The organism is Endozoicomonas sp. ALB091 (genome assembly GCF_049310265.1).
Classification (GTDB): domain Bacteria; phylum Pseudomonadota; class Gammaproteobacteria; order Pseudomonadales; family Endozoicomonadaceae; genus Endozoicomonas.
The window spans coordinates 230685-346027 of record NZ_JBLYNQ010000003.1 but is presented as its reverse complement, the minus strand read 5'-3'; the positions used below and the strand labels follow the sequence as shown (position 1 = coordinate 346027).

At 47.5% G+C, this 115343-nt stretch carries 103 protein-coding genes, 6 tRNA genes and 2 pseudogenes (2 of these 111 cut by a window edge); 82 read left to right on the top strand and 29 right to left on the bottom strand.

Annotated features, from left to right (window positions below; genetic code table 11):
• Together ACO6UX_RS04520 and ACO6UX_RS04515 are read left to right on the top strand one after the other, a co-directional pair.
• Nucleotides 1–1753: the 3' portion of a hypothetical protein gene (locus ACO6UX_RS04520; RefSeq protein WP_422445250.1), read on the top strand. The gene continues 410 nt to the left of window position 1, outside the view; only the last 1753 of its 2163 coding nucleotides appear in the window; the start codon falls outside the window, past its left edge; its stop codon occupies nt 1751–1753.
• 83 nt (nt 1754–1836) lie between these two features.
• Nucleotides 1837–1929 (top strand) — tRNA-Ser (locus ACO6UX_RS04515).
• A 31-nt stretch (nt 1930–1960) separates the two neighbouring features.
• Here the strand turns inward: ACO6UX_RS04515 and ACO6UX_RS04510 are convergent.
• Entirely contained in the window at nt 1961–3838 is a 1878-nt protein-coding gene (locus tag ACO6UX_RS04510; RefSeq protein WP_422445248.1) for a hypothetical protein, read from the bottom strand.
• 204 nt (nt 3839–4042) lie between these two features.
• Here ACO6UX_RS04510 and ACO6UX_RS04505 point away from each other — a divergent pair, with 204 nt between their 5' ends.
• From ACO6UX_RS04505 to folC, 11 genes are all read left to right on the top strand, one after another.
• Nucleotides 4043–5287 carry a saccharopine dehydrogenase family protein gene (locus ACO6UX_RS04505; RefSeq protein WP_422445246.1) on the top strand — a complete coding sequence of 415 codons (1245 nt, stop codon included), beginning with the start codon at nt 4043–4045 and terminating at the stop codon, nt 5285–5287.
• Between the two features lie 203 nt (nt 5288–5490).
• Nucleotides 5491–7521, top strand: a complete 2031-nt coding sequence (locus ACO6UX_RS04500) for a PhoX family protein (protein ID WP_422445244.1) — start codon at nt 5491–5493, stop codon at nt 7519–7521.
• 175 nt (nt 7522–7696) lie between these two features.
• Nucleotides 7697–8290, top strand: coding sequence for a hypothetical protein (locus ACO6UX_RS04495; RefSeq protein WP_422445242.1), 594 nt, complete (start codon nt 7697–7699; stop codon nt 8288–8290).
• A gap of 351 nt (nt 8291–8641) precedes the next feature.
• Nucleotides 8642–9607 carry a hypothetical protein gene (locus tag ACO6UX_RS04490; RefSeq protein WP_422445240.1) on the top strand — a complete coding sequence of 322 codons (966 nt, stop codon included), beginning with the start codon at nt 8642–8644 and terminating at the stop codon, nt 9605–9607.
• Nucleotides 9608–9887: 280 nt separating this feature from the next.
• Nucleotides 9888–10520: a hypothetical protein gene (locus ACO6UX_RS04485; RefSeq protein WP_422445238.1), complete on the top strand. Its 633-nt coding sequence runs from the start codon at nt 9888–9890 to the stop codon at nt 10518–10520.
• Nucleotides 10521–10813: 293 nt separating this feature from the next.
• The gene (truA, locus tag ACO6UX_RS04480) at nt 10814–11617 is read left to right on the top strand and encodes a tRNA pseudouridine(38-40) synthase TruA (RefSeq protein WP_422445236.1); all 804 of its coding nucleotides are present in this window, start codon (nt 10814–10816) and stop codon (nt 11615–11617) included.
• A 329-nt stretch (nt 11618–11946) separates the two neighbouring features.
• Nucleotides 11947–12657, top strand: coding sequence for a phosphoribosylanthranilate isomerase (locus ACO6UX_RS04475; RefSeq protein WP_422445234.1), 711 nt, complete (start codon nt 11947–11949; stop codon nt 12655–12657).
• A gap of 71 nt (nt 12658–12728) precedes the next feature.
• On the top strand, nt 12729–13901 hold the full coding sequence (trpB, locus tag ACO6UX_RS04470; protein WP_422446141.1) for a tryptophan synthase subunit beta: 1173 nt from the start codon (nt 12729–12731) through the stop codon (nt 13899–13901).
• Between the two features lie 24 nt (nt 13902–13925).
• On the top strand, nt 13926–14741 hold the full coding sequence (trpA, locus tag ACO6UX_RS04465) for a tryptophan synthase subunit alpha (RefSeq protein WP_422446139.1): 816 nt from the start codon (nt 13926–13928) through the stop codon (nt 14739–14741).
• Nucleotides 14738–15643, top strand: coding sequence for an acetyl-CoA carboxylase, carboxyltransferase subunit beta (gene accD / locus ACO6UX_RS04460; protein WP_422445232.1), 906 nt, complete (start codon nt 14738–14740; stop codon nt 15641–15643). Before trpA ends, accD begins: the two co-directional genes overlap by 4 nt.
• Before the next feature lie 54 nt (nt 15644–15697).
• Nucleotides 15698–16999 carry a bifunctional tetrahydrofolate synthase/dihydrofolate synthase gene (folC, locus tag ACO6UX_RS04455; protein WP_422445230.1) on the top strand — a complete coding sequence of 434 codons (1302 nt, stop codon included), beginning with the start codon at nt 15698–15700 and terminating at the stop codon, nt 16997–16999.
• Nucleotides 17000–17316: 317 nt separating this feature from the next.
• On the opposite strand, the gene ACO6UX_RS04450 is transcribed toward folC, so the two are convergent.
• Nucleotides 17317–17754, bottom strand: a complete 438-nt coding sequence (locus ACO6UX_RS04450; RefSeq protein WP_422445228.1) for a DUF29 domain-containing protein — start codon at nt 17752–17754, stop codon at nt 17317–17319.
• Between the two features lie 153 nt (nt 17755–17907).
• Here ACO6UX_RS04450 and ACO6UX_RS04445 point away from each other — a divergent pair, with 153 nt between their 5' ends.
• The 13 genes from ACO6UX_RS04445 (at nt 17908) to ACO6UX_RS04385 (ending at nt 24375) form a co-directional block, all read left to right on the top strand.
• A complete protein-coding gene (locus tag ACO6UX_RS04445) occupies nt 17908–18435 on the top strand; it encodes an SPOR domain-containing protein (protein ID WP_422445226.1) in 528 nt (175 codons plus the stop codon).
• A gap of 426 nt (nt 18436–18861) precedes the next feature.
• Entirely contained in the window at nt 18862–18954 is a 93-nt protein-coding gene (locus ACO6UX_RS04440) for a nucleotidyltransferase domain-containing protein (RefSeq protein ID WP_422446137.1), read from the top strand.
• The gene (locus ACO6UX_RS04435; RefSeq protein WP_422445224.1) at nt 18951–19097 is read left to right on the top strand and encodes a hypothetical protein; all 147 of its coding nucleotides are present in this window, start codon (nt 18951–18953) and stop codon (nt 19095–19097) included. Before ACO6UX_RS04440 ends, ACO6UX_RS04435 begins: the two co-directional genes overlap by 4 nt.
• Before the next feature lie 385 nt (nt 19098–19482).
• The gene (locus ACO6UX_RS04430) at nt 19483–19632 is read left to right on the top strand and encodes a hypothetical protein (protein WP_422445222.1); all 150 of its coding nucleotides are present in this window, start codon (nt 19483–19485) and stop codon (nt 19630–19632) included.
• The gene (locus ACO6UX_RS04425) at nt 19608–19811 is read left to right on the top strand and encodes a hypothetical protein (protein ID WP_422445220.1); all 204 of its coding nucleotides are present in this window, start codon (nt 19608–19610) and stop codon (nt 19809–19811) included. Before ACO6UX_RS04430 ends, ACO6UX_RS04425 begins: the two co-directional genes overlap by 25 nt.
• Nucleotides 19812–19843: 32 nt before the next feature.
• Nucleotides 19844–20347 (top strand): hypothetical protein, encoded by a 504-nt coding sequence (locus ACO6UX_RS04420; RefSeq protein ID WP_422445218.1) that lies wholly within the window; start codon nt 19844–19846, stop codon nt 20345–20347.
• The gene (locus tag ACO6UX_RS04415) at nt 20334–20630 is read left to right on the top strand and encodes a nucleotidyltransferase domain-containing protein (protein WP_422445216.1); all 297 of its coding nucleotides are present in this window, start codon (nt 20334–20336) and stop codon (nt 20628–20630) included. Before ACO6UX_RS04420 ends, ACO6UX_RS04415 begins: the two co-directional genes overlap by 14 nt.
• Nucleotides 20631–20717: 87 nt before the next feature.
• Complete coding sequence (locus ACO6UX_RS04410) at nt 20718–20999, top strand: nucleotidyltransferase family protein (RefSeq protein WP_422445214.1); 282 nt, start codon at nt 20718–20720, stop codon at nt 20997–20999.
• The gene (locus ACO6UX_RS04405) at nt 20996–21487 is read left to right on the top strand and encodes a hypothetical protein (protein ID WP_422445212.1); all 492 of its coding nucleotides are present in this window, start codon (nt 20996–20998) and stop codon (nt 21485–21487) included. Before ACO6UX_RS04410 ends, ACO6UX_RS04405 begins: the two co-directional genes overlap by 4 nt.
• 81 nt (nt 21488–21568) lie before the next feature.
• Nucleotides 21569–22090: a hypothetical protein gene (locus ACO6UX_RS04400; RefSeq protein WP_422445210.1), complete on the top strand. Its 522-nt coding sequence runs from the start codon at nt 21569–21571 to the stop codon at nt 22088–22090.
• Between the two features lie 66 nt (nt 22091–22156).
• The gene (locus ACO6UX_RS04395) at nt 22157–22477 is read left to right on the top strand and encodes a nucleotidyltransferase family protein (protein ID WP_422445208.1); all 321 of its coding nucleotides are present in this window, start codon (nt 22157–22159) and stop codon (nt 22475–22477) included.
• A 513-nt stretch (nt 22478–22990) separates the two neighbouring features.
• Nucleotides 22991–23944, top strand: coding sequence for a Wzz/FepE/Etk N-terminal domain-containing protein (locus tag ACO6UX_RS04390; protein WP_422445206.1), 954 nt, complete (start codon nt 22991–22993; stop codon nt 23942–23944).
• Nucleotides 23944–24375, top strand: coding sequence for a hypothetical protein (locus ACO6UX_RS04385; RefSeq protein WP_422445204.1), 432 nt, complete (start codon nt 23944–23946; stop codon nt 24373–24375). The genes ACO6UX_RS04390 and ACO6UX_RS04385 overlap by 1 nt, the downstream gene beginning before the upstream one ends.
• Before the next feature lie 303 nt (nt 24376–24678).
• Here the strand turns inward: ACO6UX_RS04385 and ACO6UX_RS04380 are convergent, their stop codons facing one another.
• Nucleotides 24679–24840 (bottom strand): hypothetical protein, encoded by a 162-nt coding sequence (locus tag ACO6UX_RS04380; RefSeq protein WP_422445202.1) that lies wholly within the window; start codon nt 24838–24840, stop codon nt 24679–24681.
• 152 nt (nt 24841–24992) lie between these two features.
• Here ACO6UX_RS04380 and ACO6UX_RS04375 point away from each other — a divergent pair, with 152 nt between their 5' ends.
• From ACO6UX_RS04375 to ACO6UX_RS04290, 18 genes are all read left to right on the top strand, one after another.
• The gene (locus ACO6UX_RS04375; RefSeq protein WP_422445200.1) at nt 24993–25322 is read left to right on the top strand and encodes a DUF433 domain-containing protein; all 330 of its coding nucleotides are present in this window, start codon (nt 24993–24995) and stop codon (nt 25320–25322) included.
• Nucleotides 25323–25616: 294 nt separating this feature from the next.
• Complete coding sequence (locus ACO6UX_RS04370) at nt 25617–26750, top strand: ISAs1 family transposase (RefSeq protein ID WP_422445198.1); 1134 nt, start codon at nt 25617–25619, stop codon at nt 26748–26750.
• Nucleotides 26751–26967: 217 nt separating this feature from the next.
• Nucleotides 26968–28281, top strand: a complete 1314-nt coding sequence (locus tag ACO6UX_RS04365; protein ID WP_422445196.1) for a nucleotide sugar dehydrogenase — start codon at nt 26968–26970, stop codon at nt 28279–28281.
• Between the two features lie 10 nt (nt 28282–28291).
• Nucleotides 28292–29341, top strand: a complete 1050-nt coding sequence (locus tag ACO6UX_RS04360) for a Gfo/Idh/MocA family protein (RefSeq protein ID WP_422445194.1) — start codon at nt 28292–28294, stop codon at nt 29339–29341.
• A 3-nt stretch (nt 29342–29344) separates the two neighbouring features.
• On the top strand, nt 29345–29929 hold the full coding sequence (locus ACO6UX_RS04355) for an acyltransferase (RefSeq protein WP_422445192.1): 585 nt from the start codon (nt 29345–29347) through the stop codon (nt 29927–29929).
• A gap of 100 nt (nt 29930–30029) precedes the next feature.
• The gene (locus tag ACO6UX_RS04350; protein ID WP_422445190.1) at nt 30030–31103 is read left to right on the top strand and encodes a DegT/DnrJ/EryC1/StrS family aminotransferase; all 1074 of its coding nucleotides are present in this window, start codon (nt 30030–30032) and stop codon (nt 31101–31103) included.
• Between the two features lie 23 nt (nt 31104–31126).
• On the top strand, nt 31127–32128 hold the full coding sequence (locus tag ACO6UX_RS04345) for an NAD-dependent epimerase/dehydratase family protein (protein WP_422445188.1): 1002 nt from the start codon (nt 31127–31129) through the stop codon (nt 32126–32128).
• Between the two features lies 1 nt (nt 32129).
• On the top strand, nt 32130–33248 hold the full coding sequence (locus ACO6UX_RS04340) for a DegT/DnrJ/EryC1/StrS family aminotransferase (protein ID WP_422445186.1): 1119 nt from the start codon (nt 32130–32132) through the stop codon (nt 33246–33248).
• Complete coding sequence (locus ACO6UX_RS04335; RefSeq protein ID WP_422445184.1) at nt 33248–33769, top strand: acyltransferase; 522 nt, start codon at nt 33248–33250, stop codon at nt 33767–33769. The genes ACO6UX_RS04340 and ACO6UX_RS04335 overlap by 1 nt, the downstream gene beginning before the upstream one ends.
• A complete protein-coding gene (locus ACO6UX_RS04330) occupies nt 33770–35047 on the top strand; it encodes a glycosyltransferase (RefSeq protein WP_422445182.1) in 1278 nt (425 codons plus the stop codon).
• On the top strand, nt 35047–36492 hold the full coding sequence (locus ACO6UX_RS04325) for an oligosaccharide flippase family protein (protein ID WP_422445180.1): 1446 nt from the start codon (nt 35047–35049) through the stop codon (nt 36490–36492). Before ACO6UX_RS04330 ends, ACO6UX_RS04325 begins: the two co-directional genes overlap by 1 nt.
• Nucleotides 36493–36513: 21 nt before the next feature.
• A complete protein-coding gene (gene asnB, locus ACO6UX_RS04320) occupies nt 36514–38403 on the top strand; it encodes an asparagine synthase (glutamine-hydrolyzing) (protein WP_422445178.1) in 1890 nt (629 codons plus the stop codon).
• Nucleotides 38404–38504: 101 nt separating this feature from the next.
• Nucleotides 38505–39557 (top strand): hypothetical protein, encoded by a 1053-nt coding sequence (locus ACO6UX_RS04315; RefSeq protein WP_422445176.1) that lies wholly within the window; start codon nt 38505–38507, stop codon nt 39555–39557.
• A 33-nt stretch (nt 39558–39590) separates the two neighbouring features.
• Nucleotides 39591–40715 (top strand): glycosyltransferase family 4 protein, encoded by a 1125-nt coding sequence (locus ACO6UX_RS04310; RefSeq protein WP_422445174.1) that lies wholly within the window; start codon nt 39591–39593, stop codon nt 40713–40715.
• A 394-nt stretch (nt 40716–41109) separates the two neighbouring features.
• Nucleotides 41110–41754, top strand: a complete 645-nt coding sequence (locus ACO6UX_RS04305) for a sugar transferase (protein ID WP_422445172.1) — start codon at nt 41110–41112, stop codon at nt 41752–41754.
• 52 nt (nt 41755–41806) lie between these two features.
• A complete protein-coding gene (locus ACO6UX_RS04300; protein WP_422445170.1) occupies nt 41807–42439 on the top strand; it encodes an acetyltransferase in 633 nt (210 codons plus the stop codon).
• A gap of 107 nt (nt 42440–42546) precedes the next feature.
• Nucleotides 42547–43524 carry a hypothetical protein gene (locus ACO6UX_RS04295; RefSeq protein ID WP_422445168.1) on the top strand — a complete coding sequence of 326 codons (978 nt, stop codon included), beginning with the start codon at nt 42547–42549 and terminating at the stop codon, nt 43522–43524.
• Nucleotides 43521–43988 carry a Panacea domain-containing protein gene (locus ACO6UX_RS04290; protein ID WP_422445166.1) on the top strand — a complete coding sequence of 156 codons (468 nt, stop codon included), beginning with the start codon at nt 43521–43523 and terminating at the stop codon, nt 43986–43988. The genes ACO6UX_RS04295 and ACO6UX_RS04290 overlap by 4 nt, the downstream gene beginning before the upstream one ends.
• Nucleotides 43989–44088: 100 nt before the next feature.
• On the opposite strand, the gene ACO6UX_RS04285 is transcribed toward ACO6UX_RS04290, so the two are convergent.
• Both ACO6UX_RS04285 and ACO6UX_RS04280 read right to left on the bottom strand, forming a co-directional pair.
• Nucleotides 44089–44577, bottom strand: a complete 489-nt coding sequence (locus ACO6UX_RS04285; protein WP_422445164.1) for a helix-turn-helix domain-containing protein — start codon at nt 44575–44577, stop codon at nt 44089–44091.
• Entirely contained in the window at nt 44537–44746 is a 210-nt protein-coding gene (locus ACO6UX_RS04280; protein WP_422445162.1) for a type II toxin-antitoxin system HigB family toxin, read from the bottom strand. The genes ACO6UX_RS04285 and ACO6UX_RS04280 overlap by 41 nt, the downstream gene beginning before the upstream one ends.
• Nucleotides 44747–44896: 150 nt before the next feature.
• On the opposite strand from ACO6UX_RS04280, the gene ACO6UX_RS04275 reads away from it, so the two are divergent.
• From ACO6UX_RS04275 to ACO6UX_RS04265, 3 genes and pseudogenes are all read left to right on the top strand, one after another.
• The gene (locus tag ACO6UX_RS04275; protein ID WP_422445160.1) at nt 44897–46072 is read left to right on the top strand and encodes a DegT/DnrJ/EryC1/StrS family aminotransferase; all 1176 of its coding nucleotides are present in this window, start codon (nt 44897–44899) and stop codon (nt 46070–46072) included.
• A gap of 498 nt (nt 46073–46570) precedes the next feature.
• Nucleotides 46571–48316 carry a polysaccharide biosynthesis protein gene (locus ACO6UX_RS04270; protein WP_422445158.1) on the top strand — a complete coding sequence of 582 codons (1746 nt, stop codon included), beginning with the start codon at nt 46571–46573 and terminating at the stop codon, nt 48314–48316.
• Nucleotides 48317–48483: 167 nt separating this feature from the next.
• Nucleotides 48484–49493, top strand: a pseudogene (locus tag ACO6UX_RS04265) (ISAs1 family transposase).
• 180 nt (nt 49494–49673) lie between these two features.
• On the opposite strand, the gene ACO6UX_RS04260 reads toward ACO6UX_RS04265, so the two are convergent.
• Nucleotides 49674–50093 (bottom strand): type II toxin-antitoxin system VapC family toxin, encoded by a 420-nt coding sequence (locus tag ACO6UX_RS04260; RefSeq protein WP_422445156.1) that lies wholly within the window; start codon nt 50091–50093, stop codon nt 49674–49676.
• Nucleotides 50093–50350: a type II toxin-antitoxin system Phd/YefM family antitoxin gene (locus ACO6UX_RS04255; RefSeq protein ID WP_422445154.1), complete on the bottom strand. Its 258-nt coding sequence runs from the start codon at nt 50348–50350 to the stop codon at nt 50093–50095. The genes ACO6UX_RS04260 and ACO6UX_RS04255 overlap by 1 nt, the downstream gene beginning before the upstream one ends.
• Nucleotides 50351–50473: 123 nt before the next feature.
• On the opposite strand from ACO6UX_RS04255, the pseudogene ACO6UX_RS04250 reads away from it, so the two are divergent.
• A pseudogene (locus ACO6UX_RS04250) lies at nt 50474–51958 on the top strand (mannose-1-phosphate guanylyltransferase/mannose-6-phosphate isomerase).
• A gap of 179 nt (nt 51959–52137) precedes the next feature.
• Here the strand turns inward: ACO6UX_RS04250 and ACO6UX_RS04245 are convergent.
• Entirely contained in the window at nt 52138–52572 is a 435-nt protein-coding gene (locus ACO6UX_RS04245; RefSeq protein WP_422445152.1) for a DUF29 domain-containing protein, read from the bottom strand.
• Between the two features lie 415 nt (nt 52573–52987).
• Between ACO6UX_RS04245 and ACO6UX_RS04240 the strand changes: the two genes are divergently transcribed.
• Nucleotides 52988–53482: a CvpA family protein gene (locus tag ACO6UX_RS04240; RefSeq protein WP_422445150.1), complete on the top strand. Its 495-nt coding sequence runs from the start codon at nt 52988–52990 to the stop codon at nt 53480–53482.
• Here ACO6UX_RS04240 and ACO6UX_RS04235 read toward each other — a convergent pair whose 3' ends face one another.
• Nucleotides 53483–53881, bottom strand: a complete 399-nt coding sequence (locus tag ACO6UX_RS04235; protein WP_422445148.1) for a type II toxin-antitoxin system VapC family toxin — start codon at nt 53879–53881, stop codon at nt 53483–53485.
• Nucleotides 53878–54249, bottom strand: a complete 372-nt coding sequence (locus ACO6UX_RS04230) for a type II toxin-antitoxin system Phd/YefM family antitoxin (protein WP_422445146.1) — start codon at nt 54247–54249, stop codon at nt 53878–53880. The genes ACO6UX_RS04235 and ACO6UX_RS04230 overlap by 4 nt, the downstream gene beginning before the upstream one ends.
• Before the next feature lie 239 nt (nt 54250–54488).
• Here ACO6UX_RS04230 and purF point away from each other — a divergent pair, with 239 nt between their 5' ends.
• Nucleotides 54489–55991: an amidophosphoribosyltransferase gene (gene purF / locus ACO6UX_RS04225; RefSeq protein WP_422445144.1), complete on the top strand. Its 1503-nt coding sequence runs from the start codon at nt 54489–54491 to the stop codon at nt 55989–55991.
• A gap of 141 nt (nt 55992–56132) precedes the next feature.
• On the opposite strand, the gene ACO6UX_RS04220 is transcribed toward purF, so the two are convergent.
• The 3 genes from ACO6UX_RS04220 to ACO6UX_RS04210 all read right to left on the bottom strand — a co-directional run bounded on the left by ACO6UX_RS04220 (nt 56133) and on the right by ACO6UX_RS04210 (nt 58440).
• Nucleotides 56133–56528, bottom strand: coding sequence for a hypothetical protein (locus tag ACO6UX_RS04220; protein ID WP_422445142.1), 396 nt, complete (start codon nt 56526–56528; stop codon nt 56133–56135).
• A gap of 804 nt (nt 56529–57332) precedes the next feature.
• Nucleotides 57333–57551, bottom strand: coding sequence for a hypothetical protein (locus ACO6UX_RS04215; RefSeq protein ID WP_422445140.1), 219 nt, complete (start codon nt 57549–57551; stop codon nt 57333–57335).
• A gap of 160 nt (nt 57552–57711) precedes the next feature.
• On the bottom strand, nt 57712–58440 hold the full coding sequence (locus ACO6UX_RS04210; RefSeq protein ID WP_422445138.1) for a hypothetical protein: 729 nt from the start codon (nt 58438–58440) through the stop codon (nt 57712–57714).
• A 267-nt stretch (nt 58441–58707) separates the two neighbouring features.
• Here ACO6UX_RS04210 and ACO6UX_RS04205 point away from each other — a divergent pair, with 267 nt between their 5' ends.
• The 3 genes from ACO6UX_RS04205 to ACO6UX_RS04195 all read left to right on the top strand — a co-directional run bounded on the left by ACO6UX_RS04205 (nt 58708) and on the right by ACO6UX_RS04195 (nt 60731).
• On the top strand, nt 58708–58941 hold the full coding sequence (locus ACO6UX_RS04205; RefSeq protein ID WP_422445136.1) for a hypothetical protein: 234 nt from the start codon (nt 58708–58710) through the stop codon (nt 58939–58941).
• A gap of 157 nt (nt 58942–59098) precedes the next feature.
• Complete coding sequence (locus ACO6UX_RS04200) at nt 59099–59380, top strand: hypothetical protein (RefSeq protein WP_422445134.1); 282 nt, start codon at nt 59099–59101, stop codon at nt 59378–59380.
• A 931-nt stretch (nt 59381–60311) separates the two neighbouring features.
• Nucleotides 60312–60731: a hypothetical protein gene (locus ACO6UX_RS04195; RefSeq protein ID WP_422445132.1), complete on the top strand. Its 420-nt coding sequence runs from the start codon at nt 60312–60314 to the stop codon at nt 60729–60731.
• A 363-nt stretch (nt 60732–61094) separates the two neighbouring features.
• Here ACO6UX_RS04195 and ACO6UX_RS04190 read toward each other — a convergent pair whose 3' ends face one another.
• Entirely contained in the window at nt 61095–61898 is an 804-nt protein-coding gene (locus ACO6UX_RS04190) for a 5'-3' exonuclease H3TH domain-containing protein (protein WP_422445130.1), read from the bottom strand.
• Nucleotides 61899–62052: 154 nt separating this feature from the next.
• Between ACO6UX_RS04190 and ACO6UX_RS04185 the strand changes: the two genes are divergently transcribed.
• From ACO6UX_RS04185 to ACO6UX_RS04170, 4 genes are read left to right on the top strand one after another with little or no spacing between them, the layout of a single operon-like run.
• Nucleotides 62053–63261 (top strand): O-succinylhomoserine sulfhydrylase, encoded by a 1209-nt coding sequence (locus tag ACO6UX_RS04185; protein ID WP_422445128.1) that lies wholly within the window; start codon nt 62053–62055, stop codon nt 63259–63261.
• 57 nt (nt 63262–63318) lie between these two features.
• The gene (locus ACO6UX_RS04180; protein WP_422445126.1) at nt 63319–64221 is read left to right on the top strand and encodes an AAA family ATPase; all 903 of its coding nucleotides are present in this window, start codon (nt 63319–63321) and stop codon (nt 64219–64221) included.
• A gap of 11 nt (nt 64222–64232) precedes the next feature.
• On the top strand, nt 64233–65225 hold the full coding sequence (locus tag ACO6UX_RS04175; protein ID WP_422445124.1) for a DUF58 domain-containing protein: 993 nt from the start codon (nt 64233–64235) through the stop codon (nt 65223–65225).
• Entirely contained in the window at nt 65218–67251 is a 2034-nt protein-coding gene (locus tag ACO6UX_RS04170) for a transglutaminase TgpA family protein (protein ID WP_422445122.1), read from the top strand. The genes ACO6UX_RS04175 and ACO6UX_RS04170 overlap by 8 nt, the downstream gene beginning before the upstream one ends.
• 1 nt (nt 67252) lies before the next feature.
• On the opposite strand, the gene ACO6UX_RS04165 is transcribed toward ACO6UX_RS04170, so the two are convergent.
• The 3 genes from ACO6UX_RS04165 to ppnN all read right to left on the bottom strand — a co-directional run bounded on the left by ACO6UX_RS04165 (nt 67253) and on the right by ppnN (nt 72071).
• Complete coding sequence (locus ACO6UX_RS04165) at nt 67253–67729, bottom strand: YiiD C-terminal domain-containing protein (protein WP_422445120.1); 477 nt, start codon at nt 67727–67729, stop codon at nt 67253–67255.
• Between the two features lie 108 nt (nt 67730–67837).
• Nucleotides 67838–70429: a bifunctional aconitate hydratase 2/2-methylisocitrate dehydratase gene (gene acnB / locus ACO6UX_RS04160; protein WP_422446135.1), complete on the bottom strand. Its 2592-nt coding sequence runs from the start codon at nt 70427–70429 to the stop codon at nt 67838–67840.
• A gap of 265 nt (nt 70430–70694) precedes the next feature.
• Nucleotides 70695–72071 (bottom strand): nucleotide 5'-monophosphate nucleosidase PpnN, encoded by a 1377-nt coding sequence (ppnN, locus tag ACO6UX_RS04155; protein ID WP_422445118.1) that lies wholly within the window; start codon nt 72069–72071, stop codon nt 70695–70697.
• 373 nt (nt 72072–72444) lie between these two features.
• On the opposite strand from ppnN, the gene yfcD reads away from it, so the two are divergent.
• Entirely contained in the window at nt 72445–72972 is a 528-nt protein-coding gene (gene yfcD / locus ACO6UX_RS04150) for an NUDIX hydrolase YfcD (RefSeq protein ID WP_101748594.1), read from the top strand.
• 35 nt (nt 72973–73007) lie between these two features.
• A complete protein-coding gene (locus ACO6UX_RS04145; RefSeq protein WP_422445116.1) occupies nt 73008–73622 on the top strand; it encodes a riboflavin synthase subunit alpha in 615 nt (204 codons plus the stop codon).
• Between the two features lie 304 nt (nt 73623–73926).
• On the opposite strand, the gene lon is transcribed toward ACO6UX_RS04145, so the two are convergent.
• Entirely contained in the window at nt 73927–76353 is a 2427-nt protein-coding gene (lon, locus tag ACO6UX_RS04140) for an endopeptidase La (protein WP_422445114.1), read from the bottom strand.
• 488 nt (nt 76354–76841) lie between these two features.
• Between lon and ACO6UX_RS04135 the strand changes: the two genes are divergently transcribed.
• The 3 genes from ACO6UX_RS04135 to rarD all read left to right on the top strand — a co-directional run bounded on the left by ACO6UX_RS04135 (nt 76842) and on the right by rarD (nt 78946).
• Nucleotides 76842–77447 (top strand): chalcone isomerase family protein, encoded by a 606-nt coding sequence (locus tag ACO6UX_RS04135; RefSeq protein ID WP_422445112.1) that lies wholly within the window; start codon nt 76842–76844, stop codon nt 77445–77447.
• Nucleotides 77448–77599: 152 nt separating this feature from the next.
• Entirely contained in the window at nt 77600–77884 is a 285-nt protein-coding gene (locus tag ACO6UX_RS04130; protein ID WP_269674461.1) for a ComEA family DNA-binding protein, read from the top strand.
• Between the two features lie 147 nt (nt 77885–78031).
• Entirely contained in the window at nt 78032–78946 is a 915-nt protein-coding gene (gene rarD, locus ACO6UX_RS04125; protein ID WP_422445110.1) for an EamA family transporter RarD, read from the top strand.
• Between the two features lie 7 nt (nt 78947–78953).
• Here rarD and ACO6UX_RS04120 read toward each other — a convergent pair whose 3' ends face one another.
• A complete protein-coding gene (locus ACO6UX_RS04120) occupies nt 78954–79169 on the bottom strand; it encodes a hypothetical protein (protein WP_269674460.1) in 216 nt (71 codons plus the stop codon).
• A gap of 477 nt (nt 79170–79646) precedes the next feature.
• On the opposite strand from ACO6UX_RS04120, the gene ACO6UX_RS04115 reads away from it, so the two are divergent.
• Nucleotides 79647–81737 (top strand): Sip1-related alpha-galactosidase, encoded by a 2091-nt coding sequence (locus tag ACO6UX_RS04115; protein ID WP_422445107.1) that lies wholly within the window; start codon nt 79647–79649, stop codon nt 81735–81737.
• Between the two features lie 54 nt (nt 81738–81791).
• Here the strand turns inward: ACO6UX_RS04115 and folD are convergent, their stop codons facing one another.
• A complete protein-coding gene (gene folD, locus ACO6UX_RS04110) occupies nt 81792–82646 on the bottom strand; it encodes a bifunctional methylenetetrahydrofolate dehydrogenase/methenyltetrahydrofolate cyclohydrolase FolD (RefSeq protein ID WP_422445105.1) in 855 nt (284 codons plus the stop codon).
• Between the two features lie 340 nt (nt 82647–82986).
• On the opposite strand from folD, the gene ACO6UX_RS04105 reads away from it, so the two are divergent.
• From ACO6UX_RS04105 to clpX, 7 genes are all read left to right on the top strand, one after another.
• Nucleotides 82987–83063 (top strand) — tRNA-Pro (locus ACO6UX_RS04105).
• A gap of 17 nt (nt 83064–83080) precedes the next feature.
• Nucleotides 83081–83157 (top strand) — tRNA-Arg (locus tag ACO6UX_RS04100).
• Between the two features lie 76 nt (nt 83158–83233).
• Nucleotides 83234–83309, top strand: a tRNA-His gene (locus tag ACO6UX_RS04095).
• Nucleotides 83310–83383: 74 nt separating this feature from the next.
• Nucleotides 83384–83468: transfer RNA gene (locus ACO6UX_RS04090), tRNA-Leu, on the top strand.
• A gap of 393 nt (nt 83469–83861) precedes the next feature.
• Complete coding sequence (gene tig, locus ACO6UX_RS04085; RefSeq protein WP_422445103.1) at nt 83862–85205, top strand: trigger factor; 1344 nt, start codon at nt 83862–83864, stop codon at nt 85203–85205.
• Between the two features lie 192 nt (nt 85206–85397).
• The gene (clpP, locus tag ACO6UX_RS04080) at nt 85398–86048 is read left to right on the top strand and encodes an ATP-dependent Clp endopeptidase proteolytic subunit ClpP (RefSeq protein ID WP_101747729.1); all 651 of its coding nucleotides are present in this window, start codon (nt 85398–85400) and stop codon (nt 86046–86048) included.
• Nucleotides 86049–86454: 406 nt separating this feature from the next.
• Nucleotides 86455–87753: an ATP-dependent Clp protease ATP-binding subunit ClpX gene (clpX, locus tag ACO6UX_RS04075; protein ID WP_422445101.1), complete on the top strand. Its 1299-nt coding sequence runs from the start codon at nt 86455–86457 to the stop codon at nt 87751–87753.
• A gap of 334 nt (nt 87754–88087) precedes the next feature.
• On the opposite strand, the gene ACO6UX_RS04070 is transcribed toward clpX, so the two are convergent.
• Nucleotides 88088–88164, bottom strand: a tRNA-Pro gene (locus tag ACO6UX_RS04070).
• 245 nt (nt 88165–88409) lie between these two features.
• On the opposite strand from ACO6UX_RS04070, the gene ACO6UX_RS04065 reads away from it, so the two are divergent.
• The 3 genes from ACO6UX_RS04065 to ACO6UX_RS04055 all read left to right on the top strand — a co-directional run bounded on the left by ACO6UX_RS04065 (nt 88410) and on the right by ACO6UX_RS04055 (nt 91529).
• Nucleotides 88410–89018 carry a peptidylprolyl isomerase gene (locus ACO6UX_RS04065; RefSeq protein WP_422445099.1) on the top strand — a complete coding sequence of 203 codons (609 nt, stop codon included), beginning with the start codon at nt 88410–88412 and terminating at the stop codon, nt 89016–89018.
• A gap of 5 nt (nt 89019–89023) precedes the next feature.
• Nucleotides 89024–91213, top strand: a complete 2190-nt coding sequence (locus ACO6UX_RS04060) for a tRNA(Met) cytidine acetyltransferase TmcA (protein WP_422445097.1) — start codon at nt 89024–89026, stop codon at nt 91211–91213.
• Nucleotides 91214–91286: 73 nt separating this feature from the next.
• On the top strand, nt 91287–91529 hold the full coding sequence (locus tag ACO6UX_RS04055; RefSeq protein WP_422445095.1) for a GrxA family glutaredoxin: 243 nt from the start codon (nt 91287–91289) through the stop codon (nt 91527–91529).
• Between the two features lie 174 nt (nt 91530–91703).
• Here ACO6UX_RS04055 and ACO6UX_RS04050 read toward each other — a convergent pair whose 3' ends face one another.
• The 4 genes from ACO6UX_RS04050 to ACO6UX_RS04035 all read right to left on the bottom strand — a co-directional run bounded on the left by ACO6UX_RS04050 (nt 91704) and on the right by ACO6UX_RS04035 (nt 95425).
• The gene (locus ACO6UX_RS04050) at nt 91704–92600 is read right to left on the bottom strand and encodes a DNA replication terminus site-binding protein (RefSeq protein ID WP_422445093.1); all 897 of its coding nucleotides are present in this window, start codon (nt 92598–92600) and stop codon (nt 91704–91706) included.
• Nucleotides 92601–92628: 28 nt separating this feature from the next.
• On the bottom strand, nt 92629–93276 hold the full coding sequence (gene pdxH / locus ACO6UX_RS04045) for a pyridoxamine 5'-phosphate oxidase (RefSeq protein WP_101745930.1): 648 nt from the start codon (nt 93274–93276) through the stop codon (nt 92629–92631).
• A 76-nt stretch (nt 93277–93352) separates the two neighbouring features.
• On the bottom strand, nt 93353–93910 hold the full coding sequence (locus tag ACO6UX_RS04040; RefSeq protein ID WP_422445091.1) for a hypothetical protein: 558 nt from the start codon (nt 93908–93910) through the stop codon (nt 93353–93355).
• A gap of 114 nt (nt 93911–94024) precedes the next feature.
• A complete protein-coding gene (locus ACO6UX_RS04035) occupies nt 94025–95425 on the bottom strand; it encodes an inosine/guanosine kinase (RefSeq protein ID WP_422445089.1) in 1401 nt (466 codons plus the stop codon).
• Between the two features lie 330 nt (nt 95426–95755).
• On the opposite strand from ACO6UX_RS04035, the gene ACO6UX_RS04030 reads away from it, so the two are divergent.
• From ACO6UX_RS04030 to ACO6UX_RS04020, 3 genes are all read left to right on the top strand, one after another.
• Nucleotides 95756–98575, top strand: coding sequence for an insulinase family protein (locus ACO6UX_RS04030; RefSeq protein ID WP_422445087.1), 2820 nt, complete (start codon nt 95756–95758; stop codon nt 98573–98575).
• A gap of 119 nt (nt 98576–98694) precedes the next feature.
• The gene (locus ACO6UX_RS04025) at nt 98695–99792 is read left to right on the top strand and encodes an enoyl-CoA hydratase/isomerase family protein (RefSeq protein ID WP_422445085.1); all 1098 of its coding nucleotides are present in this window, start codon (nt 98695–98697) and stop codon (nt 99790–99792) included.
• A 397-nt stretch (nt 99793–100189) separates the two neighbouring features.
• A complete protein-coding gene (locus ACO6UX_RS04020) occupies nt 100190–104224 on the top strand; it encodes a PEP/pyruvate-binding domain-containing protein (protein WP_422445083.1) in 4035 nt (1344 codons plus the stop codon).
• Here ACO6UX_RS04020 and ACO6UX_RS04015 read toward each other — a convergent pair.
• On the bottom strand, nt 104106–104774 hold the full coding sequence (locus ACO6UX_RS04015) for a deoxynucleoside kinase (RefSeq protein ID WP_422445081.1): 669 nt from the start codon (nt 104772–104774) through the stop codon (nt 104106–104108). The genes ACO6UX_RS04020 and ACO6UX_RS04015 overlap by 119 nt on opposite strands.
• A 327-nt stretch (nt 104775–105101) precedes the next feature.
• Between ACO6UX_RS04015 and ACO6UX_RS04010 the strand changes: the two genes are divergently transcribed.
• A complete protein-coding gene (locus ACO6UX_RS04010) occupies nt 105102–105968 on the top strand; it encodes a carbohydrate porin (RefSeq protein WP_422445079.1) in 867 nt (288 codons plus the stop codon).
• A 1066-nt stretch (nt 105969–107034) separates the two neighbouring features.
• Nucleotides 107035–108006 carry a hypothetical protein gene (locus tag ACO6UX_RS04005; protein WP_422445077.1) on the top strand — a complete coding sequence of 324 codons (972 nt, stop codon included), beginning with the start codon at nt 107035–107037 and terminating at the stop codon, nt 108004–108006.
• A 256-nt stretch (nt 108007–108262) separates the two neighbouring features.
• Here ACO6UX_RS04005 and ACO6UX_RS04000 read toward each other — a convergent pair whose 3' ends face one another.
• The gene (locus ACO6UX_RS04000; RefSeq protein ID WP_422445075.1) at nt 108263–109243 is read right to left on the bottom strand and encodes a hypothetical protein; all 981 of its coding nucleotides are present in this window, start codon (nt 109241–109243) and stop codon (nt 108263–108265) included.
• 330 nt (nt 109244–109573) lie between these two features.
• Here ACO6UX_RS04000 and ACO6UX_RS03995 point away from each other — a divergent pair, with 330 nt between their 5' ends.
• Together ACO6UX_RS03995 and ACO6UX_RS03990 are read left to right on the top strand one after the other, a co-directional pair.
• On the top strand, nt 109574–111625 hold the full coding sequence (locus tag ACO6UX_RS03995; protein ID WP_422445073.1) for a hypothetical protein: 2052 nt from the start codon (nt 109574–109576) through the stop codon (nt 111623–111625).
• A 136-nt stretch (nt 111626–111761) separates the two neighbouring features.
• Entirely contained in the window at nt 111762–113156 is a 1395-nt protein-coding gene (locus ACO6UX_RS03990; protein WP_422445071.1) for an NAD(P)/FAD-dependent oxidoreductase, read from the top strand.
• 148 nt (nt 113157–113304) lie between these two features.
• Here ACO6UX_RS03990 and ACO6UX_RS03985 read toward each other — a convergent pair whose 3' ends face one another.
• Both ACO6UX_RS03985 and ACO6UX_RS03980 read right to left on the bottom strand, forming a co-directional pair.
• Complete coding sequence (locus ACO6UX_RS03985) at nt 113305–113616, bottom strand: TusE/DsrC/DsvC family sulfur relay protein (RefSeq protein WP_101745945.1); 312 nt, start codon at nt 113614–113616, stop codon at nt 113305–113307.
• Between the two features lie 83 nt (nt 113617–113699).
• On the bottom strand, nt 113700–114296 hold the full coding sequence (locus tag ACO6UX_RS03980) for an HNH endonuclease (RefSeq protein WP_422445069.1): 597 nt from the start codon (nt 114294–114296) through the stop codon (nt 113700–113702).
• 430 nt (nt 114297–114726) lie between these two features.
• Here ACO6UX_RS03980 and ACO6UX_RS03975 point away from each other — a divergent pair, with 430 nt between their 5' ends.
• Nucleotides 114727–115182 (top strand): DUF3429 family protein, encoded by a 456-nt coding sequence (locus tag ACO6UX_RS03975; RefSeq protein WP_422445067.1) that lies wholly within the window; start codon nt 114727–114729, stop codon nt 115180–115182.
• Between the two features lie 34 nt (nt 115183–115216).
• A protein-coding gene (locus tag ACO6UX_RS03970; protein WP_163372621.1) for a DUF3081 family protein crosses the window boundary here: on the top strand, nt 115217–115343 show its beginning. The gene runs 128 nt beyond the window's last position; the window shows 127 of its 255 coding nt (coding positions 1–127); its start codon is at nt 115217–115219; the stop codon falls past the right edge of the window.

Here is a 115343-nt window from a genome sequence, read left to right as displayed (position 1 = left end):
CGGTGTTTTTGATGCCAGTTTCAGCCCAGAGGATCAAGGCCTGGTTATCCATGGCTGCTCCAGGGACGATTATCGCCTTGGCATCTGGCGACCGGGTACGGATGGCAAATGGCTGGATGAACACAAATGGCATTCCCTGGCTCCTAACGCTGTCTTGCGTTACGACAACGAGTCGGGGGGGCTCACAATCCTGAGAGACAACCACGATGGCAGTGTCCTGGTGAGTAAGAGTAAAGATATTGATCCTGGCCAGGATGAGGTGGCGTTTGATCGCACCCCCGGAAATGAAGAAAGCCCTAAAGAGATGCCAGACTGCAGCCCTTTGCAGGACAAGATCATAACCAGGGATGTTCAAACCGGTAAAATCAGCGTATGGGGGGAGGATATCAATGGCCGTTGGACCCCTCTGACCCAGAATAAAGAGATCCGTCACTGGCCGATGAAGGATTCTGTTCAAATATGCTTCGGGGCCAGGAGCAATTGTATACTGACGTGCGAGGACAGAACAGCGACCTTTTGGAACTGTGATGATCAGAACAAGTGTCTGGAGAAAATAAAGACCATTGAGTGTAACAGCAAGATTTTAAGCGTCCAGTTCAGTGATGATGAGCGGCATGCCCTGATCTTGACCGAGGGTAACGAGGAAGTCTTTGTGGGATGCGATGCTGATGGCAATTGGTTGCAGATTGGGGAAATCATTCATCCTGAAGGTAGGTTAAATCACCTCAACGAGCATGAGGGAAGCGTAGATTATGCGTCCATTAATGCCTCCGGCCAACACACGTTGACTGTTGATAAAGATCGTAACGCCTTGATTTCTGGCTACAATGATGACGGTGCCTGGGTAGTACAAACTGAAATGCAGAATTGTGCCTATGCACGATTCAGTCCCTCCGGGCGTATGTTACGGGCAAGTCTTTATAAACCAGAGGGCAGCGGCAGCGAAATCATCTGCAGACCGACCAATGTCATCTATAAAGTCCTCGACTGCCGCAGGCCGGGTAAAGCTCAAACCCTAGAGCACCCAGGCAGTAGCGACATCATCTTCAGCCCCTCAGAGGACCTGATGTTGAGCTATGGCTTTGATTCGGAATTTGCCTGCATTTGGGGTGATGATGGGGCGGGTAATCTTGTTGAGAAAGCAAGGGCAGGTAATTATCAGATGGGGATTTCCCATGCTGCCTTCAACGCTCAGGAGGACAGTGTACTGACCCTTGATCTTAGAGGGAATCTCAAAATTCAGGGCCTGGACAGTCAGGGAAATCTGCATAAACAACTGGTGGTTAAACATTCAGATCATATTCTTGATGCCCAGTTTTCCCATTCAGGGAACCTTGCCTATAGCACTAGTTTGGGCACCGCCAGTATTCTCGGGCGTGAAACGAATGGTGAGTGGATCAAGCTGGCGCAGACGAACTCGACCTCGAATCTTGGTGTCTACGGGATCGAAGGAGTGCGTTTTAATGGTCCGGAAAATCATTTTCTGACCTACGGCAACAAACTAGACAGTAACGACCAGCGCCAGCCAGGCCTTGTGCAGCTTTGGGGTATTGATGCTGACGGCAAATGGGTTGAAAAAGACAAGATAGTACTGGATCATCGCGTTGGAATGGTCAAGTTTAGCCCCGACGGTGATCATTTATTTATCTACTGCTTCAATGAGCAAAAAGATCGTGATGCTGATTCAAATTTCAGTACTGTTTTAGTCTGTAAGATTCCTGCAACTTCGGGGCAGGAAACAGCACATACCTGAGGCTTTGGAAGATGGCTAAAAAATTCCCTGGTTAAAAAAAACTTGCTTTTCAAGGCGCTCAGGGTAACATAGCCATCGTTCCCGGTGAGGTGGCCGAGAGGCTGAAGGCGCTCCCCTGCTAAGGGAGTATACGGTTTGTAGCCGTATCGAGGGTTCGAATCCCTCCCTCACCGCCATATTTCCTTCTTTTGTTTTCAAAAACTTTTTCTACTCCTTATCACCTTGAATGTATTTTAAGGCAGTTTGGATGTATTCAGGCAGGAAGGCTCTGTCACGCTTTGGTGGTAAAGAATCACTACTCATTGCGTTCCTTTCAGACTGTAATATTTCATTAGCTATTTCAAGAACGCTGCTACAAGAAGTGCTTTCCTGCAATGCTGGTTCACCTTTCGTTCGTCTATATCGATTAATGGCATTCAGCAATTCAAAGTATTCAGATTCTATTTTGTCTTCTTCGCTTTGCTCATACCAGTCATTGACTAGCTTGGCCATCTCCGGGTTGACATCCTCAAGTGGATTGTCTGGCTCATTTGGCTGGTCCATTAAAAGGCCTAATCGCAATATATGCATCGTGGCTTCGGTTATGTTGCCGTCAATGGCATCTGCGGCAATAATTAATGCCTGTGCGGTGGTAATCCAGGGCAAATCCAGTTTTTGTATACCCAATAGATTTTCGGTCCCGTGGATTAATGACACAATCTCGTCAGACTCCCTCTGAAACTCAGGAGCTTGCCAATTAAAATCAACCTCATTGCTACTGTCATCAGATGCTTTACTTTCCGGTGACGGGGGGGTGTGTGTTTCTTTACTGGTATTTTTGGTCTGGGTATCAGGGTAATCCGTGCTTTGTTGCAAAGTATTGGAATCTTGTGGTGCTGATTTGTCCGCGGGAGCAATCAGGGATGATGAGCCTGGTTGATCAGCGGAACGTGACGAAACCGAAACCGGAACAGGATAACTGTTTGCCGAGTGCTCAGGCCTTGTTGACTGCCCGGGAGGTAAAGGTCTGGCGGCAAGATTTTGTACATGTGGTGTTGGGAGGTTTTGCGTCATATAGCTTTTGTAGGCTGCGGTCTGAGCCATTTGCTGCTGGAAATAATCACTACTGGCCGCTGAGTAAGCAGGCTGGGTATTTGCAAAACATTGCAGTTCGTTTGAGTACATCCAATGGTTCATTTGGTTCGCAGTAAATAAGTTTTGGTAATTGGCACCATTTGATTTTGTGGTTGAATTGCTGTTGTAAGCCGTGGTGTTGAGATAAGGTTTTGTGGGAGTAAACGCACCTAATTTTGCCTGATGACTCAAGTCCTGATTTTGCAGACGCTTTCTTGGTGATGAAAGGAGAGGGCTTGGTATAAAGTTTTCTGATTGTGCGATTGTTGGTGTGAGGGGCTGCTGTCCGTAGCCCATGATACTGGCATTTTCGCCTGCTCTGAATCCAGGATACGAAGTATGAAAGGCTTGATTGCCCTGCGAAAAGTGCCAGAAGGCTGACTCTTTCGTGTCTGAAAACCGCGTGCCCGGATAAATAGAATGACTGGCATAAATGTTCGCAGGCTGGTATGTCGTAAAGGATGAGCCGGTCTTGCCCATTTGATTTTGTGGTGGAACGGATGCTTGGTCACAAATCTCACTCAGGAGGTCAGTAATTTCGTTTTGTGTTTGTAGATCTGTTGTGGGTTTTGCCAGCACCTGGTTACATTGTACCTTGTCCAGATGGCTGTCAGAGCGAGTAATCTGATGGGCTGGTATGGGCTGGCTGGCTGAGGTCATGGAGGTATTACTGTAGTGGTTGGTTGCCGGGTAGTTCAGGGGCTGCTGATTAAAATATGGCTGGTGTGCATAGTCAGCTCTAACTCTACCGGGTTGTAAGGGGTTGCTTGAAGGTTGTTTTGAATGAAAGCAATGCAGATCGGGCTTCAGGCCTTCTGTTCGAATGGTTCTGGTGATTTTAATCCGTTCATGTTGAACGGCTCCGTTTGGATCTGGGCCATTGGTAGCAGATTGACCATAAGCTGTTTGCTTTGGTGCGGAGCTTGTCGGGTAATAAATACTGCTTGTCTCGTGAGGAAAACCTGGATTCATAAAGTCAACCAACTATTTTAGTTTGATTTAAATGATCATAAAGAGACCCATTCATGGCTCATAAGTTCAAAATGATAATCTGTCCGGCGTTATCGAGTGGATGGTCCTTGACTATATCTCTTTTATCTTTTCCATTTTTATACTCAATTCTGTAGGCTGTATGTCTCTTATAAAAACGACAAAGTACAGAGATCTCCTGAGTTTATGAATAATCAATTTGATGTGATTGTATTCGGGGCGACCAGCTTCGTTGGACAACTACTTTGCCAGTACCTGGTTGATAGATTTAACGACAATGACCAGGAACGCCTTAACTGGGCGATAGCAGGGCGCTCTCAAGCGAAACTGGCTCAATTAAAGCAGAACTTACAACAGCCTGAGCTACCTGTGCTGCTGGCTGACGCTGCTGATGAGACTTCATTGAAAGCATTGTGCCAGCAAACCCGGGTCATTGTTTCGACAGTGGGACCTTATGCACTTTACGGCGAATCACTGGTCAAGACTTGTGCAGAAAGTGGTACTGATTATTGCGACCTGACCGGAGAGGTGCAATGGATCCGACAGATGTTGGACCGGTATGAGGAAACGGCACGCAACAGCGGTGCACGCATTGTTCATTGCAGTGGCTTTGACTCAATACCTTCTGATATGGGCGTGTACTTTACCCAGAAAAAAGCCAGGGAAGTTTTGGGTTCATTCTGTTCAGATATCAGCATGCGGGTGAAAGCCGCCAGAGGTGGTATATCCGGTGGCACGCTGGCCAGTATAACTAACCTCACCCGTGAGGCGGCAAACAACCCGGCATTACGCCGACAGTTGGCCAACCCTTATCTGCTCTGCCCTGACAATGAAAGCTTGAAGGCCAGACAGGAAGTTGTTAAAACACCGACGTATGATTCCGGCTTTGGGGCGTGGCTGGCACCTTTCATTATGGCTGGCATTAATTCCCGGGTGGTCCTTCGTTCCAATGCATTGGCTGAATTTCCTTATGGCAGGGATTTCAGGTACAGCGAAGCCATGCTGATGGGGGCTGGTTTTAAAGGTCGTTTACAGTCTTCCGCCCTGGTAGGCGGACTGGGTCTGTTTATGCTGTCCATGGTGATTAAGCCAACCCGCTGGTTTATGGAGCGATTTGTGTTGCCCAAACCGGGTGAGGGACCTTCTCCCGAAGCCCAGAAAACCGGGTTTTATGATATTCGCTTTCTGGGCAAAACAGCAGATGGCCAGGAAATTCGCACCCGTGTTGTTGGCCAGGGCGATCCGGGGTATGGCTCTACCGCCAGAATGCTGGGGCAGGTGGCTGCAGGATTGGCCCTGGACTTCCACGATAAGCAGCAGAAGAGCGGGAGGGCGGGCGGTTTCTGGACAACATCCACGTTATTTGGTGATCGGCTTATTGAGCGGCTGGAAAAAGATGCTGAGATAAAATTTGAAGTAGTACCTTCCTGAAATAGCCTGATGCTATCTGTCTTTCCCGGATAGGTAGCAACCGTTTCGGCTGACTTTCTCTCCACAATTTGCTCCGTTTTCTTGCAGAGCTTTTTTCATCTAATTGAAACTTGATAGCAATAAATCTGTAACAGTCATCGCCTAATCTCTCAGCAAATCATTCTTTCAATAACAGTGTGTTTACTTAACGATGAGGGATAATCATGGAAGCCGGATCTTCAAAGTTACAGAACCATCGTGATTTTCATGAACAGCTGGAGTCGCTGGATGATCAGCCAGATAACTTCTCTGGCAACAGTACCCTGGATGACGTGGTAGAAAAAAGTCGGCGGAACTTTATGAAAGGTGGCCTGGGTCTGGCCATGGCAGGCTTTCTGGCTGGCTGTATGGGCACGACCGGGCAGAGTCATAATGCTCTGGGTGGCAGTACTGTTGGAAACCTGCGGCGGGCGGACATCGGATTCAAGCCCATTCCCATTGAGCAGGACCCCATGTTCGATGCCATCAATGTGCCTGAAGGCTATACGGCCAGCGTCTTTTTTTCATGGGGTGACCCGGTAGAGAAAGGTGCCAGACCCTGGCGGCCAGATGGCAGCAACAGCTGGCGGGAGCAGATGAAGCAGGCAGGCCAGAATCACGATGGGATCTGGTTCTTCCCATTTGCGGACCAGCCGGACGACCATGGCCTGCTGGTCATGAATCATGAGTACATTAATCCTACGCTTCACCCCAACGGTCTGACCATCACTGAAAACCCGCAGGGATTTAAACAGCGCCCGGCGCATGAAGTGAAGAAGGAGATGGCGGCCCACGGTGTCAGTATTATCGAAGTTCGCAAGCAGTCCGATGGTCACTGGCAGCAAGTCAAGGATTCCCGCTATAACCGCAGGATCACCGGGTTTACCCCCATGGATCTGACCGGTGAAGTGGCCGGTACTGATTTTCTGAAAACCGTGGCAGACCCTGCTGGTCTTGAGGTGCTGGGCACTTTGAATAACTGCGCCATGGGCGTAACACCCTGGGGGACTTATCTCACCTGTGAAGAGAACTGGAAGAACTACTTTGTTAACCGTGATGCTGAAGATTATCAGCAACGCCCAGCCCACCAGCGGTATGGTGTGGCCCAAGACAAGAACAGTAAATACTATGCCTGGGAGTCAGTAGAACCCCGTTTTAATGCGACACCTGATCACCATGCCCCTCATGGCGGTTATGTTAACGAACCCAACCGTTTTGGCTGGGTAGTGGAAATTGACCCTTTTTCACCGGACAGCACCCCGAAAAAGCGCACCTCCATGGGACGACTGGTCAGAGAGTGTTCAACACTTTCGCTGGGTGATGATGGTCGTATGGCATTCTATTTTGGCGACGATACCCGCGGCGAATACGTGTATAAGTTTGTGCCGGATCAGGCCTATAAACCCGGTAATCCAGCGGCCAACCGGGATATTCTGGATCATGGCACTCTTTATGTGGCGGTGTTCCATGATGATGGCCGTGGTGAGTGGCGGCCACTGGTGTTTGGCCACAACGGCCTGACCCGTCGCAATGGTTTTACCAGTCAGGCCGATGTGCTGGTACACGCCCGTCGTGCTGCGGATATTCTGGGGGCCACAACCATGGACCGCCCGGAATGGGTTGCCGTGCATCCGCAGACCCGGGAAGTCTATGTCACGCTGACCAATAATAAGCACCGGGGCCAAAAAGAGGATCAGCAAACCAATGCCGTCAATCCCCGGGAAGATAACCGCCATGGTCAGATTGTTCGTTTTACCGAGGCAAACGCTGATCCCACGGCCACCCATTTCAACTGGGAGATGTTCCTGCTGGCCGGTGACCGCCCTGGCGCGACACTGGCGGATGGTAGCCCGGTACCTGAACACTTCGTGGGAGATATCAAGGGTGATATTTTCTCTTCGCCGGATGGTATCTGGTTTGACTATCAGGGCCGCCTCTGGATTCAGACCGATTACGGTGACGATGAGGAACGCAACAGCAATATGGGCACCAATCAGATGCTCTGCTGCGATCCGGTCACCGCAGAAGTGAAACGCTTTCTGACTGGCCCGAGAGGGTGTGAAATCACTGGTGTGACCACCACGCCTGATGGCAAAGCCATGTGGGTTAATATCCAGCATCCGGCCATCAGCTTTCCGGCCAGTGATGGAATTACACGGCCCCGGTCGAGTACTGTGCTGATTACCAAAGATGATGGCGGGGTGATTGGCACTTGATTGAACCGGGTTTCGTTTTTACCAGGGGCGAATTGGCTGATTCGCTCCTGGTCTTTACCGCTGGTGCTGAAAAGGCCTTTTTATTACCTGTCTACAGGAACTTTTTTCTGGCTTGAACATCCAAGTGGTTAAATTACGTTAAATACCCATTTTTTAATCAAGGATATGCTCAACAATGAATGTCAACCCAGGTGCTGGCACCAATGCCAATGCCAATGGCGTGAATAACACTTCTGAATTCGCTGATATTGTGGTTACGGGAGTTACCACTCTATCGTTTTTTTTGGGCTATGGTGTCTCTACTTATGCTGGCGACAACTATCTGAATCGCGCCTGTCTTGCTGGCGTTGTTGGCGCCACGGGATACCTGTTAGCTGAAAGTGTCCATCACGGTGTTGCCGCCCTCTGGAACTCAGCTGTGGCTGTACATGATTCCGTAACCACGCTTATGACTAATCTGCCCATTACCCCTTTCAATGAGGAATCTCACATTGTCAAAGCATCAACCTACGCAGGAGCTTACTTAGGCTTGAGGTACAGCCCCTTGCGGCAGCGACCAGCCCGGAACCTTGTCGATCCGTCAGCACCTCCTGATCCTTACATTGACAACACCTTTTACGCTGCCCGGGTTCTGATGGCTGGCACAAGCTCGGCCATGTTAGGTGGGGGTGTTGGATATCTATTGGGGAAAGGGCTGGACCTTACCGCAAAGGCAGCCATTTCCGGTGCCAAAATGGCTGCTGATCGTCTTGGATTGAAACCACTGTGAGCGAGAGCCCTGAGGTTGCCTCGGGTAGCTCAGGGAGAATCCATCAGCATTCAGAGTCTGCTGAAGAAATCCTGCTGAGCCGTTCCGCAGAAATGGTACGGCAAAGATCACCTGACGGAACTGAAACAGAAACTCATTTCCAGGAAGCTGGCCGAGAATAAAAATTTCCATTTTGCAAACACAGCCACGTGTTGCGTACCAACCCCCGTAATGTCTGAACGGCACGGGTGTGGTCGTGAATGTGCCGAAAATTCCCTCATTACCTGCCAGCAGGAACTTTTTGCTGGCTTGGGCATCTACAGGGTTACCTCACGTTAAACGTTAGATTCTTCCATCGATAGCGGCTTAACTATGAATATCGACTCAGGCGCAGGTTCGACGACCAATGTTGTTATTTCTTCCTCTGTAGCGAAGGATGCCCTGACCTTGGCAGGTACCCTGTCAGGGCTTGCTTTCGGCTTTCTTGTAACCCGCCTCCCGAACGACGACAGTTTTCGGAATCGCGCCTTATATATGGGCGCTTGCAGCGTTGCGGGGCACCTCATCGCCAAAACTGCCTATCACAGTTGTGCCGCCTTCTGGCAACGAGCTGTGGAAATTCCTGATACAGTATCCACACATATCAATAACCCTGATGTTACCCCCACCAGTCAGGATTCTCATATTGCCCGGGATAGCGGCTCAACTGTGAATACCAATTCAGGTGCAGGTTCGACAACCGACTTTGTTATTTCTACCTCTGTAATCAAGGATACTTTGTCTGTGGCAGGTACCCTGTCAGGGCTTGCTTTTGGCTCTTTTGTATCTATGTCCTCGGACGACGACAATGTGCTGACTCATCGCGCATATTTGGGCGGTTGTGGCACTGCTGGATACCTTATTGCACAAAATGCCTATCACGGTTGTGCCGCCTTCTGGAAAGGCTCTGAGGTTATTCGTGCTACCGTATCCACGTGTATGAATAACCTTGGTTTTACCCCCTTCAGTCAGGATTCTCATATTGTCCAGGCATTTACCTGCGCAGGAGCGTGGTATGGCCTGTGTTGCAGTAGTGCCCTCGAAGCTCCATTACTGATTCTGTCAGAAGAGGCAATAGAAATTGAAAGACGTGGGCACTGGGGCCGCAATTATGAGCCTCCTCCTTGCTGGCCTCCTCCTGATGTTATGGACCGAATCAAGTCTGGCTCAGGCTCGGTAATGCTCGGTGCCGGTGTCGGATATCTGGTGGGAAAAACGCTGGACTATACGGCAAAAGCCGCCTTTTCCGGTGTCAGAATGGCGGCTGAATGCCTTAGATCGATAGCCACTGGTCGCTGAACAGGTAGACAGCCACCTGTTTGTGCACAAAGCCCTCTAGTTCATGGTTTCAATGAGTTTGATGTGTACCATCTCCGTTCACCCTGAGCGGAGTCGAAGGGTGCTTAGCGCGATCTATCAGAGTCCGGAGTTTCCGCCCTTCGACAGGCTCAGGACGAACGGAGTGCGGAGGCACGACAACCCGTCAAAACCTGCCAGCAGGAACTTTTTCCTGGCTTGAGTATCTACATGGTCGCCTTCCGTAAAACGTCACGTTCTTATATCTGAGAGGGACTTAACAATGGATATCAACTTTGGTACAGGCTCAACGAACAACATTATTGTTCCTGCCTCAGTAATGAAGGATTCTCTGGCTTTGGCTGGTACCATGACAGGGCTGGCTTTTGGCTTTCATACAGCCCGCTTCGCGGTCGATGACAATTTTCTGAATCGCGCCTTATATGCGGGCGCTTATGGCTTTGCGGGAAACCTCATCGGGAAAGGGGTCTATCACGGTTGTACCGCCTTCTGGCATGCTTCTGTGAAAATTCGTGATACCGTATCCACGTATATGAATCACCTTGGTATCACTCCATTCATTCAGCAGGATTCTCATATTGTCCAGGCGTGTACCTACGCAGGGGCGCTCTGTGGTCTGGGTTGCAGTAGTGCCATCACAAGTCCATTAATGCTACTGGGGCCACCAGAAAAACATGCGGCCATACGTGCGAATCATCCTGATGCTTTGAACCGAATCCTGTCTGGCACAGGCTCCGTCGTGGTTGGTGGAGGTGTCGGGTACCTGGTGGGAAAAGCGCTGGACTATACAGCAAAAGCAGCCTTTTCCGGTGCCGGAATGGCTGCAGAACGCCTTGGTTTGACAACCACTGTGGGCGGGAGCCCTGACGAACAGACCAAGAATAATCTCGACTGAGTCAATTGGTGCAACTGAAAGGATTATACAGCAGAGATCACCAGACAGAAGCAAAGGATAAGAGTGCTTCAGCAGCGGGTGGTGAATCTGTTACGATTCCATCCTGTAGAACCGGTTTTGCGACAACCTCGGGACCATGGGAATGAGTCCGGAGAGGTTGTGGCAACGAGGTGTTTATTTATGTATTTCAGAGCTTGGCTGCACTAACCCGGGAACATCTCCTGGTGGTAATCTACCCGCGCACTCCTGCTTAAATTCTGCCTTTGGCTATTTTCTATAGGTGTTTTTCTTTCATGCCCCGTTATGCTGCCAGTGTTCAATACGATGGCTCCCGTTTTTTTGGTTGGCAGGTTCTCAAGACCGGTTTGCCCACTGTGCAGGCTGCTGTAGAAGCTGCGCTGTCAAAAGTGGCAAACCATCCTGTTGCCGTTGTCTGTGCAGGAAGAACCGATGCCCGGGTTCATGGCTGTAACCAGATTATTCATTTTGATACGGATGCCGTTCGTACCGAGCGGGGCTGGGCTTATGGCGCTAATGCCAATTTGCCGGATGACGTGGCCGTAAACTGGGTGAAGCCGGTTTCTGATGATTTTCATGCCCGCTTTTCTGCCCTGTGGCGACGTTATCGTTACGTGATTTATAACCATCCCATTCGGCCAGCACACCTCTCCAAAGGGGTGACCTGGAACTATCGGCCATTGGATGTTGAGCGCATGAAGGCAGCAGCAGGGTGCCTGGTAGGCGAACATGATTTTACCTCTTACCGTGCGATTCAGTGTCAGGCAAAGAACCCGGTCAGAAATGTGACCCGGCTGGATATTTCCCGCCACGGACCACTGATTGTTATTGATGTGCAGGCCAATGCGTTTTTGCATCATATGATTCGTAATTTTGCCGGGGTGTTGATGGCGGTGGGTTGCGGCAAGCGTGAGCCTGGCTGGGCAAAAGAGGTGCTGGATGCCCGGGATCGTGCCCAGGGTGGGGTAACCGCTTCGCCCTGTGGGCTTTATTTTGTCGATGCGGGATACGATAAGGTGTTTGGGTTGCCGGCCAGTGAATCGAACCCGCACTTTATTGCGCCATTAATTCCGCTTTAAATCGGCGGTTTTTCCGGAGCTGGCATACGTTTTCCGTGCAATGGATGGGTTCCTCTCTATTGCTCTGAAAACTCTGTTCGTCCTGTAGCGGAGAACTTACTGAGCTGCAGAACCACGTTCATTCTGAGGCTGTCGAAGGGGGTGGACTGTGAACCAACCGTAAAGACGGTGCCAATCACCCTTCGACTCCGCTCAGGGTGAACGGAGATTGTGCTCATTAAAATCGTTGAAATGATTTGCCAGGTGCAGTAATCACCGAAATGTTCTGATAAGATCATTGATCGCTCAGGGGTTGCCTATTCTTTCGCATTGATCTTCGGATTGACAGTGTGAAAGCACCTTCAAACCCTTACCCTGTGGTTGGCTCTGTGTCCCGGGTAATCTCCCGACACAGGGCGTGGGAAAGAGAACACCGGGAAATGGAAGTATCTCCTCGTATAAAAATCTGCGGAATTACCCGTGTTGATGATGGTTTGATCGCTGCTGATAGCGGGGCGGATGCCATCGGTCTGGTGTTTTACCGGAGAAGCCGTCGCTGTGTTACGGTTGAGCAGGCCGTGGAGATTGTCCGGGCTCTGCCGCCGTTTGTCTCGGTGGTTGGGCTGTTTGTCGATGCCTCCGATGAGCTGATTCAATCGGTTCTGGACGCGGTTCCTCTTTCACTTCTGCAATTTCATGGCAATGAACCGGAAATCCAGTGCGCCCGCTGGGGGGTACGTTATATGAAGGCCTTCCGTGTTCGTCCGGATATTGCCGTGGCCGACATGGTGGCTCCCTATACCAGTGCCTGTGGCTACCTGCTGGACAGTTATAAGCCCGGGGAGGTGGGTGGCACCGGTGAGTCTTTTGACTGGGATTTGATACCCCATGAGCTGAATAAACCGATGGTGCTGGCCGGAGGTCTGAGTCCTGATAATATCGCTCAGGCAGTGAACAGGGTTCGACCCTATGGAGTTGATGTCAGCAGTGGCGTAGAGAGTCAGCCTGGCATTAAGGATCACGATAAAATCAAAGCCTTTATCAAGGCGGCAGGAAGATGATGGTCGATCAAGAAATTTTTGAGTCCCCCGTTCTTTCTTCTGAAGAACACAAGTACGATCAACCGGATTTAATGGGGCATTTTGGCCGTTACGGTGGACGTTTCGTGGCTGAAACCCTGATGGGTGCGCTGGAAGACCTTGACCGCACCTGGCGTGAGCTCTGGCAAGACAAGACCTTTCAGGAAGATTTTGATCGTGACCTGGCTGACTTTGTCGGCCGTCCTTCACCGCTCTATTTTGCTGAGCGATGGACTCGGGCGCTGGGTGGCGCGAAGATCTACCTGAAGCGTGAAGATCTCAATCATACCGGTGCCCACAAAATCAACCATGCGGTTGGTCAGGCGCTACTGGCCAAACATATGGGGAAAACCCGGATTATTGCCGAAACCGGTGCCGGTCAGCACGGTGTCGCCTCGGCGACGGTGGCCGCCCGTCTTGGGTTGGAGTGTGTGGTTTATATGGGGGCCAAGGACGTAAAACGTCAGGCATTGAACGTCTATCGCATGAAACTTTTGGGGGCCACCGTGGTACCGGTAGAAACCGGTTCCCAGACGCTGAAAGACGCGATTAATGAAGCTCTCAGGGATTGGGTAGCACGCCCCGAAGATACCTTCTATCTGCTGGGTACAGTTTGTGGCCCTTCACCCTATCCTGAAATGGTGCGTAATCTGCAGAGTATTATTGGCCGGGAAGCCCGTCGGCAGATTCTGGAAAAAGAAGGCCGCCTGCCGGATGCCCTGGTTGCCTGTGTGGGTGGTGGTTCCAATGCCATGGGGCTGTTCCACGAATTTATCCAGGATAAAGCCGTTAAGTTGTACGGTGTTGAAGCGGCAGGGCACGGTGTTGATACCGATAAGCATGCGGCCCGGATGAGTTCCGGTCGTCCGGGCGTTTTGCAGGGCGCAAGAACCTATCTGATGACCAACGAACATGGCCAGATTATTGAGAGCCACTCTGTGTCGGCCGGATTGGACTACCCGGGGGTTGGACCAGAACACAGTTACCTGAAAGATATCGGCCGTGCACAATACCCGGCGGCAACGGATGAAGAAGCTCTTGCGGCATTTCGCCAGCTGACCCGTCTGGAAGGCATTATGCCAGCGCTGGAAAGCGCCCATGCCCTGGCCTGGGTTGATAAACTGGCACCCACGATGAACCAGGACCAGATCATTATCTGTAATCTGTCTGGTCGTGGTGATAAGGATATTCATACCGTTGCCGCTATTGATGGCCTCGAAGTATAAGGTGGGCACAGCATGAGTCGTGAAATAAACAGAATCAAAGCCCGCTTTGAAACCTTGCAGGGGCGTGAACGTAAAGCACTGATACCCTACATTCTTGCCGGTGACCCTCCGGGCAAGACCGTCGAGGTCATGCACCAGCTGGTGGACCATGGGGCGGATATGATTGAGCTGGGTTTTCCGTTCTCGGACCCGGTGGCGGATGGTCCGGTGATTGCCCAGGCCCATGAGCGGGCGGTATCACACGGTGTTACATTGCATGACGTTTTTGCAATGGTTTCTGAATTCCGGGAAAGGGATAATGACACACCGATTGTCCTGATGGGCTATCTCAATCCGGTAGAGATCATGGGCTACCAGCGGTTTGTTGAGTTGGCCAGTCAGGCGGGTGTTGATGGTGTGCTGATGGTGGATCTGCCACCGGAAGCCGCAGGTGATTTACTGGATATGCTGCATAACCGTGGTATTGATATGATCAACCTGATTACCCCGACCACATCCGATGAACGAATTGCCAAGATCTGCCGGGTTGCCAGTGGTTATCTCTATTATGTATCCCTGAAAGGGGTAACCGGTGCGGCAACCCTGAATACGGCAGAAGTTGAACAGCGGGTCAACCACATCCGGCGTTTTGCTGACGTTCCGGTGTGTGTTGGCTTTGGTATCCGCGATGGTGCCTCGGCTGCCGCCATCGGGCGAATGGCAGACGGTGTTATTGCGGGCAGTGTGCTGGTATCTGAGCTGGCTCAGTATGGCAATGAGGGACAGGCCTCCATTGACCGCGTTGCCAGCCGAATTGCCGAAATGCGCTCAGCTATGGACGATGACAGGACGAATGAATGAGCAACTGGTTAGTCGATAAACTGATTCCATCGTTATCACGCGCTGCTATTGCGCAGAAAAGCAGCAGTGTGCCAGAAGGGCTTTGGCGCAAGTGTGTGAAGTGTGAGGCCTTTCTCTATCGCCCCGAGCTGGATAGAAACCTGGGTGTTTGTCCCAAGTGCCAGCATCATATGCGAATCAGTGCCCGCACGCGACTGGATTACTTTCTTGACAAGGAAGGAAAGGCAGAGCTGTTTGCCGACCTTGAGCCCAATGACCGGCTGAAGTTTCGCGACACTAAAAAGTACCGTGACCGACTGGCAACGGCGCAAAAGCAGACCGGCGAAAAAGATGCCCTGGTGGCCATGCGGGGTACCGTCGAGGACATTCCGGTCGCGGCCGTTGCCTTTGAGTTTTCTTTTATGGGCGGCTCCATGGGGTCGGTGGTCGGGGAAAAGTTTGCCCGTGCTGCCGAGTTATGCCTGGCAGAGAAGATGCCGCTGATCTGTTTTTCAGCCAGTGGCGGTGCCCGAATGCAGGAAGCCCTGTTTTCCCTGATGCAGATGGCGAAAACCAGTGCGGCCCTGGAAAGAATGCGCCAGGCGGGTATTCCTTATATCTCTGTGATGACTGACCCGGTGTACGGCGGTGTTTCTGCCAGTCTGGCCATGCTCGGTGATATCAACATGGCTGAGCCCGGTGCCCTGATTGGTTTTGCCGGTCCCAGGGTGATTGAACAGACCGTCCGGGAAAAGCTGCCGGAAGGCTTCCAGCGCAGTGAATTCCTGCTGGATCACGGTGCTATTGATATGATCGTTTCCCGTTCTGATTTGCGATCCACTATCGCCAGGCTTTGCCGGAAAATGCAGGGCAGGCCGGATGCAGATGTGGAGCTTGCTGATCCTGCAGAAGAAGTTGCCTGATCCCACCTTTTATCTCTCTCATTCCCACGCAGGCCCTGAGGGGCTTGCATGGGAATGCATACGTCTGGAGATGTGACGTTGTCTTCTTTTGAAAAGAAAGAAAAAAGCCTTGCACAGTGGTTAACCTGGATGGAAGAAACTCGTCCGGAGCATGACATCGACTTTGGGCTGGACCGGATTCGGCTGGTGGGTGACCGGCTGGATTTGCTCAAACCCGCGCCGTTCATTATCACCGTGGGGGGCACCAATGGCAAAGGCTCGACGCTGGCCGTTCTTGAAGCTGTTTTGCTGGCTGCCGGTTACAGGGTAGGTCTATTTACATCACCTCATTTTCTCAAGTTTAACGAAAGAATTCGCATTAATGGCGAACAGGTCAGTGATGACTGGCTATGTGATGCTTTTGAGACGATAAATGAAAGTCGAAAAACGACATGGCTAACCTATTTTGAATTTGCCACCCTGGCTGCCGTTGACTGCTTTAAAAGGGCGGAGGTGGATGTGGCATTGATGGAAGTCGGTCTGGGTGGACGACTGGATGCTACCAATGCGATTGACCCGGATGTGTCGGTAATTACTACGGTGGCGCTCGACCATCAGGAATACCTTGGCTTTAGCATTGAAGCGATTGCCAAAGAGAAGTCAGGAATATTTCGTGCCAGTAAACCTGCGATCTTTGGTGATCAGCCCGTGCCGCAGGCAATCACCGACATGGCTGAGCGTCTTGGCAGTCCCCTGTATTGCAGAGGAGAGGCGTTTACCCTGGCAAGATCGGGTAATACGTGGCACTGGTCAGGTAGTGAAAATCAACAGCTGAACAACCTCCCTGTTCCCAATGTCGTGATTGATAATGCCGCGACGGCATTGCAAGCGCTGCAATTTTTGCCAGAGCCTATCGCTATTGAAGCTGTTCGAGAAGGTTTGTCACAGGTATCGGTTACCGGACGGTTCCAGAAGCTGATGATGGAAAATGAATCAGGAGAGTCTATCGATGTGGTGCTGGATGTTGCCCACAATCCTCAGGCAGCAGAAATGCTCAAGCAGCGTCTGGACGAGTCTCCGGCAGAAGGTAAGACACGAGCAGTGATTGCCATGTGTAAAGATAAGGATTATATGGCGGTTGTTGACTGCTTAAGTGGCGATATTGATGAGTGGTACGTTGCTCAGTTTGAGTCTCCAAGGGCGCTGGCTGAACAAGAGCTGGCAAAGAGGCTGGTTGATCGAGGGTATTCAGTTAATCGCTATCAGCAGGTTGCTGAAGCATTGCATCATGCACTTGAACGCTCAACATCTGGAGATAGGGTGCTGGTTACTGGATCATTTATGACGGTATCTGCTGCCTTGACCAACAGCCACTGAGTACACGATTTCAGTGAAATTGATGGACTCCCTCTATCAATGACTTCCAAACTCCGTTCGTCCTGAGCGGAGTCGAAGGGCGTAAACACCATGCCCTGGACAAAGATTGTGCCAATCACCCTTCGACTCCGCTCAGGGTGAACGGAGATTGTACGTCTGAAGTTCATTGAAATGGTGTGCTGAGTTTGCCTTCCACGGTCCCCGACGGAATGCAGCGAACCCCATGGACAATAAAGGTTTCACGAAAGGCACACAATACCGAGTCAAAACAGGCAGCTCCACATTCACCAGGCCCGTTAGGCAGCCCCACAAATTGCTCAAATATCTGGCCAGAATTGTTCATTCATAATTTGTTCATAGGTCCATGGGCATGCGTCTGGAAAATGTTCCTTGCTGATGCCGGTTTCCTTGAAGGCAGAAATCCGTGCCGCCGGATAGGCATCGACCATGGCGTTATTAATCTTTGGCTTTAGCCCAGGGTTCTCTTTCATCAATTTCCGAATGCGGAATCGCTGCTCTTCGATAGACCCCTGCCAGCTACTGCTCCTGTGATCAGGTTGATAAGCCCACTTCAGCAAATGCATCAGCAGAATATCCAGCCGGTGACTCAACTGCCGGTATTCGCTTCTGCCGATGCTTTCAATTTCCTCAAGGATATTGTCCAAATCCAGTTCTCCCAGTCTGCCCTGACGAATAAGTTCTGCCTGTTGCTGTGTCCAGCTGTAAAAATCAGTTTCGTATAATGGTTCAGCCATACTGATAAGTCCCTTCGGTATCGTGCGCTTAATTGTTGTAGGTTTAGTTGGAATTCGCTTAAGATGCAAAGAGTTTCCGGCATTGACCTTTAATTGACTTCCCGCCATCTGTGCAGGGATGAATACTGTTTATCTATCATTACGGAGCGTATCTTGGGCGAGGGACTTAAGCAAAGACTAATAGGTGCTGTGGTATTGCTGGCCTTATTGATCATTCTCGCGCCCGCACTGTTCAGGGGAGGGGAGACTCATCCTCTGGTCACCTCCAGGCCTTCCCCGGCAGCCCCTAAGCTTGAATCCCCCCCAGTGCCTGCATTTGTCGACCAGCTGGATATTCCCCCGGATGTTGTTGAAGTGGTGCCTTCTTCCACTGAAACTGTGCTCGAGCCAGAAAGTGATCGTACTGAAAAAGCCACAGGTGTGGATGAATCAGGACATCTGAAAGCCTGGTCTCTCCAGTTGGCAACCTTTGCGGATAAAAACAATGCCCGAAACCTGGAAAAGCAGCTAAAGACTAAAGGGTATAGTGCTTTTCAGAAGAAAATTTCTACAGAGACAGGCAAGGTTTTTTATCGGGTCTACATAGGGCCGGAAGTAAGGCCGGATGAACTTCAGCAGCTAAAGGTTACCATCAAGAAAGAGTTAGGGCTTGAGGGTATACTGGTTCGTTATGTTCCATAATAGGCTCTCTTACGGTAGACATTCCGCCTACTACCTTCCTCGGGAAGTCAAAGACTGAACCACGAAGGTCACGAAGAGTACGAAGAGATTTTCTTGCCCTTCGTGCTCTTTGTGTCCTTCGTGGTTCCATCTGAAACTCATGGAAAGGGGAGGGGTAAGGAATTGTCCCGAAATAATTTCGGCATTTTGAGTTCGATCTCCGTTCATCCTGAGCTTGTCGAAGGGTGATAGGCACAATACATGAGGCCGGAGTTCCTGAGCTTAATGTCGACCCTGAGAATAGGCTCAAAACTCGAACTTATGGTGACGCTTGAGGTGACAAATTCAGGAAAACTTATGACAATAGATACAATGATTGACCTCAGGGATAAGGATCGCAAGGCAATCTGCACTATTGCTGAACAGATATTTGCCCCGGATACTTAAATCTGGGCTTACGGCAGCCGGGTCAAGGGAACCAATCATGACAACAGTGACCTGGATTTGGCTGTGCACTTTCCCCCGGATCAGGCAAGATGACAGACTATGAGCAGTTGAGCCTGTTTCTCGAAACCCTGCGGGACTCCAATATACCCATTATTGTCCAGGCACTTGCCTGGCAAAGTATTCCCGATAGTTTTCGTGAGGAAATAGATAAAAAACACCAGGTGCTCTGGCGCTGACAGTGAAGGAGCAACCACCGGTAGTTTTGCCTGAAGATGGGCAATCCAAAGATATTCGGTGCCTTGGTCATGAACCTCATAAAAAAATCACGAATAAGTGCTTTTCCGGTCGTGATTACTTCGTGGCTGTCGTGTAGAATCCCCGTTCTTGTAAAGCTACTAAAACAATAAGGCCTTAAACAGGCATTATTACGTTAGGGAGCTACATAAAAATTTTTACGCTGATGCAACTTTTGCTCGAGTAGATTGGTTGTTTTCCGCGCAGCTGTTTCGGCATATGCTTAAGCCGATGGGCGGTAGCGTACTTTTCGGTTGGTTTATAAGATTGAGCAGCTTATAAAACGGCTGCTAACCTTTCTTTCTACTGCTAAGTATTCACCAGTTAGTGCTGAAAAATATAGATGATGGCAATGCAGGTCGCTACCGGCAGCAGAATGTTGTTATTGCTGGTGCAGAACACACCCCCCCGGACCATTACCACCTACCACAGCTGATAAATGATTTGGTTAAATGGTACCATCCGCCCGGCTGTTAATGAACTTTGATTTGATGGGCAGTGGTTATTTACCGGTCATTATCCGCAAAGAAAACCGTCTGGCCTATTATGAGGCGCTGGACAAAGCGCCTACCCGAGAGGACTACGGGGGATTTATGGACATAGTGGCCAGCGCCCAGGAAGAGGCTTTGAATCGTTATATCAGTATTATTGAATAATAATAGTTATAACCGCATCAATGGATTCTGAGATGACCCTGAATACTTCATACCTGAAATTGCTGACGCAGAACTGGTTTCAGGCCTGTCGCACGGCTACCCGGTTGTCTGTTTCTGTCGTCAGGCTGAAGGCAGATTTACCGCTGACAGCGGACGATTTGCAAAACGCAGATGAAGACCTGATGGAAAAGCTGGATGCTTTTCGTGTTCGCTATGGTGATCTTCAGGACTGTCTTGGTGGTAAAGTGTTCCGTACTTTGCTGATGGCTGAGGATGAAGAGCCGGTCAGTATGGCAGATATTCTTAACCGGATAGAAAAACGAGGGATTCTGGACTCTGCTGATCAATGGCGTCAGTGGCGTGAGATCCGAAATGCGTTTGCCCATGACTATCCGGAAGCAGAGGCAGAAAGAGTGAATGCGTTAAACATGGCATGGCAGAATACGCCATTGCTGCTTAAGGTGGCTGAGAATGTCTACCGTTACTGTGAACAGCAAGGAATAGAGCTAACGGAGATAGAGCGTGCGGATATCTGAGGCGATGGCACAGAGTATCGTCGAACTCGCAAGAAAACATGTAGCAGAAAATGCCCGCGTCTGGCTGTTTGGCTCCCGGGCTGATGATACAAAAAAAGGGGGGGATATTGATCTTTATATTGAGGCAGACAATATCGGTAATACCCTGGAACGAAAAATTAACTTCCGGTTGGCATTTGAAGACCGCTGGGGTGAGTTGAAAGTGGATATCCTCATTCATGATACCCGGCATGAAACGCTGGCCATTCATGAAATTGCCAGGCAAGGGGTCAGGCTTGGTTAGTGATTAAAGATTAAACGACATTGACAACAGACCTGGATTGTCTTTTTACAGCGCTTTTCACAGCCTTTCTAAATAGGTTAAGCAATATTGAGACTCACGAACGAAGAGCAAAACGCCATTAGAAAGGTGATATATCAGGCAGACCCTCAGGCGCAAATATGGTTGTTTGGCTCAAGGGCGAATGACCAGGCAAAAGGAGGGGATATTGACCTGCTCATCCTGTCAAAAACACTGGGTTTGAAAGACAGGACGGGCATACGGCTGGCGCTGTACGAGATTATCGGAGAGCAGAAAATTGACCTGGTGATTGCCGCAGACGATACTGATCCATTCACCCGTATCGCGCTGGCAGAGGGAATCCGGCTATGACTAACGAGTCAGGCAAAAAGCAACAGGCAGGGAAAAAAAATACCGACAGAATCCTGTTATTAGAACAGCAGCTGTTGGCCATGGCCCAGATGGAAGCCCTGCTAAAATGGTCTCTGGATCGCTGTCAGGCCATACTACTGACTAATGACCAGATGCCGGAACAGGAAGACTTGGAAAAATTCGAATCACTCACCGCACGATTTGCCCGCTTTAACGATATTCTGTTACAAAAAATATTTCGCCTGATCGACACCATTGACCTGGAAGATGTCGGCACCGTCAGGGACAGAATCAACCGTGCAGAAAAAAAAGGGCTGATTGAGGATGCCCACCGGTTTATCGAAATCCGGGAATTGCGTAACAGCATTGCCCACGAATACCAGCCGGAAGCGCTGAGGGTTATTTTTCCTGAAACGTTGCAGGCTACACCCATTTTGCTGGATATTGCTGATCGGGTACGAAAGTACTGTCTGCGGTATAATTCCTGAAAATTGACCTGGTCATCTACCGACGAGGAAAACCCCGGGAAGCGATTCACCATGAAGCCAGAAATACCGGGATTCAATTGAATGGCAACCGAGCAGGGCAAAGGAATGGGTAGCGAACGACAAATAGCAGACGTTATCGGGCGCACCCTCTGGATTTGTGACCGTCATGCCTTGCGCCTTGAATGGGTGATAGCCGAAGTGAAAAGCCTGTTGCCATTGAGTGCCAAAGCGTTTGAAAACCTTGCCCCGGCTGAAGTGGCGTACATGGATCAATTTGCCACCCGGTTCAGTAAATTACAGGATGCCATGGGCGCAAAACTCTTTCCTCAGGTGCTGGATTTGGTGGGAGAGCAGGGGGCGTTGAACACCTTTATCGACAAGCTCAACCGGCTGGAAAAAAAAATAGGGGCGATTGATAATGCAGCCCAATGGCCTCTATTTCGTGAGATGCGCAACGCTTTTGCCCATGACTACCCGGAAGACAGTGAACTGAATGCCGAGACGTTGAACCGGGCCTTGCCGCTGGTCAGCGAGTTGTTAACGGTCTATCGTAATATTCGGGATTTTGCCTTGCGCTATGGGGCTGTTTTACCTGGGGCTTGATTTAATGGGTGCTTGTATTAAGGATTCGGTTGTCTTATACGAAACCATAAGCGGAGAATCCTGGTTATGAACTGCTCTACCGATCATCCCCCGGAACACCTTCACCTGACACACGATGAACTGTTACTGCTACAGGCATTGCTGAAAAAACATTTGCCAGATATCGAAGTCTGGGCTTATGGCTCAAGAGTTAATGGCAAGGCCCACTTCGCATCAGATCTTGATATGGTTGCTTTTTCCGGCCCGGAACAGGCAATTGCGATAGCTGAACTCAGGGAGGCGCTGGAAGAGAGTAACCTGCCATTTCGGGTCGATCTTTTTGTTTGGGATCAGGTGCCTGAGAAGTTCCGGAAAGTGATTCGGGAAAAGTATGTTGTTGTTCAGTAGTCGTTTGGTTTCAGGCTGAGGATCAATAGCAAAAACGAACCAAACCCTTAGGAATTGTCCTGAAATAATTTCGACATTTTGAACTCGATCTCCGTTCATCCTGAGCTTGTCGAAGGATGACTGGCACAATACATGAGGCCGGAGTTCACGACCTTCGACAGGCTCAGGACGAACGTAGTTTTGAGACCAGGAAATGTGCAAATTATTTCAGGACAATTCCTTAGCAGCCAGTACATGGTTTCAATGAGTTTGAAGGGTTGTCGTTATCATATGCCTCTGGACTCCGTCCGTCCTGAGCCTGTCGAAGGGCGCAAACTCCGGCCCATGATAGATCGTGCCAAACACCCTTCGTCAAGCACTCAATATTTGTCTGAACTCCTCACCGTGTGCGAGCTTTCATGATTTTGCCCGGTATCTGACCCTGACTTTCTTTTTGTTCCTTTTCTTCTGAATGATAAAATTCAAATGACACAATATTCCGAACATAATGCTGTACACGCCATGGACGACGATATGATCTCCCTTTCTGAGATCGCAGCGATCCTGTTCCGAGGTAGACGTTGGGTTATTGGTATTACACTGGCTTCGTTCATCCTTGCCCTGTGCTACCTTTTTGCGGTTAAGCCGGTTTATCAGGCAAGTGCATTGATAAAAATTGAACATAGCCAAAGCAGCCTGATTTTAAATTTGCGGGATACTGAACATGTGGAGGATCTTTCAATCAGCTCAAGTATTGCCATAGAGCAGATGAGGAGTCCTGGCTTTATTCATAGTTTCATTGCAGCAAAGCAATCTCAATCCGATACTCCTGCGCCCAATGTGGCACAAGACGTTCAGGGCCGATTACAGGTTGCTGAAAAAGGTAGAGGCACTGGTATTCTTGAAATTACGCTGAGCGGATCGAATGCTCAGGAAAATATCAAATTATTAAATTCCCTAATTGATTACTATTTTGAACAACGCCATCAAACACTGGTGAGTTCTATTGAAAAATCACTGGCCTTATTGAAAATCAGATTGTTTACAACACAACAAGAGATAGCACAGGCTCAAGAACAGGACGTTTCTGTAAAAAGTGCTCGGTTGAATGAACTGAAATTGGCTCAGAAAGCAATCCAGAACAATATCGATATATTGGAAAACGCCAAAACTATCGCTTTAAATGATCGTCATGTGCTCAGCGATCCGGTGTCCAGCGATGATCCGGTTAGCCCTAAATACACCCTTGTTATCGTATTGGCAGTTATGCTGGGAGGGATGCTGGGAATTGTAGTAGTGTTTGTGCATGAAATGATGCGAAAGGTGCTATGCACTTCACAAGAAGCAGAAAATAAAGCCGGGCTTACTGTATTTGCAGAAGTGGCCAGCGCTGAGGAATTAAAAACGACACCGGGATGTCGGAAGGTTTCAAAGTATTACGTACCAACCTGCTATACCAGTTGGAAAATGCAGCCAATAATCGGGTGATGATTTGCAGTCCGTCCCCGGTTATTGAACAGGAGCATGTCATCATCCAGTTAGCCAGTGAGCTGGCCGAAGCGGGTAAAAAAGTATTACTCCTGGATGCAGACCTTCGCCAGGGTAGAATGTTCATGCATTTTAATACAACCGGAGGGCATGGGCTGTCGGAGAAACTGATCAATAACGACCACTCAGCGATCACAGTCAGTGAAAACCTGGACTTGATTTCCGGTAATAGCTATCCAGATAATCCATCTGAACAGTTAATGAACACCAGGTTTCAAAAACTTCTGGACTGGAGATCCAGTCATTATGACGTCGTATTGATCAGTGTTCCGTCGATTCTTAATGTGACTGATGGGGTAGTGGTTGGCAGCCGGGTGCGCAACCGATTTGATGATTATTCAAGCGGGGCAGACCTCTGTAAAAGATATTGAGGTTGCTAATCGACGCCTGCAGCAGGCAGGAGTAGCCATTAATGGTACCATTTTTGTTAAAGAGCAGGGTTGATGCGGGAAAATCATGGGTTATGCATTTATGAATTGAATTCAGCATCATGAAAGCAGCTTAAGAAACGCTGAAACTGACTGCTAGCGAGCTAACGATAGCCCAACAGCTATTGAAACGTTATTTACCAATCACCGCCGTTTGGGCATATGGCTCAAGAGTAAATGGTAACATTCAACATGCATCTGACCTTGACCTTGATCAGCCCAAAGGCTTATCCACTGGGTGTTTTTCTATCTGGCAAATAATGCGGCTTCTTGCTCCAAATCGGCAATCTCAATAAGGCTATAGCTACCGGATTGATAAGCAAAAATAATAGCCTCACCGCGAGAAGTCACATGATACAGCGCTCCTGCGGTCTGAATTCTTAACGGCCGAGTCTTTCCTGCTTTCATTTTCTATTTATGACGAGTAAAAAGTAGAGCATCAGGTCGGAAATGCACGATGAAAGACCTGACTCTTGAACCTTGGAGTTTGTGGGTTTGATTAAAGACATGCCACTGACTGTCTTGCTAGACTGTGTAAGCACAAGCAAGAGGGCAAAGGCATGGACGAGCAGGATTATTTGCAATACATAGAAACCGATACAGCCAAGCGGTGTGGTAAGCCCTGTATCAAGGGTACAAGAATAACCGTTATCGATATTCTTGAAATGCTGGCTGAGGGGATGAGCACTGATGAAATCCTGAAAGACCACCCCAACCTGCAAGCGGTGCAGATAAAAGCAGCACTGCTTTATGCTGCGAATACCATAACACTGATTCGATTAACAGTCGGTAATGCCAAGCTTGCGGTTGTTGAACGTGTTCTAATAGACAATCAACAGACTATCCATAGTTTCTTGGACGATGAAGGCAAAGGATTATTGGTGCTCTGAAAGTGTTGCCTCTAGGAGGCTGTCCGAGAATAGGCTGCCCTACTGCGGCGACAGCAAATTGGTCTAAAAATCCGCTTTTGTTCGGCAAATAGCCCCGCTATTCACCTCACAAAACCGAATTTTTATCCTCAATTTTCTGCCGTCCTCGCTACGGGCGCTATTCTCGGACAGCCTCCTAGGGAAAAATCATGAAAGCCCCCGAAGTCATTGGGCTCAATAGCTATAAGGATATCCCCTTATAGAGCAAAATATACATCCAGTGTCTTATACAAAAAAGATTTGGATGTTCTGGAAATGAATGCATTTGATTTAATGAATAGGCTATCTGTCATTTATGACGCACGTCAACAATGGAAAGTAGACCATAAACTTGCTGATATTCTACTCTTAGTCATTTGTGCAGTCATTGCGGGTTGCGAAGGCTGGGAAGAAATTGAAGACTTCGGCAATGAGCGACTGGATTGGTTAAAAAAATATGGTGAATTTGCATACGGCATTCCTTCCCATCATACAATTTCCAGGGTAGTTGCTGCCATTAACCCAAAGCAATTCCAGAAATGCTTTATTGAGTGGATGCAAGCCTGCCACCGGGCAACCAATGGTGAGATTATTGCAATTGATGGAAAAACAGCAAGAGGATCTTACGACAAGGGTAAGGATAAAGGTGCAATTCACATGGTGAGTGCGTTTGCTACTGCAAACGAATTGGTTCTTGGTCAAATTAAAATTAATGATAAAAGTAACGAGATTACCGCCATACCTGAATTACTTGAACTCCTTGAAATTCGTGGATGCCTCGTAACCATAGACGCCATGGGATGTCAGAGGGATATTGCCAAAAAAATCGTCGATAAAGGCGCTGATTATTTGCTAGCGGTAAAAGGTAACCAGGGTAAGCTTCATGAAGCATTTGAGAATCATTTTTCTGTTGAAAAAGTGAATCAATGGAAGGGTGATACTTTCAGAACTGAAGAAAAAAGCCATGGTAGAATGGAAACACGTCTTCACATAGTTAGTGATATTTTTGATGAGTTTGTTAATCTTTCTTTTGATTGGCAAGGAATGAAAACTCTCGGAATTATTTTTTCTGCAAGAATGGAAGATGGTGTATTTAATGCGGACGACATCAGTGTGCGTTATTACATTTCCTCTGCGCAATTAACTGCAGAAAAGTTTGCACATGCTGCAAGAGAGCATTGGGCAATCGAGAATAAACTCCATTGGAAAATGGATGTTGCAATGAGAGAAGATGATTGTCGAATCAGAAGAGGCAATGCAGCTGAAATGCTCACTGGTTTTCGACATATGGCAGTTAATATGTTGAACAATACCAAAACCTTTAAAGCTGGTCTGAAGCGGAAGCAGAAAAAGGCCGCCATGAGCACTCGATATCTGTCTGAAGTCCTCGCAGGGTGCGGGGTTTCATAATTTTTTCCTGTAATAAGCGTTTGGTTTTAGAGCAAATATTGACATTAATAACAATTCGATAGGCACTAGAGTATGGAAGCAAAATTAAACGTCATTGATAGTGCAAATTGAAAGACTTGGCCCTCTGATCTCTGCTGACCCTCTGAACTCTCCGTGACCTATTCCTCTAATCCCTCCGGAAAATCAAGATAAATTTGTCATTTATTGATGTGAAAATATGAATTACCAAAAAAACTTAGTTGAAAAAATCAAAACTAAAGAAGCCATTATTGGGATTGTGGGCTTGGGGTATGTGGGTCTGCCATTAATGCTTCGTTATGTTGCAGAAGGTTTTACAGTTCTGGGAATTGATATTGACCAATCTAAGGTTGATAGGCTGAATGATGGCGAGAGCTATATTGAACACATATCCTCAAAATCTATTCGTGATGCTGTTAATAAAGGTTTATTTCATTCTACAACTGACTTTGTAGAGGCTAACAAGGCTGACGTATTGATTTTATGTGTACCAACACCTCTGAATAAATATCGAGAGCCTGATCTCAGTTTTGTCCTGAATACTACTGATGCTATCGTTCCACATATGAGAAAGGGGCAACTGTTGTCTCTTGAAAGTACAACATATCCCGGAACAACAGAAGAAGAGCTATTGCCAAGGCTGGAAAATGCCGGTTTTACAGTGGGGGATGATGCATTTCTAGTCTATTCACCAGAACGTGAAGACCCGGCCAATCCTGATTTTGAAACGCGCACTATTCCAAAAGTGTGTGGTGGGCATACTCCAGCCTGTTTGTCTGCTGGTGTTGCCTTATATGAAGCGGCAATCGATAAAGTGGTGCCTGTATCTTCAACAAAAGCAGCAGAAATGACAAAACTACTGGAGAATATTCATCGAGCTGTCAATATTGGCCTTGTTAATGAAATGAAAGTTGTTGCAGATCGCATGGATATTGATATCCATGAAGTGATTAATGCCGCAGCCACGAAACCTTTCGGATTCACAGCCTACTATCCAGGGCCCGGTCTCGGTGGGCATTGCATTCCCATTGACCCATTCTACCTGACCTGGAAAGCAAGAGAGTATGGACTGCATACCCGTTTCATTGAGTTGGCTGGAGAAATAAATGCATACATGCCAAGGTTTGTGGTTGATAAACTCACGGATGCTTTGAATCAGCGTGGAAAAGCTGTAAACGGCAGCAGGATCCTGGTCCTGGGTATTGCCTACAAGAAGAATGTGGATGATATGAGGGAGTCTCCTTCCGTTGAGTTGATGGAGCGGCTTGAGAAAAAAGGAGCGGTTGTTGCCTATTCTGATCCACATGTGCCGGTATTTCCAAAAATGCGTGAGCATCACTTTGACTTGACCAGCGAAGAGTTGACTCCGGAAAATCTTGCCAGTTATGACTGTGTTTTATTGGCTACCGATCACGCTGACTTTGATTACAAAATGATTCAGGATAATGCTCAATTACTGGTAGACACCAGGGGTAGGTATCTTGAACCAGCTGATAATGTTATCAAAGCATAAGGAGATAATAGTGTTCGACAAAATTACGGACCGTAAGATCCGAATGGCCCTTGTAGGGTGTGGTCGTATTTCTGCCAAGCACGGTGAAGCCTTGCGTAAGCACCAGGACGATATTGAATTAGTCGCTGTCTGTGATGTTGATCCATCAGCACTGGATAAGGCTCAGAATGAATATCAAGTTCCCGGCTATTTGAAACTTGAAGACCTTTTGTCAAAGGAACAACTGGATGTTGTTGCATTATGTACACCCAGTGGATTACATCCTGATCAGGCACTGATGGCCGCAAATGCAGGCGTTCATGTTGTCAGTGAAAAACCGATGGCAACCCGCTGGGCAGATGGACTTCGTATGGTAAAAGGTTGTGATGAGGCGGGTGTTCGCCTGTTTATTGTTAAGCAAAACCGCCGCAATACAACCTTGCAACTACTGAAGCGTGCGATTGATGAGCAGCGCTTCGGCAAAATACATATGGTTCACCTTAATGTATTCTGGACCCGTCCCCAAGAATATTATGACCGGGCTAAGTGGTGTGGAACCTGGGAGCTTGATGGTGGGGCCTTTATGAATCAGGCGAGCCACTATGTGGATCTGATGGAATGGCTAATTGGCCCAGTCGCTGATGTTCAGTGTATGACCTCTACCCACCGGAATATTGAAGTAGAAGACACTGGTGTAATGAATGTACGCTGGCGTAATGGTGCTCTGGGTTCCATGGCGGTAACCATGTGTACCTATCCAAAAAACCTGGAAGGCTCTATCACCATTCTGGGTGAGAAAGGAACTGTAAAAGTTGGCGGTGTTGCGGTGAATGAAATCCAGGAGTGGAGTTTTTCTGAACCTGCAGACTACGATGAACAGATTGCCGCTGCAAACTATGAGACCACTTCCGTCTATGGATTTGGACATCCTCTGTATTACAAAAATGTGATTGATACCCTGCGTGGCGAAGCTGAGCCAGAAACGGATGGCCGGGAGGGCTTGAAATCCCTGGAATTGCTAATCGCTGCCTATCTCTCTGCACGTGATGGCAGAACGGTTTCTCTTCCATTGGAGTACTAAAGGATGCCTGACCAAACTTACAGTGCTCATGAAAGCGCCATTATCGACACTGGGGCTCAGATAGGTGCTGGTACACGTATCTGGCATTGGGTTCATGTCTGTTCTCAGGCGCAAATAGGCGAACAGTGTTCACTTGGCCAGAATGTCTTTATCGGTAACAAAGTCTGCATAGGCAGCAATGTAAAAATACAGAACAATGTGTCTGTCTATGACAATGTTACCCTGGAAGACGATGTTTTCTGCGGTCCAAGCATGGTTTTTACCAATGTTTATAACCCCCGCTCAGCCATCAGTCGGAAAGATGAATACCGGGAAACCCTGGTAAGGCAGGGAGCAACTCTGGGAGCCAACTGCACTATTGTCTGCGGCATTACCATTGGCCGTTATGCCTTTATTGGTGCTGGTGCTATGGTAAATAAAGATGTACCCAACTATGCACTGATGGCCGGTGTGCCCGCAAAACAGATTGGCTGGATAAGCGAATACGGAGAGCGGCTCGCACTGCCACTTGAAGGCGAAGCCGAGTGCATTTGCCCTCATACTCAAAGCACCTACCAGTTAAAAAACAGCCAAGTTACAAAAGCCTGATTTTTTTAAACCATAAAGGGCACGAAGAGCACAAAGAAAAGTTTTTAAAACTTTGTGTTTTTCGTGCCCTTCGTGGTTCAAAGTCTTATTAGTGAACCTTATGGAATTTATCGATTTAAAAGCCCAGTACCGCCGTATTGAAGAAGACGTTAATCGCCGTATTAAAGCCGTACTGGAACACGGAAAATACATTCTCGGCCCTGAAGTTACCGAGCTGGAAGAGAAACTTGCTGATTATGTCGGCGTTAAGCACTGCATTTCGGTTGCCAATGGTACTGATGCTTTGCAGATAGCATTAATGGCATTGGATATCAAACCAGGTGATGAAGTAATTACACCCGCTTTTTCTTATATTGCTACCGCAGAAACCTCAGCTCTGCTTGGTGCCAAACTTGTTTATGTTGATGTAGACCCAAAAACATATAATCTGGATCCAACACTGATTGAAGCCGCGATTACTGATCGTACAAAAGCCATTATCCCGGTATCACTTTATGGGCAGTGTGCTGATTTTGATGCCATCAACGAAATCGCCAATAGACACAATATTCCTGTAATTGAAGATGGCGCACAAAGTTTTGGTGCTACCTATAAAGGCAGACGTTCCTGTAGCCTGAGTACTATTGGCTGTACCAGCTTTTTCCCGTCAAAGCCTTTGGGTTGTTATGGTGATGGTGGAGCTATGTTTACCAATGATGACGAGCTTGCAGTAATCATCAGGCAAATTGCTCGTCATGGACAGGACCGTCGCTATCACCACGTTCGTGTGGGGGTGAATAGCCGTTTGGATACTATCCAGGCTGCAGTATTACTCAGTAAGCTGGAAATATTTGACCAGGAAATTTCACTTAGAAACGAAGTTGCAGCAACATATAACGAAAAACTAATAAATACGAATATGACCACACCATATATTGAAATAAGTAATACCAGTGTATTTGCCCAATATACGGTTTTGGTTGAAGACCGTGAGTTTATTCAAAGTAAACTTCGTGAACAGGGTATTCCTACAGCAGTGCATTATCCATACCCTTTGAATATACAGCCAGCAGTAGCTTGCTCTTACGCCAGGGTAGAGGTAAGTGAAATGCTTTCCCGGAAAGTCATAAGTTTACCAATGGATCCGTATAAAACTGCTTCAGTAATTGATACTGTAGTTTCAAATTTTTCTTAATTAAGTTGAAGGCGTTTATTGGAATGAAAGAAATAAAGGGCAAGAAAATATTTATTACAGGTGGTACAGGTTTTATTGGCTCTACCTTGATTGGTAAACTGATAGAAGAAAATGAAATCATTGCTTTCGATAACCTGGATCGAAATACGCTTAAAAGTCAGCCTTTTGCTAATCATAAAAATTTGACCCTTGTGAAAGGTGATGTTCTGGACGCTGAACATCTTAAAGAGGCGGCGAAAGATACTCAGATCTTTGTACATGCTGCAGCAATTGCCGGGATTGACAACACAACAAAAAACCCGGTTCGCACGATGACAGTAAATATGCTGGGAACAGCAAATGCATTGGCAGCAGCCCATAACAGCGGGACGGTTGAAAGATTTTTGGAATTTTCAACCTCCGAGGTATTTGGCTCCAGGGCATACCGCGTTGAAGAAGTGGATTCAACAACAACCGGAGCGGTAGGAGAGGCACGCTGGACTTATGCTGTGAGTAAACTGGCAGGTGAGCACCTCACACATGCTTATCATCGAGAATATAGTCTGCCAACGGTAACAGTAAGACCCTTTAATGTATATGGCCCAGGGCAGACGGGTGAGGGGGCTATATCAATTATGATAAGAAAGGCACTGAAAAATGAGGATATCTACATTTTCGGTGATGGCGCTCAAATTCGTGCATGGTGTTATGTTGACGATATGGTTGATGCTCTTATGAAATCTTTGATCATGCCTGAGGCCGTTGGAGAGTCCTTTAATATTGGTAATGCCCGGGCGGTTACCACTATTTATGGCTTGGCTGAAACCATTTGTAGAGTACTGAACTCAAAGTCCAAAATTATTTTCAAAGATGCCCTGTCTGCAGATATTGAGCTACGTATTCCTAAAATTGATAAAGCGAAAGACTTGATTGGATTTGAAGCACAGGTTGATCTTGAGGAAGGTTTAAGACACACAGCCGAATGGATGGCAGCTAATGAGTCCAATATACCTGAAATGCCAGCCATGTTTTTGAGCAATAAGTAATATGATTAAATTGTCGCAGCCTACTATTTCAGAAGAGGCAATCAGTCGTGTTAATGAAATCCTGCGAAGCGGTCAACTTGTCCATGGCGAGGAATGTGAGCTTTTCGAGCAGGAGTTGGCAGAGTTTATTGGTGTAAAGCATGCGATTGTCGTCGCGAATGGTACTGCGGCTCTTCATCTTTCGTTGTTAGCACTTGGTATTGGCCCTGGAGATGCAGTTCTTATTCCAGATTTTACCTTTGTTGCAACAGCAAATGTGGTTGAAATGGTAGGTGCTAAAGCCATCATTGTTGATGTTGATCTGTCATCATACAATATGGATATAGAATTACTGGAAAATCGAATTAAGCTGTGGACAGGGCCTGAAAAGCTCAAAGCGATTATGCCGGTATTAGAATTTGGTAACCCCGCAAACCTAAAACAGTATCGTAAAATAGCAGATCGCTATGGTTTACATCTGATTGAAGATGCTGCTTGTGCTATTGGTTCATTTGATGAAGACTCTAACGCTGGAACTGTAGGTGATTTGGGATGCTTTTCATTTCACCCACGTAAAACGCTTACGACTGGTGAAGGAGGTCTGGTAACTACCAACGATAATCAATTGGCAGAAAAAGTGAAATTGCTTAGAAATCATGGAATGGTTCGAACCAGTAAAGGGCTCGAATTTAAAGCAGTAGGACTGAATTATAGGCTGACAAATTTTCAAGCAGCTATTGGTAGAGTTATACTTGAATCCTTACCCGTGTCTTTAAAAAAACGAAAACGACTAGCTAAAAAATATCATTCTGATTTATTAGAGCTAGAAAATAAAAATTTATTGTCAAGACCGGTAGGAGATAAGGGGCATAGCTGGCAAACATACATGATCGTGTTAAATAAACATATCAATAGAGATGAGATCATTCATAAAATGAAGAGACAGGGGGCAGAGGTTGGTATTGGTGCGCAGAGTATAATTTCTCTTAATCTTATTGGAATTGAAGATGTTTATAGGAAAGAGGTTAATAATGGAGTGGAATTGTACAGAAATGGTTTAGCTTTGCCATTCCATGAGAGCTTATCAGAGTCAGATGTGGAAAATGTTGTGATTGCGCTAGATTCGGTATTGACAATTTAATGTTATTAAAATTATTTAGTAAGTTTTGGGTGAGGCGGGTAGGATTTTTTAAATCACAATATGATAGAGTCTTACCTTTTGGTGATTGTGTTGTCGATAGATGGGCTAAAGCTGAGTTATTAGGGTTTGGAGAAGGTAGCTCAATTTATGACAGTAGTTTGGTTTATGGTGATGTAAGGGTAGGAAAACATACGTGGATCGGACCGCATACTATTCTTGACGGATCAGGAGGGCAATTGACTATAGGATCTAATTGTTCTATTTCTGCCGGAGTTCAAATATATACGCATGATACTGTTCAGCGCACAATAACTGGTGGGAAAAATTCTATTGAAATAGCTGATACTTCCATTGGAAATGATTGTTATATTGGCCCAAATACTGTCATTGTTAAGGGTGTTAAAATTGGTGATAAGGTGATAATTGGAGCAAACAGTCTTGTATTGAATGATATACCTTCGTTAAAAAAAGCATTTGGGACACCTTGTAAGGTATACTCTGACGTTGAGACTGGTAATTAAATGAAAATATTTGTTGGTCCTCATGAAATATCAGGAATTGTTGATTCGATAGTTAAAGGCTTCCAAGAAAATGGAGTCTCAGCAACAGGTGTTTTGTCTGCAAAGCATAAGTATGAATATGGTTGTAATGATTCTATTAATGTTTTGATCAAATTATGGCAAAATTTAGGTTCGCAGAGAATAGAGGCGTACAGGAAAAGTAAGTTCATGTTCGTTATCATGTCCTCTATTCAGTGGGTGGTTTCTATTTTTGTTCTGTGTTGGAGTTTATTAAAATTTGATATTTTTATTTATATCTTTGGTGAAACAATAACAAATACGCGGTTCGAATTATTTTTATTAAAGCTTTTTAAAAAAAGAATTATTTTTATTTACTTGGGCAGTGACAGTAGGCCTCCTTACATTGATGGTAACTATTATGATGGAAGTACTGGATTAAAAAAGATACTCTCCAGGACGAAAAAAATAAAAAAGAAAATAAAATTGCATGAAATGTATGCGGATGCAATTATTAATTCTCCATTTTCATCACATTTTAATTCAAAGAAAGTTGTAAATTGGTTTTCAATTGGCTTTGCTAAAGAAGTTTTTCCTTATCAATCATTCAGAAAACCTGATGTGGTTAGAATATTACATGCACCATCCAATTATAAAGTTAAAGGTACAAAAAAAATTGAGATTTTAGTAAATAATTTAATTGATAGAGGTCATAATATTGAGTTTATTAAAATAAAAGGAATGCCAAACAAAGTTGTTATTGAAGAGCTTGAAAAGTGTGACTTTGTGGTTGACCAGCTTTATTCCGATACTCCTCTAGCTGGTTTAGCTTCCGAAGCTGCTAGCTTAGGTAAACCATCTGTTGTGGGTGGTTATTCTGCTAAATCAATAGTTGATATTTGTCATCGAGATGATATTCCACCTAGTTTATATGTTTGTCCTGATGAGTTGGAAACAGCTATTGAACGGCTAGTGATAGATCATGAATACCGTGAAAAGCTTGGTAATGATGCTTATTTATTCATGAAGAAAAGATGGTCACGAGAACTGGTAGCTAAAAGAATTCTAAGAGTAATTAGTGATGAAGTTCCAGAAGAGTGGTTGTTTAACCCAAAAGACATTCGATACTTAGAAGGGGCAGGGGTATCAAGAGAAAATTCTAAGGTAATGACCAAAGCAATTATTGAGCAGTATGGCGTTCAATCACTTCAACTTGATGATAATCACGAATTGCAACGGGCTTATATGGAGTATTGCGGGTTGTACACTGAGGGATCATAATGCTCCAACTTTTTCTCCGTGATAGCCTGATTTATGGCTTAGCTTCTATTTTATCTCGCAGTCTTGGATTACTATTACTTCCAATATATACACGAATTCTTGAGCCTCAAGATTATGGTGTGTTTGACCTGATAACTACTGCTGCAGTTTTTATTAATCTGGTTCTTGCTTTGGAGATTGGTCAGGGTCTTGCCCGTTATTGGAATGAAGTGGCCAGTAAAAATCAACAGATCATATTGGCAAGTACTGCTTGGTGGTTTTCAGTTTTTTTTGGATTGATCTTTCTCATCTTTTCATTTTACTATTCAGAAAAGTTAAACAAGTTAATTTTTAATTATGAAAGCTATCTATCTATTTTTAAAACAGCTTGTATTTTTCTTTATTTGAACTGTTTGTTTTATATTCTACTCAACCAGCTTCGCTGGGATATGCAAAGCAAAAAATATGCTGCTGTTAGTTTTATTAATGCGGCTTTGATATTTACTTTAGGTATCACATTTTCATATTATAGAAATATGGGGCTTTTAGGCATAGTTACAGGGCAGGCTTTTGCTGCATTATTGTCTATTCTTTTATGTTTAGTTCTACTGAGAAAGTCTATAATTTTACGATTAAATTTTTCCAAACTAGTTCTGATGCTGAAATTCTCAATACCATTGGTACCAGCAGCATTGGCAACTTTTATTACCCTATATGTTAACCGCCTTGCTTTGAATGCTTATGGCTCCCTTGACGAAATTGGGATATATGGTGCTGCAAGTAGGCTTGCAAGTGTTGTTGCTATCATGGCTTTTGGGGTTCAGTCTGCGTTAACGCCTCTAATATATGTAAATTACAAGAAAGCACGTGCGCCTTCAGATATATCATCAATATTTCATGTTTTCTTGGCTGTGTCACTCCTTCTTACTCTTATAATGAGTGTATATGCCTCTGAGATTTTGATAATCATGGTTGGGCATGATTATTCTGGTGCAGTGGCATTAATTCCATATCTAACAATTGGACTCTTGTTTTCACAGCTATACCCTTTTTTTCCCGGCATCACAATCCATAAAAAAACTATCTGGCAGCTTATAGTTTCAATTTTAACAGCTACAGTAAGTTTCATTCTAAATTATTCATTAGTTCCAATATATGGAATGCTTGGGGCTGCAATTTCGATGTTGGTTTCATATATATTTTTTCTTAGTTTTTGGGTTTTCTTGAGTCAGAAATTGTATCCAATAAATATAAGGTGGAAAGATACTTTTATCACTCTTTTTACTTATTTGTTAGTGATATTTCTTTCTGTTAAATTATCTGAGTTTATTGTTTCATATTACCTTTTGTTTTTAATTAAAACTTTATTGGTAATTATGTTCTTATTGACATTGCTAGGGGTTAGAATGATTCCATTGTTGAAAGTGTGTGATGTTATTAAGTTTTGTAAGAATAAAGATTTTTGATTTAAAAAGATGTGCTAGAAGATGTGTGGAATTCTTGGTGGGATAGAAAATGTTCAGTATGTAGATCAGTCATCTACATTGCCATATGAAAATGCATTATTAAAAATTAAACATAGAGGCCCAAACGATCATGGGCTTGATTATTTCGGTTTCAATAATTTTAAAATAGCTTTTGGCCATACAAGGCTATCAATTATAGACTTAAGTAGTTCGGGTCATCAGCCTATGATGAGCTATGATGGTCGTTACAGGTTGATCTTTAATGGCGAAATTTATAATTATCGTGAAATCCGAATGGAATTGATAAGTAAAAATTACCACTTTAAATCTGAGTCAGACACTGAAGTTTTACTTAATGCATGGCATCTATGGGGATCTTCTTGCCTGATGAAGTTGAAAGGGATGTTTGCCTTTGTTGTTTTTGATCAATGGAGTGGTACGGTTTCTTGTGTAAGAGACGCCTTTGGTATAAAACCATTATATTATTATCATGACGCAAAAAGCTTTTATTTCTGCTCTGAAATATCAGCATTATTGGAGTTAGTCCCGGGAAAAGTTACACCTGACCAGCAAACTGCATATGATTATCTCATCTCAGGGCGCTATGATCGAGGGCGGTCAACTTTTTTTAATGATATACAGCAGCTAGAACCTGGGAATTACCTTGAAATTAGCTTGAAAAATCATTTCTCCATCACAGATCAAAATCGTTGGTGGTATCCTAATCTAAATGAAAATAAGGATATTTCATTTGAAGATGCAGCAGTACAACTGAGAGAATTATTTCTGAAAAGTGTTGATTTACACTTGAGGAGTGATGTTCCAATTGGTGCTGCTCTATCTGGTGGCCTTGATTCATCTGCCATAGTCTCTGCCATGAGATACCTTGAACCGGACATGCCAATTCATACATTCACGTATGTTTCTTCATCAAATAATTCCGAAAAAATATGGGCTGATCGAATTAATAATTCTGTTCAATCAATTCCACATAATGTACATATTTCAAGTGAAAACTTATTAAATGACATTGATGAGATGATTGCGTGTCAGGGTGAACCTTTTGGTAGTACAAGTATTTATGCTCAATACTGTGTATACAAAGAAGTTAAGAAAAATAATATTACGGTTACTCTAGATGGTCAGGGAGCAGATGAGTTGCTTGCTGGTTACCATGGTTATCCTGAGTATAGGTATAGAACTTTATTACATCAGAGAAAGTTTAAGGAAGCCCTCTCTTTTTGCAAGTATTGGTCCGAATGGCCAAGTCGAAATATTACTAAGTCTATTTTTTATTTCCTTTCAGCTCTTGGACCAGAAAATAGTACAGATTTATTACTTAATTGTTTAGGGCTTTACAAGTCTCGATCCTGGTTGAATATTGATCATCTAAAAGAAGGTGGCGTCAACTTATTTTCTTTACCACAATGTCTGACTCAAAAGAGTCAAGATCGAGCACTGATCAAAAAACTCTATAGTGAGGTTTCTGATGGCGGCCTGACCTCCTTGCTGAGACATGGTGACAGGAACTCAATGCACTGGTCTATAGAGAGTCGTGTACCATTTCTTAATACCGACATTGCTGAGTTTTTATTGTCATTGCCTGAAAGTTATTTGATATCTCGTGAGGGACAAACCAAGCACATTTTTCGCTATGCAATGAAAGGGATTGTTTCTGATGATGTTTTGTTTAGAAGAGATAAAATAGGTTTTGAAACGCCTGAAAAAAATTTAATGCTTGGTTTTTCTAAAGAGATTATAGATTGGGTTGACAGCATAGAAGGGCTTGATTTTATCAATGCCAGTAAAGCAAAACAGTTCTTAAAAAGTGTTTTTTATGATAATAAACCCTATACAGCTCAAGCATGGAGATTAGCTAATTTTTGTAAATGGTATGAAGTAAGTAATTAAATTTTTTTTATATAAAATTTCATCAATAGAATTTGTACTTTTTTATGAAAGTTTTGCACTCAGCTGCACTTCTTAGCCCATCTCCTGGTATGTTAAATCAGATGTCTTGGGAACAGGATGCTGCCGAAGAATTGGGAATTCAATGGGATTCTCGAATGTATTGCCCTAATAAGACTTTTGGGCCTCTGAATATTTTGATCCAGGATCATACAATTTCCAGTTCCATTAATAAATCTTTCCCAAAGAAGCTATTTGATTGGGTTTCTTTGCGGAAAAATTATTATAATTGGCTGCACTCTGTTAGTGATCAATATGACTTGTTTCTATTGAGATATTACGTACATGATCTTTTTCAGTTGAATTTTGTAAAAAGATTCAAAAAACCTGTTCTTTTTGTACATCATTCTAAGGAAGTTCCTGAGTTAGGGGGTGAAGGGAGCTTTACAGCAAAATCCCGTTCATTCATGGAAGATAAAATTGGCCCATTTGTATTGAAAAATACCGTTGGTTTGGTTGGAGTGACTGAAGAAATAGTTTTTTATGAACTTTCCAGGATGAAAAATACTACTTCAGATAAAAAACCATATTTTATTTACCCAAACGGTATATCTTATCAAGGTAATAAAATTATTGATAAGAGAATTGATCATATTCAAATATTATTTGTGTGTAGCCTTTTCGACCCATGGCATGGGCTTGACTTACTTGTTGAAGATTTAAAAATAAATAATGATGATTTTACTATTCACGTTGTTGGTGAAGTTAAGTCACAGGATTTGATTTATTTGGAATCTGATCATCGAGTTAAACTTCATGGGAAATTATCAAACCAGCAAATTAATGAGATTTCATACGGTTGTCATGTAGGTTTGTCTTCTTTTGCCCTTTTTAGGAAAGAGATGAGTGAAGCATGCACTCTCAAAGTAAGAGAGTATCTACGTCTGGGTTTGCCTGTTTATGCAGGACATAAAGATATATTTCCAGATGATTTTCCATTCTACCACTTTGGTGAGCCTTTGTTGAATAAGATAATTTATTTTGCTCGGGAAATGGCCATAATACCAAAGCAGGTTGTATCAGAATCTGCTCGACAATATATTGATAAAGTTGAAATTTTAAAGAGCCTTTACTCTCATTTGACAACTTTAAAATAAATATTCATTTCTTGATTTATGTAACTTTTGTTTATGAATAATGCTGTGGCAGTAGTTGGTACGATTGCTTCCTCAATATATGGATTCCGATCGGGCCTTATAAGAAAACTTATTAGTGAAGGATACACTGTTTTTGCGTTTGCGATCGATTACAATGACGAATCCAAGGCTAAAGTAAAATCTCTCGGGGCCGTTCCTGTCGACTATAAAATATCAAGATATGGTGTTAATCCTATCAGAGATTTTATTGATACTTTAACTCTTTCCAGAAAACTTAAACGACTAAATGTTCAAATCTCATTTTTTTATTTTGTTAAGCCTGTTATTTATGGTGCGATGGCGTCTAGACTAGCAAATATTCCACGTTCTGTTGGTATGCTGGAGGGATTAGGTTATGTGTTTACCCAGCTTCCAGGTAGCCCCCCTGTTAAACAACGTATCTTGAGAATAGTTCAGGTACTACTGTATAAATTGTCTCTTCCACTGTTAGATCGATTAATTGTTCTTAATAATGATGATAAAAAAGATCTTGTTTTGAAATATAGGGTTGCTGTGAAAGAGTGCAGTGTGCTAGGCGGAATAGGTTTGCAATTAAATGACTACCCTTTTTCAAAGCCAAAGTGCTACAACCAGTTTATATTTATTGGCAGGTTGCTGACTGAAAAAGGCATAAATGAATTCCTTGATGCTGCTGAAGCCGTTAAAGCAAAATATCCAGATGCTTCATTTATTATTCTGGGTGAGACAGAGCCAGAAAGTAAATCCTCCGTTTCTCTTGAGCGCCTTAACTTATTAACAAGCCAGGGTGTTGTGCAATACCTTGGACAAGTGGGTAGCGTATTGGATTATCTCACTCAGGCCAGTGTCTTTGTATTGCCCTCATATCGAGAGGGTGTCCCAAGGAGTACACAGGAGGCTATGGCCGTTGGTCGTCCAGTTATTACATCTGATGTGCCTGGATGCAGAGATACTGTTATTAATAATGTGACCGGTTTCCTTGTCCCACCTTTTGATTCCGAAGCAATAGCAAAAAAAATGATCTATTTTCTGGATAACCCTAGAGTTATTGATGAGATGGGTAAAGCGTCTTTTGAGTATGCAAAGGAAAACTTTGATGCTTTAAAGGTGAACGATAGTCTCTACCGTTTACTCTTGTAATCACCGAAACTCAATGATCTAAAATCATTGATTTTAAACGCTCTCTCGAATAACCACTCCATGGCCGATTTCTATAGTGTTACCTGTACTCCAGAAAGGAACCCATGATCAATGTGTCGATAACATCGTCGGCAATGGCATTTTACCCACTTTCTTCAGGGTTTTTCTTGAGTACTCCTTTAACGCATCGGGGGCGCAGACGGTCGCCAGTATCTGACCATTTAGTAGTCACGATAAAGGGTTGGCCTTGTTGGGTTTTTTCAGGTAACCAAGCAGGTTAGCCCTCAGTTGGCTGATTCTGACCTGTTTCATTTTTTATTCCCTGTACAAAATTATTGTACTTCTCTAACTGGTTAAGCCAGAGTGTTTCTGTAATAAGATGTTAAAGCGTTTGATGGATATTTTCGGTGCCTTGGTTGCACTGATTCTTTTTAGCCCGATTATGGCGTTTACAGCCTGGAAGGTAGCCAGAACCATGGACAGGCCCGTTTTCTTTCGACAGGTCCGCCCGGGGTTGGATGGCAAGCCTTTTGAAATGGTGAAATTCCGTACCATGCGGGATGCCAATGGGCCGGATGGTAAACCTTTGCCGGATGCTGAGCGTATTACTCCTTTTGGCAGTTTTATGCGTCGCGCTAGTCTTGATGAATTGCCGGAGTTTTGGAATGTACTGCAAGGGGATATGAGTCTGGTGGGGCCTCGACCATTATTGATGCAGTACCTCCCACTCTATTCTAAAGAGCAGTATCGTCGCCATGAGATGAAACCGGGCATTACCGGCTGGGCTCAGATTAATGGGCGTAATGCGATTTCCTGGGATGAAAAGTTCAAGTTGGATGTCTGGTATGTGGATAACCAATCTCTCTGGCTCGATATCAAAATTCTTTTTTTAACGGTTAAGAAAGTGGTTTTGCGGGAAGGGATTAGTGCGGATGACCATGTGACTATGCCTTTCTTTGAAGGCTCGCCTTCGAACGTTTCCCAATCCTCGCAGCCCGTTACCCGTCTAAGAAAAGGGCCAAAAGCCGAGAAGGTTTAAGTTTTGCAGGTGACGGACTACGAATTGCGGACAACGAATAAAGACGAATCAAATGAATAGTACATTATTGATATTAGGAGCTGGCGGCCATGCCCGCGTCGTTGCCGATTGTGCTTTAGCAACGGGGCAATGGTCGGGTATCGCTTTCCTGGATGACCGCTATCCTGAGCTTGATTCAATGAATGGCTGGCCAGTTGTGGGGCGCATTTCTGATTTGGAATCGTTTGTTCCTGAATATCCCATGATGGCTTTAGGGGTTGGTGTCAGCTATGAAAGTTTGCGGCTGGAGTTGCTTGTCCGTGGTCAGCAGGCCGGTGCGAAATTGCCTGCCATTATTCATCCGAAAGCAACCATCTCACCGTTTGCAACGGTAAGTGATGGTTCTGTGGTGTTTGCCGGTGCGGTTATTAATGTGAATGCCCGTATCGGTTCCGGCTGTATTATCAATACGGTTTCATCCATAGACCACGACTGCTCTATAGGGAATGGCACTCATATTTCACCAGGCGCTTTGCTGGCAGGTGCAGTCACCATTGGTGAAAAAGCCTGGATCGGTATGGGAGCGAAAATCCTGCAGTGCATTTCTGTTGGTGATGAAACTGTTGTTGGGGCTGGTGCTGTGGTGCTTTCTGATGTTCCGGCGAATAGTAAAGTTGTTGGTGTTCCTGCCCGGCCTATCTTTTAAAGGCCGATTTCCATGGTCCTTAAAAACGTTTTGTTTTCTTCTTTAATGGTAAAGGTACCGATAGTCAACTAGGCTGGACGAGTTATCTTGAACATGGTGTTGCAGGTTTGTTTCAAAAATTTGGATTTACTGGTAAATCAACATTTTTTATAAAATTAGGGAAGATCATAAGCAAGGCTTTTTATATTATCTCAGCGACCATGGGGAGTATCTTGATGGCACTGGGTGGAGCTTATGCAGGTTCTTACAATTTTCGTACTGAGTGGGTTGAGGTCAGTGGCTCCTTTGATTCTCTGCTGTGTATACTTTTTAATCCTGTTTCATCCCTTGTCAGTGGTGGTGCTTTGCTTGTCTTTGGTGCTGTCGGTACTTATCTTGACCAATCACGTCAGCAGGCAGAGATAACTCAATTAAGAGAAGGCAGTAAATCTTTTGCAATTATAAAAAACGCTTTGAATGCAGCTCAGGAAGAACTGCAATTCCAAAAATCGAAAACTTCAGAGCTACACAGTGAGCTGGTTCAGTCTTGGTTAATTGGAGCCTACAAATCTCTTAAACTTAATAACCAGGAACGAGTGACTATTTATTATGAGCATGATGAAGAATTTTACCTGCTTGCACGCTACTCAAAAAATCCACACTTTGCAAAGATACATCGCCAAAAATTCCCTCTTAACCAAGGAGTCATCAGTTTAGCTTGGCAAAATGGCCTTCATCTGGAACTGAGTTGCCCAAATCAAAAATTGATCGATGATTATATTCAACACATGTATGTGAATTATGGCTATTCACCTGAAAAAATAGAAGCACTTGCAATGAAGAGTTGTCGTTATCTGGCTAAGGCAATAATAGATGCCGATGTTCATATTGGTGTTATCGTTTTTGAAAGTACTGAAGAATACTTTGTTGAGAGTGAAGCTCAAAGAGAGGATATAATAAGGTATTGTGACAGCTATCAGGGACGGATTTCTAAATTTGTCAGGGATGGATTTGAGTTTAATAAAGAAATAAATTTAAAGCGAAAAGGTAATCAAAAGCCAATAATTGAAGACGAGCTTATAAAAGAACTAGGGGGCGCGAATTGAATAGATTACAGCAAATAATCGCGTATCTTTGTGTGAACTATCCTAACAAGTCTGAGCTTTCCAAAGCCAGGCTGACCAAAATGGTTTACCTGTCTGACTGGTTTTCTGCCCTTCTTGATGGAAGGCAGCTCACGAATATTGATTGGATGTTCAATCATTATGGACCTTATGTTGATGATGTCATAGCGGCTGCGCATAACGGTATTGGTTTTATGGTTATTAATGACACAACCATGTATGGTTCTCATAAAAATGTCATATCGTTCCAGGGAGATGTTTCAAATATTCAACTCACCGACCGTGAAAAAGTGATTCTTGATGCAGTAATCGATAAAACAAAGAGCCTTTGCTTTAACGATTTTATTGATTATGTATATTCTACCTACCCGGTTAAGAAGCAAGAGAGGTATTCTAACTTAAATCTTGTTTCTCTTGCTCAGCAGTTCAGGGAATCCAGAACCTGATATTTAGTTTTTCAAGTCTTTCCGGCTTGTTCATTTTTCGTAATCTGTAAAGGCGTTTTCTTTTTTCGGGCAACGGATTACGAAAAGCGGACAACAACAATCAATGCCCCTCATACTCCAGAAAAAGAGTCACCGGCAAATCAAACCGTTCAGCCAGGCTTTGCATCTGCCGCAGGTTCAGCGGTCGCTTGCCGTTTAATACTTCCGAAACGACACCCTGACTGCCGATCTCAGGCAGTTCGGCCTGAGTCAGGCCGTGCTGGCGCATTAATACTTTGATCAGGGCAATTGCACCATCCTGTTTGTCCCATTGTGAAAGCACCGGGTCTGTCTGGTATTCATAATGCTCTATTTTCTGGGCGATCATGTCCAGAAGGAGATTTCTGGGATCATTCGGGTTATCGCCGATGGTTCTGTAGAGCAGTTCCGTGGCATCAAGGGCCTGTTGATATTCGTTTTCGTTATTGATGCCTTCCAGAAAGGGGCAACTTCCAGTAAATGGTGAAAACGCCGGATTAATTCGGCCATGCCTTTTGAATCGTTCAGGTTCACAGTCTTCCTCCATTCCGGAAGCGTTTGGTGAGTTCATCGTACCCTTTATGGTCAACAATGTGCTTTACAAAGAGCTTCTGATTCATCAAGTAAATAATGCCAACTAGCCGGATGTGGTTACCGGCAATATCGATGACATAGGCATCTTTGTCATAATGAAAACGCTCTGCCGTTTTGAAGACCTGTTTTAAGGAATGAATATCCACAAAGCTTTCATAGTAGTCCAGTTAAAGCCGCTGTTCGTTTCCCGTTGCCCGTAATCCGTTAAGCTTTTTTTCTTCTCTTTTTCGGATAACGGATTACGGGAAGCTGCTAGCGAGTTTTGCCATTAATTTAATTACTCAGTTTGAAGAAACATGCTAAACACCCCCTTTTCCCCTTGGCCTTCCTACACCCAGGAAGAGGCCGATGCGGTCAGCCGTGTAGTGTTGTCCAATAAAGTCAATTACTGGACCGGCACTGAAAGCCGTGAGTTCGAACGTGAATTTGCGGAATACTGCGGAACCAATTATGCCATTGCTTTGGCTAACGGAACTCTGGCATTGGACCTGGCGCTTCATGCCCTGAAGATTGGTGCCGGTGATGAGGTGGTGGTTACGCCTCGCACCTTTCTCGCTTCGGCCAGCAGTATTGTTAACGCCGGTGCGAAACCCGTTTTTGCCGATGTGGGCCATGCCTCCCAGAATATCACTGCCGAAACTATCCGGGCAGTGTTAACGGAACGCACCAAAGCCATTATCTGCGTCCATCTGGCAGGGTTGCCCTGTGATATGGATCCGATTATGGATCTGGCCGCCGAGCATAATCTTTATGTGATTGAAGATTGCGCCCAGGCTCATGGAGCAAAATATAAAGGCCGTTCGGTAGGCAGCATTGGCCATATCGGTGCCTGGTCATTCTGCCAGGACAAGATTATGACCACCGGCGGTGAAGGCGGCATGGTCACTACTAACGATGAAGCGCTGTGGAAAGTGATGTGGTCTTATAAAGACCACGGCAAATGTTACGACGCGGTATACAACACCGAGCACCCGCAGGGTTTCCGCTGGTTGCATAATTCCTTTGGTACCAACTGGCGTATTACCGAGATGCAATCGGTGATAGGCCGCATCCAACTCAAAAGGATGCCACAATGGACCCGCCAACGGCAGGCCAATGCTGCAGCAATTAATGAGGTTTGCCGGACATTTTCTGCCCTGCGGGTACCGGAAATTCCGGAAGGGGTTGAGCATGGCTGTTACAAGCATTATGTGTTTGTTCGGCCTGAGCAACTGAAAGCAGGCTGGGATCGAGACCGGATTGTTGATGAGATTATCGCTTCGGGTGTTCCCTGTTATCAGGGTTCCTGCTCTGAGGTTTACCTGGAAAAAGCGTTTGATAACACTGATTTCCAGCCTAAAGAACGACTGCCGACTGCAAGGGAGTTGGGAGAAACCAGTTTGATGTTTCTGGTGCATCCGACTTTGACCCAGGCTGAAATTGCGAAAACCTGTGAAGTGATTCAGCGAGTTATCAGTGAGGCTTCAGCTTAAAAAATTTTGTTTACTTTCCTTTAAAGTCGTTTTCCGTTACCCGCAAAAGATAAGATAAGTACTTTTACGGGAAGCTTGCCATATCATGGTCTTTAAATCGTACTTTAATTCTGAATCTATCATTTTTTATGTATTTTACTGTTTTGCAGCCTGACAAGTGCAAAACTTCATAACAGTCCTCAAGACCGTGTTATTCGCTATATGCTCAGAAACAGATTAGTTTCCTTATCAAGGACAAAAAAACGTCTTATCAGTCTGGTGATTGATGTTTTAATCATTTGGCTGGCGCTGATTTTATCCTTTGTCGTCCGTTTGGGTATAGAGGACTTTGATGATCACAGGGCACTATTTTTTAAACTATGCCTCCTGTGCCCGGTTATCTGTCTGCCCATCAATATACGCCTGGGCCTTTATCGGGCGGTGCTCAGATTTGTAGGGCCGCAGGTTACCCTGACGATTTTAAGAACAACGGTTCTTTCTGTTACTGGCATTATACTGGTGACCTACGTTCTTGGGTGGTCTGTACCCAGAAGTATTCCTTTCCTTTTTGGATTGATTCTGTTGTTTATGCTGGGCATTTCCCGATATGGTGCCCGTTACTGGCTGGCAGGCCACAAGATCAAGGATATTTTGCTAACACCATTTGCTATTACCGCTCAACCTGAACAGATCAAAAGAGGTAAACCTGTAGCCATCTACGGGGCAGGGGAAGCAGGGTGTCAGTTAATCTCTGCATTGGATCGCGGTTGGGAATTCAGGCCGGTGGTCTTTCTGGACGATGACAGTGCCATGGTGGGCAGAACAGTTTATGGAAGAAAGGTACACCATAGCAGTAAATTGCCTGAACTGGTTGAGAAAGCCTTTGTTGATCAGGTATTACTGGCAATGCCCTCGCTACCTGAATCCAGGCGTAAGTCTATTTTGCGCGATCTGGAAGCTTTGAATATTCCCGTAATGACGATGCCGGGTATGGATGACCTGGTCAGTGGTCGCCTGAAAATCCAGGATATCAAGGAGGTGGAAATTGGAGACCTTCTTGGCAGAGACCCGGTTCAGCCAGATAATCAATTATTGAATCAGTGCATTCATGGGTTGAATGTGATGGTTACCGGGGCAGGGGGGTCAATTGGTTCGGAGTTATGTCGTCAGATTGCTAAGTTAGAGTGCAAAAGCCTTATTGTGTTTGATCACTCTGAGTACAACCTGTATCGGATTGAACAGGAAATCCGGCAGATAAAAGAACATGCTGGTTTGAGTTTTAACCTGGTCTCCGTTCTGGGTTCGGTTAATGACCCCCGTCGTTTGTTGGATGTCATCAGCGCTTATAAAATTGACACGATTTACCATGCTGCTGCCTATAAACATGTGCCTATTGTTGAGCATAATATTTCTCAGGGTGTGAGAAATAATATTATGGGCACTCTTTATGCAGCACAGGCTGCGATGGTCGGGAATGTTGCCAACTTTGTTCTCATTTCCACAGATAAGGCGGTGCGCCCTACCAATGTAATGGGCGCTACCAAACGTTTTGCTGAGCAGGTTTTACAGGCGTTCAGCAAACAGCATAAAGTGGAATTAATGCATCCTGAAATGTTTGGTAAACAGAAGTATCAACCCATAGTAAATCAGACTCGTTTTACCATGGTCCGCTTTGGTAACGTGCTCGGTTCCAGTGGTTCAGTCATTCCGCTGTTTCGTGAACAGATTCGCTCTGGTGGCCCTGTGACGGTTACCCACCCGGAAATCACCCGTTATTTTATGACGATTCCTGAAGCCGCTCAGTTAGTTATTCAAGCTGGATCTATGGGAGGCGGTGGTGATGTTTTTCTGTTGGATATGGGCGAACCCGTTAGGATTGCCGATTTGGCAAGACATATGATTCGACTGTCTGGTTTTGTTGAAAAGAATGATGACAATCCAGAGGGCGATATTGAAATTCAATACACTGGTTTGCGCCCTGGTGAAAAGCTTTATGAAGAGCTTTTGATTGGCGACAATGTCAGTGAGACCCATCATCCCTTGATATACCGAGCGATGGAAGAGAGTTCTGACTGGGGGATCCTGACTCAGGGTATTGAAAGGATACTGCTCTCCATAGAGCATCATGACTATGATAGAGCAAGAGGCATTATGGTTGATTTCGTTTCGGGCTTTACTCCGGACAGTATCCTGGTTGACTGGTTGTGTCAGCCCTCTGCTAAAAAAGTAGGTGACAAGAAATCTCACCAGCTTGAGACTGCTTAACAGTAGCTGCTGTGTTTTGGTTTTATTTCATCTTTATTTAACCAAGCGAGCTAGGGAAAAATCATGAAAGCCCCCGAAGCCATTGGGCTCAATGGCTATAAGGACATCCCCTTATAGAGCAAAATATACATCCAGTGTCTTATAAAAAAGATTTGGATGTTCTGGAAATGAATGCATTTGATTTAATGAATAGGCTATCTGTCATTTATGACGCACGTCAACAATGGAAAGTAGACCATAAACTTGCTGATATTCTGCTCTTAGTCATTTGTGCAGTCATTGCGGGTTGCGAAGGCTGGGAAGAAATTGAAGACTTCGGCAATGAGCGACTGGATTGGTTAAAAAAATATGGTGAATTTGAATACGGCATTCCTTCCCATCATACAATTTCCAGGGTAGTTGCTGCCATTAACCCAAAGCAATTCCAGAAATGCTTTATTGAGTGGATGCAAGCCTGCAACCGGGCAACCAATGGTGAGATCATTGCAATTGATGGAAAAACAGCAAGAGGATCTTACGACAAGGGTAAGGATAAAGGAGCAATTCACATGGTGAGTGCGTTTGCTACTGCAAACGAATTGGTTCTTGGTCAAATTAAAATGAATGATAAAAGTAACGAGATTACCGCCATACCTGCATTACTTGAACTCCTTGCAATTCGTGGATGCCTCGTAACCATAGACGCCATGGGGTGTCAGAGGGATATTGCCAAGAAAATCGTCGATAAAGGCGCTGATTATTTGCTAGCGGTAAAAGGTAACCAGGGTAAGCTTCATGAAGCATTTGAGAATCATTTTTCTGTTGAAAAAGTGAATCAATGGAAGGGTGATACTTTCAGAACCGAAGAGAAAAGCCATGGTAGAATGGAAACACGTCTTCATATAGTCAGTGATATCTTTGATGAATTCGTTAATCTTTCTTTTGATTGGAAAGGAATGAAAACGCTCGGGATTATTTTGTCTGCCAGAATGGAAAATGGATGTTGCAATGAGAGAAGATGATTGTCGAATCAGAAGAGGCAATGCAGCTGAAATGCTCACTGGTTTTCGACATATGGCAGTTAAATATGTTGAACAATACCAAAACCTTTAAAGCTGGTCTGAAGCGGAAGCAGAAAAAGGCCGCCATGAGCACTCGATATCTGTCTGAAGTCCTCGCAGGGTGCGGGGTTTCATGATTTTTACCTGGCGTATTATCGGAGGTGAGCTGGTTTTTTATCCACTTGGTACCATATTAGCGAAAGTCGATACGCTATTCAGAATGCTGTCAGGCTTAATCAGCGCCATCAAAAAAAAACAAGATAACCACTCCCGGGAAACATGACTTCCACAGAAAAAAACTATTTCCAATTCCCAGTTCAAAAGTCCCAAGGATTGAACAGTTTTGCACCTGACTGTTCAAAGTCCCTGATGTTCCTGGTAACAACGGTCATTTGATGAATGATAGCGGTGGCGGCAATCATTGCGTCCCGCTCAGACTTCGGGTTTGGGATATGCAACTGGGCGCAGTGTAGGGCAATCGGGGTATCCAGTACCAAAATGCGCCCCTCAAAGGCGGGAAGCATTCGCTGGTCCATCCACGCTCTGAGCACTTTACCCTGCTGCGGGTCTTTCCTCTCTTTTAACAGGATGCCCATTTCTATTTCCAGAACGCTGATCACCGAAAGGTAGAGTTCATTCGGTACCACGGATCCGGCCCATCGACTTACCGCAGGACTGCCTTTGCCTGTGCTGCATTTGCGTAGCTCAGAAACAACGTTGGTATCAAGCAGGTACATCAGGAAAAATCTGCCGGTTTCAGGAAGTTGTCTTTTAAAGGCTCCGCTTCCAGGTCGGTATCTTCCGTTTCGGGCATAGCCAGCAGTTCAAGAATATTGGCAGCATTGCGGGTGATCTCTTTATAGTGATCGATATTGAGCAAAACGTGCGTGACGTTCCCTCTGTCAGAAATAAATACCGGTCGCTTAAGCGCCGATCGCTTAGCCTCCGTGACATTCTGGTTAAATGTCCGTGATGAAATGGTCGTTATACTCATGCCACTAGCCCTATTAACAATTCACTGTGTAGTAATGTAGCTACATTATTTGCACTTTTCAAAATTTATATAAACTGTTTTTATTTTTGAGTCTTGTCTCATAACCCACAACCCAAAACATCTATGAACTTAATACCCATAATAATATCCGGCGGTTGTGGCAGTCGCCTCTGGCCTCAATCCAGGGCTCTGTATCCGAAGCAGTTTCTGCCACTGGTCAATGATCAGACCATGTTTCAGAATACCGTGGCCCGGCTGGATGGTCTGGATGCTGCGGGCGCTCCAGTGGTGATTGCCAATGAGGATCATCGTTTTCTGGTGGCGGAGCAGCTTCGTCAGATGGGGCGCAGTGCCGAGGCGATTATTCTGGAGCCGGTGGGCAGGAATACGGCACCTGCGGTTGCTTTGGCGGCTTTAAAAGCTTTGGAGCAAGGAGATCATCAGGAAGAGTCGGTGTTGCTGGTGCTGGCGGCGGATCATGTGATTCAGGATAAAAAGGCGTTTCATCGGGCGGTTGAGGCGGCGTTGCCGACGACAATGGAAGGTAAATTGGTGACGTTTGGTATTGTGCCTGCCCATCCGGAAACGGGGTATGGCTATATCAAGGCGGGTGACAAGTTAATTGGTAATCAGGGAGTAGCTGATAAAACGAATGAGCCTGAATCCCCGGCTCACGACACATCACTGACAACTATCTACTCTGTAACAGAGTTTGTTGAGAAGCCGGATCAGGAGACTGCTCAGGACTATCTGACTTCTGGTGATTATTACTGGAACTCCGGCATGTTTATGTTTAAAGCTTCCCGTTATCTTGAAGAACTGAAGCAGTTCCGGCCAGATATTCTGGCAGCCTGTGAAAAAGCGATGATGGTTCAGAATCCTGACCTTGATTTTATCCGGTTGGATGAAGACGCCTTCAGGGCATGCCCGGATGACTCTATCGACTATGCGGTGATGGAAAAAACGACGGATGCCGTTGTTGTTCCGTTGGATGCGGGATGGTCTGATGTTGGTTCCTGGTCTTCTCTTGCCGATATTTCTGAGCAGGATGAGCTGGGGAACTCGGTTCAGGGGGATGTTCTGCTACAGGATACTACCAATAGCTATGTACGCAGTGAGAAAAAGCTGATTGCAACGGTTGGGGTCAATGATCTTGTCGTGGTAGAAAGCGACGATGCCATTCTGGTTGCGCATAAAGATCAGGTGCAGGATGTCAAGAAGGTAGTTGAGTCGCTCAAAGCCGCAGGACGACCTGAGGTGAATCTGCATCGGAAGGTTTGTCGGCCCTGGGGAGCTTATGACGCCATTGATATGGGTGAGCGTTTTCAGGTCAAGCGCATTATGGTCAAACCAGGTGCCAGGTTGTCGTTGCAGAAGCATTATCATCGTGCTGAGCACTGGATTGTGGTGAAGGGCACAGCACTGGTGGAAATTGATGGGAAAGAGGTTTTGTTAACCGAAAATCAGTCCACTTATATTCCTATTTGAACGGTGCATCGGCTGGAGAACCCGGGGAAGTTTGACCTTGAATTGATCGAAGTTCAAAGTGGCGGGTATCTTGGTGAAGATGATATTGAGCGTTTTGAGGATACCTATGGAAGAGTTTGAGGTGATTTCATGGCATGAGTAACCCTCAGCTTAGGAATTGTTTTTTATTTCCGTTCACCCTGAGGCTTGTCGAAGGGGCGTGCCACCGAACTTCGACAAGCTCAGTCCGAACGGAGTCAGGGAATGAAAATAGGGAAGTCATTTTCAGACAACTCATTGGTCATTGTCCTTGATGGTGGTCAGGGTTTGAAATTGGCATCGACCACCTCTTCAAACCGCCATGGGCACAGGTTCGGAAATGATGAGGCTGGTATCCCGGTTTCGTCATGAGCATCTTCCACTGCATCTCCGTAGGCGAGAGGCAACATTTCAGGAATTTTTGACTTCAGGCCGACGTTAGCCCTTAACTGTCGGCGTATCTGTTTTCTCTGTTCTTTGATGGTGCTTTCCCAGCTATGGCCGGTGAGTTGTTTGTCTGGTTGGTATTGCCATTTCAGCAGGTGCATCAGCAGTACTGTCAGACGGGATTGCAGTGCCCGGTAGTCACTTCGGCCCATGCCCTCGATTTCCTCAAGAAGGTTATGAAGATCCAGTTCGGCTATCCGGCCACTGCGTATCTGTTCTGCCTGTTGCTGAGTCCAGCTGTAAAAGTCTGTCTGGTATAAATCCTTCATGGGGAGGGCTCCATTATTTCAGTCAGTGCAGAAAAGCTTTAATACCCGTGCACCCTGTTCATCCTGAGGGCCAGTCGAAGGGCGGAAACGCCGGACTCTGATAGATCGTGCCAAGCACCCTTCGACTCCGCTCAGGGTGAACGGAGATTCGACTCCGCTCAGGGTGAACGGAGATTCGACTCCGCTCAGGGTGAGCGGAGATTCGACTTCGCTCAGGGTGAGCGGAGATTCGACTTCGCTCAGGGCGAACGGAGATTGTACACGTCAAACTCATTGAAACCATGTACTAGCTGCTGCGCTATCTTACTGTCGTTAAAGAGAGTGTTTGCTGTATTATTGATCAGCCACAGAGTTATCGTGTATTTAGACAGCTTCCAGCATAGCTTGGTTCCATTGTTTGTTAAGGAGTTAGGTATTGACTTTCACCTGGATCGACTGGCTGATCGCCGGTATTGTTATCATCTCCGCGCTTATCAGTTTAAAGCGCGGTTTTTTTAAAGAGGTTCTCTCCCTGTTGACCTGGCTGGCCGCTATTTTTGTTGCCTGGTCGTTTGGTGGTGCCCTGTCAGAGCGATTGACTGATTACATAGCCACTCCATCTGTTCGGGTAATGGCCGCCTGTGCCTTGCTGTTTGTGGCAACGCTGATGGTCGGTGCGCTGGTTAATCGTATTATTGCTGAACTGGTTCAGGCGACGGGGTTGTCGGGTACTGACCGTATTCTGGGCATGGCGTTTGGTGGTTTGCGAGGCTGTTTACTGGTGACGATTCTCGTTGGCCTGATGACGCTGGCTCCCCTGGAGCAGGATCAGGCCTGGCAGCAGTCGGTGCTTTTACCCCATTTTATGCTGCTGGCTGACTGGTCCAAGCAGACGGTTGTTGATGTTATGGGGCCGTTGATGCAAAGCTGACTAACTGATGGTTTTTACATGAGAATAAGTCAGTATCTTCTCATCGGCAGTTACCAGTGGTGCGGCTAATGATCTGGATAGCGCGACAATAATCCGGTCTGCCGGGTCTTTATGGAACTGGCCAGGTAATCGGGTGGATTCAATGGCCACTTTGTTGCTTAAGGGTTCGAAATGCAGTGAATCCACCTGCTGCGCCAATCCCAGCCAGGAGTCCAGATCCATGGTCAGATTCAGTCGACCTCTGTTGACCAGCATGGCGATCTCCCAGCTGGTGATGGTGGATACTATCAGGCAACCGTTGTTTTTCTGTTCCTGTTCAATGGCATTACGTGCGGCTGTACTAAGTTTATGACAGCCGGACAGCCACCAGATCAGGATATGGGTATCAAGGACGATCAATGGTTGGCCTCCCAGTCTTCATCGGCAACGGGGGTGGTTGGGTCATCATAGGAAAGTACCGATCCCCGCAGGGTTTCCATGGGTGTTTTTGATGCCCTGTGGCATGGCTCTGAGATTCCTGAATAAGAGCTGTCATTCACCTCGACCGACGTATCGGTAATGCTCTTATCGTAAGCAACCTTCCCCTTTAATAACCCATGCCCCCTGTTATCTGCGACTGTTGTATATGGCACCAGCCGCATGACCGGTTTTTTACGCTGGGTAATGATAATGTCGGCATTTTCTTCCAGAGCCAGGCGCACTAATTCCGAGAGCCTGGTTTTTGCTTCATGCATACCAACGGTTATCTGGTTTGAATCTTTTGTCATGGTGGGACTTTCTAGCTAATTAAACTAGATTAACCATAGTCACTTGTTCTGTATTGTGCAAAAACTTTTTAGCAGTTTGCTGGTCTTAAGGAAAGTTGTGGTTTTCGTAATCCACTGATTTAGCGTATTATCTCAGGCTCTCCGTTATCAGGGATAAACGGGTTTAAAGTGATTGAACAGGCAATTTTAATCATTAGTTCCGATAACGATATTAGCTGATCAATCCTGAGGATGAGTGCATGTGTGGAATTGTCGGTATTTCGGCAACGGTGAATGTTAACCAGCTGTTGTTCGATGCGCTGACTGTGCTGCAACACAGGGGGCAGGACGCTGCGGGGATGGTGACTCTTGATGAAGGTCGCTTTTTCCTGCGTAAAGATAACGGGCTGGTGAAGGATGTCTTTCGTACCCGTCATATGAAGCGGCTTAATGGCTGCTCCGGCCTTGGGCATGTTCGATACCCGACGGCGGGTACTTCCAGTTCAGCAGAAGCCCAGCCATTCTATGTTAACTCGCCTTATGGCATCGCTTTAGCCCATAACGGCAACCTGACCAATGCGGATGATATCAAACAGTCGTTGTTTGTCAGTGACCTCCGCCACATTAATACCCACTCCGACTCTGAAATCCTGCTGAATGTTTTTGCCCATGAATTGGCCAAAGAGGGTAAGCATAAACCGCTGGCAGAAGATATTTTCAACGCAGTAACCGGTGTTTACCAGCGCTGTGAAGGTGGCTTTGCGGTGGTGGCCCTGATTAATGGTCATGGCATGGTTGGTTTCCGGGATCCCCATGGTATTCGGCCGCTGGTATACGGTAAGCGGGAGACTGAGAACGGTGCTGAGTATATGCTGGCCTCAGAATCAGTGGCCCTTGATGCCCTCGACTTTGAGCTGGTGGGTGATGTTGCTCCGGGGGAAGCCATTTATATTGATGAGCAGCGTCAGCTCCATACTTTCCAGTGTGTGCCCGGTAAACTGACTCCCTGCATGTTTGAGTACGTGTATCTGGCCCGCCCGGATTCCAGCCTGGATGGTATTTTTATCTATCAGTCCCGTCTGCGTATGGGGCAGACGCTGGCCAATAAAATCCTCCGGGAATGGCCTGATCATGATATTGATGTGGTGATGCCCATTCCGGATACCAGCCGAAACTCTGCCCTGGAGATGGCAACCCGCCTGGGTCTGCCTTATCGGGAAGGTTTTGTTAAGAATCGTTATATTGGCCGGACCTTTATCATGCCCGGTCAGGCCATTCGCAAGAAGTCTGTACGGCAGAAGCTGAATGCCATTCATCAGGAGTTTGCCGGTAAGAATGTGCTGCTGGTGGATGACTCCATTGTCCGTGGCACCACCTGTGAGCAGATTATTGAGATGGCCAGGGATGCCGGGGCCGAAAAGGTGTATTTCTGTTCAGCGGCTCCTGCCATTCGTTATCCCAATGTATACGGCATTGATATGCCAACCCGGGAAGAACTGATTGCCCATGGTCGTACGGATCAGGAGGTTTGTGAACTGATCGGTGCCGATAAACTGATTTTTCAGGATCTGGATGATCTTAAGAAAGCGGTTTCTTCTCTCAACCAGGCCATTAACGATTTCGATTGCTCCGTGTTTGATGGTTGTTATGTAGCCGGTAATATTGATGCTCATTATCTGGAGCAGCTGGCTTCCAGCCGGAATGATGATAGTCGTCAGGCGGAGAGTGATATTATTGATCTTCATAACGAAGGGGATCTCTGACTCGTTTTGCTTAATGGAGATTTATTGGTACATGCTGGTGATCTGAAGGGATCGCATGTCAAACGTAAACCGCCACTGGCGGTTTCTCCGTTTGGCCAGCTCGCCCAATATGGGTTGTTGTTCGAGTTACAACATATCGGATTAACCCGGTCTAGAGGTTGGGGATTCGGTGGTCGAGTCTTTGGTGGGCGAGTCTTCGGTTGTCGGAGTTTTGGTGGTCGAGTCTTCGATGGTTGAGTCTTTGGTGGTCGAGTCTTTGGTTGTCGGGGTTTTGGTGGTCGAGTCTTCGGTTGTCGGAGTTTTGGTGGTCGAGTCTTTGGTTGTCGGGGTTTTGGTGGTCGAGTCTTCGGTTGTCGGGGTTTTGTTGGTCGAGTCTTCGATGGTTGAGTCTTTGGTGGTCGAGTCTTTGGTTGTCGGGGTTTTGGTGATCGAGGCTCCGATGGTCGAGGATTCGGTGGCCGGGGTTTTAGTGGTCAGGGCTTCGGTGGTCGTGGTTTTGGAGATCGGTCTTTTGTTGGTTGTATGTCGACCAGACAAAGCCGTTGTAACAGGCGCTGCTGCAACTGTATAATTAGCGCTGCCCCACTTTTTGTCTTGACAAAAAGCATCCATCGAATTGTGATATACGCCGAAAGAATATTTGTCACTTGGGATTGTGAGTAAACCAGATTTATTGGTGCATTGTGATGAATTTTGATAGCACGTTATAGAACGATCAGCGGGAACTACTCCGTCTGGATTGCTTTTCCAAGTTGCGACACGCACTCGGCGTAGTGGGAGAAGTTCATTACAACATAACGGATTAACCTTATCATTTCCTGTACATGTAACGCATACTGCTGTACAGGTCGGTTCTTCGGTAGTCGGTTCTTCTGTAGACGTTAGTCTGGTAGTCGGTACTTTGGTGGTCGTGGTGTTGTAAGTTTTATTTTGGCCAGACAACGCCGTTACATCAGGAACTACTGCACCTGGAAGGGTTACATTTCGGGCAGACAACGCCGTTGCAACAGGAGCTGCTGCACCTAAAAGGGTTAAGGCATAAATACCACCTGAAGTGGCCCCAAGCAACCCAATGGCTGTAGCTGCTGCCAGAAAAGGGTGATTGGCAACCCATTTAATCGCCCTGGTTCCAAAACTTCGTTTATCCTGACTCGCACCCGATTCGGCATCGCTTTGTGGAACCTGACCGTAATTCTTAAGCTCAATAAGATTTGAATAACCTGCTCGATCCATAATAATGCTCCTGACTTTAAGACTTGGTAGATGGCGTCATGCCCTATTGTAGATCGGTGAATCAGTAAAAAGTTCACGCAGGAGCGACCTTTTGGCCGGTTAATATCGTTAATTCTTCGACTCACCCATTCGACCTGAATGCAGCAGCTGCCGGTAATCCTTATTCGTTGACAGAATCACCGTTTTGACATTGGCGGCATTGGCATTGTGGGTAATGGCACCAATCACGTCGTCTTCTTCTATGCCGTTATGACGAATCTTCATTCGTCCCATCTGGTGGAAAGCATTATTGAATTCAACCAGCTTCTGGCGAAAGACCATCGGCATCGGCTTACGCTACGCTTCAGGCTTTTTCTCTTCGGTGATGCAATGTTCTTTACAGCTTATCGACATGAGGATGTTAATGTTTGCCTCTGATTTTTCGGTTGGAAACCGAACCCGCCGGATTCGGCACACTGGCTGCCTTGGCAACCAGGGCATACGGGTATTAGCGGATTCTATAAATGGCGTTGCCCGAACCAAGGTGTTGACAATAACGATCAGTTGAATCAAGTCTATTTAAAATATTATTGTAGCTATAGAATAATGGAGAATGATTGGTACATAGTTCTGATTTACCATTGTCGCAGCTAAGAGGTGTAATCTTACCGTTACTGACAATGTAGTCTCGTCCGAGAAACCCGGTCTTCCAATATGGGGTGGGTGCGTCACAACATATCGTTTTAATCCGGTGATTTTCTGAACAAGTAGCGTTTATTGCATAATAAGTGCAATCGTGCCTCCTGCAGAGGGCGTTCAATTTTTCCTCATCATATGATCTAAAAAAGCTCGGGGCTTGAGTGGTCGAGGTTTGAGTGGTCGAGGCTTGAGTGGTCGAGGCTTGAGTGGTCGAGGTTTGAGTGGTCGAGGCTTGAGTGGTCGAGGCTTGAGTGGTCGAGGCATTGGTGGCCAGGGCTTTGGCGGTTACATTTCGGGAAGACAACGCTGATGCAACAGGTGCTGCTGCGCCCAACAGGGTTAAGCCATAAATGCCAGCAGACGCAACCCCAACTACCCCAATGATTGCAGTTGCTGTCAGAAAAGGGTGACGGACAATCCATTTAAACGCCCGGGTCCCACAACTTCGATCATCCTGCCTTACACCCGATTCAGTATCGTTTTGTGGAGCTTGTGCGTAATTATGAAGCTCGAAATTTGAACAACTTGCTGGATCCATAATAACACTCCTGATTTAAAAATTTGGTAGATGGCGTCATACGCATTTGTAGATTCGTGGTTCAGTAAAAAGTTCACGTAGAAGCGACATTTGGCCGGGTACTGTTGGTAATCCTTCATCCAGCAGGAGGCTGTTCAAGAATAGCGCCCGTCTGGGCGACCCCGTAGCGAGGACGACAGAAAATTGAGGATAAAAATTTGGTTTTGTGAGGTGAATGGCTGAGCTATTTGCCGAACATAAAAGGATGCTGAGTCGAGCATCGGCCACTTGCTGCAGCCAGCGGGCTTTTCGTCTTTTGACCTGCGCACATCAACGGTGGTGGCCTCCAGCACGGCCTGTTTTTTTTTCTTTTCGCTGATGCATCACCCTTTGAAGCACATCGACATGTGGATGTTAATGTTTGCCTCTGGTTTTTCGGCTGGCAACCAAGGCTTACGGGTATTAGGGGATTCTGTAAATAGCTTTACCCCACCCATTTTGTTGACAAAAATCCTTCATTGAATGAAAGAAACCTTTTTCACCACTCAATGATGGAGATTGATTGGTACATGCTTGTGATTTTGTTGTGCAATTGACGGGTTGTCCGTTTGGCTGACTCATCCAATATGAGGAGTTGAGGGATCCTAGACAACATGACGGATTAACCCGGGGATTTCCTGTGCATTCAGCGCTTTTTGCATTAAAAGCGCAGGGAGCCTTGCATCGGGAGTTCAACAATTTCTCATCTTCTGATCTAAAGATCGGGGCTTTGGTGGTCAGGGCTTCGGTGGTCGGGGCTTCGGTGATCGGGGCTTCGGTGGTCGGGGCTTCGGTGGTCGGGGCTTCGGTGGTCGGGGCTTCGGTGGTTGAGATATTGGTGGCCATGGTTTCGGTGGTTACATTTCGGGAAGACAGCGCCTTTGCAACAGGAGCTGCTGCACCCAACAGGGTTAAGCCATAAATGCCAGCAGACGCAGCCCCAAGCAACCCTATGGTTGCAACTGCTGCCAGAAAAGGGTGACTGACAATCCATTTAAACACCTTGGTCCCACAACTCCGACCATCCTGCCTTACACCCGATTCAGTATCGTTTCTTGGAGCTTGTGCGTAATTATGAAGCGCAATATCTGAACAACTTGCTCGATCCATAATAACACTCCTGATTTAAAACTTTGTTGGTAGCTGGCATCACGCAGATTTGTAGACCCGTGGATCAGTAAAAAGTTCACGTAGTAGAAGTGACATTATGGCCGGTTACTGTTGGTAATCCTTTAGTAGTGGGAAATCATGAAAGCTCGCAGAACTGTTAGGCTCAATGGCAATAAAAACATACCCTTACAGAGCAAAATACAAATCCAGTGTTTTATACAAAAAAGATGCTGAGTCGAGCATAGGCCACTTGCAGCAGCCAGCGGGCTTTTCGTCTTTTGTCGTGAGTACAGTAATGGTGGCCTCCGGCACGGACCTGTCTTTTTTCTTTTCACTTTTAGCGGGTTCGAAGGGGGCAGCCTCGCCAGGGGCTTGTGGAAAAATCGAAGTTGGGGATGATAATGTTTACCTATGTTTCGGCTGGAAAACGAACTTGCCGGATTCGGCACGGTGGTTACCCTGACAATCAGGGCGTACGGGTATCAGGGATTCTGTAAATAGCTTTACCCCATCCTTTGGATTGGCAAAGTTTATCTACTGTATCATAGCGAAATCCACTACTATCTTTGCCAACACGATCTGCGCTAATGAATAATGAAGAATTATTGGTACATTCTGATGATGAGGCGCATTTCAAATATGTAACGTCAGGTTTACTCCAATCTCCGGTTCGTCCGTTTGCCCAGCTGAGCCAATGTGGGTTGAATTTGTCACAACATATCGGTCTAACATGGAAATTTTTTGTGCATTCAGCGCTTACTGCTTTAAAAGCGCAGTTGGGAGCCTTGCAAAGGGAGTTCAAGTCTTTCTCATCTTCTGATCCAAAGATCGGGGCTTCGGTGGTCGAGGCTTCGGTTGTCGGGGCTTCGGTGGTCGAGGCTTCGGTTGTCGGGGCTTCGGTTGTCGGGGCTTCGGTTGTCGGGGCTTCGGAGGTCGAGGCTTCGGTTGTCGGGGCTTCGGTGGTCGAGGCTTCGGTTGTCGGGGCTTCGGTTGTCGGGGCTTCGGTTGTCGGGGCTTCGGAGGTCGAGGCTTCGGATGTCGGGGCTTCGGTTGTCGGGGTTTTGGTGGTCGAGGTATTGGTTGCCAGGTCTTTGGCGGTTACATTTCGGGCAGACAATGCCGTTGCCACAGGCGCTGCTGCACCCAACAGCGTTAAGCCATAAATGCCAGCAGACACGGCCCCAAGCAACCCTACGGTTGCAACTGCTGTCAGAAAAGGGTGACGGACAATCCATTTAAACGCCCTGGTCCCACAACTTCGATCATCCTGCCTCACAACCGATTCAGAATTGTTTTGTGGAGCCTGTCGGTAACTCCGAAGCTCAATGCATGAACCTGCTCGATCCATAATAACACTCCTGACTTTAAACTTTGGTAGATGCGACATGCTATAGATCAGCAGACTTGTAGATCGGTAAAAAGTTCATGTAGAAGCGATATTATGACCGGTTACTGCCGGTAACCCTTCGTCTCTCAAATTTCGTTTTTCCGGGCTTCGTGACAGCGTCGGGTCCCGGTGTGGTCGCCTAACCCTGAGTTGTCTCCTGGTATCGAAGGTCTTTTAAGCTCAACCCTAACGCCACATCATGCTGTAACGTTGCCAAACGTACCGATAGCTCGGCTTGTTCTCTTTGCTCCAGTACCTTTTTCAGCGCACCTTTCACCTTTTCCCCATGTGCCACTTCAGGCTCGAATATCCCATGCAAACTGCCAAACCGGCTAAGTAGCTCAGTCGCGCCTTTCTTTCCTACGCCTTCAACACCGGGAACATCGCCAACACCCGCCATACCCCAGTAGTCCAGTAACTTTTCAGGGGGCATTCCATACTCTGTGCACACAGAGGCACTGTCAAAATTCACTTTCTGGAAATGATCCCGCTGTATGACCAGGGGCGAATGCAACAGCTGCCGGTATGTCTTATCCGTTGACAGAATCACCGTGTTGACATTGACGGCAATGGCCTTGTGGGTAATGGCACCAATCACGTCGTCAGCTTCTATGCCGTTACGACGAAATGTCATTAATCCCATCTCGCGGAAAGCACTATTAAATTCAACCAGTCTCTGTCGTAAGACTATCGGCATCGGCTTGCGCTGTGCTTTATATCCTGGCAGAAGCTGGTGTCGCCAGGTAGGAGGGTCGCCATCAAAGACCATCAGAATATGGGTTGGGTTACACTCTTTGATGGCTCTTTGCACGGATGCCAGTGTTGCAGATAATGCCCCATCCACCTGTTGGTTGTCATCGGCCCGGGGCTCCCTTGAGGGAATGGCCGCATGGATGCGACGTATCAGGTTCAGAGCATCAATCAGAAGCAGTGTTGGTGCCATATTGTCGGTTGATTCCAGCGGTGAGTATTTCCGTTTGACAATGATAACGGAAATTTGCTCAAAGCAGGCTGTGGATTTGTTCTGTGTTCTGGTATGTTAACGGACTGGCAAAGGTATAAATTACAAAAAAATACGCGGTAATTCAGGAAGTTCCATGAATGATCATGATTTGACTGAGACTTTGGCATTTGCAACTCAGTCCATCCGGGCAGGTTCGTTTCGCAGTGATCAGCGTGAGCACAGTGAAGCCATTTATCTGAGTTCAAGTTTTGTTTATGACAGTGCTGCCCATGCTCAGGCAGTTTTTGCCGGGGATGAACCGGGTAACGTCTATTCCCGTTATACCAACCCTTCAGTCCAGATGCTGGAAGCGCGCATGGCGGTGCTGGAAGGCAGTGAGATTAAAGACGACATTACCGCCTGTGCCACGGCTTCTGGTATGGCCGCTATCCTTGGCACCTGTATGTCGCTGCTGAAAAGTGGTGATCATGTCGTTTGTTCCCGCAATGTATTTGGCACAACATTCACTGTCTTTGCCCGGTATTTTGCTAAGTTCGGTGTGCAAACCACATTTGTTGATCTGGTGGACTATCAACGGTGGCAAGAGGCGATGACACCACAAACCCGTCTTCTATTTCTGGAAACCCCTTCTAATCCATTGAGTGATGTGGCTGATCTTGAACGGCTGGCGGATATTGCTCACAGTCACGACGCCTTGCTTATGGTGGATAACTGCTTCTGTACTCCGGCCCTGCAACGTCCACTTTCTTTTGGTGCGGATCTGGTGGTGCATTCGGCCACAAAATACATTGATGGTCAGGGACGTTGCCTTGGAGGCATGGTGGTTGGCAGAAAACAGCTCGTGGATGAAGTCCACTTATGGCAGCGGTCTGCGGGGGCAACCATGAGTCCGTTCAATGCCTGGGTGTTTTATAAAGGGTTGGAGACACTCTCTGTGCGTATGGACGCGCACTGTCGAAATGCTTCGGAATTGGCACTCTGGCTTAGTCAGCATCCGGCTGTGGAACGCGTTCATTATTCCGGGTTGAACTCCCATCCGGGCCATGAGCTGGCGAAAAAACAGCAGCAGGGTTTTGGTGGCGTGTTGGCCTTTGAAGTGAGCGGTGGTCGGGAGTCCGCCTGGAAAGTGATTGACAGTGTTCAGATTATGTCCCGTACTGCCAATTTGGGGGATACCCGGACCACCATCACCCATCCGGCAACAACAACACATTGTCGTTTATCCGATGAAGACAAAATAAAGTCAGGCATTACAGAAAGTCTGGTTCGTATTGCCGTTGGTCTTGAGAATATTGATGACCTGAAAGCCGATCTGGAAAAGGGACTCAGGCAGTTGTTGTAAGCCCAGTGCTGCCCGGGGATGGCGCTTTTAATAAGAACAAAGCTGGAATCATGATTTATGAACTCAACGCTGCAGAACTCTCTGGACGCGCTGTCTGGTGTTATTCGGGGTAAAGACCGGGAACTTCGGTTGGCATTGTGCTGTATGTTAGCCCGGGGCCATCTGTTAATCGAAGATCTGCCTGGTATGGGGAAAACAGCACTGGCACTCTCACTGGCCCGATTGCTGGGGTTGGAGTATCAGCGAATCCAGTTTACCAGTGACCTGTTGCCGGCCGATATTCTGGGCGTTTCCATTTTTGATCGGGCATCATCTGAATTCCAGTTCAAGCCGGGTCCTGTGTTTTCCCAGCTGCTGCTGGCGGATGAAATTAACCGCGCTTCACCGCGAACCCAGAGTGCACTTCTGGAAGCCATGGAAGAACGACAGGTGACCATAGAAGGGCAGGGCATATCGCTGCCTGAGCCGTTTGTGGTGATTGCCACCCAGAATCCGTTGACACAACAGGGAACATTTCCACTGCCAGAATCGCAGATGGACCGCTTTTTGATGTGTATTCCCATGGGATACCCGGATACCGACTCAGAAAAAGCCATTCTCCGGGGTGAGGCCGGGCGATTTCTGGTCAGCCAGCTGGGGCAGTCAGTGACACCAGAGGCGTTTCTGTTGATGCAGCAGGAAGTCGATAACGTCCACGCCAGTGATCTCTTGCTGGATTATGTGCTGCGATTACTGAAGGCCACCCGTGAAGAGGGTTATTTTGCCGTTGGTTTATCCCCAAGGGCGGGTTTGGCATTGTTACAGGCAGCCAGGGCCTGGGCCTATATAGACGGCAGGGACTACCTGATTCCGGAAGATATTCAGGCCGTGTTTGTCCCGGTTGCCACGCACCGGCTGACCATGCAGAAACAGGGTATATCGCCCGGTGAACTCCTTGCCCGTATTAATGCCATGGCTTGAGTGGTTCATCAATGAAAGACTCACTTGTTACTGCATCCCGGCGTCGGCTGAACCAGCGTTTTCAGCAGTGGGCTGATCAGCGCACACCCAGAGCAACTCGAATTCAGCTTAACCAGCGTCGTATTTATATTGTACCGACAGGCTCGGGATTTTTCTGGCTTTCCCTGGTGCTGGTGATTTTTCTGGTGGCGGTTAATTACCGTAATTCACTGGCTTATGGTCTCTGCTTCTTTATGCTGAGCCTGTTTTTATTAGCCATTATTCATACGTGGCGTAATCTGGCCGGCATTACCCTGGTGGCCAAGAGGGCAGAAGCCGGATTTGCCGGTGAGCGGATACCGGTTTCGATAGAATGTCTCAGTGAACGGCGGCCGCGTTATTCTATTGCTATTGGCTGGCCCGATACCGAATCCGTTGTCGTGAGTTTTGACAGCGATCGTGAGCAGGGCTTGCTTGCTCAGGCTGGATTGCGGGGATGGTTCCGGCCCGGGCGACTGCGTATAGAAAGTATTTACCCTTTGGGATTATGTCGGGCATGGAGCTGGGTTCGTCTGGATTTTCACTCGCTGGTTTATCCGGCTCCGGATGATCGATACCCGTTACCGGAGAATGAGACCACAGACGATGGTGAGCGGTCATTGACGACATCAGGTTCTGAAGAGTTTGCCGGATTCAGAACTTATCAGCAGACAGATACCCCTTCCCATGTCTTCTGGAAAGGCTATGCCCGAACAGAAGAGCTGTTGACCAAGCAGTTTGATCAGCCATCAGGCCGTGAACTCTGGTTTTCCCTGGATCAGGTGCCGGAAGGAGATCTTGAGCAAAAGCTTTCGGTTCTGACCGCCTGGTGTTTGCAGTGTGATAAGCAACAATATGCCTATGGTCTGGCACTGGCAGGGCAGCAACTGGCACCATCAACCGGTGAGGTACATTTAAAGCAGTGCCTGGAGATGCTGGCGTTGTATGAGCTGGATCAGGGTATGGCTGGAGGAATAAATGGATAGCCCGGCTGTTTCCCGTTATGCCACGCTCTGGCTTCTGGTGGCACAGGTTATGGTGGCATTGCCGGTGCTTGAGGTCCTGCCCATTGCGGTGCTTCCTCTACTGGTGCTTACCCTGATGTGGCGTGCACTGATCTGGTTTGGCAGGGGCTCCTGGCCATCAGATCTGTTAAGACGTCTTTTGGTTGCCCTTTCCCTGGTCATCATCATTACGTCCTCGGGTTGGCAGTTTTCACTGGAATTGGCTGTGACCTTCCTGGTGACGGGTTACGCGTTGAAAATGCTGGAGATGAAGATCCGCAGAGATGCGTTGGTGATCGCCTATATCGGCTTTTTTGTGGTGGGGGCCGGGGTGATTTATTCCCAGTCCCTGATGCAGGCGCTATACCAGTTATTGTGCCTGGGTGTGTTAGTCGCAGCGATTCATGCGATGTATTTGCCAACATCCAGTGCTTCCGCCAGTTTCTCCATAAAAGGCAGTCTTCGTTTTTCCGGCCTTATTCTGCTGCAAGCCCTGCCTTTAACGTTGGCTCTGTTTATTTTTGTTCCCCGTCTTGGTCCATTATGGGCAGTGCCCTGGCCTGAAGGAGAAGCTAAAACCGGGCTGTCTGACGCGATGCAGCCAGGTGATGTGGCAAGACTCAGCCAGTCTTATGAGTTGGCTTTTCGGGCTCAGTTTACGGGTTCTGTACCACCGGCCGGGGAACGTTATTGGAGAACGCTGGTTCTTGATCAGTACGATGGTGAGCGGTGGTGGCAAAGTGACCTGATACGTTTATTAAATCAGTTCCCGGGAGAAATCGATGATGAGCGAGACTGGCGGGGTAGATTGCCAGTGAATGATGGCTGGTGGCAGGTTCAGCCAGGGCAGTATAACTATGAGGTGTTATTGGAGCCCAATGGTCGACAGTGGCTTCCCGTTCTCGGGATGGCTGCAGTAGCGGTTCCGGAAACAACAGTTTTGAGAACCTTACGACTGGAAGCAGATAAGCCTGTTTTTGAACGACGCTTGTATCAGCCTGCGCAACAGAGCGTGGTTGCGAAGACGATGACTATGCCTTCCTGGTTACTGGCTCTTAATAAGTCTTTGCCTGACAATGGTAACGCCCAGAGTCGTATGTTGGCGCAACAGTTGTTTGCCCAGTCTGGCCGGGATCCGGTTACCATGGGACGACGGGTAATGGACTATTTCAATCAGGAGCCTTTTTACTACACACTGTCGCCACCGTTGATGGAGCAGAATGAGGTCGATCAATTCCTGTTTGTCCATCGCAGAGGGTTTTGCGAGCACTATGCCAGCAGCTTTGTGTTTATGATGCGCTCGGTGGGGATACCAGCACGCATCGTGACCGGTTATCTCGGAGGGGAGTACTTACCCGAAGAAAAGGTGGTCAGAGTACTTCAGCGAGATGCCCACGCCTGGGCGGAGATTTGGGTTGAAGGGCAGGGGTGGATTCGATTTGACCCCACCGCAGCGGTAGCACCGGAACGTATTGAGCTTGGCATTGATGACATGATTGATCAGGGTGGATTGTTGCAGGGGCAGATTCCTCTGGCTTATCGTTTGGGTCAAACCGGCTTTTTCAAGTCGGTTCGACAGGGTTGGGAGCGACTTGAGTACCGCTGGCAGAAGTCTGTGGTGCAGTACCAGCAGGAAAAGCAGCAGTCTTTTATGAAGGAGTTGTTTGGTACTTCGTCTTTTTACTGGCAGCAGGTCGGTGTGCTCGGTGCATTATTAGCGCTGTTTCTGCTGCTTTTTGGGGTCTTTGCTCTCTTTCAAAGGCCTGCGCTCAATCCTTATCAAAAGCTCTGGTTACGACTGGAACGCAAGCTGGTTGCCAGGGGTTTTGAACGCCAGACAGGGGAAGGGCCTAAAGATTTCGCATTGCGAGTAAACGCTGAAAATGACGCGTTGGGTGCGCAACTATTATCGATTGTGGATCTCTATATTCAGTCGGCCTACTCGGGACGGGTGAAATTGGATAAACCGTTGCTTGATCAGTTGAGCAAGATGATCAAGCAACTGTAAGTTACTCAGGCATCGCCACATAAATGCCTTTGTAGGTTGCGATGTTTATGGATGACTGCTCTTCTTTCTCTGTTGAATATAATTCAACCGTTAATTCCAGTTTGGCATTGCGGCGCTCATTCAAACGATCAAAAAACCTGTCGGGAACCACGGCACTGCAATGGGCTGATATGCGGCCTTTGCCGGGAGCATGGTAAGTCAGTTGGGAATCGGCAATAACGGCAGCGCAGTCCTTTACACGTGTTCTGGCGTGAAGGGTGGTAAACAGCCAGCCACAGATGGTGGCCAGCGCGGCAATACTACCACCAAAAGCGGTTCCTTTATCGTTGATATTGGGTGCCAGTGGGCAGCTGATTACTAATTCTCCATCCTTGAACTGATCAAAACTGACTTCCATATTATTCAGTAGCGGGATGTTGTCTTTTATCCACGCGATCAGTTCTGGTGTGAAATGGGATTCTGGTGTTGCCGTGTCCATATTGCAGGCCATCACTCATCTGGTATCTAAATAACTATGATAAAAATAAAAAGCCCCTGATAACAGGGGCTTTTGCGTCGATTAACGCAGCAATGTATCAGCTGGGTATCAGCTGGCTTTAGCGATGATATCGTCAGCAGCCTTCTGATAAGACTCTACCTGGTCAAAGTTGAGGTAGCGATAGACGTCACCCGCCATGGCATCCAGGTTGCTGGCGTATGCCATATACTCTGCCACGGTTGGTATTTTGCCAAGAATGGCACCGACAGATGCCAGCTCAGCAGAACAGAGGTATACATTAGCGCCATCCCCCAGACGGTTGGGGAAGTTACGGGTAGAGGTAGAGAGTACTGTTGCGCCTGGCTCTACACGTGCCTGGTTACCCATGCAGAGTGAGCAGCCGGGGATTTCGGTCCGCACACCGTTGTCGTTGTAAATGTTGTAATAGCCTTCTTCTTCCAGCTGTGCCTTGTCCATTTTGGTGGGAGGCGACATCCAGAAGCGGGTCTTCAGTGGATCATGGTTCTGTTCCAGCAGTTTTCCGGCAGCACGGAAGTGACCGATATTGGTCATACAGGAGCCCAGGAACACTTCATCGACCTTGTCACCGGCAACATCCGACAGTGTACGGGCATCGTCCGGGTCGTTTGGTGCACAGAGAATGGGTTCCTTGATGTCTGCCAGATCGATTTCGATTACCTCAGCGTATTCGGCATCGGCATCCGCACGCATCATGGTTGGGTTGGCCAGCCACTCTTCCATCTTACGGGCACGACGTTCCAGAGTGCGGGCATCGCCATAACCTTCACTGATCATCCAGCGCAGCATGGTGATGTTGGACTTCAGATATTCAGTGATGGACTCTTCAGACAGGGTGATGGTACAGCCGGCAGCAGAGCGCTCAGCAGAAGCATCGGAGAGCTCAAAAGCCTGTTCAACGGTGAGGTTTTCCAAGCCTTCAATTTCCAGTACGCGGCCGGAGAAGGCATTTTTCTTGCCTTTCTTCTCGACGGTCAAAAGGCCTTGCTTGATGCCATAGAGTGGAATGGCGTGCACCAGATCACGCAGGGTAATGCCCGGTTGCATTTCACCTTTGAAGCGAACCAGAACAGACTCAGGCATATCCAATGGCATAACACCGGTTGCCGCCGCAAATGCCACAAGGCCTGAACCTGCTGGGAAAGAGATGCCCAGCGGGAAACGGGTGTGGGAGTCACCACCGGTACCCACGGTATCTGGCAGCAACATGCGGTTCAGCCAGCTATGGATGATGCCGTCACCAGGGCGCAGGGCGACACCGCCCCGGTTCATAATGAAGTCCGGCAGAGTGTGATGAGTTTCCACGTCTACTGGTTTTGGATAGGCGGCAGTGTGGCAGAAAGACTGCATAACCAGGTCAGAAGAGAAGCCCAGACAGGCCAGGTCTTTCAATTCATCACGGGTCATTGGTCCGGTGGTGTCCTGGGAGCCGACAGTGGTCATTTTGGGCTCACAGTACTGGCCAGGGCGGACGCCGGGCACACCGCAGGCTTTGCCGACCATTTTCTGGGCCAGCGTGAAACCATGGGTTGATTCTTTAGGGGGCTGCGGGCGGCGGAATATGTCGGAATGGCCCAGATCCAGTGCCTCACGGGCTTTGTCCGTCAGTCCACGGCCAATGATCAGGTTGATACGGCCACCGGCCTGTACTTCGTCAAGAATAACGTCGGATTTGAAGGTGAACTCAGACAGAACTTCCCCGGACTCAGAGAGAATCTTGCCATCGTATGGGCGAATTTCGATAACATCACCCATGTTTAACTTATCCACCGGGGCTTCAAACACCAGGGCACCGGCATCTTCCATGGTGTTGAAGAAAATAGGGGCTACCTTGCTGCCTATACAGATACCGCCAGCACGCTTGTTGGGCACACCGGGGATATCATCACCAAAGAACCAGAGCACCGAGTTGGTGGCAGACTTACGGGAAGAGCCGGTACCGACAACGTCACCCACGAAAGCAACCGGCAGGCCTTTGCTCTTGATGGCTTCAATTTGCTCAAGCGGGCCGGTGACGCCATGCTCTTCAGGTTCCAGACCATCGCGGGTCATCTTGTAGGCAGCACGAGCGTGCAGTGGAATATCCGGGCGAGACCAGGCATCAGGGGCAGGGGACAGATCATCGGTATTGGTTTCACCGGTCACCTTGAATACCGCAACCTTGATGCTTTCAGGCACGGCATCACGCCCGGTGAACCATTCTGCTTCAGCCCAGGATTTCAGAACGGCCTGGGCATTGGCATTGCCATCTTTGGCTTTTTCTTCCACATCGTGGAAAGAGTCGAACACCAGCAGGGTTTTTTTCAGCTGCTCAGCGGCAAGTTCACCCAGCTCGGTGCTGTCCAGAAGGGCTATCAGGGTTTCGATATTGTAACCACCCAGCATCATGCCCAGCAGCTCAACGGCTTTCTTGCTGTCAACCAGTGGGGATTCAGCTTCGCCCTTGACGAGGGCGGAGAGGAATCCGGCTTTTACATAGGCAGCTTCGTCAACACCGGGGGGAATACGATTTTCAAGGAGGTCCAGAATATATTGTTCTTCACCGGCTGGTGGATTTTTCAGCAGTTCAATCAGGCCTGACACCTGTTCTGCATTCAGCGGCTTAGGTGGGACACCTTCTTGGCCACGCTCTTCGACGTGTTTTCTGTAGGCTTCTAACACGAGTTCTACCCTCATCATCTGTGGCAGGCTCTTGGGCGATCCTTCGACAAACCTTTATGATCTTATGGGTCCGTCAGACGTTCCAAGGAAATCTTTACCAGTAGCACTGGTGGCGCGGGCAGTATAGCGAAAGGTGCTTTTCAAGTTAAGTAAAGACCGTAATAGCCACTATTTTTTCTGTGAATGGCTGTTTCAGTATTTGTGATTTACGCAGGCAGCATCTGAAGAAGCCGAAGCGGCCTCTTCAGGTGGAATTGACAAAAAGTCAGGATTCAATGATTTCGTAGCAGGGTTGGTAGTGGCTTCCGGGCAGTTTCATCCGGTGCTGATCAACAAACGATTGCAGAAGGGTGTCCATCTGTTGCATCAGGCCCGGTTCACCACTGAGCTTATAAGGGCCATGCTCACGGATCAGGTTAACACCGTCTTCCTTGATATTCCCGGCAACAATGCCCGACATAACACGACGGAGGTTGGCTGCCAGCTGGTGGGCCGAGAGATTGCTGTGCAGTTCCTGGCTGGCCATGTTTTCATGGGTGGGCTCGAAAGGCTGCTGGAACTCCTGGTCAATCTTTAGCAGCCAGTTAAAGTAGTAGGCATCCCCATGTCGACGACGGAAGCGGGTTACTTTTTCCAGGCCACGGGCCATGATTGTGGCAACCCTGGCTGGATCATTGACGATGATCTGGTACTTTTCCTGCGCCTCTTTGCCCAGTGTATTGCCAATGAAGTTGTCAATCTGTTCAAAGTAAGCTTCTGACCCGGCGGGCCCTGTCAGGATCATGGTCAGGGGAATGTCTGTATTGTCCGGGTGCAGGAGAATACCGATCAGGTAAAGAATCTCTTCACAGGTTCCCGGTCCACCCGGAAATACAATGATGCCATGCCCCAGACGGACAAAGGCTTCCAGACGTTTTTCGATATCGGGCAGGATAACCAGCTCATTGACAATCGGGTTAGGAGACTCGGCAGCAATAATGCCAGGCTCGGTCAGCCCAATAAAACGACCATGACTGATCCGCTGCTTGGCATGGCCAATGTAGGCACCTTTCATCGGCCCTTTCATCGCACCGGGGCCGCAGCCGGTACAGATATTCATTCTTCTGAGGCCCAGTTGATAACCGACCAGTTTCGTGTATTCATATTCATCACGGCCAATGGAGTGTCCACCCCAGCAGACCACGATATTGGGCGTCTGTTTGGTGATAAAGGCGTTGGCATTTCTGAGCACCTCAAACACCAGGTGTGTGATGTCGGATGAACTTCCGTGATCGAAACGCTTGTCGCTGGTGATCAGGGACGAAACATAGAGAATATCCCTGAGTACGGAAAACAGGTTTTCCCTGACACCCCGGATCAGTTTTTTATCAACAAATGCAGACGCCGGTGCATTGATCAGTTCTAGTTTCAGTCCACGGTGTTCCTGAACAATGCGGATATCAAATTCGGAGTAGGTTTGTAACAGCTCTTCTGCGCTGTCACCTTCCATCTCATCACTTAACACAGCCAGGGCGCACTGGCGGAACAGGCGATGCAGGCCAGCTTTGGTATTATCCTGAAGAATATTGACTTCCCGGCTGGACAGTACTCGCATGGAGCCAACCGGGTTAACAATGGCGGAGACTACATTAGGTTTACTCATTATGCCCCCTTAAAGGATGGTGTTCGGTGTCAGACAGCATTTTTTAGGTGGTTATGGCAGTAATGGATGCTGGTCAGGACAAAATTATATTTAACTAACTATCGGATCCTGTGGGTTGAAATCGAGTGAAAATTACAGTTTTTACTGATTGGGAAAATTAAAATTCCTATTGCCCTAAGCAAATTATACCGGTTTTGGTCGCTAATGATCAGTCTTGACGAAATGATACCGCTTTGACAGATTGGCAGAGATGCCACAAACGCCTTTGCCTTTTTGTTGAATGTTGACTGGTATTTTCTGTTTTCGATTACCAATAGCTTGATATAAGATGTTGCCACAATAATAAATGAATGACAGATAAGAGGAGATCTCGATGCCTGGCCAGCAAGAGGTGGAAGCGTCTGTGGAAAGCGTGGTGGTGGTTGATGACCATAATTTTGTTCTCGGGTCCGTTCCCAGGGGAAAGATGCGAGAAGAAGCACTCTGCCACAGGGCAACCTATATTTTTGTCTTCAATTCAGCAGGGCAGCTGTATGTTCAGGAGAGGACCCTGAATAAGGATATTTATCCGGGCTACTTTGATCCCGCTACAGGGGGCGTGGTTACTGAAGGGGAAAGCTACGATCAGGCGGCTGAACGGGAGTTGGCTGAGGAGCTTGGTATCGAGAATGTGCCCATCACTTCGCATTTTCACTTTTTTTTCCATAATGATGATTGTCAGGTCTGGGGCAGGGTCTACAGCTGTTATTATGATGGTCCTTTGACCCTCCAGGAAGAAGAGGTTGCCAGTGTGGTGCTGGAATCACCGGACGAGGTGCTGGCGAACCACAACCACCGAAATTATACGCCAGACAGTCTGGTTGCTCTTGAGAGACTGGTTCACTGTCTCAAAACATTCTGATGTAGGCCAACGTGTTTGGCGACGATAGGTAGTGTATGTTTACAGGTATTGTGAAGGGATTTTTTCCGGTTGGTCGAATTGAAAAATTCAACGAACTGAATCGTATTACTGTGCTGTTGCCGTCCACATTGCTGGAAGGCCTGGAAACCGGAGCCAGTATTGCAGTGAATGGATGCTGTTTGACAGTTACTGCTTTTGACCGGGAAAGTGCCACTTTCGATGTGATGAAAGAGACCCTGAGGGTTACTAACCTGGGGGCGTTGGGAGAAGGTGATAAAGTCAATATTGAAAGAGCTGCACGCTTTGGTGACGAAATTGGCGGGCATCTTCTCTCTGGTCATATTCACGATACGGTTGAGATTTGTGACATTAAGCAGGAAGAAAACAATGTGACAGTATTCTTTCAATTTGCTTCTGAATGGCAAGACTATATTCTGCCTAAAGGCTATGTGTCTCTGAATGGCTGTAGTTTGACTATTGGTGAGAAGGTTGAGGGAGGGCGCTTTTGTATCCATCTTATTCCGGAAACCTTAAGAATGACGTCATTTGGTACAGCGGAAGTTGGCGATAGAGTTAACCTGGAAATAGACAGCCAGACTCAGGCGATTGTCACTACGGTGAAAAGTTATCTGGAATCAACCAGGTTATGATATGTGTGGTGATATAGTTCTCTGAACCTTTTTATGCTTTCGCAGGGTTGCAAATTCTTGAGCTACAACCCTGTGTCGTTCCGGTATCTGTTTCCTCATTGTTTTTCTGCTATTTTAAAAAACTTTAATATGCTTATTACGTCTTATATATCATTTGAAAAATTTTGCCGCACGGCCCACAATAAAAGTGCTCACTAGCGTGTCCAAACGGGATTAGATCCCGCTGCTATTGTAAGAGTGATTAAGAAAGCGCCACCTGATCGGGTGGCGTTTTTTATTTACAGCAGAGTACGGCTGGCTCTACTTACTTTTTTCCTTTGCTTTTGCTGACCGCTGGAAATGCAATTCTATAGACGTCCTCGTATTGGCTGGCAAAATGCACAGAGATGCCTTCACGGATGTAATCCGGTAGCTCATCAAAGTCTCTGCGGTTATCTTCCGGAAGAACCAGGTTCATAATTCCCTGCCGTCGGGCAGCAATTACCTTTTCTCTGATACCGCCCACAGCCAATACTTTGCCTGTCAGGGTCAGCTCTCCGGTCATCGCCAGATTTTTCAGGGGTTTAATGCCTTTGGCCAGAGAGATTAAAGCGGTTGTCATGGTGACACCGGCACTGGGGCCATCTTTCGGGGTGGCACCTTCCGGAACATGGAGGTGTATAAATGCAGTTTTCAGAAAGTCTTCCTGAATACCCAGCTTTTTGGCGTGACTGGTAGTATAGCTGTAGGAGATTTCAGCCGACTCTTTCATCACCTCACCCAGCTTGCCAGTCAGTTTAAAACCGGCTCTTTGCTGATGTATCAGGCAGGCTTCAACAGGGAGTGTGGCACCCCCCATTGCGGTCCAGGCAAGACCGGTAACTATGCCAAGACCTTCCATGGTTTTTTCTTTACGAAAGTAGGGGGCTCCGAGAAAGTCTTCCAGATTTTTAGCCGAAACCGTCAGCTTGTGTTCATCATTTTCCAGGAATTTGACGACAACTTTGCGAATGATTTTTTGCAATAATTTCTCAAAGTGACGAACCCCTGCTTCCCGGGCATAACCATCAATAATTTTACGGAAGGTTGTATCTGAGATTTTAAGCTGGCTCTTTTTCAGTCCTGCTTTGTTCAGTTGTTTGGGCCATAAGTGATTCTTGGCAATCGCTACCTTCTCTTCGGTGATATAGCCGGACAGCCTGATTACATCCATTCGATCAAGCAGTGGTCCCGGGATAGTATCCAACTGATTGGCTGTGCAAATGAACAGGACTTTTGACAGATCAATTCTCATGTCCAGATAGTGGTCAAGAAACTCGCTGTTCTGCTCAGGATCCAATACCTCCAGCAGTGCCGATGCGGGATCACCACGGAAGGACGCACCAATTTTATCAATCTCATCAAGCATGATGACCGGATTGGAGACTTCTACTTCCTTCAGTGCCTGAATCAGCTTTCCGGGCATCGCTCCAATATAAGTACGACGATGTCCTTTAATCTCAGCTTCATCTCTCATGCCGCCCAAACTGAAACGGTAAAATTTTCGGTCCAGAGCTTTGGCGACGGACTTGCCAATAGAGGTTTTGCCCACACCCGGAGGGCCTACCAGCAACATAATGGAGCCGGATACTTCTTTCCGGTAAGCACCCACTGCCAGAAACTCAACAATGCGCTCTTTAACATCCTCAAGACCATCATGGTCGGAACTGAGTACGTTTCTTGCGTGATGAAGATCGAGGTTATCTTCAGAGTACAGGCCAAAAGGGACAGATGTCGCCCAATCGAGATAATTTCTGCAAACAGCGTATTCCGGGGAGCCGGTTTCCAGAATAGACAGCTTTTTCAGCTCATCATCGATTTTGCTCCTGGCACTTTCAGGGACGATCAGCTTTGCCAGTCTCTGCTCGAACTGTTCAATCTCAGCAGTTCGGTCATCTTTCGATATGCCCAGCTCTTTTTGAATGACTTTAAGCTGTTCCTTCAAGAAGAACTCGCGCTGATGATTACTGATTTTCCGGTTAACTTCCGCATTGATTTCACTCTGAAGGCGGGCGACCTCCTGCTCTTTGCGAATCAACACCAGTACCTTTTCCATCCTGCGTTGAACAGGGATGGTTTCCAGTACTTCCTGCAGCTCCTGTCCGGGAGCGGTGGTAATAGCCGCTGCAAAATCTGCCAGGGGGGAGGGGTCTTTGGGACTGAAGCGGTTCAGATAATTTTTCAGCTCCTCGCTGTACAGAGGATTCAGCGGGATAAGCTCTTTGATCGCCTGGATCAGTGCCAGTGCATAGGCTTTTACTTCATCACTGTCGTCTTCAGGGGTATCGATATAGTCGACCTGAACCAGGTAAGGAGGCCGGCGACGTAACCATTGTCGTATTCTGAAACGTTGCATTCCCAGGGCAATAAACTGAACCTGGTCATTGTCTGACACAATATTATGGATTTTGACAACGCAACCTACCTGGGGAAAATCTTCCGGCGCAACGTCTATGCCGGGCATTCGGCCAACAAAGCTGAGACCAACCGCTTTATGAGGGCTCTGGCCAACACGTTGCAGTGTTTCTCCCCACTCCTCATTGCTGAATACTAACGGTTGTACCTGTGCAGGAAAGAAAGGGCGGTTCGAAACGGGGATTAGATAGAGTTTGTCTGGTAGTGACTGGTGTGGAAGTACAAGTCCGGTACTGGTTTTTTGACTGTCTTCGTCCCCATCGAGCACTTCGGGGTTGTTTGGATCCTGATCTGTCATAGTCTGTCTGCAAAAGCTGGTTTAACAGGAAAGTCTGGTTGATATTCTGTTGCAAAGGTATGGTGTAGCGGGCTTTAAGGAAGCTTGGGCTAACCCATTACTCAGTGCTTCAACCTTGTGTTCTGGATAGTCTATTTTGAGGCTTATCCAGTAATTTCAATAGTCAGTGCACTTAAGTATGGTTTAGATAGTCAGGATTGGTAACGGGAATATTGGGCTGCTGACCAGTGGTAATGGAGAGGGTTTTATCCACTGCTCATGAAAGTTATGGCTGATGAAATGGTGACAATTTAATGACGGCAATCAGCCTCTGGAGTGACAATACAGGTAAAGATCATGGCAGCTTAAACCCTGTGCATAGTATGATTGCCTGACCTGCTGCGCTGGCGGCCAGGCTATGAAATGTCGAAGTGGTTACAGCTCAGTAGGCTGGAAGCTGCCAATTAAGTGGGATAGTATTTCCTGACAATAATAATAAGGTGTGTAGTATGCAAAACTATGACTCTTTTTATCGTATTCCTCTTTTAACTGCCTTGCTTATGTTGCTGTCATTGCCTGTTAATGCACTTGTCATTAATAAGTACGACCTGCCAGACACTATTGCGGCGGAGGGTGATAAGCCAGAGCTTAAATTGCAGGGTGCGGCAGTCAGGTCATGGTATCTGATGGTTAAAGGGTATATCGGTGCTCTTTATCTGGAAGAGCCGACCAGTAGCCCTGAAGAGATTTATGCCTCTGACACGCATCAACGAATGGCATTTGTTATGCTGGTGTCAAAAATGAGCGCCCGACGGATAGCCAATGCCTTTTATGAATCCATCCAATTGAACAGCCCACCCGATGAGCAGGAAGCGGTGAAAGAGGACCTTGAGAAAATCTTTACACTGGTTGATGGCTCAATGAAAAAAGGTGAACAGGCTGTGTTTGAGTACCTTCCGGGTAAAGGGTTGCGGATTGAAATTGCCGGTGATGAGAAAGGTATCGTTCCTGCCAGTAAAGAGTTGTTCAATCTGTTCCTGCGAGTGTGGATTGGTGAGACACCACCCAGTAAGCCTTTTAAAGAGCAGGTTTTGGGGGTTGCTCCGGCTGCGTGATAATTTGATCCGCTTATCTGCCCGGGATTTTTTGTCTTGCAGTTATCCCAGGCATTGCCTTGAATGTTCTTAAGGATGGTTTATTCAACAAAGCTGTTTTATAGACAATCTATCAATAGCGGATTAGTTATCAATTTTAAGGAGTCATTGATATGGATATCAAAACCCTCGTCTTTTTAGGTGCATCTTTTTTCAGTATCTCTGTCTTTGGGGCTGACCAGAAAGCCCGGTCTGGTGATCAGAAAGTTAATGTGAATCAGGCAAACATGGAGCAGCTGGACAAAGGACTTCTCGGGGTTGGGCCCCGTATCGCAATGGAAATTGTCAAGCATCGTGATCAGCATGGCCCTTATCAGAGTTTTGATGATTTGGATAAGGTTAAATACGTTGGCAGCAGAATGCTGGATAAAAATAAAAATCGTATAGTTTTTGACTGATCGGTCTGGCCAGGAAGCCTGGGTGAGTTCAGGCTTCTTCAGGTAATGTTTTGTCTCGGGTTTCGTTGCTTCTACAATGCAAAATCTGAATGGGCTGTTATTTTTCCTGGCATCCCGTGGATGCTATAGGTCTGATGTGGGGGATTTGTGAGAGACGCAGGAGTACAGTCTGGCCTGACGTTTGCCGTCGGGGCATTTGCTTTGTGGGGGCTGATCCCCATCTATTTCAAGATTGTTGAACAGGTGTCTCCTTTGGAAGTGCTTGCTCATCGAGTTTTCTGGTCATCACTTTTGCTGATTTGCTTTTTATCTTTTCGCCACAAACTGAAAGGGATTCTTGAGATAATAAAATCACCCCGGATACTGGGCTGGTTGGTTTTGTCGTCGCTGTTTATTGCTGGAAACTGGCTCTGTTTTATCTGGGGAGTGACCAATGACAGGATTCTGGAAACCAGCCTCGGTTATTACATCAACCCGCTGATCAGCGTTTTTTTTGGCTACTGTTTTCTGGGGGAACGTCTGACCCGATACCAGATGCTGGCGGTATTTATAGCAGCAGCGGCGGTATCAATGCAGATGTTCTTGCTGGGTAAACTGCCCTGGGTCGCTTTTGTACTGGCCTTGTGTTTCGGGTTCTATGGCTTGATCCGGAAAAGGATTAATGTTGATGCGACCTCTGGGCTGGCTATTGAGACATTGCTGTTGATGCCTCCCGCCGCTTTCTATTTCCTGTGGTTGATGGGTAATAATTTGCATGCTTTTCGCTTTTCTGATCCGGATACCAGTCTTCTCCTTGCCCTGTCCGGGTTTGTGACCACCATACCTCTGGTGTTGTTCAATATGGCGGCTCAAAAGTTGCCGTTGACTGTGTTGGGAATCATGCAGTATCTGGCACCGTCCATTTCATTTCTGGTGGGTGTGACAATTTATAATGAGCCGCTGGGTGTGGTGCAGATGGCTACTTTCGCTTTGATATGGCTCGCACTGGTCATTTTTACGCTGGATGGCCTGTTTCGACATAAGCGACAGCGTGAACGATTGGAAGTCCCTCACGCTGAGTAGGTCTGGTTTACTGTCTGTCAGGGGTGCCTTTTTCTTTACTTTTCTTGATAGAGGTTTTTGAGCGGGCTTTCCTGACCGGGAGTGATAGAGCCTGCTCTCTGGGCAGTACCCGGTAAATCTGTCGGTAGTACTCTTTTTCAAGGTCGCCAGGGGTTTCGGGAAGGGGCACCATACCCATCTGTCTGAGATAGGCTTCCATGCTGCTGAGTGATGGTTTGTTCATTGAAGAGTCCTGGATGATTCTGACAAAAGTAACGAAGACAAAAGATGTCGGCAGCAAGGCTTATTCCATTAAACCGGGTGCTGACTTGGAGCGCTAAATGGTATGCATACAGCATGCCATTTTTTTGACAGCGTGGTTTTCTGCTTTGTTCTACATGCCTGATGTATATTCTTTCGCTGTTTTGCTTCAGTTGCGCGGGGTTGAATGACTTAGACTCTCTTCACTCTAAAGCTCAGTCTGTGATTTTTGGTGTGTGCTATTGATAAAAGGTGTTACTTTCCGGTTGGTTTTCCTTGCTTGGGTAACATTTTCAGCGGTTTTCATCTTGCAAAATTTGCGTGCTAATCAGCTTATCGGGCTGTGGTTTTATATCACGGATAAGCAATTTATTAGATTTTCACTGCCGTATATCCGATTTTGAGAAATACTGTAGGCAAAGGATGACATTGTTCTTTCCAAGATGCAGTTGAGGCAGTTATGTATTCTCTTCGTGAAAAAGACCAGCTGGTAAATCTGTATTATGACCAGGCTTCAGTATGTCAGGGGATCACTGTTTATGTTCGTTTGGATAATGGTGAGGAATATGCTCTGACATGGTCAGAGCAGTCGGGGATATTTGTTCACGATGACTGGCTTTCTGTCAGGTTGTCTCTGGAGACCAAAGGAAGACAACTGTTGTTATCTCTGAATGCTGAGATTAGCAAGGGAGTCAGTTGGCCAGGGCGCAGTTGGCATCCCCGTTGCGCCGTCAGAATCAATATCGCCTCTCTGGGTGATATTTCCGGTTTGTGTGCCCATTATCTTTATAACAGTTGGTGGACACGGCCGCATTTTGATTGCGCCCTTAACAATCTGCCAGAGAAAACACAGTCTTTGCTGTACGGTCTGGGGGCAGAGTATCACCACCTGCTGGCCGTATGTGATGAGCAGGTTCGCTGTGAATTTCAGGGTGGGGACGTCGCTGGCATTGAGTTGGTGGCGGGTCCTTCAAAGTCGGGTGTTAGAGATTTTTCGGGCCTGATTGCCATTTATGGTGTCAGTACAGATCCGTTTTCACTGATCAATAACAATGTGCAGTTGGGGCGTCGCCATCTATCGTACTATTCCAGACCAAGAGAGCAGCGTACCTTGCCTGAGGTGTTTAACTATCTCGGCTGGTGCAGTTGGGATGCCTGTTATCTTGATGTGACTGAGGAGGCTGTTGCTGCAAAAGCTCAGGAGTTTTACTCCAAAAGGGTTCCGGTAAAATGGATGCTGGTGGATGATGGCTGGTCGGAAGATAAAGATCGTCGGCTGTTGTCCTGGAAGGAAGATCGGAAGAAGTTTCCGGCCGGACTTGCCGGTTTAAAGCAGACTCTTCAGGATGACTACGGTATTCCCTGGATGGGGGTGTGGCATGCTCTGACCGGGCAGTGGGAAGGTATCGATGCCGAAGCCAGCTTTCCTGTTCCTTTGGATGAGCTGGATTCATCAAGAAGGTTACCCCCAACCTCAGAAGGGGATGCATTTCGCTTCTGGCACGGCTGGCATGACTATCTGGCCCGGCAGGGCGTTGATTTCATCAAAGTTGATGTTCAGAGCAATCTTGCCAACCACTATAGATACCGGGATTTTCCCGGAAAAGTATCCCGGGTAGCGCATCAGGCCCTTGAAGCGTCAGCGGGGCTACATTTTAACGGACAACTGATCAACTGCATGGGGATGGCCAGCGATCAGTTATGGAACCGACCGTCATCAGCTCTTGCGCGTAATAGTGATGATTTTTTCCCAAAGAAAAGCGGTAATCTCCAGGAGCATGCACTGCAGAATGCCTATAACGCAGTGTTTCATGATGCCTTTTTTATAGGTGACTGGGATATGTGGTGGACCATTCACGAAGACTCTGATGCCCATGCGCTGCTCAGGGCGGTGAGTGGCGGACCCATTTATACCAGCGATCCGGTTGGGCAGACTGATGCAGAGCAACTGATGAAGCTGGTGTTTAATGATGGTCGGGTGGTTCGCTGTGACCAGCAGGGAAAGGTGGCTCGGGAACAGTTATTTGAAAACCCTCTCTATTCCGGGAAGTTACTCAAAGTGACCAATCGGATTGGGGCAGTGGGAGTCCTTGCCTTATTTAATATTGCCGAAGATCATCAACCGATTACTGAGCGCATCAATGCGTCCCCCCTGGAAAATGACAGTGGCGAATGGCTGGTATACTGGCCGACCCGACGGCAATGTTTCAGCCATTCTGAGTCGCCGGAAATACGGCTTGGGCAGAATGGGGCAGATCTGGTGCTGTTTTATCCTGAAGAGTCATTGGTCTGTCTTGGGCTGGAAGATAAGATTCTGCCAGCCTGTGCCATTGTTGATCAGGTGGTGTGCTGGAAAGACAGCGGTGTTCGCCTTGAAAGCCGACTCAGGCAGGGAGGCAGGCTGTTAATTTACAGTGAGCACCCGATTCTGGAGGTTCGAATCAACGGGCAGGATTATGAGTGGGAGGAGTCGGGTAATATGTACCTTATTGATTGCTCTGAGTGGGAAGATGAAATCTTTCTGGAATGTCTGGCCAGTCTGAAGTCCTAAGATGGATCCGGCAGTGAAGCTGCCGGTCTTAATCTTGAACGCTCTTTTCTCGGCTCAGTAATGCAGATGATCTGCTGCATACAGTGTGTTTTCCAAGAGTGTCGCCACGGTCATCGGGCCAACACCGCCGGGAACCGGGGTAATCCATGAGGCTCTTTCTCTGGCAACATCAAACTCCACATCACCCACCAGTCGGCCATCATCCATACGGTTGATGCCAATATCAATCACCACGGCACCGGGCTTTACCCAGGCACCTTTAACCAGTCCGGGCTTGCCTGCGCCAACCACCAGAATGTCTGCCCGGGCTACTTCAGCGGCCAGGTCCTCGGTAAAGCGATGCGTGGTGGTTGTAGTGCAGCCGGCCAGTAACAGTTCCATGGTCATTGGTCGACCGACAATATTGGAGGCACCGACAATAACGGCGTTCTTGCCACGAATGGGCTGGCCTGTGCTTTCCAGCAGTGTCATCACACCTTTTGGTGTGCAGGGGCGCAACAGTGGAATGCGCTGAACCAGCCTGCCAATGTTGTAAGGATGAAAGCCATCGACGTCTTTATCCGGACGGATGCGTTCAATCACCAGTTCGCAGTTGATGTGTTCAGGCAGGGGTAATTGTACAAGAATACCATCAATGGCCGGATCATCATTGAGGCTGTCAATTAACTCCAGCAGATACTGTTCGCTGGTGGAGGCTGGCAGGTCGTGGGATATGGATTTGAAACCCACCCTTTCACAGTCCTGTCTTTTCTTGCCTACATAAACCTTGGAAGCCGGGTCATCACCAATCAGAATAACCGCCAGCCCCGGAGCCCTGAGACCCTGTGAAGTTCTTTTTTTCACCTGTTCGGCGATGGCGTCGGTCAGTTGCAGGGCAATGGCTTTGCCATCAATAATTTTTGCTGTCATATGTGCTGAAGCCTGTTGCTGACAATATTGGTTGATTGGCGAATATTGAAAATGACCGTTAGTTTAACAGTGCTCAGGCTCTGTTGACACAACAGCCTGCTGATAAAGCCACTGGTTCAACCTATATGAAGTCTGTTCGATATAAAGGGTGAGCATGGTGGTTTTTTTTTCAGACAGATTGGTATGGTCATTCAGACGAAGAAGTTTCCTGCATTATCTGAACTGCTATGTGGATCAAAAAATGCATATGGCAATTGACGAGCGCCATGCTTGTGAGTAGTATTCGTCGCCGTTGACCAGCGGAACTTTTCGGGATTTCCTGAAAGTAGCTGGAAAATTTCGGGGTATAGCGCAGTCTGGTAGCGCGCCTGCTTTGGGAGCAGGATGTCGGGAGTTCGAATCTCTCTACCCCGACCAGTCAGAAAGATGATTAAGCGCCCGTAGCTCAGTTGGATAGAGCATCCGCCTTCTAAGCGGATGGTCGCAGGTTCGAATCCTGCCGGGTGCGCCATTTTTCAGATGGCCATTTATCCTGCCTTATGCTTGATTCTTTGGTTCAATTTGAATAGTCTTTCGGTCAGTTACTGGTGGGCGTAGCTCAGTTGGCAGAGCTCCGGATTGTGATTCCGGCGGTCGAGGGTTCGAGCCCCTTCGCCCACCCCAGGTTAACGGTTGTCCGGGTGTTTTGGATGGCCTGAAAAATACAGTGTTTTGCGTGCTTCGTGGAAACATTGTGAGCGGAAGTGGTGAAATTGGTAGACACGCTGGATTTAGGTTCCAGTGCCGCAAGGTGTGAGAGTTCGAGTCTCTCCTTCCGCACCAGTCATTAACGGGGATAAGTATGCTTATCCCCGTTTTTGTATGTTTCATCCAAAGAAACTGCCCTGATGGGGGGTGTATGGACCCACTAGTCCTTAGCTTCGGGGAAACGTATATGAATAGTGCAGATAGGAAAAGCTGAGCCAGGGCTGCTGTGTTTTGGGTCTTTTAAATACGCTTTTCAGGTAAAGTCTGCTTTGTTCGTTGGTTTTTACCGTTGAGAAGTGAGAGTGGTGCAAATCCTGTAGGGAACGGGAATGTTTTAATAAAAAGTGTTCCTTTACCTTGCCCGGATCCAGTGTGACAGAACGTGTTTGTGCATTTTCCGGAAGCATTTGCTAGTCTATTCGCCTTTTGGCCCATTGTTTACACAGGTTTTGGTGTTGAGGAACAAAAATGCAAGTCTCCCTTGAAATGACTTCCGGTATTGAGCGCAAGCTGACTATCACTATCCCGTTTGCTGATATTGATGGTGAAGTGAATAAGCGTCTGCAGGACCTGTCCCGACGTGTTCGTCTGGATGGCTTCCGCCCCGGCAAGGTTCCAATGAAAGTGGTCAAGCGTCGTTACGGTGCCGGTGCCAGACAGGAAGTGCTCGGCGAGATGATGCAGTCTTCCTTCATTGAGGCTATTCAGGAGCAGGATCTGAACCCTGCCGGTGCACCATCTGTTGAAGCCCTGTCTGATAACGACGAAGGATTTACCTTTGTTGCTACCTTTGAAGTCTACCCTGAAATTGCTCTGAATGATTTCAGCGGCATTGTTGTTGAGCGTCCGATTGCTGAGGTTCAGGAGTCTGATGTAGACGAAATGATCGAAACCCTGCGCAAGCAGAGCACAACGTTTGCTGACGTTGAGCGTGCTGCTGAACTGGGCGACCGCATTACCTTTGACTATGTTGGCACCAAAGACGGAGAAGCTTTCGAAGGTGGCAGCGCAGAGAACTCAACTCTGGAGCTGGGCTCTGGCCGCATGATTCCGGGCTTTGAAGATGGCCTGGTGGGAGTGTCTGCCGGTGAAGAGAAAGTGCTGTCCCTGACTTTCCCTGAAGATTATCAGGCGAAAGATCTGGCAGGTCAGTCTGTTGAGTTTGCCTGCAAGGTCCACAAGGTGGCTGCACCCGCACTGCCTGAACTGAATGACGAGTTTTTTGCTCGCTTTGGCGTAAGCGAAGGTGGTCTGGAAGGTTTCCGTACGGAAGTGTCCAGAAATATGGAGCGTGAACTGCGTCAGGCAGTTAAAAACAAAGTCAAGAATCAGGTAATGGATGGCCTGTTGAAGATTCATGAGGTGGAAGTGCCTTCTGCCCTGACTTCTCAGGAAATCGACCGTATGCGCGAACAGGCGGTACAGCAGTTCGGCGGCATGAAAGGTGGTTTTGATCCAAAGCAGCTGCCAGCAGAGCTGTTTGAAGCTGATGCCAAAAAGCGTGTTGCCCTGGGTCTGTTGATTGGTGAAGTGGTTAAGCAGCGTGAAGTCAAGGTTGATGATGAGCGTGTGCGTGCCATGATTGAAGAGATGGCTTCCGCTTACCAGGAGCCTCAGCAGGTTATCGACTGGTACTACAGCAACGATGAGCAGCTGTCTCAGATCAAGTATGTTGTTCTGGAAGAGCAGGTAGTAGATACTATTCTGGAAGCGGCCCAGGTTTCAGAACTGGCATGCAGCTATCAGGACGCTATCAAGCCTGCTGAGCGTGCAGCTGAAACTGAAGAGGCAGAGCAGGAAGAGTCCGCCTGATACCGCTTGTAGAAGAGCATTTTATGAAGAGCGAGGGGAGTTGCTGGTTGATTGGCCAGTTCCCCTGACAAGCAGCTAAGGTTTTACCGGCTCTGGTCGTTTTAATCTGGTATGCAAGCGACTAATCTTTCAGTTTATATGACTGACAGGTCAGTCGCTTTTCTTCGACTTGGCAAGGAGTTAAGACAGGATATGTCCAATCTGATAGACCCGCACGCCGTTGCGATCACCAACTCAGGACTGGTACCTATTGTTGTTGAACAATCAGCCAGAGGTGAGCGCTCTTACGATATCTATTCCCGCCTCCTTAAAGAGCGAGTGATCTTCCTGGTGGGCCAGGTTGAAGATCACATGGCAAATCTGGTGGTTGCTCAGCTGCTGTTCCTTGAATCGGAAAATCCGGACAAGGATATTCACCTGTACATTAATTCACCGGGTGGATCGGTAACTGCCGGGATGTCTATTTATGACACCATGCAGTTTATCAAGCCGGATGTATCCACCATGTGTATTGGTCAGGCTGCGAGCATGGGTGCTTTGTTGCTGGCTGGTGGTGCTGCTGGTAAACGTTATTGTCTGCCACACTCCAGGGTAATGATTCACCAGCCGCTGGGAGGATTCCAGGGCCAGGCGTCAGATATCGAAATTCATGCCCGTGAGATTCTGAGCATTCGCAGTAAGCTGAACCATGTTCTGGCTCACCATACCGGCCAGCCTCTTGAAGTCATTGAGCGTGATACTGACCGTGACAACTTTATGAATGGCGATGAGGCAGTTGAGTATGGCCTGATCGACCAGGTCATGAATCGTCGTGGTGAAGACGGCAATAAAGACAAAAAATAAGCTGGGCGATTGAGCTGATGGCTCTTTTGTGATCTCCGGCGATATGCTCCGCAATCAATGAAAATAGCCTCTGTAAAGTGTGCTATTTTCATTATTTATAGCGCATGCAGGTTGATTTTTATCCAAAGTCGTTGAACACTAACTCATTGGATGGGTTCTCTTGGTATGGAGGACTCTATCAAAATAGCTTTCCAGAAACATGCATGGTCCCGGATGGTCAGGGCATGAATTCTGGTATCAAGCGGATCAAGCACTTGAAAACATGCCTCGATGCCTGCATCTTATCAGGCATGTAATTGTGAATCATGAAATGGGCTTTGATCAGTTTGACTGACAGGTCTATTTTCATTGTCTATTTTCACTGGAGAGTGCAGGGCAGGCATTGTCCGTATAACAGGGTAATCGAATGACCGACGAAACAAGCGGCAAGGGTGAAGACAGCAAGTTGTTGTACTGCTCTTTCTGCGGAAAGAGTCAGCATGAAGTGCGCAAGCTGATTGCCGGCCCTTCCGTATTCATATGTGATGAATGTGTTGATCTATGCAACGACATCATCCGTGAAGAAATTCAGGACAGCAGTGGCGAAGAGTCTTCAGATAAGCTGCCAATCCCTCGCGAGATCAAGGAAACTCTCGACGAGTACGTAATTGGCCAGCCCCGGGCCAAGAAAGTCTTATCCGTAGCGGTGTACAACCACTATAAGCGTCTGCGTTTTGGCGATGCCAAGGGCGACAAAAAGAAAGATGAAGTCGAGCTGGGTAAAAGTAATATCCTGCTGATTGGTCCCACCGGAAGTGGTAAGACGTTGCTTGCTGAAACGCTGGCGCGTATGCTCAACGTACCATTCACCATTGCTGACGCCACGACCCTGACGGAAGCAGGTTATGTTGGTGAAGACGTTGAAAATATCATTCAGAAACTGCTGCAGAAGTGCGATTACGATGTAGAAAAAGCCCAGATGGGTATTGTCTACATTGATGAAATTGACAAGATTTCCCGTAAGTCTGATAACCCGTCCATTACCCGTGACGTTTCCGGTGAGGGTGTTCAGCAGGCTCTGCTCAAGTTGATTGAGGGTACGGTTGCATCGGTACCGCCTCAGGGTGGGCGCAAGCATCCGCAGCAGGAGTTTCTGCAGGTTGATACTTCCAATATTCTCTTTATCTGTGGCGGTGCTTTCGCCGGTTTGGATAAAGTGATTCGTGGTCGTACTGACAAGTCTGGTATTGGCTTCTCTGCACAAGTCAGCAGTAAGGATGACAAAAAGGATCTGGGTGAAACCTTTAAAGAAGTTGAGCCGGAAGATCTGGTGAAATTCGGCCTTATCCCTGAGTTTGTTGGCCGTCTGCCTGTTATTGCAACGCTTGAAGAGCTGGATGAAGAAGCGCTGGTGCGCATCCTTGTTGAGCCCAAGAATGCACTGACCAAGCAGTACAGCAAGCTCTTCGATATGGAAGAGGTGGAAGTGGATTTCAGACAGGAAGCTCTGCGTGCGGTTGCCAAAAAAGCCATGGAGCGCAAAACCGGTGCTCGGGGCTTGCGCTCGATACTGGAGGCGGTACTGCTTGACTCAATGTATGAAATACCTTCCGACAAGAGCATTTCCAAGGTGGTGATTGATGCTTCGGTTATCAATGGTGACTCTGAGCCGCTGTTGATTTACGAAAATTCTGAAACACCGAAGGCAGCACTTTCCGATAAGTGATTTGCTATTGCTTGCAATAAAAACCCTTCCTGGCACAAATGCCACTCGTTGCTAGACGAGTGGCATTATTCAAACTCTACCGCTTCTCTCTTCGATTGATTAAGCACGACCAATCCAAGTCTGTTAAATCCTTTTATTCAAAGTGCGGCATGATCGATTGGGGGTGTTCGTTTAATCCTTCAGGTTGATCCTGAAGATTTATTTGATGAAGAACTTTGATGGTATGAAAGGGTAGAAACCGGATTTTCTGATTTAAGTTTGCTTGTTGGCTAATCGTGAAAACCGATGGAATGGGTTTTCAAAGAGGGTTAGAAAATTGAGGTAAAAAAGTGTCTGGTCGGAGCGAGAGGATTTGAACCTCCGACCCCCACAACCCCATTGTGGTGCGCTACCAGGCTGCGCTACGCTCCGACACAAGAAGGGTGAAATGCCCCTTCAGGCGCTGGGTATATTACCCTAAAAAACACTATTTGCAAGCCCTCGCGCATTTCTTTTGCTTTTTTCTCTGTCGAAAATACTATGATGCTGAATAGGCTTTTTTTCTTCCTTCAGAGTCTTTACTGTCTATCCGTTTGTATTGCATAAAGTGGTTTTAACTTTTTCTGCTTTGGAGAGAATAGATGCGTTTGATGCGAAACTGGCTGCTGGGAAGCACCATGCTTTTTTTGACTACCCTGGCGTATGGTGCAGCGACAGAGTCAGCTGAAGCCGCAGAGAAGAAGATCGAAGCGTTTCAGGTGGTTCTGGAAACCAGCAAAGGAGATATTGTTTTGATGTTGGCACCCGAAGAGGCACCCGTCACTGTCAACAACTTTATCGAGTATGTTGAAAGTGGCTTTTACAATGGTCTGGTATTCCACCGGGTGATTAATAACTTCATGATTCAGGGGGGAGGCTTTGCCGCGGATATGAGTCAGCGGGCCACCCGCGCTCCGATCAAAAATGAGTCTCTGCTGAATCAGCGTCTGGAAAACAGTCGTGGCTCTATTGCCATGGCCAGAACCCAGATCGCTGATAGTGCGACCTCCCAGTTTTTCATTAATCTCAAAGACAATGAATTTCTCAATGGTAAGCCTTATAAGCCGGGTTATGCCGTTTTTGGCCATGTCATCAAAGGCATGGATGTGGTAGACAGTATTGCCAGAGTGAAGACGGGTTATCGTGGCCCACACGGTGATGTACCCGTTGACTCCGTTATTATCAACAAAGCGTATGTTGTGAAAGAGGGTGGCATGTCGGTGAAAACCGGGTCTGAGGCTTCCTGATATCCATGAGTAAACAGACCATTTCTACCGCTGGTGAACTTGTTCTATCACTAAAATCAGCCGCCAGGTTGTTCGGTCACCGGCGTTTGCTGGTATGTGCAGGCGATGCGGACTGGTGTAAGGGTCAAGTGGTGGAGATGGTTCCAGCCCTGGCGGAGTCTGTTCTTCTGATTGGAGCAGGTTTCCCAGAGCTTGCAGCCTCAAATTCAGAAGTTATTGCGGCAAAACAGTGTCTGTCCCGGTTAGGCAGGGAGCATCAGAACATTATTTTTAATGCCCATGCAGGCTTTGATGTCGATGCGTTTGGTGCCATCAGTGGAACCTTAAGTGCCGGTGGTATTCTGGTACTGTTAATACCGTCATTGGACCAATGGCAATTTTTCCACGACCCTGAACATCGCCGGATGCAGGTTTACCCTCAACAATTTGAGGATATCTCCGGACGATATTTGCAGCGCTTGTCGCAAATGATTAAAGCCTCCAATCAGTTATCTCTCTTGACTCAGGGTGGGGGATTACGGATTCAGGAGGCTGAAAATAATCCTGATAAAAAAACACCGGGTGACATGGACGAGAGGGTCACCGCCCCCTGTAAAACCCGTTCACAAATGCGGGCGGTCCGGGGAATACACAAGGTGTTTCGTGGGCACCGTCGTCGCCCGCTGGTTCTGACGGCCGATCGGGGCAGAGGAAAAAGTGCATCTCTGGGCATCGCAGCAGCACAGTTGTTGCTGGAAGGTGTTGAGCAGATAATCATAACTGCACCCTCAAGAAGTACCGCAGAGGTGTTCTTTCACCATGCCGGGAAAATGCTGGGCGAGGATCATGCCGGTCTTTCAGGCAGGCTTCAGTTTATCCCTCCGGACGATCTGGTTCAGACACTGCCCGCAACCCAGTTATTGCTGGTTGATGAGGCTGCTGCCATTCCCACACCCTTGCTGGAAAAAATGCTGACTCACTACAGTCGGATTGTCTATGCTACAACCATTCACGGTTACGAAGGAACCGGACGGGGTTTTGCCATCCGCTTCAGAAAGGTTCTGGATAGCAAAACACCTCAGTGGCATGAGCTGAGAATGGCCGAGCCGATTCGCTGGCAGCCGGATGATCCCCTGGAAGGCTTTGTCTTCAGGGCGCTGCTGCTCAATGCAGTGCCCGCTGCCATTGATAAGCCGGACAGTATCCATTCGCAGCAGTGCGCTTTCAGGCAAATATCATCTGAAGAATTACTGTTCAATGAAGACTTGTTAACTCAGCTGTTTGGTTTGCTGGTCCTCGCTCATTATCAGACCCGGCCATTTGACCTTCGCCATTTGCTGGATGGTGGGAATATGGAGGTCTACGGTCTTTTTGATCGACAGCAACGGTTGATTGCCGTTCTTCTGGCAGCCAGAGAAGGGGGGATTGACCCGGCACTGGCCGATGATATCTGGCTGGGAAGGCGCAGGGTTCGCGGTCATCTGCTGCCGCAGTCGCTGAGTAATCATCTGGGCCTACCGGAAGCTATCTTCCTGAAGGGGCTTCGGGTCATCAGAATAGCGGTTCACCCTGATTGCCAGAGAACAGGGCTGGGCAAAATGCTGCTGGATAAACTCCAGCAGGATGCCGTAAATAAGCATATTGATTACCTGGGCACCCTGTTTGGTGCCACTGATGACCTTCTGAAGTTCTGGGGCGACTCTTGCTATGTGCCCGTGCGGGTTGGTTTGTCCAGAGACGCCGCCAGTGGTACCCATTCTGCCATGATGCTCAAGCCATTATCACGCACTGCAAAAAGCATGGTTGATCAGGCCCATAAGAAATGCCTGGCTCAGCTGCGGTGGTTATTGATGGATGAACTTAAAGGGCTTGATTTTGAGGTGGTTGCCACCATCTTTGCCATGATGGCACTGATAATCAGGGGCAGTGATGAATATGCTTTGTCCGGCGATAATCAGCGTGAGCTGGTTTCCTTTACAGAGGGGCAGAGACAATATGAGAATTGCATTGATGTCATCAAAAGAGTGACCTTTCGAATACTTGGTACGGGTGATATAGATGCTGCGGATGCAAAGCTGCTGGTCACTCGAGTGATCCAGAATCAACCCTGGCATCAGGTGGTTGCAGCCTGCAATTTTTCCGGAGAAAAGCAGGCCCGGAAACGTCTGAGAGAGGTAATTTCTGTGCACAGCAGGCTGCATTTATCAGCCGAATAGCATTTATAGTGCCTGCTTCAATACTTATCTGCACCAGCTGGTGCTTTCCTATGAACCTGATGGAGCATAAATAATGGATCGGTTTACTGTGTTTGGGCGTCCTGGCTGTGGATTCTGTGTACGAGCCAAACAGCTGCTGGAGATGAAAGGTTTGCCTTTCAAATACGTTGATATCTACGAAGAGGGGATCAGTAAGGCTGACCTGTCTAAGACCGTCGGCAAGGAAGTGGAAACGGTACCCCAGATTTTTCATGGTCAGGAGTACGTTGGCGGTTATACGGACCTGGAAGCTTATCTCAGGGAACAAGATGGCTAGGAGCCTGTCGGACTTAAGCGTCCGTCTAGGCGACCCCGTAGCGAGGATTGCGAGAAATTGAGGATAAAAATTTCTGCTTCTGAGGAGAATAGCGGGGCTATTTGACGAAGAAGCAGGAATTTTTAGACCAATTTATCGCAACCGCAGTAGGACAGTCTTAAGTCCGACAGGCTCCTAAGCATAACGGTAAATTCTTGAATGAGGATTGTCGTTAATTTTAACCAGACGGGCATCACTGCGTTGCAGTCTTTCCTGTCTGGCAGACGGGTCATAGGGGCGAATCCGGTTAAACTCTGGTAACGGCTCTCCCGGCTTCAGCTGAATGAACAGGGGGAGGGGCGAGTTAATCTGTGCCGGATACTGTTTTTTCAGTGCCGGATCCGCCTGCCTGAGCGCCTGAATATCCTTTGACCAGGTAATATTAGCCCTCAGGTGGGGAGCCAGTATACGCTTGATCACCACCACTTCTTTGGCGGGCATTTTTTCCAGTAGGTCAATGTCTTCATTAACGGCGACGGAGGCTATGTATTTCTTTCTGAAATGGACAATCGCTTCTTCGGCGGTCAGCCTGACCGTGCCACTGTGACTTGCAGCCCAACTGAAACCAACCCGTCTCGGGGCCTCTGGAAAGAGCTTGAGTTGCCGGTAACATTGCACAAAGTGCAGGTGTTTGACCTGCAGCCCTCCCAGTAAACCATCCCGCAAATCATCGGATGCCTGTTCAATGGCCTCGATGCTGTCGCCAAACAGCTTGCGAAAGTCGGCCATCGCCGTTTTAAACTGATCACGACAGAGGTTCAGTTCTTCGCCCAGTTGTAAGGTCTGCTCAGAAACGCCGACCAGTCCGGTTAAGCGGGCGGTCTCCTGCTTGTTCTGCTCTTCGATATAGGTCAGTCGGGTGGCAATACCCGCTGCCAGAGCACGCTGGTTTGTGGATTCGGACTCCGTCTCCATGGTCCAGATGGGTAAGCCATGGTCTGATTCAATGGCTTCCCGGAATAAGCGATTCAGTTCAACCAGTTGAATAAGCGCATCCCTTACGGCGATTCGTGCAGCGGTTTCTTTACTCATAACGTGCCCATAAAATACTGACGGAGGTTTAGGGAGAAAGGCGGTCGACTTGCCAGTCACAGCCCTTCTCTGCGGACAACCGGGTGTATTGAAAGCGATCGTGCAGGCGGTTTGGGCGACCTTGCCAGAATTCCATATTCTCAGGCACGACGCGATAGCCACCCCAGAAATCGGGCAGAGGCACTTTTCCTTCCCTGAATTTGCGTTTCATCTCTTCCAGTTTCAATTCCAGAACCTTACGTCCGGTAATGACCGAGCTTTGCTGTGATACCCAGGCACCGAGCTGACTGCCATGAGGGCGGCTGGTAAAGTAACGCAGTGATTCAGCCGTGGAAATTTTTTCTGCCTTGCCCTGGATGACCACCTGTCGTTCAAGGGCTACCCAGGGAAACATAATGGCAACGTGGGGATTGCTGGTAATATCCCTGGCTTTATTACTGCTGTAGTTGGTGAAAAAGACAAAGCCGGACTGGTCGAAATACTTGAGGAGTACCGTTCTCAGGGATGGCATGCCTGATGCGGAAACGGTGGCAAGGCTCATGGCATTGGGTTCGGCCAGCTGAGCGTGCTGAGCCTGCTTGAACCAGAGCTCAAACTGGTCAAAGGGGCTGGTTTTCAGGTTGTCCCGACTGAGCCCGGCCTGAGTGTACTCTTCTCTTAAATGGCTGATATCCATGGCGGCACTGTACTGTTAAATGATTTTTTATTTTAACCGCGTCACAGCATTCTTTACAGTGTTCCTGGATTCTCTGCTACTCCCCGGGGTTTATATTGAAATGCCGGTCACTGGCTTTTATGAATTCAAGTAACCGTTGCTCAAACCCGTCACTATATTTGCCAATCGTCAGGGAGTTCAGCGGATAGCCACACACGGTGGATGATATTCGGGTGTTTTCTGAAAAACAAAAGCACTTTTTACCCAGTGTCAGAGCGGTTGCCAGTTCGAAGCCCGCACCTGTGGAGGGGTAAGTCAAATCCCAGAGGCAGAATCGGGCGTTTCTCAAACTGTCCAGTCCCCAGTAGTAGCAGGCCAGCTCTTTATGCAGCTCATTGGGATCAGACGCACGAAAAGGGTATAGCTTATTGACCTGTTCTTCGGTACTGAGCTTGAGAAACTTTTCAGGGATATTGGTTATGGAGGCTGCTGATCGACTGTGCAGCTTGTCATCCAGAACAACATCGGCATGGCATTGATAACCATAGTTTTTGAGCAACTCACAGATATGTATCGCACGGTCAATAATTTCCCGGGCCTGAGTTTTTGACCGACTGGTTACACTGGCACCATAAAAGACGACACAATCCTTCATTGCGGTTTCTCTGGCATAAGGTGATCGAACAACTATAGCAGCTGACAGTTGACAGCCGGGTAGAATAACGATGCCGTTGATCCTGGCATCGTTAAAAAGGGATGATATCGACGTTTATTGGTCCCAGTAACTGTCTTCCAGGCTCATCTCCCGTTCCGGCAATGCCCTGGACAGGCGGGGAGAGCTTTGTGCCAGCACTTCAAAACTGACCCGGTTGGCGTACTTGCAAACCTGGGCAAAGGATGAGTAGGTAACCCAGGGCTTATTGTGTTTGCTTGAGGTTGGTAATACCTGGCGGTGATAGTAGTTGGCAGCCATATCGTGAATAAGTGCTGCCAATGCACCGTCGCCTGCACCGTTGGTGTTTTTTATGTTTTTGGGGCCGCCAAGATAGGGGCTGATGTGTGAGTATACTTTCAGTGGTTCTTCACAGTGAGCGCGCAGCAGAGGGCGGCTGAACTCATACCTGTTAAAATCACTGATCGCTCCGGAACGGATAGGGTTGTCAGTTTCCCTGGCCAGCGCTTTTTCAGTATAACCACTTAAATAAAGACCTTCGGCACCAGCCGTCAGTAACACCATATCAACCCATTGCAGCATATGCGCAGAAGATGACAGCGGGTCCGGCTCTCCAGTCAATTCCTCGGCTTCTTCTTCGTTCATGGCGGCAATGGTGACATATTCGTTAAGAAACTCGATCAGTGGTTGCTTGATGGCATTGACCAGTCCACGGGTGCCCAGTGTCAAAATGACCGGAACTTGATGTTTTTTTGCCAGCTGTGCTGCTTTTACCATGGCGTGATAAATTGGCAGATCAGGATTTGCCAGCGTATAAGCGCTTAGCGCCAGGCCTGAAGATTCGGCGATGATTGTTTCATCGATAAACTCGGGGCTGAGCTGGTTCATAAAACCGGGACTGATACCGAAGGTACGCTCACCATCTTCCGTAATCAGCGCAAAGCAACGGCCAATAGGGCCATCAACCGGCTGAAGCCAGGTAAGATCGACTTTACTGCTGGTATTACAGAGGTAGCGATACGCGTAGTCACCCACCTGGATGTTCTTACTCATAACGCCAAATTGAACGGAGCGATCATCTGCCAGCACGGAATAATTATGAAGCGTGTTACCGATGGTGCCGCCGGCAAACTGGTCTTCAATAAGCTGCTGCTCGTTCAGAAAACAGTACAGACGATTGGCCTGGTCGTTATCTATCCATTGAGAGGCACCTTTATCGAGGCCATAATCCCGTAGTACTGAGTCATCGACTCGGGCAGTAATATCCACCAGGTTCTGATCAATACCACAGATATAGGTGTTGGCCTGGCCAAACACTGAGCTTTCCATATCAAAGCGATTGTGGGTATTGACCGGGAAGTAATGCTTGATCTTTCGTCGGCCGGGGAATTTCATGAAAGCAAAAAAATGAAGTATCAGGAAGGGATGCAGATTATTCATGAAAAACCGATGGAAAACCAGTGCATTGCTGTTGTAGTCCACACGAAGATGCGCCATGCTGACATTCAGTGCATTGATTCAGTGATGCTAGGAGCCTGTCGGACTTAAGACTGTCCTACTGCGGTTGCGATAAATTGGTCTAAAAATTCCTGCTTCTTCGTCAAATAGCCCCGCTATTCTCCTCAGAAGCAGAAATTTTTATCCTCAATTTCTCGCAATCCTCGCTACGGACGCTTAAGTCCGACAGGCTCCTGGAAAACGCAGGTGGCTGGTGATTTGCCAGCAAGCCGAATAAAACAGGATAGATCAAAAGATTGTATGATGTTCCGGACAGTGAAAGCTGATATGTTAAAAAAACTGGTGTCAATGGTTGCAGGAGTACTAACCATGGTTTCAATAGCAGGTTGTTCAATGACGACGGAGAGAGAAGCCCTTGTGACCCCGGGAGACGTAATAAAAAGCCCTGCTGATGACCGGCATTATCGCTATATCACTTTGGATAATGGTCTCAAGGTGCTGCTGATCTCAGACCCGGATACCGACAAGTCGGCAGCTGCGGTGGATGTGAATGTTGGTAGTTACCAGGACCCCGACGACCGTCTTGGGCTTGCCCACTTCCTCGAACACATGCTGTTTATGGGGACGGAAAAGTACCCGGACGTAGACAGTTACTCTGAATTTATCCGTGCCAATGGTGGCAGCAGTAATGCCTATACGACGGATGTACGAACCAATTACTACTTTGATATTAACAGCGACCAGCTGCAGCCAGCGCTGGATCGCCTTGCCCAGTTTTTTATCGCGCCCAGGCTGGATCCGAACTATGTAGAGCGGGAAAAAAATGCGGTCGATGCAGAGTATCGCCTGCACGCCAGAGAGGATGGCTGGCGTCTCTTTATGGCGCTCAATGCCACGTCAAACCCGGAGCACCCGAAGAGCCGGTTTAATATCGGCAGCCTTGAGACGCTGCATGATCGTGACGGGCAGCTCTGGCAGTCGTTAAAGGATTTTCATGACAGGTACTATGTTGCTGCCAATATGGGTGTGGTTGTTTATGGCAAAGAGCCACTGGACAGGCTTGAGCAGTGGGTGAATACCTCTTTTTCGATGGTTCCCCCGGGCGCAAAACCCGATTTGATTATTGGTAAACAGCCGTATACCCGGAATGAATTGCAGGCCCGTATCAATATTGTGCCATTAAAAGATACCCGGGTTCTGTCACTGGGTTTTCCCATGCCCAGTACACAGCCTTTTTACCATATCAAGCCTCTGGGCTATCTTGCCCGAATCATTGGTTACGAAGGCAAAGGCAGTTTGCACAGTTTGTTGAAAGAACGTGGCCTGATTGTTTCACTGGCAGCCTACAGCAGTGACCTGCCCAATGAGTACAGTGAGTTTACCGTTCGCATGGAGTTGACGCCTGAAGGGCTGGCCCGGGTGGATGAGATTACGGCCATGGTATTTGACTATCTTGATCTGATTCGCAGGGAAGGTCTTGAGCCATGGCTCTATGAGGAGAGCAAACAAATTGCAGAGCTGGCCTTTCGTTATCAGGAAGACCGTAACCCGCAGCAGACTGCCTCAGGGCTGGCGGCCAGAATGCACTATCTGCCACCGGAGCATCTGCTGGAAGCAAATTATCTTTATGACTCCTACGACCCTGAGCTGATCTCGGGTTATCTGGCCAGAATGACCCCGGAAAATCTACGTCAGGTGGTCATTGCCCAGAACCTGTCCACGGATCAGGTTGAGCCGTATTTTGAAACGCAATACAGCATTCAGCCCCTTGCCGCTGAGCTGGTCACACGGCTGAAGACGCCCATTGCCCGACAGTCATTGACTATTCCTGAACCGAACCCGTTTATCGCCAGTAACCTTGAGCTGCATGACAGCGGCCAGGTCACTGAACCATCGGTTATTCTTGAACAGCCGGGATTACGGGTATGGAGCCTGACCGATACCAGCTTCAATATGCCCCGTGGCAATGTACGGGTGATGATCTCTACACCGGTTGCTTCAGCGACACCTGACGATAATGTATTGATTCAGATATACAAGTCGCTGCTGTCAAGAAGTCTCAATGAGTATGGCTATCCGGCCAGGGAGGCGGGTCTCAATTACAGCATCACGGCCGGACGACGAGGGTTGTTGATCAGCCTTGCGGGATATCAGGACAAACAGGCTGTACTGCTGGAAGACATACTCAAGGCAGTGACAACCTTTAAGCCTGAGAAGAGCGCGTTTGAACAAGAACAGGCAGTGCTGGTCAGAGGGCTGAAAAACAAGAAGTTCCATGCCCCTTACCGACTGGGAATGGATGCGCTTAGCCAGGCAACCTATCCTTCCTATCCGGAGGATGATGTTCTGTTGAATGCTGCTGAAAAGGTCACTTATGAGCAATTGATTAATTATGCCCATGACTTCTACCGGCAGATTCATATAGAAATGCTGGTTTATGGTAACCACAGTCAGCAAGAAGCACTAACACTGTCGTCAATGGTTGAGTCGGCATTACTGAATGACCATAACCGTCGGGACCGTTTTGATCTGCCCTTCCACCTTCTGGGCGACACCAACCGTGTTCTGAATATGGCTATTGAGCATGATGACTCGATGTTGATCAGTTATTACCAGATTCCCAAAACGGATAACCGGGAGCGCGCTCAATACGCATTGCTTGGTCGTCTGCTGGCAAATCCGTTTTTTAACAGCCTGCGGACGGAACAGCAGCTGGGGTACGTGGTGTTTGCCGGGCCTCGTCCCTTTGAGAAACACCCCGGTGTTATTTTTGTGGTGCAATCGCCCAAGCTGGACCCTATTGGCCTGGAAGGTCGTGTAGATCAGTTTTTGAACGATCAGAAAGCGGTGCTGGCAGGACTGACAGACCAGGAGCTGGAACAGTATCGCCAGGGGTTGATCGGTGACCTGCTGAAGAAAGACGACAATATGGATGAACGTAATGGTCGTTTCTGGCAGGGAATTGCCAGTGGCGAGCTGGATTTTGACAATCGAGTGAAAATTGCGGATGAAATTCGCAAACTCAAGCCCTCGGATATGCAGTCTGCCCTGGCCAGACTGGTGCAAAACAGGGGTAAGCTTGTTATTCGCTCGTTTGGTGAGCCCCACAAGAAGGCGTACCAAAAAGAGACTGACAGAATCGAATGCAACACCATTGACTGTCTGAAGGATCTGCCGGTCAGTAAATAGCTTTTATATCCGGGGCAGTTATCGCTGCCCCGATCTTCAATACCCTGTTTTGGTATTTTCATTGATAATTAAGACTCAGTTATCTATGCTTTTGCCAACGGATATGGAGAGGTACGAATATGGCCGCTGATGTTCTGTTTTCCGAACTGAATGCCCGGGATAATAAAAAGATTGGCCTGATCACGCTGAATGCTGAAAAAGCATTGAACGCATTGAATCAATCCATGATTGACCTGTTGCTTCAGCAATTTTCTGACTGGCGTGACAATGATGATGTTGTGGCCGTGTTTATGCAGGGCAGCGGTGAAAAGGCCTTTTGTGCTGGTGGTGATGTGCGGGCGCTGAGGCAGGCGGTTATTGATGGCAAGCCTGAGGTGCCCGGTCATTTTTTTGCCACAGAATACCGTGTTGATTACATGATTCACACCTATCCCAAGCCGGTTATCTGCTGGGGTAATGGCATTGTGATGGGCGGCGGTATTGGCCTGATGGCTGGGGCTGATTTCAGAATAGTGACGGATACCTCCATGCTGGCCATGCCGGAAATCAGTATTGGCCTCTATCCGGACGTTGCCGGCAGCTGGATCCTGAGCCATCTGCCCGCAAGGCTTGGCCTGTTTATGGCGTTGACCGGCTGTCGGCTTAATGCGGCTGATGCGATCTATGTTGGCCTGGCTAACCGTTTTATTGATCATGCATTTTGTGACAATGTTCTGGAGTCTTTGCAGCAAGCAGACTGGAACGCTTCAGAAGCCCACGCTGTCGTTTATTCTGTCCTGCAGAAATACCGGGAAAAAAGTGCCGGGTGGCTACCCTATTCAAAGGTGCGTGAGCACAGGGATTTAATTGCCGGACTGATGGATCAACCATCACTGGCCAATGTGATGACCGCCATTGATAGCCTTGAGACCGATGATGACTGGCTGCTGGCCGCCAGAAAAACCGCACTTCATGGTTCGCCACTGTCGGCAGCCATTGGCTATCGACAGTTACAGCGAGCACGGCACATGTCCCTTAAAGAGGCGCTTCAGAGTGAGTTGGCTCTGTCCGTCAATACGGTACTTAAGGGCGATTTCTGCGAAGGTGTCCGCTCCCGGCTGGTTGACAAGGATAAAAATCCCCAATGGAAATTTAACACCGTTGATCAGGTCGATGAACAATTGTTGAATGATCTGTTCAGTTCACCCTGGCCTGAGAATCCACTCCATGACCTCTAACTGATAGACACTGTCACCTGACACTCCCCGCCTGGGCGAAGGCTCTTAGATCGCTCCAGGAACGTTTCTGTTCCACCGTTCATTGCTCAGTGAACAGGTGGGTCCGCCCGGGCTTGGTTATCGCATAAAATTCCACATTGCGGAACGCTCCATGCCTGCGCTGCCCGGCCTTCCTGTCTTATATCTCCGCCCGATTTCGCGATGCTTTACGACGGGTTTGGTAAGTGTCTGTTTTTTTATGCCCTTTTAGAGAGCATGGACTTAATTTTTTACTGTGAACTTTATAACAATATCTTTGTCCAATTTAGGGTCATATACAGATTCCTGGCTATATCATCATTCAAAAACTAAAACACTGGTCATAATTTCATGGATATTTATGTTAGAGGGATTCTAAATGTTTCATGTTAAAGCTCATTATTTGGGTTATCAAAACCCGGCAACGAATCCAAATATTGATACCAGGTCCCTCAATTTATCCGACGGGGGCAGCAGGCCAGCCAGAAGGTATATTAACGATTATGATCCCCGTGGCAATCCTGCCGTCAACAATCCATTAGCCAAGCGTCTGTGCAGTTCACATGTGTCATCACCATTCCATCAGGCGAACCATTCCCCGCCAAACCGGGAACAACTTGGGGGAAAGGGAATGTTTTTGCGACGCATGCAGGAAATAGGATTGTCTGTCCCACCGTTCCAATGTGTTACCGCTGAGGTAATGAATGCTCTTGAGCAACACCCTCTGGATACCCGTCTTTTAGCTCCCTATCTCTCTGGCATTACCAGTGAACCTTGGGTAGAGACCAGTCTGATGAACATCAGGAAATATCTCAATGCCTTGCCACCTTCAGAGCAAACCAAAAGGAATGACTGGCTGGCAGGTCTGGCAATATTTGTCGCCAGTAATGACTTTTACCAACAGGTTAAAGATTCTGAAGCGGCCAAACACATCAGGGCTCTGCGTGACCGAATATCCAGATCACAGCCGGTTATTGTCCGCAGTTCTGGCATCAACGAAGATAACTACGGCGATGCCCAGGCGGGCAAATACCTCTCTGAAGTTCAGGGAGAAGATGATGTTTTGCGCACCTGCCTTAAAGTCATGGCCTCAGGTTACCGGCCTGAATTATGTTCCGGGGGTATACCACAACCCATGGCACTGATTATCCAAAAGTGCATTAACTGCAAATATGGTGGTGTAGCCATGAGCTTTCAATCACTTCAGGGTGATAATACCGTCAGGGTTGAGTACACATCCGGTCAGCCCAGAGGCATAGTAGGAGGGCAGTCCGGTAACACGCCCCACCGCATCGACATTGTGCGCAAGGATTGCAAAGAAGGTGCTTACAACGCCCAATACATTCGCGGGACCATCTCAAGTCACTTCATCCTGGACAAAAACACAGATAATAACGGCTATTCGGAAACAGCGATTGATACTGATGCACAATCAGACGGTGATGGGTATCGACTCAGTGATGACCAGATTGAACAACTCATGCAAGCGGTGACCAAGCTGGAAGACCTGCTGCTCTGCCCCGTGGATGTGGAGTTTGCCATCGATCATCAGGGTCGCCTGTTCCTGTTGCAGGTGCGCCCTATTACCCGGCTTCCCGGGGGTATGGAGTTTGCCATGCCCATACCCAAAGAGACCCTGGCCAGTGGTGAGGGCGTCAGTGAAGGCTATTGCACCGGATCACTCTGGTTGGCCAATAAACAAGCCACAGACACTATGCCAGAGGGAGCCATTGTCGTTGCCCAACACGCTGAAGAGTGGATGCTTGAGCCTGAATTTCTGAAACGGGTAGGGGGTTTTGCCGTTGCCGCGGGAGGACGGAATGACCATGTGGGGATCTTCCTGAGACAGAAAAAAATACCCTTAATGGTGGCTGGTGGCCAGTACCCGGCAGTGGTCGCTCAGGTTGGCCAACAGGCCACGCTGGCCTGCGCCCGCTTTAACGGTAAGCCCGGTGCATTTGTTGTTACCGGTGACCTCAGCAGAAAACTGGTCAGTTACGGGAGTCTGTCCTCTGCTTTTTCTGATGTGCCGTTAGCAAGAGACATCCCGTCATGGGAAGATTTGTCCCTCCCGGAAGGCACATTCAGTCAGGTCGCCAGCGGTTTTCACTGGCTCTCGGATCAAAATGCCCGCCTGCTGGCACTTTTTGCCCCTGGCGGTGGACTGGATTGTTTGGCACACCCGATCAAACTGAGTATGTCGCCACAACGAGCACATTTAGTGGCAGAGACCAGGGACAGTGTAAACCGGCTGATTCATGGAGCTGAAGCACTGTTGGACGGTTACCGCGCATTCTTGCTGCTGGCGGGTGACAGCAGTTCAGACCGGGTCAAGTCATTGCTGGCAGAATCACTGCTGCTGATCACCCGGTTCGAAACGCTGAAACAGACCATCACCTCAACGGTAAACACCATCATCCATCCATTGCATGCCGTTGAAACATCACTGCCACCCGTGGGAAGGTTTCGTCAGTGGGTGTCAGCCTGTCATCAGCTACAATCCAGCCTTGAAGCACTCAATCCCTCGGAGGCTGAGCAGGTCCGGAGTGTCCATGAGTTAATTTTTGCCCTCCATAAGCGCTTTGTTGAGGCGTTGGGATCGGTCACTGTGGATTCTGGTCAGGGCAGGCTTTCTAATGAACGGTGCATCACCTATGTTGATTGCACGACTCCGGGTGGCTCGGCTGTAAAGACACCGCTATTAAATCCGTCCTGCAAACAGCTCCTCAATGATATAGGAAAATCAGGGACTGTCGTCAGTATGGATGATGCCTTGATTGTTAATCTGGTGTTAGGAAGTCATGTGTGCGTTATCGAGCTACTTGAACACGCAGAGGGGGGGAAAGGACGCATCTTGCGGCTGAAAGTTTCTGACAGTTTTAAGAAACCTGATGGCAGTGATAAACTTGGCAAGTTGAAACGCATGTGGTTTTTGGCGCAGTTACTGAAAGCGGTCGAACTGGATAAGGATGCTGATGGCATCAAGCTGAGTTGCAATGCCGTAGCAGGAGAAATTATCGTCGAATGCCCCCGAATGAAATTAAGGTCAACCATGCAGGAGGCCTTTGAAAAACTGCTGTCTGTGTTATGTGGTATGAGTAATCTGGATCTTCACCTCAAAGACAGACCCATTGTTGAAGGAGATCAGTGGAACTTTAACTTTCTTGCACAACGCCTTAACAATGATTTTTCAGAAGAAGCCAATAGATTCGCCTTCAACCATTGTCTTTTCTTATTGGTCTATGATTCTTTGTACAAAATTTCCAGCTACTCTTCGTTATTAAGCAAATACCACCAACAATTTATTGATCATGCTCAAGAGTTAAAATGGTTGGTGATTAAATCGGATGACCAACTTCAGAAAATGTTTGCGAGTGATAAGATCGATCTGGACACCCGCAGGAAACTCTTACATCATCTTTTATTATTGTCAAATTGCAAAAACGCTACCCAATTGGTTGATCTTGTGTATGACGACTTGAAAGATCAATACTATATTATCGAACCATCTTGTTGGAGTTACCGCCTGGCGTTTCAGGTTCCACCGGGTCAGCCACTTCCGGGTCATAAAGAAAAGATCAGGAGTGCCCTGCTGGAGCAAGGGCTGCAGTATGCCAGCCGACGGGTTCGAAATGATAAAGACCTTGTATTACCAACCATTGCAAAGCACCCAAATGACTTGCAATATGTTAGCCGAGGACTGAAGAATGACAGAGATGTCGTCATGGCCGCAGTCACTCAACAAGGCAAACAGCTGGAATATGCAAGCCCGGATCTTCAGGATAATGTTGATGTTGTAAGGGCCGCTGTCGCACAGTGTTCGGATGCTCTGCGTCATGCAAGTGAAAGAATCCGAAGCGATAAAAGCATTATTGAAACCTTAATTGCTGATGATATTGGTGTCTTGTTTCATGTCAAGGAAGAACTATTGAAGGATCGCAATTATTTGCTGGGCTTAATCGGACATAATCCTTATGCTTTCGTGTCTGGTGGTCGTTGGCTTGGAGATGACCCTGCCTTTATCGCTTCAGCAATCGACGCAAACCCCGGAGTTTGGGAATACATACCCTCAACCATGAAAACAGAACTTGAATCTGCAAGATCACAACACAAAAGTCAGACTGAAAGTCTTCAGACTAAGGCTGCTGGTGTAAGATCCTCTGATTCTGATGTTTGTAGCTCTGTTAAGTCAAGAGCGTTCACCAATACTGGCTGCTTTTCGATTGTCAATCTTTTCGATCCTTTAATCATGACAGTCGCGCACTCTGTTCCTCCCCATGTTCTGAATGTTTCTCTCACAGATGATGGTTTTGTGCATCACAGACTGCAGGCTTCAGCGTGCCCGGTTGAATCGTTTCCAGCAGTTGTTTTGCCAGATTTTTTTCGCAGCCAAAATCATCCCAGTTCACAGTGATTAATGGTGTCCCCATTGAGCGGCAGATCTGTGGCAGGATGGCCTCATGATAGTTATGGATATCGCAGAGGTACGTCAGTGGAGTTCCATCCTCGGCACTTCTTGCCCGCTCAATCAGACGGCTATGGGCAATGTTCGGAGCGGTTCTGAGATAAATGACCGCGCTGATCACCGGATAATCCTTCAGTCTGCGCTGGATTTCACAATAATGCAGCATATAGCGTTCATCTGGTTTGACCATCCCCAGAAAGTTCGCCTGGGTGAAAATCAAATCAGAGTAAAGGGAGCGCTCAATCAGATAGTTGCGGTCAGTGGGCAACTGCTCAACAATGCTGGCCCGGCGATTGGTAATGTACTCCTGAAACTGAATACGCTTAACCGCATCATTTGGGTGGTCTGTGAACTCCTGAAGCAATCGTGTAAATTCCGGGTCATTCACAGGCTCCTGAATGGCGTCCCAGCCCAGCTCTGCTGCCAGTTTGGGAAGAAGAGTTGACTTGCCCGCAGCAATGTTGGCTTCTACAGCGACGAAGTGATTGGTTTGCTTCATTAAGGACCCCGGTGACTGATGATATAACTCATGACATTTCCGTGCTGGTCATGAGAAGGGCAGGCACTTTATGAGGTTAGGCGTCCATGATCAATAAGTAATAGGCGGAAAGGAGGTAGGCTTGGCCGTGATATGGCTTTATTGGCCCTGGCAGACTAAATGGATTGAGCCTTGTTGATATTCTCGGTGTGTTGTCAATGTCTAAAGACCCGAAAAGCGATGTAACTATTCTATAAGAGCAACTAAAAAATCAACAGTCCTTGTTGTTTGACTATTTTCTTATGAAACATTTGCAAGATGTTGAGCTGGGTCAACTTTTTGTAAGTAATGTTTGGCCGAAAAGACAGCTGGGCATTCCAGATTGGCCGTTACGAAGCCATGAATCTGTTCCCGCTGGGTAAAGACGTTGCGCTGTTTTATGCTGATGGCGCTGACAGCATTGGTAGCGGCATCTATTACTATATGGCGAAAGAGGGCCGTGGTCGTGGTGGTGATGCTGGTCAAGCTCGTATTATCGGCGAGATGGGCAACTGGACTGCCGAAGTTTCTACTGTTTACGGTGATACCGAAAGCGTACTCGAAAACAGCAGCGAGTATTTACAGGGTGTTGTTGACATTGATTCCAGCCATAACAGCTTCATGGTTCGTCCGGCAGTTAACTATCTGAGTGATGACGGCTTCTTTAGCATCAGTTTTGGTGGTGAATATGAAGTCAACGGTGACTATGTTACTGCAACAAATACAGTCACTAAGGAAAAATTTGAACTTTCTGACCGCTACGGTCTGGCAGCCACCACAACCCTGAACTTTGGTGAACTGGTGTGGAACAACAGCATCGCGATGCAGGATGCCAAAGACGCCTGGGAAGCGCGCACGTTCAACACCAACACGCTTAAAGTTAAACCAAAGGCTCCTTGCTCCGGCAAAGAGCCTTTTTTTACGACCGGACTTGTTCCCACAATCCCGAGAAAGTTGCGAAACCAGAAAGCAAGCCTTTCGCAGGCCAGCTCCTATAAGGAGCCGACACCCGACTCATTGAAACCATGTGCTAGCTTTCAGCAGTTCCGGTTGCAGACGGACCTGATACCGGAGCCGAGTGATTTCTTTCAACTCCCCGCAAAATACAAACATCTTCCTGCAATCGGATCTTATCCTGTCCAAGGCACTCCCTGTAGTGGCTGTACCTGGTCTTGAGCAGGTCCTGGTAGAGTTCACTGACCGGGCGACTCTGGCGTTTGTCCAGATCTTCCGTAATGATGCGGTTAAAGATAAACATCCGCCTGGCAAGATCTTCCTGGTCTTTTGCCGGGACAGGAAACTTCGTCATCAATCGTTTGAAATCCGGAAGTTCTGTTGCAGCTTCCGGGGAGTCGATATCCCCCATACTGGCAATAACGTTGCTAATATCCTCCTTCTTCACGCCATATTCACCTTCTAACACAGCGCTGAACTCATTCATGCTTTTATTAAAGTTACTCTGGTGATCGTGGGTGTGAATACCTGCCCATAATAGCCAGAGTGACTTCCAGGAATCCTGGTATCTATTCGTCATATATTTGATAACCAAAAAGTCATCGCTGCTGTATTCATGGTCAGGCTGATCCAGCGGATGATTGAGCAGATAGGCTTCATCTTCCATGGCCTGCTCCAGTTCCTGGCTGGCATGCTCCAGTGGCGTCATGGGCCTGGCATTGGCGATGGCTCTCAATACGTTCAGTGTTGCACCCGCTGCTCCCGCTATGGCCACAGGTTTCCATGAGAACTCTCCAGTGGCTCTGGTAAGACCAACAAAGGTAACGCCAGCAATACCACCCAAAGCACCTGAAATACCACCTTTAGCGGCCATGCCTGCAAGATAGCCTGTTGATATATTGAGTTTTTTGACAGTATGCCGTCCTAATGCCGCCTGTTTGTCATCTGCGGTATATACATGCCCGTCCGGGCTCTTTATGCCAAATGCGGCATTTGATGCGCGAATTAAAGATCCGCCCAATTGCTGTTGCAAAGCTGCTGGTTCCATAAATTTTACCTTTGCTGCTGGAGTGAATAGTTATTTGAATTATCCAATATATTGCAACCGCCGCCGGACAGGTATAACAACTGGGTCAGTACCGATTGCAAGCACGTCATGAAATACTCACAGAGTCCTTCTATTTCTCTTTCAGCTGATTCTAGAGAATGATTTTCATTTTGTAATGTCGGAGAACTTAATTGAATACAGGGAGTCTAAAGATGTAATCAATAATAAGGGTCAGGCTGGATGAACTCTGAATTCCCGGCTCAATTAGAGGTTTCGGCTAAATTCAATGCCCTTTCCCTGGCAAGCCATTCACCGGATGCTTCTAAACCTTCTTCACCAGAGGCTCGTTTTGGGCCAAGGGGCGTCAGGCAAATACCCCCGGCTGAGTTAGATGCACATCGGCTGTGCCAAAGTAATCAGGACGATACGCTGCAAATAGGGATAGATGCAGAACCGGATGCAAGTTCGGTCGTACCTGTGCATTTGGCCGTTGCTGATTTGATCCGGCAACACGTAGAGCTTGAGTTGGCTAATGCCCCGATTTGCCCGGTATTTTTAGTGAATGATCAAGATAGTTACAACTCTACTCGTTTCTGTTCGTCAGTAAAGGTGAAAATGCGTGAATATGGACTTTCCCGGGATGATATTGACCATGCATTGGGTCTGATGAGGTGGAAGGATTCCGCCGTCACAGGAGGAATAGCAAAATGTTTTTTTGTGCAAAGCCGGAAGGTTAATGAGTGTCTGTACGAATTAAGTAAAAGAGATCAGATCCATATTGATACCGTGTTTGAGGCGTTGAGTCTTTTTTATGGCGGATGTTTTGAGGATGTTCCAGAATGGACGCCAATAAGCTTTAAATGTTTTGAAATTCCGGAACCTTTAATAAGCGAAAGATACACAAAGCCAGCTAAATATGCTCATGTTCCCTATCTGAAGATCGAAAGAGAAAAATATATCATTGACAGAAGCGCTGAAATTTTAACCGATACTCACAACATCTTTCACAAAACGATACACAGTGACAGGAGTGATAGTGAAAAGGTGGCATATCTGCGGAATATGTTAGGCCCAGCTCCATCAGCTGTTCCTGTTGAAAATGCATCAGATGCCAGCTCAACCGGGAGTGAGCAGCACGGTTTGTCAGCCCAGAAAATTCTTGCACGTATTGGTGAGGCTGTTTTTAAAAGATGTGCAGAAATTTCTGGATGAAAATGTTTGGGGGCAAAAGAACACCCTGGGAATTATTGACCGGCTAAAGCATATGTTTCCGGACTTTTCAGAAGAATGATTGTTTTTTTCATCGTGCATGAAATGATTCAATTTTCTCCTTTTTCTCTATTAAGTTCCTCTGGGATTTCCTTAATTATGCTTTGCCATCAACCTGAAGCTGCTCCAGCCTCAGCAGGATATTCATTACGACGTGCTCAAAATAGGCCAATATGTCAGCAAAAAGTTGGAACGCCGATTACTGACGATAACTATCAAACCCATCTGCTTTTGTGGCGTATTCATTAATTGTTTTATTAAGATCCTCTGGAATCTCCTTCAATGGTGCTTCGGATGGTGTGAATTCATACAATGTGAATAATGCATCCAGAGTATCTCGGAAAACTTTTACGTCCCGGGTAAACAGAATAACGGTAGAGCAGAAGTTAGCTACCGTATTGGAAGAAGATTCCGGATAATACCCATTCTCCAGCTCCTCTTTTATAAATTTAATATCTATCTGGTCGGCATAGTACTTACGTCCATATTCAATATCTCTCTGGTGGGCATAGTTCTCATGAGCTGTTGCTTTGAGTAGCTTGTCACAAAATTCAGTGAGTGCCTTTTTTTGATGATCAGTAGGCCCCTCGGTTTTGCTGCACTGACCAGTACTCTCGAACAATCGATAGATCGCTTTGGAACATCGGCTGAAATCAGAGGGGGTCATCGTAACAAGCTTGAATAAATCCAGTGTGGCTTGTGGGAAATTAGGTCTGTAATCATAATGGTGAAAGAATCTTTTATTGAGCTGAGTGGCAATTCTGGTCAGGCCGTGAGCCTTGGCAGTAATTTCCTTTTGATTTTTACTATCGATTATTTTCTCAAATTCAGATACTTCTTCGTTAAATCCCTTTACCAGTGTGTTTAAACCTTTTAACAAATCAGTATTTTCATCTGCTTGCATCAGTTGTCTGATTGGAGATAATCTTGTTGGGATACTCACACTACGTTCAGATAAATGCGAGCCAGAATGAGCTCCAGCTAATTCACTAATACTAATCTGATACTTATCAAGCAGGTGTTTAATAATTTCCTTCGCTTCTACACAGGCTATATCCCGGGGAAGAAAGTCTAAGGCGTTCAAAAAACCTTCTCTTGCAGCTCTTTGATATGGGGGTAGTGCTTCAGTGGGTCGTTCATTAAATGTGGGTGGCGTGTTGTTGTCAGATCTAATATCCAATTTTAAATCCTCGTCAATTATTTTTTAGCGTAAACGTGAAGCTGTTCCAGTCTCAGCAGGCGATTCATTACGACGCAAGCATTGTAAACCAATCTGTCAGAAAAAAGTTGGAACTTTTCTTCTGAGAAACAGAAAAAGATTCGTACTACTGACCGGCTGAAGAATATGTTCTCAGATTTTTCGTAATGATTTTACGGTTCAGAACATTCCTCATTTGGCAGTGAACTAAAACTTTTCCCTATGGTCAGAATTCCATGTTGGATGTGTCAGAAAATCATAATTGGCACATCTTCTAGAGATCACGTGTAATACTGTCATGAAGAATTGACCATGTTAACTACTACTGCCAGTCCCACCATTTCTCAACCAGAAATAGCAACATCCGCCAACTCATCAGAAGTACCTGCTTCCCCTGCAAATTGGCTAAGCCCAGTGCTGGATTGTGCTTATGGGACTGTCAGCGCTCTTCACAAGATTACGCGCAAGATCGTATCTGCTCCTGCTCAGACGTTTATTTTTCTGGCCCTGGCGAACAGATGTATAGCACCGGTGAATGCCTCCCCTCATTCTCCATCCTCGGTCACTCCTGCAACAATGGGGTTGGGGCCGTCGGTTAATGTACCCTCTGCACCCCCTTATATACCGCCACCACCTGAACCCGGGTGGATGGCTACGCTGACAAGTGGTCGTCCTGCTTATCGGGACCATGAACGCCCCCGTACTGCAAACCGTGGCTCACCGGCAAGAAACGGCCGACCCGGTATGGACAGGGTCACTCCGCCCCGCCCTGAGAACCGGTGTGTTGAAAAGAACCTGTTCCCCTTCTATTCAGGACCACGGATAAGCCTTGCCTGTCCCGGAAAGATTTTGCCATTGGATCAAAGCCGCAATGTACGACATGAGTACCTGCAGTGTGGCAGTGCCGAATCCTCCTGGACTCGCTATCCGGATCCGTTGGATGAAGCCGCCTGGCATGCATTGAAAAAAACAGACCCTGATCAGGCCGTCCAATGGTTGCGCGACCTTCCGGCCCCGGAGTATGGGGGCATTTTGGACTACCCGATTGACCTTATCTGGAAGTGGGAAGATTGCCGACTGATTAAGGATTCGGCTATCTGTGGGACTTACCGGGTATGTGATCAACAAACGCCCACCGGACAAAATCGACGTCAGTCCGATACCAGGAATTGCAGGGACGTTGCCCGAAGTTGCTACGCCGATGTTGCCCAGGAGGGACGCAGTCCCTGTGGCATGGGCAAACTGGTCTATAACGTGAAATTTGTGAAAAAAGACTCGCCTGAGTTGAGTCCTGGCCGACCCGGGGTTATCACGCGTCTGGCCAATGGTTATGACCTGTTACCTGGTGAAAAAGAGCAGCTGTCGGTCAGCCTTTTTTGCCCGGCCACTGGTTATGACCTGATACGTGGTGAAGAAGGGCAGCTGTCGGTCAGTAATTTACGCTCGCCTTCGGTTCGGCTGAAACCAACGCTGAATATTAATGACCCAAAGAATGCCTACCAAATTCACACACGCAATAATAATCTGTGGCAGCCTGCCTCCCTGCAATGTCGCCTGAACGGTTTTGACAATGTCAGTTTTGAGGTGCTCACCGATCGGCGAATTCTATCCAGTCCACCCAATACTCTCTGGTTCCCTGATGGCGATATGTCGTCAGCCATTGTGTGGGGGGGCGCATTTGATCTGAACGGGGACTATCAATCCAGGGGCTATCCTTGTGGATTAATCGTCGAAGACACGGCAAGTTACACCTTCAAAGATCTGTCGTTATCAACCATGTCTGCCGAAACATCACCACTGATCAGGGTGCAGCTTTACCAATCCACCTGGCTGGGAGAGCGGCTGAAATCCACTACCTATTTTGATGAACATATCCAGCTGCTGGTGGACCCCGCGCCAGATAGCGGGGCCAGTGATACCCTCAGAACTTCGACACGCTACCAGCTCAGTTTCGATTATGGAGCCGGGGCAGCAATTTACCGGACTTATTTACCCGGGCTCATCTATTATCCGGGGCGACTGTTATTCTCCCCTGATGCGTTGAGCTTCGAAGATTATCTGGCTCCTGATAGCCGATACACGTTCAAGGTAACTATGAATCTGAAAAATATGCCGTTCTACTTCCAGCCCTGTGCATCAGAGCCTGCGGCTCCGGATTGCCAATGGTATGCATTATGGGGGTTGTTCAGCCCGGGGCGATATGAATCACGCAGTTTCTCCCTCAAAAGCCTGGATATTACCGTCACAACTCCACCGCAAGTTGAACTGAGAAGCTGGCAGCCGACATTCTGGGAGTTTGTACGGTACGCTCAGTTTGTCGCTCCGCTTTATGGAGCCTGCAAAGTAGTAATGGCGGGGCATTAATGCTGATACCTATCAGGGGGGCGGAGTGTTGACTGCAGCTAAATAAATGCCCGTCGATGGAACCTTTTGCTGGACGGATTGTCCAATTAAAAAAACTAACTTTTAACTATATTAATTTCCGTTTCATGGAGGAAATATGACCGTATTCTCTCTAGTACTCACATCGATATTTGTCTTCTTCAGTGGTCAGCTCCAGGCCGGGGGTACAACAACCGCTGAAAAGCACTACGCCGTTGTTGTTATTGGCGGTGGGCTGATGGGTAGCGCCGCTGCCTGGCAGCTGGCCAGGGACGGCAAAGAGGTTATCCTGCTGGAAAAACAGGATCGTGAATACAGTCAGGGTTCCAGCAAAGGGCTGACACGTATTGCCAGAAGCAACAACCTGGGCAGCGATCTGTGGTCTTACCTCCACAACCGTTCGGTTCAGGAAACCGCAACGCTGGTCAACTATCTCGGTAATCAGGGCGACGATATCTCGATGTCTGCTGTCTACCAGACAACACCCGTCAATTATATGAGGCCGCTGAAAGCGGCTGATGCCATTATTGCTTCCTCTGAACGACAAAAGGTGGACTACAAATTAGCTCTAACGCCGGAGGAGGGAATGGAGATGTTTGGTGTCCAGCTGCCGGAGGGGGTTTTTCTGCATCGTGAATTCAATGAGCACTCAGGCACCCTTAATCCTGAAGCACTGATTTCACTGTTGCACAAGGCCATTAAACTGAAAGGGGGCACAATTGTTTACAATGCTTCCGTTAGCGATATCCAACGGCAGGGTAACCACTACCTTATTGCCAGCAAAGATTCGCAAGGTTCTGAAAGGAAATTGACAGCCAGCCAGATCGTCAGCGCTTCGGGTCCTCACACCGGCCCATTGCTAACTGAGCTGGCACCCTACATGGATAAACTGATCACGCCAAAGCGGGTATTTCTTGCGTTCCTGCAGATCAGTCCGGCGAAGTATCATCAACTTGAGGATCACGCCCGCAGTCAATTGAGACGCGCCTATCCGGTGATTAACAGCTCCGCTGGCACCCGGGAGGGGAGTTTTTATTCCATGTTTGAATCTTCTGGTGCAGATGGAAATCCGGTCATCAAGATTGGCGGCCATTTCCAGCGCAGCGACATCAACAGTCTGGACGATGTCTGGCACCAGGCGTTGTCCGAAGAGGAGATTCGCTGGAGCATTGAGAACACCGGTCGGTATTTACGCATGCATGGGGTGCCGGTGAACGATGAGGATCTGCAACTGGTTGACGATGTTTCCTGTGTCTATAGCCTGACCAGTACTGAGGTACCCATTGTTTCCCAGCTGGTCGCGCCATCCGGTGACATGGACAGCAACTTCGTGGTGATCGCCGGAATGTCCGGAGTCGGTGCCAAAGGAGCCATGACCTACGGAAGAATTGCCGCCAACCTGCTTCAGGGCAAGAGCGAAAATGATTCTGGTTATCTGGAGGCTGTGGAAGCCGTTGGCTTTACCAGACTCAAAGAGGATGTTGATCAACTGCAGGTAAGCCCGGAAAAATAAGGCATTGAGAACCGACCGTGTCCTGTTGAGCAGTGGCTGGTGTCACTGTCATCAATCAGCAGGACTTTGTTGTGGTTTGGTTTCCATCTGCCCATATTACAGATGTGAGTATGCCTTCTATTTCCCGGCAGAGTAGCTTCTTTGACGGTCAGAAGCAGTTGGTAGGACGGGGCAGTCCGGCAATTCGGGCAGCAACTCTGGCCGGGCTTTCAGGAAAAAGCGTCATTAGATAGAGGCTGTTCCCTTTGTCTTTGCCAAGGGTATTGGCAATATGCTTAACAAAAGGTCGCTGGTTTGGGGCCAGTTCATATTGTTGATAGAACGCCCGCAGCGCGTAAATCACTTCCCAGTGCGCTTCAGTGAGCACTATACCCTCAAGCGCCGCCAGCTCTGTGGCAGCTTCTGTATTCCATTCGTCAAGGTTGGCCAGGTAGCCATCGTTGTCGAGATTCAGGGGCATTGCTGATTCCAATACAAAAAAATGAACAGGGCGGGGAGTTTACACCGGAGCCCTGTACATAGACAGGGGCTTCAGCTGACGATTTAAATGGGTTGCAATATTCTGGATGATGTATTGCGATTACGGCTTTTCCAGCGACAGTTTTTGGAAAACTGGGTTCTGAGATAGTCAGCCTGATCCGGCAGGATTCGCTGGCTGTTGACCAGGGCAAGATATTCGGCAGCATTGGGTCGATAGGGCAGGGCAATCAGTGACATCTCGGTGTTTTCCAGCAGCTTGTCTCCTTTAAACTGATTACAGCGTCGGCAAGCAGCAACAACGTTCATCCAGTCATCAGCGCCTCCCTTGGATTTTGGCACAATATGATCCCGGGTAAGCTCCCTTGTTTTGAAGAAACGGCCACAATACAGGCATTGATGATTGTCTCTTTCAAACAGTGAGAAATTGGTAAGGGTTGGATTGTTTCGGCAGGGAAAAAGCCGTTTACCGCCACAGGCAACGATACTGGGGAGTTCGATAATCGTTCGATCTCCATGCCACCGGTTATAGCCGCCATGGATCCGGTAAATAATATCTCCCAGGCTCCAGCGAACCAACTCTCTTGAGTAGAGGCATACTGTTTCCTGCCAGGTAAGCCACTCAACAGGCTGGCCAGCAGTATTCAACCGCAGAATATACACGACAGAGGCTCCCGTTTATCAGTCCCTGATAAAGGTCAACCTGACGGGCCATTGCCACTCACGATCAACGCATCCGCTGAGCAGAGTTCTCTTTAACCGGGCAGGCCGCTGCGACCTTAAAGGTCGTTTGGTTAATCATTTTATCGGCTCTATTATTCTGATTCGTATCCATTTCAGGCTAACACATTCATTCAGCATTAATAAACCCGGAGCAATGATATGGCATGATCCATTCGATCTGACCATTCGTACAGATAGGGCGTAGCTCACCTTTACTGGCAAAAGCTGAGTGAAAATATGTATGAAAGCTCCCTTTTTTTATGATGTGGCTCGCCACATCTGGCTGAGAATCCTTGCTCGCTGGCAGAATAAGCCCTATACCTGTGAGGTTGAATGTTTAGACATCACTGTGAGACCAAAGGAGAACCGAGTGGATCGCTTTCAACGACTCATGTACTGGCTTGCCTGGCTTGGGATAATGCCTTTTATTATTACGCTGTCTCTATCCATCAGGGACCAGTCTCTGTTTGATAATACAGGGGAGCAACTGTTCATTATTTATTCCATCATTATCAGTAGCTTTATGGCCGGTTCTTTATGGGGGCAGGCCGTCTACAGTGAGAATCAATCCAGAAGCATTTTTAAAGTACTGGCCAGTAATGCCATTGCACTCTCGGTATTCGGAGGGCTTCTGGCAGGGCTGGCGAATCATCAGATGCTGGTGTTACTTGCCATCGGTTATCTGGCAACACTGATTATTGAGTGCGTTCATACGGAGCCTTTGGCCGATGGTCGGGTAAAGTCTTACCTTTCCATGAGAGCAACTGTCACTCTTGTGGTGTTTATCTTGCACTGTTTTCTCTATGCCTCCCTGAAAATTACGTAAGCGGGGAGCCTTGCTTTTCTGAAGGAGTCAGTCAGTGGATCAACATATCGATATTCAAAAGTGTCTTTTGGCATTTGCGCGCATTCTGGACAAGGGTGAACAGGTGGCCGGGGGCTACTTCCTGGAAGGTGTTACCGCAAAGTCAATGGATGATGGCTATA

Coding starts and splice junctions, on each gene's coding strand:
- ACO6UX_RS04510 (WP_422445248.1), bottom strand. CDS start 3,838: ATGAATCCAGGTTTTCCTCACGAGACAAGCAGTATTTATTACCCGACA.
- ACO6UX_RS04505 (WP_422445246.1), top strand. CDS start 4,043: ATGAATAATCAATTTGATGTGATTGTATTCGGGGCGACCAGCTTCGTT.
- ACO6UX_RS04500 (WP_422445244.1), top strand. CDS start 5,491: ATGGAAGCCGGATCTTCAAAGTTACAGAACCATCGTGATTTTCATGAA.
- ACO6UX_RS04495 (WP_422445242.1), top strand. CDS start 7,697: ATGAATGTCAACCCAGGTGCTGGCACCAATGCCAATGCCAATGGCGTG.
- ACO6UX_RS04490 (WP_422445240.1), top strand. CDS start 8,642: ATGAATATCGACTCAGGCGCAGGTTCGACGACCAATGTTGTTATTTCT.
- ACO6UX_RS04485 (WP_422445238.1), top strand. CDS start 9,888: ATGGATATCAACTTTGGTACAGGCTCAACGAACAACATTATTGTTCCT.
- truA (WP_422445236.1), top strand. CDS start 10,814: ATGCCCCGTTATGCTGCCAGTGTTCAATACGATGGCTCCCGTTTTTTT.
- trpB (WP_422446141.1), top strand. CDS start 12,729: ATGGGGCATTTTGGCCGTTACGGTGGACGTTTCGTGGCTGAAACCCTG.
- accD (WP_422445232.1), top strand. CDS start 14,738: ATGAGCAACTGGTTAGTCGATAAACTGATTCCATCGTTATCACGCGCT.
- folC (WP_422445230.1), top strand. CDS start 15,698: ATGCATACGTCTGGAGATGTGACGTTGTCTTCTTTTGAAAAGAAAGAA.
- ACO6UX_RS04450 (WP_422445228.1), bottom strand. CDS start 17,754: ATGGCTGAACCATTATACGAAACTGATTTTTACAGCTGGACACAGCAA.
- ACO6UX_RS04435 (WP_422445224.1), top strand. CDS start 18,951: ATGACAGACTATGAGCAGTTGAGCCTGTTTCTCGAAACCCTGCGGGAC.
- ACO6UX_RS04425 (WP_422445220.1), top strand. CDS start 19,608: ATGGTACCATCCGCCCGGCTGTTAATGAACTTTGATTTGATGGGCAGT.
- ACO6UX_RS04420 (WP_422445218.1), top strand. CDS start 19,844: ATGACCCTGAATACTTCATACCTGAAATTGCTGACGCAGAACTGGTTT.
- ACO6UX_RS04405 (WP_422445212.1), top strand. CDS start 20,996: ATGACTAACGAGTCAGGCAAAAAGCAACAGGCAGGGAAAAAAAATACC.
- ACO6UX_RS04400 (WP_422445210.1), top strand. CDS start 21,569: ATGGCAACCGAGCAGGGCAAAGGAATGGGTAGCGAACGACAAATAGCA.
- ACO6UX_RS04395 (WP_422445208.1), top strand. CDS start 22,157: ATGAACTGCTCTACCGATCATCCCCCGGAACACCTTCACCTGACACAC.
- ACO6UX_RS04390 (WP_422445206.1), top strand. CDS start 22,991: ATGATCTCCCTTTCTGAGATCGCAGCGATCCTGTTCCGAGGTAGACGT.
- ACO6UX_RS04385 (WP_422445204.1), top strand. CDS start 23,944: ATGATTTGCAGTCCGTCCCCGGTTATTGAACAGGAGCATGTCATCATC.
- ACO6UX_RS04380 (WP_422445202.1), bottom strand. CDS start 24,840: ATGAAAGCAGGAAAGACTCGGCCGTTAAGAATTCAGACCGCAGGAGCG.
- ACO6UX_RS04375 (WP_422445200.1), top strand. CDS start 24,993: ATGGACGAGCAGGATTATTTGCAATACATAGAAACCGATACAGCCAAG.
- ACO6UX_RS04370 (WP_422445198.1), top strand. CDS start 25,617: ATGAATGCATTTGATTTAATGAATAGGCTATCTGTCATTTATGACGCA.
- ACO6UX_RS04365 (WP_422445196.1), top strand. CDS start 26,968: ATGAATTACCAAAAAAACTTAGTTGAAAAAATCAAAACTAAAGAAGCC.
- ACO6UX_RS04355 (WP_422445192.1), top strand. CDS start 29,345: ATGCCTGACCAAACTTACAGTGCTCATGAAAGCGCCATTATCGACACT.
- ACO6UX_RS04350 (WP_422445190.1), top strand. CDS start 30,030: ATGGAATTTATCGATTTAAAAGCCCAGTACCGCCGTATTGAAGAAGAC.
- ACO6UX_RS04345 (WP_422445188.1), top strand. CDS start 31,127: ATGAAAGAAATAAAGGGCAAGAAAATATTTATTACAGGTGGTACAGGT.
- ACO6UX_RS04340 (WP_422445186.1), top strand. CDS start 32,130: ATGATTAAATTGTCGCAGCCTACTATTTCAGAAGAGGCAATCAGTCGT.
- ACO6UX_RS04335 (WP_422445184.1), top strand. CDS start 33,248: ATGTTATTAAAATTATTTAGTAAGTTTTGGGTGAGGCGGGTAGGATTT.
- ACO6UX_RS04330 (WP_422445182.1), top strand. CDS start 33,770: ATGAAAATATTTGTTGGTCCTCATGAAATATCAGGAATTGTTGATTCG.
- ACO6UX_RS04325 (WP_422445180.1), top strand. CDS start 35,047: ATGCTCCAACTTTTTCTCCGTGATAGCCTGATTTATGGCTTAGCTTCT.
- asnB (WP_422445178.1), top strand. CDS start 36,514: ATGTGTGGAATTCTTGGTGGGATAGAAAATGTTCAGTATGTAGATCAG.
- ACO6UX_RS04315 (WP_422445176.1), top strand. CDS start 38,505: ATGTCTTGGGAACAGGATGCTGCCGAAGAATTGGGAATTCAATGGGAT.
- ACO6UX_RS04310 (WP_422445174.1), top strand. CDS start 39,591: ATGAATAATGCTGTGGCAGTAGTTGGTACGATTGCTTCCTCAATATAT.
- ACO6UX_RS04305 (WP_422445172.1), top strand. CDS start 41,110: ATGGATATTTTCGGTGCCTTGGTTGCACTGATTCTTTTTAGCCCGATT.
- ACO6UX_RS04300 (WP_422445170.1), top strand. CDS start 41,807: ATGAATAGTACATTATTGATATTAGGAGCTGGCGGCCATGCCCGCGTC.
- ACO6UX_RS04285 (WP_422445164.1), bottom strand. CDS start 44,577: ATGAACTCACCAAACGCTTCCGGAATGGAGGAAGACTGTGAACCTGAA.
- ACO6UX_RS04275 (WP_422445160.1), top strand. CDS start 44,897: ATGCTAAACACCCCCTTTTCCCCTTGGCCTTCCTACACCCAGGAAGAG.
- ACO6UX_RS04260 (WP_422445156.1), bottom strand. CDS start 50,093: ATGTACCTGCTTGATACCAACGTTGTTTCTGAGCTACGCAAATGCAGC.
- ACO6UX_RS04255 (WP_422445154.1), bottom strand. CDS start 50,350: ATGAGTATAACGACCATTTCATCACGGACATTTAACCAGAATGTCACG.
- ACO6UX_RS04245 (WP_422445152.1), bottom strand. CDS start 52,572: ATGAAGGATTTATACCAGACAGACTTTTACAGCTGGACTCAGCAACAG.
- ACO6UX_RS04230 (WP_422445146.1), bottom strand. CDS start 54,249: ATGACAAAAGATTCAAACCAGATAACCGTTGGTATGCATGAAGCAAAA.
- purF (WP_422445144.1), top strand. CDS start 54,489: ATGTGTGGAATTGTCGGTATTTCGGCAACGGTGAATGTTAACCAGCTG.
- ACO6UX_RS04215 (WP_422445140.1), bottom strand. CDS start 57,551: ATGCCGATGGTCTTTCGCCAGAAGCTGGTTGAATTCAATAATGCTTTC.
- ACO6UX_RS04210 (WP_422445138.1), bottom strand. CDS start 58,440: ATGGATCCAGCAAGTTGTTCAAATTTCGAGCTTCATAATTACGCACAA.
- ACO6UX_RS04190 (WP_422445130.1), bottom strand. CDS start 61,898: ATGGCACCAACACTGCTTCTGATTGATGCTCTGAACCTGATACGTCGC.
- ACO6UX_RS04185 (WP_422445128.1), top strand. CDS start 62,053: ATGAATGATCATGATTTGACTGAGACTTTGGCATTTGCAACTCAGTCC.
- ACO6UX_RS04180 (WP_422445126.1), top strand. CDS start 63,319: ATGAACTCAACGCTGCAGAACTCTCTGGACGCGCTGTCTGGTGTTATT.
- ACO6UX_RS04175 (WP_422445124.1), top strand. CDS start 64,233: ATGAAAGACTCACTTGTTACTGCATCCCGGCGTCGGCTGAACCAGCGT.
- ACO6UX_RS04170 (WP_422445122.1), top strand. CDS start 65,218: ATGGATAGCCCGGCTGTTTCCCGTTATGCCACGCTCTGGCTTCTGGTG.
- ACO6UX_RS04165 (WP_422445120.1), bottom strand. CDS start 67,729: ATGGACACGGCAACACCAGAATCCCATTTCACACCAGAACTGATCGCG.
- ppnN (WP_422445118.1), bottom strand. CDS start 72,071: ATGAGTAAACCTAATGTAGTCTCCGCCATTGTTAACCCGGTTGGCTCC.
- yfcD (WP_101748594.1), top strand. CDS start 72,445: ATGCCTGGCCAGCAAGAGGTGGAAGCGTCTGTGGAAAGCGTGGTGGTG.
- ACO6UX_RS04145 (WP_422445116.1), top strand. CDS start 73,008: ATGTTTACAGGTATTGTGAAGGGATTTTTTCCGGTTGGTCGAATTGAA.
- lon (WP_422445114.1), bottom strand. CDS start 76,353: ATGACAGATCAGGATCCAAACAACCCCGAAGTGCTCGATGGGGACGAA.
- ACO6UX_RS04135 (WP_422445112.1), top strand. CDS start 76,842: ATGCAAAACTATGACTCTTTTTATCGTATTCCTCTTTTAACTGCCTTG.
- ACO6UX_RS04130 (WP_269674461.1), top strand. CDS start 77,600: ATGGATATCAAAACCCTCGTCTTTTTAGGTGCATCTTTTTTCAGTATC.
- ACO6UX_RS04120 (WP_269674460.1), bottom strand. CDS start 79,169: ATGAACAAACCATCACTCAGCAGCATGGAAGCCTATCTCAGACAGATG.
- ACO6UX_RS04115 (WP_422445107.1), top strand. CDS start 79,647: ATGTATTCTCTTCGTGAAAAAGACCAGCTGGTAAATCTGTATTATGAC.
- folD (WP_422445105.1), bottom strand. CDS start 82,646: ATGACAGCAAAAATTATTGATGGCAAAGCCATTGCCCTGCAACTGACC.
- tig (WP_422445103.1), top strand. CDS start 83,862: ATGCAAGTCTCCCTTGAAATGACTTCCGGTATTGAGCGCAAGCTGACT.
- clpP (WP_101747729.1), top strand. CDS start 85,398: ATGTCCAATCTGATAGACCCGCACGCCGTTGCGATCACCAACTCAGGA.
- clpX (WP_422445101.1), top strand. CDS start 86,455: ATGACCGACGAAACAAGCGGCAAGGGTGAAGACAGCAAGTTGTTGTAC.
- ACO6UX_RS04065 (WP_422445099.1), top strand. CDS start 88,410: ATGCTTTTTTTGACTACCCTGGCGTATGGTGCAGCGACAGAGTCAGCT.
- ACO6UX_RS04060 (WP_422445097.1), top strand. CDS start 89,024: ATGAGTAAACAGACCATTTCTACCGCTGGTGAACTTGTTCTATCACTA.
- ACO6UX_RS04055 (WP_422445095.1), top strand. CDS start 91,287: ATGGATCGGTTTACTGTGTTTGGGCGTCCTGGCTGTGGATTCTGTGTA.
- ACO6UX_RS04050 (WP_422445093.1), bottom strand. CDS start 92,600: ATGAGTAAAGAAACCGCTGCACGAATCGCCGTAAGGGATGCGCTTATT.
- pdxH (WP_101745930.1), bottom strand. CDS start 93,276: ATGGATATCAGCCATTTAAGAGAAGAGTACACTCAGGCCGGGCTCAGT.
- ACO6UX_RS04040 (WP_422445091.1), bottom strand. CDS start 93,910: ATGAAGGATTGTGTCGTCTTTTATGGTGCCAGTGTAACCAGTCGGTCA.
- ACO6UX_RS04035 (WP_422445089.1), bottom strand. CDS start 95,425: ATGGCGCATCTTCGTGTGGACTACAACAGCAATGCACTGGTTTTCCAT.
- ACO6UX_RS04030 (WP_422445087.1), top strand. CDS start 95,756: ATGGTTTCAATAGCAGGTTGTTCAATGACGACGGAGAGAGAAGCCCTT.
- ACO6UX_RS04025 (WP_422445085.1), top strand. CDS start 98,695: ATGGCCGCTGATGTTCTGTTTTCCGAACTGAATGCCCGGGATAATAAA.
- ACO6UX_RS04020 (WP_422445083.1), top strand. CDS start 100,190: ATGTTTCATGTTAAAGCTCATTATTTGGGTTATCAAAACCCGGCAACG.
- ACO6UX_RS04015 (WP_422445081.1), bottom strand. CDS start 104,774: ATGAAGCAAACCAATCACTTCGTCGCTGTAGAAGCCAACATTGCTGCG.
- ACO6UX_RS04010 (WP_422445079.1), top strand. CDS start 105,102: ATGTTTGGCCGAAAAGACAGCTGGGCATTCCAGATTGGCCGTTACGAA.
- ACO6UX_RS04005 (WP_422445077.1), top strand. CDS start 107,035: ATGAACTCTGAATTCCCGGCTCAATTAGAGGTTTCGGCTAAATTCAAT.
- ACO6UX_RS03995 (WP_422445073.1), top strand. CDS start 109,574: ATGTTAACTACTACTGCCAGTCCCACCATTTCTCAACCAGAAATAGCA.
- ACO6UX_RS03990 (WP_422445071.1), top strand. CDS start 111,762: ATGACCGTATTCTCTCTAGTACTCACATCGATATTTGTCTTCTTCAGT.
- ACO6UX_RS03985 (WP_101745945.1), bottom strand. CDS start 113,616: ATGCCCCTGAATCTCGACAACGATGGCTACCTGGCCAACCTTGACGAA.